This is a genomic window from uncultured Oribacterium sp. (assembly GCF_902481605.1).
Taxonomy (GTDB): Bacteria; Bacillota; Clostridia; order Lachnospirales; family Lachnospiraceae; genus Oribacterium; species Oribacterium sinus.
Genome location: NZ_CABSXI010000002.1, coordinates 1 through 83,872 on the forward strand (window position 1 = coordinate 1; position 83,872 = coordinate 83,872).

An 83,872-nucleotide genomic window follows, 5' to 3' on the forward strand; every position below is an offset into this window, starting at 1 on the left:
TCCTTGGCATAAGACACCGCCCTGGATGAGCCGGATTTCTGCGCAAGAGTTTTAATGACCGGCATATCCAAAAGCTCTGCAGGAGCCAGATGATTTTCTACTGCAAAAATCACCTCGTCCAAATAATCTCTTAAAAACTTTACAATCTCTGCCGTTCCTGCCAGCATTCTGGGTGCCTTTAGAGAGAGTTCTACGCAGTCGCAAGCCGGCTTCCAAAGCAGGCTGAGCATTCCTTCATTGGCCATATATTCCATGGAAGAGGCCAGATTTGCAAGATTGGACAAGTCTTTTCCCCGCCAGTCTAGATACGTTATGTCTGCGAAACTTGGTAGAAGAAGTCCTCTCTCCCAGGCTTCTTGATTTGCTTTTAGTGCGTCCCCCGCATTTTCATCACTAAGATTCCCAAAGACTGCAATCCAGTTCATCAGCGCGCCCATGCTAAGAGGCTTTCTCCTTCTTGCAACCTGTCTTAAGATAAGGCCCTGTCCATGATAGACTTCAGAGTCTCTATGAACTGCCGTAAGAGCAAAATCTCCCCAATTTGGGAAGATAGAAAACAGCTTTGCATAACCGTCGGAAAATCTATCAGGTAAGAGGCGAAGGCTTTCCGGCTGTTTCAATTCTATCCTCCAATAAGGCGTTTCTCCCGGGATGAATTCCGGTTCCACATAAGAATCCTGTAAATATCCGGAAAGTACAGCTCCCAGCAAAACTTCTCTTTCCTCCTCATCCTTTAAGAGTTCTCCTGAGGGAAGAAGAATTTTTAAGTCAATATTTTGCAATGTTCCCCTATACTTTTGAAGTTCTTCCTCGGTCAGATTTTCAAGATTCAGTCTTGTCAACGCCAGCTGTAAGTCAGGCTCCGAAACATACAGAATATTCTCTGCCCGGTATAAGGATAAACGCTCCACTAAATCCTCCGGACAGATGCTTAAATCCTCATAACTTGGGGTACTGAGCAAACAGGGCCATTGTCCCATGGTATGAAACAGGAATTCTCGTCGCATATACAATAGTGTATAGTAGCGAGTTTTTATCATTTCTTTGCCCTCTATCCATACCGACTCTTTTCTATCCTGCAGCATATTTTTTTCGATCTTCTTTGCCCAGCTTTTTAAGGACCATAAACCTCCGGCATCATTGTTAGGAATCCCCACAAGACTCATTCTTGCTTCTTCAGGATTTTGGTAGGCTATCTGGTTTGCCATGGCAATAAATCTTTCGAAAACAATATCCTCAACACATTCCTTTCTTTCTGAAAGTACTGCTGCCAAGTCCGTTAAACTTTCCAAAGAGACATTACCCAGAGAAAATCTCGGCACTTCCCACAAAGTGGGTGTTTTTCTCCATAAGCCCCGTAGCTCTTTCTTGCACTCTTCTTTTTCCGGCGATATGCCCCAAGACTTTCCCACCTTGCCGGCAAGATTTACGATACTCTTATCCTCATCCTGCAAATAAAGGGAAAGCCACTCTGCATAGTCTTCTTCTGCATTTGGCTTTTCTCTTTTTAAAACAGAATTTAAGATGAGTTTTTTCACTTTGTTTCCCTTTGCCGAGGTACAGGAAATCAATACCGGAGACAAAAGTTCTTCGGAAACCTTCTCAATCAGAATAGGGGCAAATCTCTCCAGCACGGGGCTTTCCCCTAGCCCCAAGAGAGGAATAAGATTTTCCGCATCGGATACTATCTCCTCCTCTGTCCAGCCGATTTTATCCAAAATCTCCAGCCATGCCTTCCTGTCTCCCGGCCTTTTCGCAATCTGTAAAGCTTCAAAGACATAGTTTTTTGCCGCCTCTGTACTAAAGAGCTGATTCTCCGCTCCCCAAAGGAGTACTTTGGAAAAAGGTCCTGTTGCAGCAATCCCCAGAGAAATACCCAGCTCTATATGCTCTAAAAATCTTCTGAGAACCTCCTCTTTTTCCAGTACAAAACTCTCATCAAAATTATAGTCCTTTTTTTCCCTCCCCAAAAGAATGGCAGAAGCAGCCGACCAATCCTTCATATACTCCACAGATTCCGGAAGGGGAAGATTCATCTTATGTACCAGCTTAAGGGCCAGCATACCAAGAACGGACAGGGAATGCTCCCATGCCCTTCTGTTGGATGTACAGGCTGCCAAAACAAAATTTTGGGCATAGTTTGCTCCCCTTGCCATAATGGCCTGTAGAACAATCTCATCCCCTCGACTTAAAATATTTGCCGCTCTTTTGGCCTCCACACCTACCCGTATAGCAAAAACACCAAGCTTCTTAAGGTCTACATCCACAACCGGAGCAAAGCCGTAGCTGTTCTCGGATAATTGTTTGATTTGCACCCATTCTCCGGATTTTAGTCCATCCCTTGCAATCTCTTGCTCTTCCTTCGTTCCTATCCCGAGGCTTAAAATATTTTCATAAGCCGTTTCCTCATAGCCTAAAGAACGGTAGATTGCAACAGTGCTTTCCAGTTTGCTTGCCATAGTAAACTCCTTTATCTGCTTTTCAGCCGAATGATATCCCTTTGTCGCCCTATCGACTTACAGTCCTTAGATTATATTGCTCGCTGAATTACAGCCCTTAGATTATATTACTTGCTGAATTAGATTCCTTAGGCTATCTGCTTGCCGGCTTATACCTATACTCCCTTTCTTAGTTTCACTGCCAAAATGTGCTTGCAAGGCCCCCTACTGTTTCGATGCTTTAAATACCACGTACACGTGCATTTTGCATTTTCCACTCCGGATCCTTCCGGGTAAATCACTCTGTAGTTTGTCTCCCCCGACTTCACATACCAAAGGGAATCCTCCACAAAGACGGTGTCCTCCATGAGCTTTTTTGCCGCCACAAGTCTCGGATTGTCATTTAATACTCTATCCGGGTCGTCAGGAAGCTCTCTATGGAAAAATGCATTTTCATGGACATCAAAGCCCAGTTTTCCGGAAACAGCCAGAAGTTCCATAGCATCATGAATATTATTCTTATCCACGCCTAAGGATGCAGAGATTTTTTCAAGTTCAATTCTTGGCTCAAAATTCAGTTCATTATCAATTCTGTCGGCACATTCCAAAGTCTCTAAGTCTGAAAGTGCTTCCAGCAAAGCCCCTTCTCCGGAATAACCTTCATAGCTCTTAGCTGTAAGGCTCAGGGTAATGCTCGCACCCCTCATACAAACTTCTATCATCATTTGCCCGTGAGCAGCCCCTTCCGGAGCATAAAAGTTAATCCTGTTCGCATGACTCATGAGACGCTTCAGCCCGCTAAGCCGATGAAGACCGCTAATATATACGCTGTCTTTTTCTTCCCTAAGCTTTAAGATTGCACCGGTTTTTGTGGGGCATAGCCATCCGGATTGTTCCTTACCGGTAACAGGAGGAAGCCCTGCAATAAAGGCCTTTGCCGGCATTCCTTCCAGATGGAATTTGTATTTCATTTTTTGATGAAGCACGGCGCAATTTCCCAAAGCTCGAATCCAGCGATCCGGCATTTGCACGGGGCGCTCTATCAGGATATCTGTAAGCAAGGTTCCATCCGAAAGCTTCTTACTGTGTAAGCTCTTCCAGCCCTCATCACCGATAAGAAACTTTAATTTATCTTCCTGCTTTATTTTACAAAGGGCTTGTCTTAGTTTGACGCCTATATCCACATTGGTAGTACCGTAAAGGATTTCTCCATCCAAAGCACTTTGGAATATATCCAGCCTTGCATAAACACCGTTACAAGCCGAAAAGCATTCCGCTCTAAGCCTATCCCCCTGGGCAGAAAGTACAGGATCCTTCTGTGCTGCAGGCACATACTGAAAATATCTGGTACTTACAATATCCGCAAGGACCAAAAGTCCTCCCGCGATAATCGCAGAATTCACGATTTCTCCATGAAAAAACAGGGGATTTTCCTCTATCCCTTTGGGGGTGAGGGCCGGTGCTATGGATAAGGCTAAATTGCCGTCATACAGGCCGGATATGCTTTTAAATTCTCTCATACGATGCTCCTATCATGCCAAAGGGGGCTTTCCTATGTACATCTTATAAAAATGGAAGCATATATACCGGAATATAGTTGATTCCGTTCTCCCACTTATAATCCTTAGTATGCACAAGATATTTATTCCCTATACGGCTTCCAAACTTTTCACAAAATTGATCCAATGATTTGTGACATCGGTAATTTCCCGACTTCACCTCTATAGGACATATCTTGTTTCCTGCCGAAATTAGAAAGTCGATTTCATATAAATGATTGGACGAATTATTACCCATTGTGTAATAGAACAGATTGTTTCCCTTGGCAATAAGCATCTGCGCAACAGCATTCTCATATACATACCCTAAATTGGCTTCCAGCTTATCGGAAAGCAACTTATTGTAAATGATATTCTCAACATAATTCTTATCTCTGAATGCAAGTGTCACAAACAATCCAACATCGGAAGTGAATAACTTGTATTTTCCCACATCCTTTTCCAATGCCATGCCGACCGCGGGATTATTTGCATGATATGCTATATTAACCGTGTAAGAACTTAAAATATCCGGCAAAAGCTCACGGACTCGCTCCGACCGTGTTCCTTCTCTCGCATTTGATAATATATATCGCGATGCATTACTGCTTAGATTTGCAGGAATAGCATCATATATATCTCCGGCCAGACCTGAAGCATCAATCTTTGTAAAATCTTCTTCATAAAGATCCACTATTTCCCTTTTAATCTCATCTACTGCTTGCAAATTATTCTTTTCCAGATATGTTTCTACAGCCTGAGGCATTCCCCCAATCAGCATATATAATCTGAAAATTCTCATAAGATTTCTATGAATTGCATTCCCCGCAGGTCTCTTTTTTTCCAAAAGTGTCCTGATTGTTTCGATGGAAACCTCATCTCCGATTGCCCATAAAAATTCTTCAAAATCCATCGGATACATAGAGATTTTATGTTCTTCACTCGGAATCAAAATATCTTTTGTATTCTTCTTAATCGAGAGTAAAGAACCTGTCTCAATAAATTTATATCTCCCATCTGCAACGAGATACTTGATGGCCTGTCTTGCTTTAGGGAGCAACTGGACTTCATCAAAAATGATGACTGACTCTTTCTCATACAATTTGGTGCCGCTTAATTGCTGCAACTGTAAAAAGAAAAAATCCAAATCATAAGTATCCTCAAATAAATCTTTTATGTCCTTACTTACATGAGCAAAATCTATCATGATATAGGATTTGAACTCTTTTTTCGCAAATTCTTCTACTATTGTAGATTTACCGACTCTTCGTGCTCCCTTAACCAGCAACGCATATTTATCGCTGCGATTCTCTTTCCATTCAAGAATTTCTCTATATATCTTTCTTGCAAATAAAGATTTTTTCATACTGAAGTCCACCTTTCCAAAGAAAGTATAACGCAAATCCCCACTTAAAGAAAGCTAAATTCAGCGCAAATCCCCATTCAAAAAAGTGTGTTTTCTACGCGAATCCCCATTTAATATCCATATTAGTATTTCGTTTTTTATGTAGGGCTTCTATTTTTCCTCCTTTTTAGGTAATAAAAAAGGCGATAGGGTATTTTTATCGCCTTGTGAAGATATAAATATTATTTTTTCAGAGTAGGATTTATATTATGTAGTAAAATGTTTCTGAACTGTTCCTCTGCCCTTGGTATGTTGTTTTGCCTTGCAATGGAATTATACATTATTGATTTTTTCTCGTCTTGATCAATAGTTCCACAACCATTTTGATAAATGTCACTTAGAATATAAGAAGCTAGAGTGTCACCTAAATTAAAGTTTTCTTCAAGTAATTGAATCGCAAATTCTTCTTTCTTTTCTACCACGATTCCAAATAAGTAACATATAGCCATATAGTCTTTTGCAATAGATATGCCTGCATCTGCTGACATTTTTATGTATTCAGTTGCTTTTAGAACATTTCGAGTAATTTGAGGTTCACCAAATAAATACAAATAACCTGCTTGAAACATTGCTTCCACATGCTGTTTTTCTGCGGCTTCACAAAAATAGCATAGTGCCTTTCTTAAATTATACTGCTCATTCGAGGTTAACTGTTCCAATCCTTTACGATACTCTTCTTCCCCATCCATTTTAAAAATATTTTCCATAATGCATCTCCTTGCTATTGACTATTTATTATATTTATTTCCAATTATTATAGGCGAATAATCACTGTATCTCCACCTAATTTTGCTTTCCCCTTTCGTTTAATATAACTCTCCACGTCAAAACTATTTTCCTTATCATAGTCCTTCAATAGTCTATAGTTCTTATGCTTTGTTACATCATATTTATCGGAGAAAAAAGGTCTGACTCCTCTAAGCTAAAAGATTTATTCTGCCCAATTCTCAATTCTCAGAACACTCACTCCGGAAAATTCTTTCACGTTATTCGTTACAACTGTATATCCAAGAGACTGCGCATGACCTGCAATCATCATATCGAGAGGACCTATAGCTGTTCCTTTCTTCTCCAAATCTGCTCTAATCTTCCCATAACAATCAGCCGCCTCCACGTCAAAACCCAGAATCTCCATATTCGCTAGAAACATGGAGAGTGCCAATCTGTTCTTCTCCACAGCTACACTCTTTTCTACACCATGCACCAACTCGGCATATGTGACCGATGATATACACACATCCTCAGGATGAATAGTCTGTATTTTTCGAAATACCTTTTCCGGCTTATGCTTTATTACATAAATGCAAATGTTGGTGTCAAGCATATACCTCATAGCTCGTCACGCTTCTGTACTATATCTGTTGTTCTTCCGTCCGCCATGAAATCATCTGAGAACATATCTATTGCTTTCATAAATGAATCCCACTTGTTTTGTTTAGGAAGCAGAATAACAATATCACCTATCTTATTTACCACTACCTCATCTGATGAAAACCGGCACTCTTTAGGAAGTCTGATTGCCTGACTTCTTCCATTTTTAAAAACCTTTGCAGTCATCATATCGATCACCTTCCTTTTTCTTGTAATATATACAAAAATATATACCAAGATATATACCAAGTCAAGAAAAACCTTTCTACATATCCTATTTTTGTGTTCTTTCTTATACCTCTTTTCTTTTTAAGTAAATCGTACAATGGTACCCCTATAATCTTTCCCTGCACAATCTCTTCGGCTAAGTGCTGCTCTAGAAACAAGAACTTTAGATGATTTTTTTGTTCCAATCTGCATTTTTTTCATCCAGAAGAATACCAAAACAGTTAGCCACACAATTCTGTTGCATGAGAATCTTTCATAAATCTCTCTAACTAAAACAAACAGAAGTATGAAATGGTGTAAATACAGTCTTCCTGTTTGATATTGTTTTTTTGAAAATAGAATTCCAAGTCTGATACCCGAATAATGATTTAAAGAAAAATCTACCGCCTCGCTTCCGACAATGCACATAACATCGATTTATTGTAATTACTTTTTGTCGTCATTTAATAATGTATAACTTGATTCTCATCTTTAACATGCCTATATTAGAGACAAACGGAGGTAATTACTATGGCATATACAGCAGATATTCTCGACAGTCTTGTTCCTATTACACAGTTTAACCGCGGTCAGGCTTCCAGAATTTTTGATCGTCTTCATACCGAAAACCAGCTCATCGTATTAAAAAACAACCAGCCGGCGGCTATTATCCTGTCTCCATCTGAATTTCAACGTCTAAGTGAAATCGAAGAAGACTATACTTTGCTCCTTGAGGCAACAAGACGCCTTAAAGAAGATTCTTCTTCCACGTCTTCCCGAGAAGAAGTGATGTCTGAACTTAATATCAGTGAGTCAGAGCTTGCTGCCGCAGGGGATATGGTGATGGAATGATCTGGCAGATTGAATATTTGGAAGAGGCCAAAAAGGATCTGAAAAAGCTGGATCGAAGTGCTCAGATTATCGTTATCTCCGCACAAGCAGACGAGCAGGTATATTTAGAGGCTACCAAACGGAGAACGAAGCACGAACTGTAACATACATATTGTTATGAATAAAAGAAGGACTGCAAAAAATTGCAGTCCTTCTTCATGTGAAAGTATTTTGATTCACAACATTCAAAAACTCTTACAAATGTGCTATTTAACTTATCCTTAGCATTTTTATTTCTTCAAAATTTCATTAACGTTTTCCTTGGTATACACTACATTCGTTGCAATAACTTCCTTAGGAACAGACTGTCCGTAAATCAAATTAGAGCAAAGGTCTGCAGAAATCTTACCCTGATCCTCAGTTCCCTGGGAAACTGTTCCTGTCATACCACCGTTAACAATGGCATTCAATCCATCAGAGGTAGCATCTACACCATAAACTTTAATCTTATCTGTAAGTCCTGCCTCCTTAATTGCCTGCGCTGCACCAACTGCCATACCGTCATTCTGAGCTACAACAGCCTGAATGTCGGAGGATGTAAGCCAGTTCTCAGTAAGGGTTAATGCCTTAGCGGTATCCCAGTCAGCACTGTCTGATGCAATAACCTTTACATCCGGATACTCTGCAAGAACAGAATCAAAGCCTTTAGAACGTCCAACCTGTCCGTCTGATCCCATTGGTCCGAGAAGCTCAACAATATTTCCCTTTCCGTCAAGATCTTCCATAACCTTCTTCATTAATGCAGCACCTGTAGATTCATTATCTGCTCCAACAAATGTATCTGCAGCATTCTGATCACTAATTCTCTGGTTTAATATAACAACTTTTACACCGACTTTCTCCGCATCCTTTACCGCTTTCACGATGCCGTCTGTAGATACCGGCTCAATGATGATTCCGTCTACGCCAAGTGTCACTGCCTGTTCAATCTGGCTCACCTGTGTTGCTACGTCATTCTTTCCATCATAGATTTTGAAGGAATCTCCTGTGTAGCCAAGCTCTTCCGCTTCTTTTTGTACGGAAGAGGATAAAGTCTTTACAAACTCATTTGTCATATGAGACATAAAGAGTGCCATAGACTTCTTTTCCTCATTTTTCGCCCCGCTAAACTGCTCTGCCTTAGCATCCTTTACAACATCAGAAACTTCCTGTTTGTCTGTCGAAGCCTCCTTGCCTGCTGCTGTAGTTGCCTCAGCTTCTGCCTTTGTTTCCGCTACAGTAGTGCTTTTGCTGTCGGAAGCTCCTCCACAAGCGGTCATCATCAATGACACAGCAAGAAATAAGCCTACAATGATTCTTTTCTTCATAATTTCCTCCTTTGAAATATATTGTTTATGCGCTCGTCTTTTTACCTCTTAAATCAAGATATACAGCGACCGCAATAATGATTCCTTTAATAATTTGTTGGAAGTTGGATGAAACCCCTAAAATATCTAATCCGTTACTAATCAATGCCAAAAGTAATGCACCAATAATGGTTCCATACCATTTTCCCGAACCACCGGACATACTTACTCCGCCGATAACCACTGCAGCAATAGCATCCATTTCATAGCCTACGCCAACCGTGGGGGAGCCTTGCATAGTTCTTGATGCAATCAGTAAACCCGCAATGCCGGAAAACACTCCGCAAATGATATAAACGCGAAGCAACATACTCTTCACATTGATTCCTGAAACTTTTGCCGTAATACTGTTTCCGCCGATAGCATATACATGACGGCCAAAAACTGTTTTATTCAAGATAAATCCACTAAATACGGCAATGAGTAAAAAGTAAAGCACCAAAATCGGAATCACATTTGCAATAGAAATCCCTGCAATTCCCTCAAACTGTTCCTGTAATCCAAATACCGGAGAACCCCCACTTAGAATCAGCGCCGCACCTCGCACAATGGACATGGTTGCCAGTGTAATAATAAAAGGCGGTAATTCCGCATAGGCTGCTCCGAATCCATTAACCAGCCCTATCAGTGCGCCTGTCCCCAGTGCTCCTAGAATCGGAACAAATATGGGAATACCTTGCATCTGTGCAAGATAGGCCGCAACAACTCCTGACAATGCAACAACAGATCCTGCAGAAAGATCGATGCCTCCGGCAATAATAACAAACATCATTCCACATGCCAAAACGCCATTAATAGAGGCTTGCTTTACCACGTTAATTAAATTTCTGGGTTTAGCAAAAGCATTAGGAGAAAGTATCATCAGAATGATTACCAGCACTATAAAAACAACAAATATACCGTAATTCTTGAAGTTTATTTTTTTACGATTCATTGTGTCATTCCTCCTTTTCTTGCAGATGCAAGTCTCATGATTGCTTCCTGGTTAAACTCATCTTTGTTCAACTCTCCGGTGATATATCCTTCAGACATTACATAGAGACGATCACAAATTCCCATCAATTCCGGCATTTCTGAAGAAATCACAATAATCGCTTTCTTTTGTTCCGACAGAGCATTGATTAGTTCGTAAATTTCATGTTTTGCACCAACGTCTATTCCTCTGGTAGGTTCATCAAAGATAATAATTTCCGGCTCTCCTAAAAGCCACTTTGCTAAAACCACCTTCTGCTGATTTCCCCCGCTTAAATTTCCTACAAGCTCATCCCCATTTGGTGTTTTAATACGTAGCTTCTTGATATATTCCTCAGTAACTTCCCCTTCTTTTTTGTCTTGAATAATGCCATGTTTACTTACTTTTTCCGCCAGAGACACCATTGTTACATTTTCTTTTATACTTCCAATCAAATTCAATCCTGATCGCTTGCGATCTTCCGTAGCAAATGCAATCTTATGGCGAATAGCATCTTTGGGATTATGAATTTCAATTTCTGTGCCATTAATGCGAAGTTTACCCTTTTCTCTTGGGGAAACTCCAAAGAGTGCTTCCATTGTCTCACTTCGACCGGAACCTACTAACCCGGCAAATCCCACAACCTCTCCTTCTCTTATTTGAAAGCTGACATCCTTTACATATTTTCCACTTGCAAGATTTTCTACTTCAAATAGCACCTTGCCGGGATGATTACTTTTCTTGGGATAAACATCCTGAAGCTCTCTTCCCACCATTGCACGGATTAAATCTTCTTCTGTGAAGTTTTTAGTCTCATCTATACGAATCAGGTGACCGTCACGAAGTACTGCGATTTTGTCTGAAATTTTGAAGATTTCATCCATCTTATGAGATATATAAATAATCAAAACACCGGCTTTTTTCAGCTTTTCTATCTGTTCGAAAAGAATTGCAGCTTCTGCTTCCGTAATTGCCGAAGTAGGTTCGTCCATAATAATTACTTTGGCATGAACAGATATCGCTTTTACAATTTCAATCAATTGCATTTGGGCAACAGAAAGATTCCGCATCAAGTCTTTTGCATCAATTTTTATCCCTACAGAATCCAAAAATGCCTGTGCTTGTTTTCTTTGTTCATCCATATCAACGCGGGCGAGCATTCCCTTCTTTTTGATTTCTCTTCCCAGGAAAATGTTTTCAGAAACCTCCATATCCAAGAGTACATTCAGTTCCTGATGAATCATGACAATTCCCTTATCCATAGCAGCCTTGGGACTTTGAAATTGCTCTTTATTTCCCTCCAGAAAGATTTCTCCACGATCTGCTTGGGCAATTCCCATCAGAATTTTCATCAGAGTAGATTTCCCGGCTCCATTTTCTCCCATAAGCGCAAGAACTTCACCACCTTCTGCGCTAAAGGAAATATCGTCCAGTACTTTTACCCCCGGATAATCTTTACTGATATTTCGCATTTCTAAAAGATGACTCATATATTCACCTCACAGCTAGTTCCTAATCATCTACTTTCATGCATCCAAGAAAAGTTTTTCCCATCATTTCTTCCAAATATAATGTATATCACTAAAATCTATTTAGATTTCATTGCATATATTTTGGATATAGTATGGGCTATTTTTGATAATATTATTGTTATATTTTGGATTATAATTCCTTGGAATGAGGCAGTCAATGCCGACTATCATATTCGTGATTTTACATACATCTCCATGGTTATAATTATTTATTATTACCCAATTAATTTATATTAATAATTAACTCTTTCAAATAAAGCCTCTATAGCTTTCTATATTCCATCACTTAAACATCTACGTACATTCTGTGCCATTCTGACATACAAAAAAGAGCATTTTCGATGCATGCCCTTTTAATCAATCTCCTCCAAATATATTTTTGCAATATAGTTGCCCGAACTTACAAATCTTTCTTCCTCATCCGCCTTGCTTTTGCAGGCTGTTAGTAACGCAACTGACATAAGAGCAATTACTATTGTGGTTCCAATTTTCTTCATGCATACCTCACTTATAAAATTGGCTGTTAATATCGTCTTAACGCAGTGTATCAGTTTATAAAATAAATTGATACACTTTTCTTTAACACTATTTATACCGTGTAACTACATAATTACTATTACTGTTTTCAATTACTATACCTATATCCATATTTATAAGTTCACCTATATGTTTTGAAGCTTCATTTGTAATAAGCCCTTTTTTTAAGAATCCTATACTTACTGTAATATCCGAGTTCACACATATATCCGACTCCCCTGTATCACCATTCATTCCTGAGTTTATATCGGCACTTACCACACTTGCATTTGAATCATTTATAGCCTTTATAAGAGAATATACCGGTTCTTTTACCTCACCGCTGAAGCCTGTGCCATATATACAATCCAGAATATAATCATATGAATTAAATTTTTCAAGCAAAGCACTGTAGTCCATGCTTTCATCCAAAACATTACACTTTATACCGTTTTGCTTACAAATATCGAAATAACACTGTCCGTCCTCCGAGAACTTATCCTTTATCAAAAGAATCTCTACCTCTATTTCTTCCGTATTTAACAGATCTGCAACCACATATCCGTCACCTGCATTATTTCCGCTTCCGGCAACTACAAGTACTTTATCACCTATATTCCAGTCACCTACATAGAATATTGCCTCACCTGCCCTGTACATTAACTCCTTACTGTCTACAAAATTTGCAATTGTATAGCTGTCGGCATCTCTCATCTCTTTTACAGACAGCACCTTTTTTTGTTCAAATGAATCAAAGAATTTTTTTACAAGTTTTCTGTAATCACTTTCCTTTATTTCCATACCCCTGGCACCCATCAGTTCAAACTCTACACCCATTTCCACAACTCTTGTGTCAATTGTTTCAAAACCGTTCTTTCTGTAGAAATCCAGTCTTTTCTTTCTCTGTTTAAAATTATCGCTTTCTTCTTCAACCGGTTCTATTGCCAGCGAAAGCCTCGGATGCATCTTCTTGTACTCACGCAATATTTTACTTCCGTATCCGCTCTGCCTTAATGAATTTTCTATAGCAAAATAGAAAATATATGAAAGCTCATCTCCCACCAATGTATGTATAAATCCGAGCCATTTGTCATCATCATAAATTGACAAAAACTCCACACCTCTGTCATTTCCGACCAATACCATGATATAAAAAGGTATTCTCTCTTCAAAAGGGAAGGCATCAAAATAAAGTTGTTTTATTTCTTCCAGATTTTTTGTATTCTCATCTATTATCTCAAATCTTATCATTATTCTCCTATCCGAAAACATGGCTTTTATTCTCCACCATATTTTTTCTTTATTGCTCCACATAGCGACATATGGATTCGTAAAAGTTTCATTTAAGAATTTTACTTCAATCTTTCTAAACTATTTTTCATTTCTTGACATGACAAATAAGTCTGTCTTTGACAGTTTTGAAGTAAATGGTAAATAACCTGTCCGTTCAAAAAAATCTGCCAGCTCTCAGGATAGCAGATTTTTCTTTACCTTACGAAGAAATTCTTCGGAGAAGCGGTTCAGGGGCATTGCATTAACATACTTATTTTTCCTATAGAAATTTACATTACTACCAAATTATTATGAACTTGCACTGCTATATCTTTTTAAGGCCAATCTATAGCACATTCTTGTCAACATAAAAAATACTATCGACAATAAAACAATTTCTATCGTATCAATCATTCCTACTTTTCCTAATATTTTTTCAGCCGGAACATTTGAAACTGTTGCAAGCGGTATAATATAGATCATTAAAATTCTTATCATTCCCTTATAAATATTTTGAGGATACTCCAGAAATTTCAACGCACTTAAAAACAGTTCATGCATCGCTCCAATTTTTATAAAAATAATTGATAGCAACTTCCTGCGTTCTCCTCTTATTTCACTGCCAAACCCCAACATATAACCTATGACCGGATACTGGTATCCTTTTCCAAGCTTTTCTTTGACTTGCCCCACCTGAAGAATATCTCCTTTAGCTTTTCTGCTTCAAATACAGGTATGTGCAATTTCTCCGTCACTTCATAAAGCTTTCTGGAACATCTCTTGTCAAGGATTTTTACCAAATGATTTCCTCTCTTTATGCTCCAGTTATTGTGGTTATACTTCTTTCTTCTGGATATAATGCTCCAGATATGGTTTTCCATGGTTCCCATATTTTTATATACTATCCCTTCCGGACTCTTTGGCGTGGAAAGGACACGTTTATGGTATGGAACTAGTTCTTCTTTATTAATTTTTTGAACGGACAGGTTATTTACCATTTTCAAAATGATCTCTAAATACCATTAATCTGATTATTAGAATAGTATTCAGAATAGCTGCTAATATAAGACCGGCTCCAACCCAAAGCAAATCTATCGCAAACCCTATAATGAAACATAGGCTCCATTTCATAATTTGCTTACCACAAATGATGCATAGTTCTTTGCTTTTATTTGATATATTTTCGTCAAAATCATGTCCAGTTAAATATCGAATTGCTCTGCCGTTCGATTTAATAAATATAATACCTATAATCAAATAGAGCAAAACCATCATGAAATCGATACCTAAAAATACAAACATATTTATTGCCTCTTTCTCTTCCGTTTGCCATGAAATCATCCGAAAACATATCTATTGGTTTCATAAACGAATCCCAGTTATTCTGTTTTGGAAGCAAAATAACAATATCCCCTATCTGATCCACCATCAATAAATTCAATTCTTCCTCATCGCTATCATGAGCCTATCGATTTATACCTTCTAACGCCAAATTTAAAGAATAAGCAACACGGAATCAAAAAAATAAGCGATAGCAATGGAAAACCAATATAATACGCTTCGGATTTTCTGCCAATTATATACAATAATGGATAATATTGAAACATCGCCAGCGGTATGATGTAGGTAAGAATTGATAAAACAGTCTTCCCATAAATGGAAAACGGGTATTTACCGAATTCCTTTGCTCCATATGTAAACAAATTTAAAAAATCTAAATCCTGTACTGTGAAGAAAGTAAATGTCGCCTTAAACAAAAACATGGAAAAAAACAAAATGCTTCCACAGACAATCATTAGAGCGAGGGTAATTATCTTTTTATAGTCCCATTGAATAGCAGATTTACCGATTGCATATGCAAGCGTTCCTACAGCCTGAATCAATAGTCCTATGCGTGTAAAATCCACACTCGGAGCCAGTATTTGAAGTACAACATTACCCGGTCTTACTAATGCTCTATCAAATTCACCATTTCCAAGTATGGTACCAAATCTAGCTAATCCGCCGCCTATAGCTTCACCAATTGAGAAAGATAAAACTACAATCGCGTAACACAAAATCACATCGGTATAGTTAAAACCATATATCTTATCCACATGTTCAAAGATAAAGTTGATACTGAATAATCCTGCAAATGCAGTTATAAACTGACCTAAAACTGTCATGAAAAAGGATATCTTATATTGCATTTGGCTTTCTAAATTCAGTACCATCATCTTGAGATAAACCTTCATTACGCTTATCCTCCCTGAACAACTACATGCTTTATGGAATGATTCATCAAAGCCTTTCCAATTGCAATTAGAATAATCATCCATATAATTTGCATAGTAATTCCTTTTAAAATCTCTGTACCGGTAATATTTCCACTGTATATGAGTAACGGAGTACTCTGCATAGACGAAAAGGGAAGATATTTCACTATAGCTAATATCTTTTTAGGAAAAAAAGTTATCGGAATCATTCCTCCTGATAGAAATGAACTTACTGCGGTAACTATAATTTTTATCCCTCGTTGAGCTATTGTATAAAACAATGTAATAAACATTATCATGGCAAACGCTACTACAAGTCCCAGTGCCAGAATGACAGAAACAATAAATGCAAATACCTGTAGAACGCTCATAGGAAACTGCAGTCTATATGGTTCCGGGAGTATAATTGCTATCACTATTACCGGGATACAAGTTATCATTGTAGATGTGACTCTATTGGCTACGGCCTGAGAATACCATTTTCCATATAGATCCATAGGCCTTACCAGTTCATATGCTACAGCGCCATTATTAATAACACTATACATCTCTCCATCATACGCAACTACAGCAAGCATATTCATTACAATTCTTTTTACCCAAACGTATGAGACAATTTGAGAAAACGTCATAGGCAGTACATGCCCCGCAGAATTATACAGTGCCACATACATCATCAGTTCCAACAATACCCATACTATATTGGAAACTATAGCGCCAAATGTAACCATCCTATACTGAATATTATTTATAAGGCGAATTCTAAATACTGATAGATACTTCTTCATATCTGATACTCCTTATAGAGTCTTGCCACCATTTCATCTGCCGATATATCAGATACTTCCAAATCAATTATTTCAGTCTCACGAGACAAATACGCAATTCCTTCAGAAACAGAAATTATCTTAGGGTCTAATGTGATTCTTATTTTATCATCTTGTTGTTCTAAGTAATTCATCCCTTCACATAGCTCAGGAGTTTTTCCATGGTGTTTGATTATTATCTCTTTCTTATCCGAAACCTTCTTTTTTAGTTCCTCAAGGCTTCCATCCAAGAGAATTTGACCTTTTCCAATTAACATTACACGATGTGTTAATGCTTCAATGTCCTGCATGTCATGTGTTGTTAATATAACTGTAGTTCCTTTTTCTGCATTGATTCTTTTTATAAAATCCCTTACCGCCAACTTAGATATCGCATCCAAACCAATGCTTGGTTCATCCAAAAAAAGAATTTTGGGATCATGTAATAATGACGCTACAATTTCACATCTCATTCGTTGGCCAAGACTAAGATTTCTAGCAGGCGTTTTAACTATTTTCTCTAAATCCAGTAGCTGGCACAATTCCGATACATTCTGTTTATATGTACGACTATCTATATCGTACATATCCTTAATCAATTCAAAACTATCAATGATTGGAATATCCCACCACAACTGGCTTCTCTGCCCAAACACAACCCCGATGTTTTTAACATATGATTTTCTGTCTTTCCATGGAACATAGCCATCTACAATACAATTGCCTTTATCAGGAGTCAGAATTCCGCACAATATCTTTATAGTGGTACTTTTGCCGGCACCATTAGGTCCTATATAGGCAAGAATTTCTCCATCATCAATTTTGAAGCTGATGTCATTAAGAGCTCTTACAGTATCATATTTTCGTGAAAATAAAGCTTTAACAGCGTTATGAAAGCCCGAATCTCTTTTAACCACTTTATACTCTTTCGTAATATGTTCCACTTCAATCATGGCAATCTCCTACTATCTGTTTTGTTGTCATAGACAAGTAATCACATAGTTGTATTAATCCATTTTTATATTATATTCCAATATCATACTGTTTTACATTAATAAATTCCTATTCTTGATTTTACAGTAAAAATACACACTATAATTGTTAGTGTGTATTTTGGGCCAAAACTTCATCTTGATTTCTTGATTTTTAAAATAATTTCTAATACACTATAACAATTTATATTAAATATTTTTGCCAAGTTTATACATTCAGGGATTGAGGTTGGCTATGAAAAAAAATGAATTAAAAAGAATACCCTTTTCTGTTGGGAAAAAATGGTTTTGTCTTTCACTAATATCAATAATCTTTCTAAGTTCCTATAATTTAATGATTTCATGGCAATTGCAAAAAATCATTGACGTTGCGGCGAGAAGAGATAAGACTCCTCTGCACTGGGTAGCGGCAATATCACTATTTTCATTTATTTTATTTATTATTTTCTATTACGTATTTAGGTTTGCTCACCCCAAATTTTTGCAAACAGCCTCTTACTCTTATAAAGAATTTTTATTCTCAAAAATTCTCTGTAATAATAGTGACTTAATTCACAAAAATGGAACGGGAAATATAATTTCGAAACTTACTAATGATCTTAACTCAATAGAAGAGCATTATTTTGATTTTTATGTGAATTTGATTGATATAGGTGTCAGTTTTATTGGAGCAATAGCGTTGATGATTTGGTATAGCCCGTTACTAACACTTATAGCCATTGTTTTATCAATATTACCTATATTAATTTCTATACCTGCATCGAAGCAAATAACAATAGCCGAAAAACATCTTTCGGATAATAATGCAATTTTTGTAGAATTCCTGCGAGACACATTGTCTGGTTTTTCTGTCATAAAAAGTTTCAATGCTGAGAAAGAATTAGGACAACGTTTCAATGATGAGAATAAAAATATTGAAACCGCAAAATTCCTTCGTAGATTTGCCGATGAAAATATTAATCTTTTATCCACTGCAGCAAGTGTAATTATGAGAATCGGAGTTTTTCTTTTCGGAGCATGGTTATCATTATCTGATACCAATATTACACCTGGAATTGTACTTGTATTTCTTCAGCTTGTTACTTTTGTAATTTCTCCAATCGAAAAAGTGCCTTCACTTTTAGCAAATCGCAAAGCATCATTATCTATTATTGATAATGCTTCGGATCTTATTGACGAGCATTATAGCAATAAATCATTCGTAAAAATAGATACTCTTAGCTCTGGAATAGAAATAAAAAATCTTTCCTTTTCGTATGAGCCTGCATCACAAGTACTGAATAACCTTTCTCTTAAATTTGAAGCAGGTAAAAAATATGCTATTGTTGGTCCTTCCGGTTCAGGTAAAACCACATTATTTAATCTACTATCAAAGTATAGTGATGATTATAATGGCGAAATCCTTTTTGATGGTATAGAATTGCGAGAACTTAGTTACTCATCTATTTTAAGTATAATTTCTGTTATACATCAAAATGTTTTTGTCTTTAATGATACTATATATAACAATATAACGTTATATAAAAAAATCCCCGATGAAAAGTTCAACTCAGTAATACAACAATCCGGCCTTTCATCATTTCTTGGCCTTCATGGTAAAGATTACCTTTGTGGTGCAAATGGTATAAATCTATCTGGTGGTGAAAAACAACGCATCTCCATTGCAAGAGCACTTCTTAGAGGCACACCAATATTGCTAATGGACGAAGCCACATCTGCTTTAGATAAAAAAAATTCACACGAAATAACCAGTTCTGTTTTAAAAATGACTGATGTAACAGCTCTTATAATTGCACATCGTTTGGAAGAAAGCCTTTTAAAGAAATATGACGGTATTTTCGTTCTAAACCATGGGCACTTAGCTGAATTTGGCACATTTAATCAGCTTATGGAAAACAAGGGGTTGCTTTACTCACTTATTAGAGTCGCGCAATCATGAAATTTTTAAAGGATATCCGTTGATACCCTTCTAAAATAGGGTCCACGCTAGTTGTAATGTTTTATCAACACGTTGTGTCCATCCTCTAAGTTGTTTTGAAATAGATTGAACCGCCCTACAGCCTTGATTTACAAAGGTGTAGGGCGGTTTTTATCAATACGTTTTTCCTATAAGCCAACTCTTAATACAACTTCGCTCCTGCCGGAATGTGATTATCCACCATCAAGAGGTGCAATTCTTCCTCATCACTATCCTTCTTCTGGTTAATGGCGGAAAGTAGCATACCTCAGGACTCTACTCCCATCATTGCTCTTGGGGGAAGATTGGTGATGGCAATCAAGGTCTTTCCAATCAGCTCTTCCGGCTCGAAGTATGCATGAATTCCGGAAAGGATCGTTCTGTCGCTACCGCTTCCGTCATCCAAGTTAAACTGTAAAAGCTTCTTACTCTTTGGAACGGCAAAGCAATCCTTTACCTTTACCGCACGGAAGTCGGACTTGCTGAAAGTTTCAAAGTCAACCTGTTCTTCGAAGAGAGGTTCAATCTTCAAGTTTGAAAAATCAATCTTTTCCGGAACGGTCGCAACTTGGTCGCAAATTCCGTTTTCAGTACCCTTAGATGCCCTATTTCCCTCATCCTTCTTCTCTAGGGACTTCATTGTGGGGAAAACAAAAACTTAGGCAGTCTAAATCGTTATAAGTGATTATATCTATATTTTCAAACAATCGATTTATGTCTCTGATTTTATAATTCTACGCTTATCTACATAAGTAGTCGCAAATCAGTCGCATACTGGTCACAAGACATATTATATTAAACTATTAATTGTTCTTTACTATGTTTACTGTTTCTTTCAAAAAACTCTTCGAAATTAATCAACTCGGATTTTATTAATACCTTTGTTGCTTCAGCATATGTATCCATGGTGGTTTCAGCATCTGCATATCCTAAAATCTCTTGCATTGCTTTTATGTTTACCCCGGCTTCGCACATTCTAGTGGTAAAAGTATGTCTCAAAGAATGGTTACTGAACTTCGGAAGAATGATTGCATCTTTCTGATTGATCTTATCAAGTATCTCAAAATCGCAAACTCTTATAATTCTCCTAAGTGCTCTTTTCCTTTTAGAAGTATTAACCTATCAAAATATATTCTCTATTTAAAATTGAATTGTCTATTTCTATCCTCTCTTTACAATGTAAAAGCCACAGAAAACTGAATAGTTTAAATTTCCATAATTTCGGTTGCAGGTTTGAGGGTTTGTAATCCTTTTCCCACTAGCATCTACATTTGTAACTCTTGAATGTCCTCTTTTGTGTGACCAATACCCATTAGTATTAAGTACATACCAATGGCAATCCCTATTTGGCGTAATGACTAACACAACTTTATACTCTCCTGAACCTGGACGTTCACTTGAGCTTGATCTTCTAATATAGCGTCCTCCACCTAAACGAGAACCATCACGCACAACAGCACTAAAGATACTTGTTCAGATAACGACTCAAAAGTTCGTCCTGATAGTTGACCAGGCTGTAATTTTCCTACAAAATTTTGAATTAAGTCTATTGAATAGGCATAACAATTAGCTTTCTTTATACGATTGCTATTATTCCACCAACTTGGATTATATACTGGTGCTCCTAATCTAAAAGGCACTATATCATCTATGTCTAATTCATCTAGTTCTGGTTCGGATACCGTAATATCTTCAGGATTGACAATCATCTTTTGTAGGTCTAGTGGCTCATAATTAATGCAATCTTGTTCATCCGGAGATAAAGAATTATACCAACCTAACCACTCTAATGTGTCTTCTGATAGTTCTTTTTGTTCAATAGCAACACCCTGATAATACAACGTATCATTCTCTAAGGCATAAGTATTAAATCCAACATTCAATGATAATAAACATATACTTAAGACCAGAGACATTATTTTAAAATATTTTTTCATCTTGCATTCCTCCTTGCTTAATAAAAATCTTCAAGTATATATTTTTCTATTCTTTTATATTGTATATTGCCAGTATAAAATAGCGAAAAATACTTGATTATAGCAACATTCCAATACTAAACAAAATAATAATCTCTATTCTTGTATCTCATAGGATTTATCTTTTTCATAAAAATTGTACTCCTTTCCTTTCTTTAGGTTTTTTATCACTACAGGTATTTGCAAAATACTAAAATCAAATTAATATTTTTTGCTTATGTGCCTATAGTAAATTATCCATTCACTATTTATAATAGATTGATTTAGTAAGCTTTTGTAAGAACCTATTGCTACAAAAATGCAAAGAATCATCAATAAATACAAGATAGCCGTTCCTATACTTAGCAAAAATGTTAGAAAAGCGGTGCTAACCGATAATAGAAGACTAATAGGAAACAAGACAAGCTTAAATAGTATTCTCACAGGCAATCTCTTTTCTTTATTTAACTATCTATTCATCTACATTCGATTACTAAGTTTATAATAACACACGGGATGAAATTGCAAATCATCAATTCTTTTTTTATATAAAATGGCGGATGAAGTTAACTTCATCCGCCATAAGGCATAATCTCTTCGTCTTCAAAATATTTCAACAATAAACAAAATACTAATACAGCTTCGCCCCCGCCGGAATATGGTTATCCACCATCAGCAAGTGCAATTCTTCCTCATCACTATCCTTCTTCTGGTTAATGGCGGAAAGTAACATTCCGCAGGACTCTACGCCCATCATTGCTCTTGGGGGAAGGTTGGTAATAGCAATCAAGGTCTTTCCGATCAGCTCTTCCGGCTCATAGTATGCATGAATTCCGGAAAGGATCGTTCTATCCGTACCGCTTCCGTCATCCAAAGTAAACTGCAAGAGCTTCTTGGACTTTGCTACCGGAACGCAGTCCTTTACCTTTACTGCACGGAAGTCGGACTTACTAAAGGTCTCGAAATCCACAGTTTCTTCAAACAATGGCTCGATTTTCACATTGCTGAAATCGATCTTGTTGTTTGGCGTAAAGAAGCCTGTGTTGGCATTTCCTGCCTCACCCTCTTCACCCTTCTTTCCCTCATCCTTCTTGTCCAAGGACTTCATTGTGGGGAAGAGCAGTACATCACGGATGGAAGCCGCATCGGTAAGAAGCATTACCAGACGATCAATGCCGTAGCCGATTCCTCCTGTTGGAGGCATTCCGATTTCCATAGCATGAAGGAAATCTTCGTCGGTGTGGTTTGCCTCTTCATCTCCCGCATCTGCCAAAGCATCCTGCGCCTTGAAACGCTCTCTCTGGTCGATAGGATCGTTTAGCTCGGAATAAGCATTTGCCATCTCTCTTCCATAGATAAAGAGCTCAAAACGCTCTACCTTGGAAGGGTCGGAAGGCTTCTTCTTGGTAAGGGGAGAAATCTCCACCGGGTGATCCATAATAAAGGTTGGCTGTACCAGCTTCTCCTCACAGTATTCCTCGAAGAAGAGGTTTTCGATGTCTCCGATACCATGGTGCTCTTCATAGGCAATCTCTTTTTCCTTCGCCAGGGCTCTGGCCTCTTCCAAGGTCTTAATCTGATCAAAGTCAATGCCTGCATATTCCTTGATAGCTTCGGTCATGGTCAGACGGCGGAAAGGACTCTCCAAATCAATGGGGGTTCCCTGGTAGCTGATGTGCAGAGTACCGCAAACCTTTTCTGCAAGGTAACGGAACATGGACTCGGTCAGCTCCATCATTCCCTCGTAGTCTGTATAAGCCTGATACAGCTCCATTAAGGTAAATTCCGGATTATGTCTGGTGTCGATTCCCTCATTACGGAATACTCTTCCAATCTCATAAACTCTTTCCATACCGCCGATAATCAGACGCTTTAAGTAAAGCTCCAAGGATATACGAAGCTTTACGTCCTCGTTTAAGGCATTGTAATGGGTTTCAAAGGGACGAGCTGCTGCACCGCCGGCATTTTCCACCAGCATCGGTGTCTCCACCTCCAAGAAATCTCTTCCTGCAAGGAAGTTACGGATTTCCCGAAGAATCTGAGAGCGCTTCATGAAAACGGTACGGCTGTCCTCATTCATAATCAGGTCTACATAACGCTGACGATAACGGGTGTCCGTATCGGTTAAGCCATGGAACTTCTCAGGAAGGGGATAGAGGGACTTGGAAAGCAGGGTAATCTTCTCTCCATGAACGGAAATCTCCCCCATCTGGGTTTCAAAAACATAACCTCTAACTTCCACAATATCGCCAAGATCCAGCTTCTTAAACTTCTTGTATTCCTCTTCTCCAAGGCTTTCCCGGCTTACATAAACCTGGATTCTGCCGTCTCTATCCTGCAAATGCATAAAGCTGGCCTTACCCATAACACGCTTGGATAAAATACGTCCTGTAATCACGACCTGCTGATTCTCTAAGCTCTTGAAATTCTCTTTGATTTCAGTAGAATGATGGGTCTGTTCAGCCTTGGTGATTTCAAACGGATCTTCCTTAGCTGCCTGATACTCAGCCAGCTTATCATATCTGGCCTTTAAAATGTGGTTCATGTCCACCGGTGCATTACCCTTTTGCTTTTCCTGCTCTCCCATCCTTCTATCCTTTCTTTGCACTATTCGATTATTGCTTCATTATATTTTGATTAAAATCTTCTCTAAGGCATATCTTCATAGAAACATTCTTCATTAAATTATTCTTCACTGAATTATTCTTCATGGAATCATTCTTCATGGAATTATTCTTCACTGAATCGTTTTTCAATGAATTATTCTTCGTTGGATCTCTCCACGGAAAGTACCTTATATTCCAAAACTCCCGCCTGAGTCTCTACGGTAACCTCATCTCCCACTTTGTGATGCAATAAAGCCATACCTACGGGAGACTCGTTGGAAATCTTTCCCTGCAAGGAGTTTGCCTCTGTGGAACCTACAATCATGTATTCCACTTCTTCATCAAATTCCTTGTCAAACAGCTTAACCTTACATCCGATATTGATGGTGCCTTCTTCCGCATCATCCACTACTTCCGCATTCTTTAACAAAGACTCAATGGCAACGATTCTTTCTTCGATTTCTCTCTGCTCATCCTTTGCTGCATCATACTCAGCGTTCTCAGACAAATCTCCCTGTTCCCGAGCTTCCTTAATCTTTTCTGCAATCTCTTGTCTCTTATTTACCTTTAAATTATGAAGTTCATTCTCTAACTTATTTAATCCTGCCCTGGTAAGGAGGTTTTTCTTTTCTTCAGCCACCTGATATCCTGCCCTTTCTCTAAAACTGCAATGACGGCTTCTGGAGATCCAGAAGCCGTTTCATCCAATGATTCGATGTAGTATTCTAGCAACGGAAGCTTGAGAAGTCAATGTTTTTCCGCTATAAATCCCTAACCATTTGGAATACCTTCTCCAAATCGTTCTCCGTATTCACCCTCTGTCTCCAGCGGGCTGCATTTTCCAAGCCTTCCATATACCAGGAAAGGTGCTTTCGCATTTCCAAAAGAGCCAGATGCTCCCCCTTAATCTCCACCATCAGCTTTAGGTGCCGTAGCATCATTTCCTTTCTTTCCGAAAGGCTCACCGGCGGAAGCTTCTTCCCTTCAGAGAGAAGGCTGACACAGGCTCGTATCAAAAAGGGATTCCCTTGGATTCCCCGAGCCAGCGCAATACCGTCTACCCCGGTGGAAAGGAGCATGGCCAGAGCATCCTCTTCTTGGAAAATGTCTCCGTTTCCAAAGACGGGAATCTTCACGGCTTCCTTGGCTTCCTTAATATATTGCCAATTGGCCTTTCCTCTATAATATTGCTCTCTGGTTCTGCCATGAATGGTCACGGAAGCCACCCCGGAGGCCTCCGCCATTTTCGCAAATTCCACCACATTGATGGCATCGTCTGTAAAGCCGATGCGAAACTTTACTGTAAGAGGTTTCTTCAAGGCTTTTGCCATGGTGCTTAAAACCTGTTCCGCTAATGGAAGGTTGGTCATTAAAGCTGAGCCCTCCTGATTCCGTACCACCTTAGGCACAGGACAGCCCATATTGACATCAATGCCGTCAAAGTCATCTTCGATTCGGCAGGCCATTTCCGCCATCAAGGCCGGATCCGAGCCAAAAAGCTGTGCCGATACAAGTCCCGGCTCTCCTTTGTGTTCCAGTAGGGAATCGGTATTTTGATTGCCATAGTAAATGGCTTTCGCCGACACCATTTCCGTAAAGGATAAACTTAAGCCCATTTTCTTACAAAGGATGCGGTAGGGTAGATCCGTCACCCCCGCCATGGGAGCCATCAGTATGTTTCCCGGAAGCTTACAGTCCTTTAAGGAAATCGGCCGAAAGAGGTTTTCTCCCCCCTCTTCTTCCCTCTTTTCCAAGGCCTCCTCATAGGAAAAGTCGGATATTCCGTGACTTTTCACGATTTCTTCTATTTTTTCTTTTTCAACAAAATATTCGATACTGTCCTTCTTTCTACTCTAAAGCAATGCATAGACTCCTCTTACTTTTTCTCTATATTTTGAAGCATTGCATCGACTTCTCTTACTTCTTCTCCAGATTCTGCAATCCTGCATAATACTCTTCCAGCTTGGAAAAGAGCTCCTTATAGTCCTTTTGAATCTGCTTCTTCTTTAGCTCTGCCCCTATCGGGTCATAAAGATAGTCCGTCTCCTCTGCAATGCTGATAAGCTCCAGCCTTCCTTCTTCTCCGAATTGCATCAGAAACACGCCGCCGATTTCCTCCGTATAAGTAACGGTTATTTTTTGCAGGCTTTCCTGCACCTCTTTGGGCAGGAGGGAAAAGCGGGGATTGAAAAAATACTGTTCTCTATAGGAATTGGCCCCGCAGAGCACCTTCTCTTCTTCTCTTTTTAACGCTTCCTGATTCATTGCTTTTTCGTCCATCGTTTTGCTCCTTTCGGATTTTTTGCCTGTCCCATCATAACATAAAATTAGATAGTGCACACTACGCGAGGGATAATCATTAAGAATAAAATGAGACAATGCACACTGCACGGCAATACTCGTAAAAAAAATAGAGGGAATGAATTCGAAATTTCTTCCGACTTCTTCCCTCTTATTCTAAAGATTTCCTCTTATCTTACCAGAAGCTGAGCAATACGATACTGCTCCTCAGGAATATCCTTCTTCATGCGCAGTGCTTCCTGGATATCATAATCCACGAACTCACCCTTCTTATATGCCACAAGACGGTTGGACTTTCCTGCCAAAAGCAGCTCCACCGCCTTAGCACCCATAATAGAAGCATAATAACGGTCCTTACAGGTTGGAGATCCGCCTCTCTGCATGTGTCCTAAAATGGTAGCTCGGGTTTCGATACCGGTTGCCGCCTCGATTCTCATTGCCATGGAGGAAGAATGTCCGATTCCCTCCGCATTGATAATGATGTAATGCTTCTTTCCTCTTTTTCTGCTTTCAATAATACGGTTAATGATGGCCTGCTCATCTCCATCATACTTCTCCGGCAAAAGAATTTCTTCCGCACCATTTGCCACACCGCACCAAAGAGCGATATAGCCTGCGTGTCTTCCCATTACCTCGATAATGGAGCAGCGCTCGTGGGAGGTAGAAGTGTCTCGAATCTTATCAATAGCCTGCATAGCGGTATTGATAGAAGTATCAAAGCCGATGGTGTAATCTGTGCAGGCAATATCCAAGTCAATGGTTCCGGGAACGCCGATGGTGTTAATGCCTAAAGCGGACAGCTTTCCGGCTCCCATGAAGGAACCGTCTCCTCCGATAACCACGATGCCGTCAATACCGTGCTTCTTACAAATCTCCGCACCTCTCTTCTGGCCTTCAGGAGTAGTAAACTCCTTACATCTTGCGGTGTACAGCACGGTACCGCCTCGACTGACAATATCGGAAACAGAGTGGCTGTCCAATTCTTTGATTTCTTCCTCTAAAAGTCCTGCGTAGCCACGCATAACACCCTTAACCTTTAAGCCATTGTGAATCGCGGTTCTTACCACGGAACGAATCGCCGCATTCATTCCGGGAGCATCTCCTCCGGAAGTCAAAACACCAATTGTTTTTACTGCTTTCCCTGCCATAACTGCCTCCAATCTACCTTACTGTTTTTATTTTATTCTTTACCGTTTCTCTATACCGGTCTTACCACCTGTTCCGCCATGTATTTATTTCTGAACAAGTACATTATATTACTCTATCCTTAAGCATTTTTCAAGGATTTTAGCTGTTCTTTCACATTTTCCGGACCTACAATTTTTGCAAGATTTTCCAGCAATTCTTGGGAAGATTGTACAGCATAAAGCTTCCCTAAGCGTTTTATAGCCTTTTCTTTCCTAAGGTAAATGGCCACGGTACTTTCGCCTCCCTCTTGAGACAGGCATTCCAAAACTTCCTTTTCCTTCTCCAGATAGGCCTCTTTGTCGGAAAATTGCAACCAAATTTCTTTCGGCAAATTTTCAAAAGCTATAATTTTTTCCGCAATCAATTTTCCGTTGGCTTCATCGCTCATTTGCACTCTGCCGTAGACAAATACCTTTCTGTCCTCCTGAATCAGCTCCTCTGTAAGCTCGTAGGTCTTCGGGAAAACCACCACTTCCATGGAGCCGGTATTGTCTTCCAGAGTCACAAAGGCCATCATATCATTTTTCTTGGTAATCCGCCTGTTAATGCCGGTAATCATTCCTCCTACGGTACAATGCTCATCGTCCACAAGATTCTTCTCTTCCTCTATCGCTTCCAAGGAGAAGTCTCTGGCTCTTCTGCTGCAAAGCTGCTTTAGAAGGGCTCTGTCACTGTCCAGAGGATGTCCGGAAAGATATACACCTAAGGCATCCTTTTCATTTCGCAGAAGCTCAGCCTTGGGAAATTCTTCCAAATCCGGAAAAATCAGCTCAAATTCCTGTCTTTCCTCCGCTTCTTCTCCCAAAAGGTCCAAAAGGCTCATCTGCCCCGCAATCTGGTCCTTCTTTCCCTTCTGCAAATCCTCCAAAACCTCCGGAAGCATTACCAGCTTTTCCCTTCTGTTTCCTTCCAAATTGTCAAAGGCTCCTGCATGGATAAAGGACTCCATGGCTCTTCGGTTAATGCCTCTTTGGCTTAGTCGCTGAACCAGATCTTCAAAGTTTCTAAAGGGACCGTTCTTTCTTTCCAGAATAATCTGCTCAGCGGCGGATCTTCCCACGCCCTTTACGGCGGAAAGGCCATAACGAATCTTCCCTTCCTTCACGGAGAAGCCCACCTCCGCCAGTTGGATATCCGGAGGAAGGATCTCTATGCCCTGTTCCCTGGCCACTTCGATATACTCAGCGGTTTTCACCGTGTTATCCATAAAGGAGCTCATGGTGGCAGCATAAAATTCCGGGGCATAGTAATATTTTAAATAGGCGGTTTGATAGGAAAGCAGTGCATAGCTTACCGCATGGGACTTATTAAAGGCATACTTGGCAAAGTCAATCATCTTGTCATAAATCCGATTGGCTATCTCTTCGGAAATCCCCTTGGAAATACAGCCTGCAATGCCTTCTTTCGCATTGCCGTAGACAAAGCTCTGCCTTGCCTCCTCCATGACAGAAGTCTTCTTCTTGGACATGGCTCTTCGTAAGAGATCCGATCCGCCCATGGTAAAACCTGCCAGGTCACGCACAATCTGCATAACCTGCTCCTGATATACGATTACCCCATAGGTATTTTTCAGGATGGATTCCATCTCCTTACAGTCATAGTGTACGGTAGCAGGATTTTTCTTTCCGGCAATGTAGTCCGGAATAAAGTCCATAGGTCCCGGACGATACAGAGCCACTCCCGCAATAATGTCATCCAGACAGGAGGGCTGTAGTCGTTTCATAAAGTTTACCATTCCCGCAGATTCCAGCTGGAACACGCCGGCACAATCTCCTTTGGAAAGCATGGCGTAAACCTTGGCATCGTCATAGGGCAGTTTGTCCAAATCCAGCTTTACCCCATGATTTTCCTCTATAAATCGAAGGGCATCCTGAATCACCGTCAGGGTTCGAAGGCCCAAGAAGTCCATCTTCAATAAGCCCAGCTCCTCTATGGTGGTCATGGTAAACTGGGTGGTAATGGAGCCGTCGGAGCCTCTGGACAGAGGCACATAGTCGGAAACCGGACTTCCGGCAATCACCACTCCTGCCGCATGCATGGAGCTGTGCCGGGGAAGCCCCTCCAAACGAAGACACATGTCTATCATTTGCTTGGTTTCCTCTTCCGTATCGTAGAGATTTTTTAACTCTTTACTGACACTCAACGCCTTTTCCAAGGTCATATTTAATTCGTTTGGCACAAGCTTTGCCAGCTGGTCACATTTGGCATAGGGAATATCCAGTACTCTTCCCACATCTCGGATGACTCCTCTTGCCGCCAGGGTTCCGAAGGTAATAATCTGGCTGACCTGCTCTTTTCCATACTTTTTTCCTACATAGTCAATGACTTCCTGTCGTCTTTCGTACTCAAAGTCCACGTCTATATCCGGCATGGTCACACGTTCCGGATTTAAAAAACGCTCAAAAAGCAGCTGATGTTCTATCGGATCCACATCCGTAATGCCTATGGCGTAAGCCACAATAGATCCCGCCGCAGAGCCTCTTCCAGGTCCCACCGCTATGCCATGGGTTTTGGCAAAATGAATATAGTCCCAAACCACCAAAAAATAGTCCACAAAGCCCATATCGGAAATGGTATTTAACTCATAATAGAGCCTGTCCTTATTTTCCTGCCAACTCTCCCCATAACGTTTCTCCAAGCCCTTAAGACAAAGCTCCTCCAAATAGCTGTAGGCGGAATGCCCCTCCGGCACAGGGTATTTCGGCAAATGATATTCCCCGAAAGTAATATTTACCTGACAGCGCTTGGCAATCTTCCCGGTATTTTCTAAAGCTTCCTTCGCATAAGGAAATAACTCCTCCATCTCCTCTTCGCTTTTGATATAGAACTGTCCACCGGGATAGCGCATCCTATCCTCGTCCATCAGTTTTTTACCGGTCTGTAAGCAAAGCAGGATGTCATGGGCCTTGGCATCCTCCTTGTAAGTATAGTGAATATCATTTGTAACCACCAGGGGAATCCCGGTTTCTTCATGGAGGCGTAACATCCCCTGATTCACCAGCTTCTGCTCCGCATAGCCGTGGTCCTGCATTTCCAAAAAGAAATTTCCCTTTCCGAAAATGCCTTCATAGCGAAGTGCCGCCTGCTTTGCCTCCTCATACTGGGAAAGCCTAAGATTTCGAGACACCTCTCCCGCAAGACAGGCGGATAGAGCAATGATTCCTTCATGGTACTTTTCCAAAACTGCGTAGTCTACTCTGGGCTTATAGTAATAGCCTTCCGTGAAGCCTAAGGACACCAGCTTCATCAGGTTATGGTATCCTATATCATTTTCCGCAAGAAGCACCAAATGATAATATCTGGCCTCCCCCTTTTGGATAAAGCGTTCCTCCATGGAACGACTTAAATATATTTCCGAGCCAAGAATCGGGTGAATTCCCTGTTTCTTTGCCTCTTTATAGAAGTCTATCACACCGTACATTACCCCATGGTCTGTAAGGGCAATGGAGTCCATTCCCAGCTCCTTCACCCTGGCAATCATCTCCGGAATCTTTCCGGAGCCGTCCAACAAACTATAACTGCTATGTACATGTAAGTGTGTAAATGCCATGTTCTGTCCTTCTATCTGCAAGACCTTCGTTCTAAACCCTTTATCCTACCCTCTATACTGTACAGGGTATTTTCCGGATTGCCTAGTCTTTCTGTATATAAAAAGGAGCCCGTTTCCGAGCTCCTCTGTTTAAATCGCTTCTCCAAGAAGATATCCGCTGATTGCTGAAATCGCATCCTCTTCATCTTCTCCCTCTGCAGATACATATAGCTCTGCGCCGTTATTAATGCCGAGTGCCATCATCCCCATAATGGATTTTGCATTTACCCTTCTGCTTCCCTCCGTCATATAGATGCTGGATTGAAAGCGACTGGCAATTTGTACGAGCATCGCCACCGGATGATCATCTGTTTTGTTTGTTAAGTTAACGGTTACATTACTGTCTTTCATGGTCTGTGCCTCCCTGGTGCATTTGAGCTCCCTAAACGCAGGGTATCCTCACTCCATCCTCAGTTCCAAAGCTGTCTGTCTAAATTGTCTTGAAAATGCAGGCCTAACCAATGTACCTTTGCGAGGAAAGCTCCTCTTTTGCATATTTTATTTTTTTAATCCTATTTCTTATGCGTAGCGGATTGTTCCTCCCGAAGTTCTTTTGCAATTCTGGCCAATTTACGCAGGCGATGATTCACCCCGCTCTTTCCTATAGGGGGCTCTAATCCCTGTGCAAGCTCCTCCAAAGAAGCATCCGGATATTGCAAACGACGCTTTGCCACCTCTTTAAGAGCCTTCTCCAGTCGATCCAGTCCTAAGACCTCCTCGATGTATTGAATTTCTTCCTGCTGCTTTAAGCTGGCTTTTACTGTGCGATTAATGTTTGCGGCTTCAAAGTTTACGCGCCGGTTCACATTTTCGCTGACCTCCTTTAAAATGCGGGCATTCTCCAATTCCATCAAGGCATCCACTGCCCCTAAGAGTTTTAAAACATCTGCGATCTCCGAAGCATCCTTGAGATATACCATATGATTTTTGCCTCTTTTTCCCTGCTTTGGATGTAGAGAATAATGTCGTAGAATCTCTTCTACTTCCCTGCCGTCCTCTGCTTTAGAAAAAACAAATTCCAAATGATATTCTTTTTGGGGATTAGTTAAAGAAGCGTTAGAAAGAAAAATCTGTCTTAGTTTTTCCCTTCTCCCCTTCTCATCATCTGCTTTCATATTAAAGGTTTTTTCCAAAGCTGTAAAGTCAATTCTCCTTAGCTCCTCCTTGACTTTCTGGGAAAAAGAGGCTTTTTTTGCTTGTTTTTCTTCTGCCATCACTTTTGTCTCTTGGTAATTTTCTACGCTGTTTTTCGTTATTTTTTCTATTTTTTATGAGGTTTTTATATTTTTTAGGACTTATATCATTTCTTTATATCCCTATGTTCCAGTCGAATCCCATAATCCGCATGTTCCTTTAGGGATTGATACAATTTTTCCGCCATAGTGACGGAACGGTGCTTTCCTCCGGTGCAGGCCAGTCCCAATACCAGCTGATTTTTCCCTTCCGCTACATAAAGAGGAAGGAGGAATTGAAACAAATCCACCAGCTTATCTAAAAAGATTTGCGCATTTCCATCCTGAAACACAAAATCCTGGACTTCCTTTTCCTCCCCGGTATGATTCCGTAAATTGGGATCGTAATATGGGTTTGGCAGAAATCGAAGATCAAAAAGTAAGTCCAAGTCCTCCGGCATTCCGTATTTAAAACCGAAAGAAAGAATGGAAAGCTGAAGATTTTGATACTTCTTCTCCTCCTGTACAATCTCCTTAAGCTGCTGCCGGAGATTTTTTGTTAAGAGCCTGGAGGTATCAATGATTAAATCCGCCTTTTTCCGAAGAAAGGCCATCTTTTCTCTTTCCCTTGCAATTCCGTCCTGAATGCGGCCTTCCTTTGCCAAAGGATGGCTTCGTCTGCTTTCCTTATATCGCTGAATCAGTACTTCATCCCCGGCATCCAGGAAAAGAATGCGAAAGGGCACCTTCTTTTCTTCCCGCCAGTTTTCAATAATCTTTTCCAGTTCCGAAAGCTCTTTTCCGTTTCTGCTGTCGATTCCTAAAGCTGTCCTCTGTTCATTTTCCCTGCTGGAAAGTAAGAGTTCCAAAAATGAATTCATAAGCCCGATAGGCAGGTTATCGATGCAGTTAAAACCGAAGTCCTCCAAATGCTTCAGACAAACGGTTTTTCCCGCCCCGCTCATTCCGGTTACAATTAAAATCTCCCCCACAGCTTTACCTCTGTTTCTAAACGCACTCCCTGCTTTTCTTCCACGATTCGAATTACTTCCCTGATCAGTCGGTAAATCTCTTTGGCATCGGCATCCCCCAGGTTCACTACAAAGCCGCAATGCTTTTCGGACACTGCCGCTCTTCCCATTTGAAAGCCCCTTAAGCCGCTGACTTCAATAAGGCGGGAAGCATAGTCTCCCTCCGGCCTTTTAAAGGTGGAACCTGCTGAAGGCATATCCAAAGGCTGTTTTTCCTCTCTCCGTCTTTGAAAATCCTGCATTTTTTCCCGGATTTCCGCAGGATTCCCTTTTTCCAAAAGAAAGCTTGCTTTTAGACAAATATCATTTTCAGAAAGGCAGGAATGTCTATAGGAAAAGTCCATTTCAGAAAGTTCTTTTTCTAAAAGTTCTCCCTTTTCATTTAAAAGTAGCCCCTTATAGAAGAAATCCTTGATTTCTCCTCCGTAGGCTCCGGCATTCATTTTCACCGCTCCCCCAAGGGTTCCGGGAATCCCGGAAAGGGGTTCAAAGCCGGTGTAGCCGGCTTCCATGGCAACCTCCGCCATTTTCTTTAAGGTGCATCCGGCCTCTGCTTCCAAAAGCCCCTGGCCATCCTCCTGCACTTTTATACTGCAAGAAGATAAATTATCCTTTAATAAAATAACGGCTTCTTCCACACCCTCGTCGGAAACCAGGAGATTGGAGCCGTTCCCCAAAATCAGATAGGGGCGGCTCTCCTTGTATAATTCCTTTACCAGCTCCTGTACTTCTTCTACGCCGGAGGGAATATAAAAGTCCTTTGCCTTTCCGCCAACCTTAAAGCTGGTATAGTCCTTTAAGCTCTGTTCCGTTCTATGCTCCATCCTACTCTCTTTTCCCTAAAAATCTTCCGCTTCCTGTTTCTTCATATTGGCGGTCACTCGCTCATACAGCACCTGTGCCGCATTGTATCCCATCTTCTTGGCTCTGTTATTAATGGCGGCACACTCTACAATGATAGCTACATTTCTTCCCGGACGAATGGGGATATCATAGCTGATAATATTGTTGCCTAAAAATTCTATATAGTTATCCTTTAATCCCAGACGGTCATAGTCCTTCTCCTTGGACCACTCCGCCAAATTAATGACCATATTCAGCGTCTGGGTATCCTTTACCGATTCCACACCAAACATTTGCTTTACATCGATAATGCCGATTCCTCGAAGTTCAATAAAGTGCTTGGTAATGTCCGGTGCCGTTCCCACCAGGGACTCATCGGAAACCTTTCTTAATTCCACCACATCGTCGCTGACCAGACGGTGTCCTCTTTTAATCAGCTCCAATGCAGCCTCCGACTTACCGATTCCACTGTCCCCCATGATGAGGACACCCTCTCCATACACATCCACCAATACGCCGTGGACGGTAATCATCGGTGCCATCTTTACCTTTAACCAACGGATAATTTCTCCCTCCAGCTCCGTAGTAGGTCTCGGGCTGGATAAAAGAGGAATTCCGGCCTCCTGGCATGCGGAAATCATACAGGAATCCGGTTCAATGTCTCTGGCATAAATAATACAGGGGATTGGATACTTGGTAATCTCATTATATCTTGCCCTTCTCTCCGGTCTTTCCATCCGCATCAAATACGCCGTTTCCACATTTCCGATAATCTGTACACGCTCGGAATCAAACTGGGCAAAAAACCCTGCAAGCTGTAAGGCAGGACGGTTTACATCCGGAATCGTCATGTAAATCTGATCCGTATCTATTTCCGGAGTGAGATTCTTTAAATTTTCTTTTTTAATTAACTCCGATACACTCACCTTTTCCGCACTTTTCATGAAAACCTCCTGCTTTAGGGGGATGCATTGTCCCACTGTTTTTCTATCTTTTGCAGTATAGGTTTTTCAGGCTAAAATTGCAATCCCAAAGAAGCTATGCTACACTTCAAAATAGTCTTAATAAACGAGATATCGCACGCTTTGCGCACGATACTCGTTATGAATAAGATGTCCCGGGCGTTTATACGCCATTATTTTAGAAGCAATAGTTCATCAGAAGATAAAAACGATAAAAAGATAAAGAATATACCGAGGAAAGGAGGAGAAGGCGAAAATGGAGAAGGACAAGGCAATCGGTATTTTTGATTCCGGTCTTGGGGGACTAAGTGTCTTAAGGAAGCTCAAGCAGGAGCTGCCGGGGGAAGACTTTATTTTCTACGGAGATCAAAAGCATGCTCCCTATGGTGAAAAATCAGAGGAAGACGTACGCTCTCTGTCCCTCTCCGCCTATCGTTTTCTACAGGAAAAAGGGGTAAAAGCCACTGTTATCGCCTGTAATACCGCCACCTCCGCAGCTGCCCCCTATCTTCGGGAGCTGTTTCCGGAGGATATCATTATCGGTATGGAGCCTGCGGTAAAGCCTGCAGTAGAAGCATTACAAGATGAATCTAAATCGGATAAAACAAAAAAAAAGATTCTGATTATGGCTACAGAGCACACTATTCAAGGCGAGCGTCTACACCAGCTGATTTCCCGTTTTGGAGATCCTTCCCAATTTCTTCTCCTCCCCTCCCCCGGCATCGTCCGCCTCTTGGAAGCAGGAAAGGGAGACAGTCCGGAAATGGAAGACTATCTTTCTCAGCTTTTACTCCCCTATCGGAATGAAGCCGTTTCGTCTATTGTGTTGGGTTGCACCCATTTTCCCTTTGTAAAGGAACAGATTCAAATCGCCCTGCCCTATCCTGTACGCTTCTTTGACGGAGCGGAGGGCACAGCCAAGGAAACCCGGCACCGTTTGGAGGAGAGGAGTCTTTTGAAGGAGGAAATGCACAAGGGTCAGGTAGAGCTTTTTAGCAGTAACGAAGACAGCTCTTTGATGGAAGCCTTTTACCGGAAGAATTGCCGTCCTTTTTCTTAAAAAAAATTTTTTTAGAAAAGTTCTTGACAAGTTTTCGGAAGTTTTGTATATTGTACGGGTGCCGCGAAAACGGCGGAAACAAGCGCCCTTAGCTCAGCTGGTAGAGCAGTAGACTCTTAATCTATTTGTCCAGGGTTCGAGTCCCTGAGGGCGCAGTTCTAAAGAATGTTGGAAGAGCAACATTCTTTTTTTTTATTTTTTTCTAAAGACTTTGGCTTGTCCTTTCTCTTTCTTAAAAGCTTTGCTATACTCTGTAGGAAATAACTTTTGAGTAAAGGAGATTTTTATGCAAAAGATTTTAGTTTGCGATGATGATAAACAGATTGTAGAAGCCATTTCCATCTACCTTACCGGAGAAGGATATCAGGTGATTAAGGCATTTGACGGATATGATGTTTTAAAGATTTTGGAGAAGGAAAATGTGGATCTTATCATTCTGGACGTGATGATGCCCGGACTGGACGGTATCCGTACCACTTTGAAGATTCGAGAAAAAAGCTCCATTCCCATCATTATCCTCAGTGCCAAGGGAGAGGACACCGATAAGATTCTCGGCTTAAATATCGGTGCGGATGATTATATCACCAAACCCTTTAACCCCTTGGAGATGGTGGCCAGAGTAAAGTCCCAGCTTCGCCGCTACACCCAACTCGGTAATATGAATGAACAGTCTAAGGGAGAAGCCATTTACAGCTGCGGCGGTCTGGTGATTAATGATGACACCAAAGAGGTATCCGTAGACGGCGAGCTGGTAAAGCTTACGCCTATTGAGTACAATATTCTCCTTCTTCTGGTTCGAAATGCCGGTAAAGTCTTTTCCATTGACGAAATTTATACCTCCATTTGGAACGAGGAAGCCATCGGGGCGGACAACACTGTAGCGGTGCATATCCGTCATATTCGAGAAAAAATCGAAATCAACTCCAGAAAGCCTAAGTATTTGAAGGTGGTTTGGGGTGTGGGTTATAAAATTGAAAAGCAGGGAAAGAGCGAGGACTAAGCATGAAACGTCTTCTCCCCTTTTTACTCCATTTTTTCATTTTATTTCTCTTTTCCATCAGTCTGGTGTTGTTGCATTTTGCCCCCAAGGGAAGTGATACCATTGCCTTTTTGCAGGAGAAGAACTACCTTTCTTCCTCCAGCTTCGATAGTGCGGTTTCGGAAAGCATCAACGATATCTTTGATTATATTGATCTTCGGGATCTTTTTGAAACCAGAGGAACCCTGGATTTAAACCATACCATAGCCCAGAGTGAAAGTAACGGTGCTACCCGTTCCTACAGTCTGGACTATTTGATTAAGTATGCCCGTTCCATGGGCTACTATTTAAACGAGAAAAATGAAATCATGGAGGACGGTCCCGCCACTGTTACCAAGGAACAGGACGAAAAAGAACACCAGATCAAAGTGATTTACCGTGCCTATCTTCCGGATTACCAGCCTGCCAGCCCTGCTGACGGTTTTATGAGCTTGGGAAGACTGTCCAAGGAAGCACTGAGCTATTTGGCAAAGTACTATGCCATCCGCTCCCGATATTTTGATCAGGGCTCCAACTTCCAATTTTATGTGGCTTATAGCAATGGAAATAATTCCACCTATTATAATAATGAAAATGACGGCACTGCGGAAAAAATTCAAAAGCTGGGGAAATATGTTTTTACAGCCTCTTCTTCTTTGGAAATTAAAAGCAATCTAAAAACGATTCCCTCCAATCTGGTGCCTCTTTTGGAAGCCAGAGATCCTTATAAAGACGGTTCCTATGTCTTTGCTGCAGGGGTGGATACCTCCTTCCCTGTTCATGACCAATATAAAATCATGATGGAGGAATACAGCATTCGAAGAAACCTGAGTATTTTGGGCGTAGTGCTTTTCTTCGGAAGTCTTATAGCCTTTGTGTTTAGCTTTGCTTCTCTATTATTACATACCGGTCGGGGAGAAAATCGGCAAATGATTCTTTATGCCATTGACCGGGTGCCCTTAGAAGGCATTTTGGCTATATCTGTCTTTTGGTTCTTTTTTGCAGAAGTCTTCAACCGATATTTTTTCGACAGCTTGATTCTGGTATTGGGAAAATTGCCGGAGCCCCTCTTCTTTCATAGGATGGGACTTTTCGCCCTGCGCTACACTGTTTTTCTGCCTCTGCTTCTTTCCCTGGTGCGGCAGATGCGGAAGGGAATTCTAATTTCCTCTTCCTATAGCAGACGAATTTGGAGTCTTCTGGAGAGTACACTTTCCGCCAGCGGCTTTACCCGTTCCAGATTATACAGTGTACTGCTCTTCGTCCTTCCGAATTTCCTGGGCATTGGGTTCTTCGGCTATAATCTTTACTGCTTTTTCCATCATAAAAGCCTCTTACATCTGGGCTTTAGCTTACTACTGCTTTTTCTTTTAATTTCCATCGACTACTACTCCTACTCCATCAGTAGAGGATTGAAAGCAGCGGTAACGGAGCAGGTAAAGGCGGAGCGTTTAAAAACCGACTTGATTACCAATGTTTCCCATGATTTAAAGACCCCTCTTACCAGCATTATCAGCTATGTGGATCTTTTAAAGCGGGAAAATATTGAAAGTCCCAGAGTTCAGGAATATATCGCCGTTTTGGAGCAAAAGTCCGCACGTTTAAAGAATCTGACGGAGGATTTGGTGGAAGCCAGCAAAGCCAGTTCCGGAAATATCTCTTTAGAGCTTATCCCGATTCACTACACGGAGATTTTGCAGCAAAGTCTGGGCGAGTTCGAAGACAAGTTGGCTGCCCGCTCCTTACAGGTGCTCACTACCCTCCCTCAGGAGGATATTCTGATTCTGGCGGATGGTCGACAGCTTTTCCGGGTATTGGAAAATCTTCTTAATAACTGTTGTAAATATGCTTTGCAGGGAAGTCGGGTCTATGTGGATTTGCAAAAGGGAGAAGAAGAGGCCACCTTTACCATGAAAAATATTTCAGAAGCCCCCTTAAACGTTTCCCCGGAAGAGTTAACGGAACGTTTTGTACGTGGAGACGTAAGCCGAAGCACAGAGGGCTCAGGTCTTGGCTTGTCCATTGCGAAAAGTCTGACCAAGCTGATGAACAGTAAAATGAAGATTGAAATTGACGGGGATTTGTATAAGGTTTCCCTTTCCTTCCCTTTAGTAAAAGAGGAATTGTAAATTGAAAATGATAAAGCAATCTCTGAAAAATAAACTGAGTCGATACAGTAGAAACAGCCTATATTTTGTTCTGCTTTTTTCCATGCTTTTTTCTTTTGTGTTTTCTCAACAAGCTTTGGCGGATACCTGGCCCACTTGTGTAGACCAAATTGAGGCGGATGGTGCTTTGCTGATGGATGCCAAGTCCTCCACGATTCTCTATGCTAAAAACGAGAACACTCACTACTTTCCCGCCTCCATTACCAAGGTCTTAACGGCCATCGTCGTGTTAGAGCACGTGGAAAATCTGGAAGAAAAGGTCACCTTTTCCCAGGAAGCCACCAGAGGAAATCTGGAAAACAATTCCACCGTCATTGCCGCATCTCCGGGAGATAAGTTAAGTGTTCGAGACTGTCTATACTCCCTTCTGCTCCATTCCGCCAACGACTGCGCCAATGCACTGGCAGAGCATGTGGCCGGCTCCAACGAAAAGTTTGCGGAACTGATGAACCAAAAGGCTGCGGAAATCGGCTGTACAAATTCTCATTTTACCAATCCTTCCGGACTGAACAATCCGGAACACTACACCAGTGCCCTGGATATGGCAAAAATCATGCAGTACGCCATAAGCAATCCGACATTTTGTCAGATTGATGCCACTCAGGTATACACTCATGGCCCCTTGATTAAATATCCGGACCCCAATGCCCCGGAAAACACCATCTATGCTCACCATAAGATGATGAAGAAAAGCAATAAGGAGTATTACAGCGGTGTATTTGCCGGAAAGACCGGATATACCCTTCTTGCCGGAAATACCTTGGTGACAGCCTGCAAAAGAGGGGATACTACCCTAATTTGTGTTATCTTAAACGGTCATAATTCCCAGTACCGGGACAGCAAAAAGCTCTTCGATTTCGGCTTTGCCAATTTCAACTCTTATCCTACGGAAAGCAATGATAGGCGCTTTGCCCAGTTGGAAAATCCTTGGACGGTGGACGGACTTCCCTTGGTGGAGGCTTTGCATTTTACCGTAGGAAGAGATGAGCAGATTTGTCTTCCCAAAAATATTCCCCTAACGGATATTGCCTCTACCCTATCCTACGATATTAGCGATGAGGAAAAAGCCAGCGGCAAGATAGCCAAAATTCTCTATCAGTACGATGGAAGAACGGTAGGCACAGCTTATGTGTACCTGGAGGATTCTAAAAAAGAGGAAGACAACAAGGATCTTCCCAATACTTCTTTAAAGAAGGCGGAGAATATTCCCAAGCAGATCTCCGTAGCCATGGAAAATCAGGAAAATGAAAGCAAGGCGGAAGAATCCACAGCCATGGACAAAATAAACCACGCACCCATTGTCTTCGATAAGAAGGCAGGAAAAATCATCCTGCAAAAGCCTATCCTACGGGTGCTTCAGATTCTTTTTGCTATATTCACTCTGGTGCTTCTTTCTCTTCTCTTTCTCTATTTTTTTCAAAGAAGGGAAGAATTCTACAGAGCCAGAAGAAGAAAAAGAATGTTAAAGCACACAAAGGATCTTAGCCGAGAACAAAAGGCGAAACGTGACCTGATGTTTGAAAAGCGAAAGAGGCAGAAAAAATAGTTGAACAGGAAGGCCTTTTTTGAATCTCGAAAGATTCATCTTGAGAAAAGCTATGGAAAAAAAATAGTTTTTTTAGGAAATATCGTAGAATTTTTAGAATATCTTTCTTGTTCTCCATAATACCGCGTGATAAAATCCTTAATACGTTACTATTATTTTTTTCAGTAGTTTGTCGTAATACTATATGATTTTAATCACAAAAAAAAAGACGGAATATAGGAGCAGTTAATCAAGGAGGATAAGAATGGAAACATTACACATTATGATTCCCAATGCGGACAGTGTAAACGAATTTGTAGAGCTTACAGGAGAATTCAATTTTGATATGGATTTATGCGACGGAAACCGTTGCGTAGACGCAAAATCCATTTTAGGAATTCTGTATCTTGGGGTAGGAAAGGTTCATAAGCTTTCCGTACCGGAAGAGCGCGTAAAGTTCGTAGAGGATAAGCTCTCGACTTTTGTAGTATCCGAATAAGATTAATAAAACAAAAAGAGCTACAGAAAAGATTGTAATTCAGTTCTGTAACTGTATAGCCGGTCTACCGACAGGGGTAATCTGAGCCCGCGGGTACTTACGAAAAACGAATATTATGAAGTTTTTCGTTTAGTATCCCCTGCAGGGCGAGGTTAGCGGGAGCGTGCTCCTAAGGTAGACTTGCTATACAGTAAAGAACGAACTCTTTTCTGTAGCTCTTTTTTATTCTTAACGAGATATCGCACGCGTAGTGTGCGATATCTCGTTTTCTAATCCTTGTAAAGTTTAAAAGTCTATGAGGTAAATCTTTCCTGTCTTTGCTCTTAACCTACTGGAAAGGATACCATTTTCCGTATAACGCTTGGTTTGTCCGGCATTGTAGCCTCTTCCATCGGTTTTCAGTACTCTTCGAATCTCCATCTTATCCGTAATGGATGCCCTCCACAGGGGGATATCCAAAGTACAGTCCTCATCTCCGCAGTATATAATAATCAGAGCGATTTGATTTTCACTGCATCGAAGATAGGATACCCAGTTTTTTCCACTTTTCAGGAGCATAAGATTTCCGTTTTTTAAGGCAGGTGAAGCCTTTCTGTGAGAAATCAAATACCGATGATATTCTAAAAGCTCCAAATCTTCCTTTCCCCAAGGATAGGGTCTACGACAATCCGGCTCAGTCCATCCGTATACGCCTACTTCATCACCATAAAACAGGGTAGGTGCTCCCGGCCAAGTAAACAAAAGCATACTGGCCAGACGGAAAAGCCCGTAGTCAATGCCGATTCCCGCATCATCAAAGCCATCTTTCATTCTTCCGGCTCTTCTGTTGGTTCTGGTTAAGAAACGGGAATGATCATGGTTGGACAGCTGATTCATCGCAGCATCCAAGGCATTTTCCGGAAGCTTTGCCATGTTATAACGCATGGTGTTAAAGAATAGCTCTCCATCTCCGAATTTCTCCGGCTCAGCCCTGTCGGAATGCTTTTCCATACCGGTCAGAAACCAGCTTACCGGCTCCATAAAGGCATCGTAGTTCATAATGCTGTCCCACTCCTGCCCTTTCAGCCAGGCACTGGGATTTCCGTAATGCTCTGCTAAAATTACCGCGTCTTCATTGGCCTCCTTCACGGCTTTTCGGAACTTCTTCCAAAATCTGTGGTTATAGGCTTCACTGTGCCCTAAATCTGCCGCCACATCCAAACGCCAGCCGTCACAGGAAAAGGGAGGACTAACCCATTTTTTGGCAATCCCTAAGATTTCCGCCTCCAGTTTGGGAGCATTTTCGTAATTCAATTTTGGCAGGGTGTCGTTTCCCCACCATTTTTCATAGCTGTCATTTTCCGGCCAATCCTTCTCTTCTTCCTTCGAAAAATGAAAATAATCCAGATAGGGACTGTAATAGCTTTCATAAGCCCCCTTGGGATAGGGTGAATCCTCCCCGGTTTTGTAGAAATAGGAAGCATTCATATAGCGATGGAAGGAACCGCAGTGATTAAAAACGCCGTCGATAATCACTCGCATCCCCCTCTTGTGGCAAGCCTCCACAAAAAGTAAGAACAGAGTATCACTGGCCTCCAGATTCTCTTTATCTGTACTGCGAATACTGTACTTGGAGGCTTCTCTATTGTCTGTTCCCCCCTTTGGAAGCACTTTACCCCCATCATTCACAATTCTCCCCAAATGGGGATCAATATGGTCGTAATCCTGGGTATCATATTTATGATTGGAGGGAGACACAAAGAGCGGGTTGAAATAAAGAACCTCTACCCCCAAATGTTCCAGGTAATCCAGCTTCTCCCAAACCCCTTCCAAATCGCCGCCATAAAAACGATGTACATCAAAGGACTCTACAGGGGCATCCCAATCTGAAACCGATACCACGGGACGCCCCAGATAAATATACTCCCTGTCCTCTACATTATTCTTTCCGTCACTGTTTCGGAAACGGTCCACAAAAATTTGATACATGGTGACACCTTTAATCCAGTTCGGAACAAAAAAATCCGGAAAAATGGAAAAAGCGTATTGAATGTCCAAATCTTCCGTCACACCTAAACGATTGTAATGAATGACCTCTTTTCCCTTTTCAATACGAAAATAATAATGCAAAGGTTTATCCTTCAGTTTTATTTCCATTTCATAGTAATCAAAATAGTGATCACTGCTTTCCAACTGCATAGGATAAATCTGCTGTTCATCCGGAAGATAAAGCAAAACTCTATCTACATCCTCTCTTAGGGTACGAAAACGTATGGTCACATCCGAAAAGGCCGGGCTCTCCTCCGGCTCCCGATAAAACCCCTTTCCTATGCTATATAAGGCCTCTCGATTGATTCCTCTTTCCTCCATTTCGGAAATCCTCCTTTACTCCCCCAATCCTGAAAAAAGCGATACCGCCATTCCAGAATTCTTATCAAAACTTTTGAAACTTAAAGAATCACTTCTCCGATATAGTTTAATGCTCTATACTTCTGGGCATAGTCAATGCCGTAGCCTACAACAAAAACATCCGGAACCCAGAATCCCTTGTATTTTACATCTACCTCTACCTCTCTTCTCTCAGGCTTATCCAAGAGAGTACAGATTTCCAAAGAAGCGGGACGCCTTTCCCGAAGCAAATGTTCCAAATGGTGTAAGGTTCTTCCCGTGTCGATAATGTCCTCCACCAATAGAACATTCTTTCCTTCCAAGGGCTCATCCAAATCCTTTACAATCTTTACTACCCCGGAGCTTTGGGTTTGGGAACCATAGCTGCTAACTGCCATAAAGTCCATGGAAACTCCGGGATTGTTTAATTTTTTCGCCAGCTCACACATAAAGGGAGCAGCCCCCTTTAAAATACAGACTAAATGCAGATCCTTCCCGGCATAGTCTCTTCCAATCTCCTCAGCCAGTTCACTTACCCGCTTTTCAATTTCCTCTTCCGAAAACAGTACTCGGATTTTTTCTTCTTTTTCCATATTGAGTCCCTCATTTACTATTTTCCTACAATATTCCGGATTATAAAACTATTCTAAAAGCAGTCGTTTTTGTTCCACTTCCGCCTTCACCCCTTTCGGGAGAGAAAGTCTGCCCCCGTTTCCTCTTTTCAACAAGCGGTCAATTCCATGGTAATGTAGCTTTCCAAATTCTGTGGTATTGCCTCTTAACAAGAAAATGGCTTCCTTATAGATTTCTCTGCGAAAAAGGGCTTTTTCCTTTTTTAATTGAGGAATAGACAGAGAAATGCATTTTCCCCTAGAGCTTTCCTTCCGTTCTCCGTATCGTTCTATCCATTCTGTCGCCTTTTCTTGAAAATAGGCTTCCGTTTCCGAAAAAAGCTCCGCCGCCTCCAGCAAATGCTTAACCGCTCCGGCATTAATCTTCTCCAAAGCAGTTAAAATTTCCAAACGAAGATAATTTCTGGCATAACTTTTGTCCCGGTTTGTGCTGTCCTCCCGATAGGGAATTCCCAATTCCTCCAGTCGCTTCAGAATTTCCTCTTTCCGTAAAGACAGGAGGGGGCGAAGAAGGGTAATCCCGGCCTCTGACAGAAGCTCTTCTGCCTTCATTCCGCTTATTCCGGAAAATCCCGCACCTCTAATCAAATGAAACAATATCGTTTCCGCCTGATCATCCATGTGATGCGCTAAGGCAATCTTAGTTTTTCGGCCACTTTCCGCCTGCCAACGAAGGGCTTCTTCTTTTAAGGCTTTGTAGCGAAGTGTCCTTGCCGCCTCTTCTATTCCCAGCTTATTTTCCTCGGCATAGTCCGGTACGGAACAAGTATATTCCAAAAAAGGCACTCGATATAGCTCTGCCTGCTGCCTTGAAAATGTGGCATCTTCTACAGCTTCATCCCCTCTAATGCCATGTTGCACATGCATGGCTCTAAGAGAAAAAGAAAGATGGTTCTGTAATTCCTTTAAAAAATACAAAAGATACATGGAATCCGCACCGCCGGAAAGAGCCAGCAATATCTGCTCCCCTTCCCGTATCCACTGCTGTTTTTTCACTTGTAAAAATAGCTCGGTATCGATTCCTTTTCTCATTTTATCCCTGTATACAAAGGAAAAACGAAAGAAGAATCTTCCTCTTTCGCTTTTCTCTAATCCTAACCCTATGGCATAGATAAAGTCTATGACATACGGTTTTCCTCTTTCAGTCTTTACTCTTTCGGCCTTACAATAATCTCATCCGGCATCTGCAATCCAAATATCTCTCTTGCCTCTTCCATGATATACTCTTTGGTCTTCACATAGACTTTTTTTTCTTCCAGAGCTTTAGCTCGTTGCTCTTCCTTACTGTACTCCTCAGCCAAACTCTCTTCCATAGCAAGATAATTTTTATTTTTCTCCGTAAGCTCTCTGCCTCGAACAAAAATAACAATAGCAAGAAGGGCTACCACCATGAACAATCCCAGGACAGTAACCCCATGTTTAAACACTTTTCTTTTCTGTTTCTCTTGCTTTCTCATAGATATTGAAATAGCTCTGCCGCCTCATCCTTTCGCACAGTCTCTTGCACCGACAATACCTTGGCTTCTACTGCTTTTTCTCCGAAACGAATGCTGATGACATCTCCTACCTTTACGTCGTAGGAAGCCTTCTGCACTTTCCCGTTAACAGATATTCGACCGGTATCGCAGGCTTCATTAGCAATTGTGCGTCTTTTTATGAGACGAGATACCTTCAAATACTTATCCAGTCGCATGAAATTAGTTCACGCGATCCTTTAAAGCCTTACCTGCCTTGAATCTTGGAGCCTTGGAAGCAGCAATCTTCATAGTCTCTCCGGTTCTTGGATTACGTCCCTCTCTTGCAGCTCTCTCAGAAACATCGAAAGTTCCGAAACCGATAAGCTGAACCTTATCCCCCTTCTCTAAAGCCTCAGAAATGGCATCAAAAACAGCCTCAACTGCTAATCCCGCATCCTTCTTAGATAACTCTGCCTGCTTTGCTACTGCGGAAACCAAATCTACTTTATTCATCTTTCATCCTCCATAATCGCCGATTTTTCGGCGTAGTCTTGTTACTTGGGGCACAACTCCCCACATACGAGTGCATTATAACTTTCTCCTTTTCTCCTGTCAATGAAAGCCTTGTATTTCCATGGATTTCCTATGTTTTTTCTCTATTTTTGTAAAAAATTTGATAGTTTTTCTTTCTTTTTAAGGGGAAAGTGGGAGAAGCAGGGCTTCTGCTATTTCCTTTGCTTTTTCCATACTTTCCTGAATTTTGGGCAAATCCCGCAAATTCTTCTTTTTATATAAAAGCTTGGGACTCTCTCCATTTACAAATCGAATCTCCCCCCGGGACTCGGAAATCAAGGTAGGAATGGCAGCGGTATTGATTTTCGCCTTAGGGAAGAATAAAAAGTGAATTTCTCCCCTCTTGATCTTGCACTCCGTTACCCCTATTTTATGAAGCAGATTTCGAAGGCTTGCCACCTGGAAGAGATTTTCCACCTGATAGGGAAGATCTCCGTAACGGTCTGTCAGCTCATCCTCCAAATCCATCTTCTCTTCTTCACTGCTTAAAAGAGCAATTTTTTGATAAGCCTCCAGCTTCTGTTCCTCATTTTCCATATAGTTTTCCGGAATAAAAGCGTCCAGATCCACATCCAGCTGGGTTTCAAAGTCCTCCTCTTCCTGCTTTTCTCCCTTTTCCAAAAGTACCGCATGGCGAAGCAACTTGGTATAGAGCTCATAACCCACCGCCTCCATGTGGCCGTGCTGCTCTGCTCCCAATACATTTCCCGCCCCGCGGATTTCCAGGTCTCTTAAAGCAATACGAATTCCGGAGCCCAGCTCCGTAAATTCCCGGATAGCCTTTAAGCGCTTTTCCGACTCTTCTGTAAGGCTTTTTCCTTTTTTATATAGTAAAAATGCATAGGAGGTTCTGTTGGATCTTCCTACCCTGCCTCGAATCTGGTAAAGCTGGGAAAGCCCCATCTTATCCGCATCTTGAATAATCAGGGTATTGGCATTGGGAATATCCAGTCCGGTTTCAATAATGGTGGTGGATACCAGCACATCTATTTCTCCGGCAATAAAGGAAAGCATGATTTCTTCCAGCTCCTTCTCTCCCATTTGCCCGTGAGCATAAGCAATACGAGCCTCCGGAAGCAGTTTTTGCAGGCGAAGCGCCGTATCCTCTATGCTTTTCACCCGATTATGCACATAGTAAACCTGACCGTTTCGCCGAAGCTCTCTGGAAATGGCCTCCCGAATGGTGCCCTCCTCCTCTTCCATTACATAGGTTTGGATGGGAAGTCTGTCCATGGGAGCTTCCTCCAGTATGGAAAGGTCTCGAATACCCACCAAAGACATGTGGAGAGTTCTGGGAATAGGGGTTGCGGAAAGGGTAAGCACATCCACATTTTCCTTTAAGGACTTGATGCGCTCCTTATGCTGTACCCCGAAGCGCTGTTCCTCATCCACCACCAGAAGCCCCAGATTTTTAAAATGCACATCCTTGGAAAGTAATCTGTGAGTTCCTACTAAGATATCAATTCGTCCGCTGGCAAGCTGTTCCAGGGTCTTATGGACTTCCTTTTGACTCTGAAAACGGGAAAGAATTCCCACTTCCACCGGAAAGCCCTTCATTCTCTCCACAAAGCCATTGTAGATTTGCTGGGCCAAAATGGTGGTGGGGCAAAGGTAGGCCACCTGCTTGGAGTCCTGCACCGCCTTAAAGGCTGCCCTAAGCGCTATTTCTGTCTTTCCGTAGCCCACATCCCCACAAACCAGCCGGTCCATGATTTTCTCACTTTCCATGTCTTCCTTGGTGGCTTCAATAGCCAGAAGCTGATCTCCGGTTTCCTCGTAGGGAAAGGCCTCCTCAAATTCTCTTTGCCAAACCGTATCCTTTCCAAAGGGGTAGCCTCTCTCTTCCTGCCTCTTGGCATAGAGAGCCAAAAGCTCCTTGGCGATTTCCCGCACCGCCCCCTTAACCTTGGACTTGGTTTTCTGCCATTCTGAACCGTTTAGGCGATTTAATTTAGGAGCCTTCGCCTCCTTTCCGGCATATTTCTCAATACCGTCCAATTTATTTACCGGCAAATACAGATTCCCCCCGTCTCCGTAGAGAATCTTTAAATAGTCCTTGCTGACGCCATCCGTTACGATTCGCTCAATGCCCTCATAAATGCCGATACCGTGGCTTTCATGCACTACATAGTCTCCCTTATGGAGCTCCGTCAAAGAACCGATATGGAGACTTTCCACCTGCTTTTTCTTCCGACGTTTTCTTCCTGCAAGGCTTTGCCCATATAGGTCCTGCTCCGTCATTACCAGAAGCTTTTCCTTAGGCAAATAAAAGCCCTTTCGAAGATACCGGGGCAATACCCTTATGCTTCCCGCATTTTCCGTGTCCTCTCCCTCTTCCCTGTCTTCGGAAAGTCTATCCGGACAATAGGCGGAAAGCCCCTCCTTTCTTAACTCTTCCGCCAGACGGGAGGCTCTGCTTTGAGAAGGAGAATACAAAGAGATCCGAACCTTCTCCTTCTTATATTTTTCCATATCCCCCTTAAACTGGGCAAACTGCTTACCGTAAAAGGGAATTTCTCTACATTCAACAGAAATGGATTTTAGCGGATTTTCAAAGACCTCCCCCCATTCGGAAAGTCCTCCAAGGCTTGAAAAGAAGAAGATGGGGCGGGAAGCACATTCCTCCATGAGAGTCCTCACAGAGAAAAGGTCTAATGGCCTTTGATCCTTCTCCTGATTTGCCTCCGTTTTTTCCGCTTCAGCCCTTTGGGAAAAGTAGGCGATAAATTCCTCCTCTACCCTTTTTCCCTCTTCTAAAACTCTCACCGGCTCATCCACAATCACCAGACAATCCTTAGGAAGATAATCTAAAAGAGAAAAAGCCTTTAAGGAAGAGGGCTTTCCCTGCTCGGACACCGGGTAAATATTGGCTTCCTCCACCTGTTCCAAAGAACGCTGGCTTTCCAAAGAAAAATACCGAAGGCTGTCCACCTCATCATCAAAAAATTCTATTCTAAGGGGCTCCTCCATTTGGTTGGAAAAGACATCCAGGATTCCTCCCCTAAGGGAATACTCTCCTCTGCTCTCCACCTGGTCCACCCTCTGATATCCAAGGGAATGAAGACTTTCTTGCAAACTCTCCAGAGAAAGAGTCTGTCCCAGATGCACCGTAAACACTGCCTGACGGAAGGCATTTTTTCCCTCCAACTTTTCCAGCATTGCCGGAAGAGTAGTCACAAGCACTCCCTCTTCCTCCTCCACCAGCTGCCTAAGGCACTCACTTCGCTCTCTACTGATATAGTTTCCTCTGGTATCTGCCTTATAAAAAAGGTAGTCCTTCGCCGGAAAAAGCAGGCAATTCTCCGCAAAGATTTTACCGTCCTGAAGAATTTCCTTTGCCCGCTCCTCCGTCTTACAAAGGTAAAGAATCCATTTTCCCCTAAAGCCAAGAGCCAAAAGGGACTTTAGGGAGTCGGAAATTCCCTCCACAAACAAGGGCTCTTTCTTTTCCAAAGCCTCCGTAAGTGCAAAAAAAATCCGGGTTTTACTCGCCGGATTTTTTGGTAGAAGAATGCCCTCCTCCGGCATTTTTTCCAGATTATGCATCAGCCTCTTCCTTTCCCTTCTTCTTTTGATTAAACTCGTTCATGGCCTGATCAATCCCCTTTTCCACGATGGCAATGCAGGCTTTTGCCGCTCTCTCATAGGCATCTTCCATCTCCGCCTGTTCTTCCTTGGAAAATGGAGAAAGCACATGGTGGGCAAGATCTTCCTTCTCTCCCTTGGCCCCCACCCCTAAACGGATTCTGGGAAACTCTTCACTATGCAGGTGGGCGATAATGTTTTTCAGCCCGTTATGCCCTCCGGCAGAACCCTTCTTCCGGATGCGAATGTCTCCGGGGGCAAAGGAAATCTCATCGGAGAGCACCAGAATCTGCTCCTTGGGAATCTTAAAATACTGAGCCAGAGGCACGATGGATTCCCCGGAAAGGTTCATATAGGTTAGGGGCTTTAAAAGAAGTACCTCTTCGCTGCCAATTCTGGTCTTGGTATAGGCACCACGAAATTTGGTGCTTTCCAAAGACAGGTTTCCCAGCTCCTTACAAAGCACATCAATCACTGCAAAACCGGCATTGTGTCTTGTGCCCACATATTTTTTCTCCGGATTCCCTAATCCTGCAATTAACCACATTTTCTTCCCTCTCTCTATTCTTAAGCTCGATTAAAGCACAAGGCGTATTATAGAGGGTTTTTCCAAACGAATCAAGGTGGAAGCCTCGTAGCGAAGAACTATAAGCGATATAGACCACGCTCTGATGCAGTATGGACCTGTAAGCGGGGCACGCTCCCGCTAACCTCGCCTCGTAGCGGATACTAAGCGAAAAACACAGTTTCTGTGTTTTTCGCAAGTACCGACGGGCTCAGATTGCCCCTTTTACAGGCCCATACTGCATCAATCGCTTCAGCTTTGGAATTCTTACAGTTCTTCACTGTTCTATGGTTCAGGGATTTGGAGCAGTTCCAAGTGGGACAAGGAAAAAAACAAGGACTATCTCAATAAATACTAACGCAAGCACAAGTATAAAATAGGCTAAAGTGACTTATCAGCCTATTTATGATATAATATATCTTAACAATAAAACGGATAAGGGGTAATAATATGGCAATTTCTTATAAACCATTATGGCACTTATTGGTAGAAAGAGAAATGAACAAAGAAGACTTAAAAGGAGCTGCAAACATAACAAGTAACATAGTTTCTAGAATGAGCAAAAACTCTTATGTGAACTTAGAATCATTAGAAAAGATTTGCCTGGCATTGGATTGCAGAATTGAAGATGTTATAGAAATTCATAGAAATGAGGTGGAATAAAATGAAGAAAATATTTTTTAGAAAGGAGGAAATAAAGTGAGTCAAGAAAATAAGATAAGTCAATCTTGCTGAGGTTCAATACAAAAAACCACTGGTACAGTGGAAGAAAAAGCAAATTGCCCCAAATGTCACAAAAGAGGAGAAAAGGTTAAGAATATAACTGTAAAGCATATGGTATCAGAAAACCTTATGGGAAAGGTTGTAGATGAAGAAACTTACTATTTATGTATGAATGAAGATTGTGATGTCGTGTATTATAACTTAAACAATGAAAGAGTTTTTTATAAGGAAGATGTAAAAGTTCCTATATGGTTTAAAAAGGATGCAAATCCCAAATATATATGCTATTGCAACCAAGTTACAGAGCAACAAATTATAAATGCTGTTTTAGATGATGGTGCAAAGAATATTAAAGATATTATTAGACTTACAGGGGCAATGAAAAATGGAAAGTGCGAAATTAACAATCCTTTGGGAAAATGCTGTAGTCCTTTTATTCAAGAAACCATCAATAAGGCATTAAAAAGCAAACAAAAGTTTGCGAAACATAATTTATAAAGTACGTCACAACAGTAATAAAATTAAAAATAATAAAAAACTATAGAATTAAAATTTTAACGGTTCAGATGTAAAAGTCTGGGCCGCTTTTTTATTTTTACCGGAAAGGAGGTCACCTATATGGTAAATGATGAAGTTAATAATAAGGCTATAAATATTGAGATAAAAGTGGCTCAGTATTCAGCAAAGGCTATTTTAAAAGCTATGAAAAAGATTATAGAAGATGCCGATGAAAAAAGCCAACCACTTGCAGATTATATTAGTGAAAAAAGAAAAACTAATTCAAGGAAACTTAAGGATATGGTAAAGAAAGGTAAGCTGGAAAATATTGATGAGCAAATCGAAAATAAATTCTATGCTTTTAAGGATTACGCATATAGGCGTAAAATAAATTGGGGGTTTGTTAGAGATAAAGATACAAGACTTTATATTAACAATACAAACTACACAAAAGAAATGAATAATGAAAACTGGAAAAGGCTAGAAGATTTATTTTAATGAGGTGTTAAATGATAGAAAACAATATTCCAAAAGTATTTATATCATATTCGTGGGAAAGCAAAGAACACTCTGATTGGGTTAAATCTCTAGCAGATAAATTGTTAGCAGATGGTATTGAAGCCATAATAGATAGCTATGATGTAAGTCCAGGGGATAGACTTCCAAAATTTATGGAAAGCTCGATAAGAGATAGTGATTATGTAATTATAATTTGCACTGAAGAGTATAAAAGGAAAGCTAATAATAGAGAAAAAGGTGTAGGTTATGAAAGTCATATAATATCTGCGGAACTCTACAATAATCACAATGATAGGAAGTTTATTCCAGTCATTAGACAAGGAGATTTTAATTCAGCTTTGCCTACTTACCTAGATGGAAAACTTGCAATAGATTTAAGAGGTAATCCATTTAATGAAGATTCATATAAGGATCTTATTGCATCAATATTTAAAGTTAAAAAGAAACCTAAAGTAGGTATAAGACCATATTATGTTGATGAATATGAACCAATAACAATTGAGGGAGACGATATAAAAATAGTGGGCATTATAACAAATGAAGTTACCTTGCCAAAAAATGATGGAACAAGAGGTTCTGCTTTGTATAGAATCCATTTTAGATTATCTAGCAAACCAACTAGCACATGGTCTGAATTGTTTTTAAGAAATTGGAATTACCCACCAAGTTTTACATCAATGCATAGACCTGGAATAGCTAGAGTTGAATCTGATAAAATCATTTTAGATGGAACAACAATCGAAGAGGTAAAACAATATCATAGAGATACCTTAATCTTGTGTGTAGAAAAAACAAATGAAGAAGAAAAACAATATAGAAGAAGAGAAGAACAATTAAAAAGAAAGAAGCAAGAAGAAATAGAAAATCATTATAGAAATATAGAAGATATTTCAAAAGACTTAAAATTTTAATTGTGACACTTTGAAAGGGATAGCAGAAATGATATCTCTTTTTTATTTTAACGAAAGACTAACTATTAATAGTCAAGCATAAGATTAAGATTTTTAGAATAAAATACGGAAACGTATTTTAGATAGATTAGTACATTGAAAACTGTATGACGAATAGAGCATCAGCGATGATGCTCTCAGAAAAGATTATGAGCTAATTTAACTTATAAAGGCTGATATGACGTATGGGTTATTTCCATCCGAAAGATGGTTCTGACAAGCTTTTTAATCACATGGCTTATTGCGACATAATGAGATTCTTATAGTCCTTCATTGCTCTTGTGCTCAGTAAGTGCGGTGGACTGGATTGCCCCTTTTACAGGCCTATACTGGATCAATCGCTTTAGCTTTGGGATTCTTATAGTCCTTCACTGCCTCAGAGCTTAGAACGCTCCCATACTTTACATATCTCCTTACCAACTTTGCTAATACTATCATTTGTTTTCATTGTTAAAGCGGTTCTACTGCAATATTTGCAGCCTCGAATACTTCTTTTACCTTATCAAAATCACTGCTCATAAGGTTAGCTTTTTTTAGATTTGGAAATTGCTGTAGTTCTTCCAAAGTGATTTCATTTAGGTCAAAACTGTCGTCTTCTCCATCCCACTGGGGAATAATGTTCATGTACACATCATTCCCGCCGTCCATGTAGAGCATTTCCACATAGGGGGCAAAGTTCTTTGGAATTTCCATTTCCTTAAAGAAATTCATCGCAGGTTCTATAATGGCATCACTGTCCGTATCGATATTTTTGCCTTTATATTGGTCGGCAAAAGCATAGATATCAAATTCCGGCTTCAGCAAATGCAGGTCATACATCAAGACTTGAATAATCGCTAATTTGAAATTCAAAGTATCAAAATGGAGAATATCGCTTTCACTTTCTTTAGTAAAACTTGGCAAAGCCGACTCTTTGCCAGCAGTATTTTCTCTACTGGTCACAATCTTAGCCAGTTCAGCTTTAAGATAATTATTTTTATAGCTAAAAGCAGCCGTCAAAGGGATTATAAAAACAGGTAAGAACACAATGATTCCTGTAAGTGCAAGACCTTGAGAGTGATTTCCCGTATGTCCGCCTTCCGAAATGCGATTCAAAAAGTCTGCTACCCTAGTGAAGATTTCTCCTCCTACAACGAATAGCAAAATGAACTCTAAAGTCAATAAGCCCAAAATGATAATCATCATTCTCTTTGCAGCCTTATCACATATTTCTATTTTGCTTTCTATGCTGATGGATTCAGCACCGGATATATTGGAAAACCACTTTTCTGCTCTTTCCTCTCTCGTCATAATGAATCTCCTGTGCAAATATAACTTCCCTCTAATTTTGCAACAGTATTATACAAAATTCACTTTATTTTCTCTATAGCAAAACTCTCCCATCATTTACAAATAGCATCCGACAAGTTAAAGCAACTAATGCAATATAGATCTGTAAAGGGGCAATCTGACCCATCGATACTTGCCGGATGCGAAAGACTCAGAATTAGTGAAGGACTGTAAAAACCAACAAGTTTCAGCGACTGATGCAGCATATCCCTGTAAAAGGGGCAATCTGAGCCCGTCGGTACTTGCGAAAAACACAGAAACTGTGTTTTTCGCTTAGTATCCGCTACGAGGCGAGGTTAGCGAGAGCGTGCCCCACTTACAGGTCTATATGGCATCAGAGCGAATATCTATAATGTATAGCCTTTCACTACGACAAACTAGGTTGTAAAGAGCGCCCCCAATACAGGTCTATACTACAACAGCGCCGGCAACTTTATTCTTCACCGCCTTCTTTTTCTTTTCTGCGAAAATCAGCACTCTATCCAAAATGCCTAAAAGTGAGGGCATGAGGAAGATTACGAAGAAGAGAGAACATACGGCGCCTCTTCCGATCAATTTTCCCAGCTGACCAATGGCCGGAACGGAGGAGATAAAGGAAATCACATAGCCTACTACCGCCAAGATGGTTCCGGAAACGAATAGGGAGGATAGGCTCTTTTCAATGGAAGCGATAATGGCTTCCTTTCTGCTCTTTTTCTCTCTTTCCTCCTTGAAGTGATCCAAGGTCAAGATGGCGTAGTCCACCGTTGCGCCCAGCTGAATACTGGACACGATAACATAGCCGATAAAAATCATATTGGTGCCTTCCAGGAAGGAGAAGGACATATTGCTCATAATGGCCAGTTCGATAGGAATCATTGCCACTACGGCAAAGACTACCGACTTGAAGGAAAGCATTACCACCAGGAAGATGATAATCATGGACAGGGTATTTACCTTAGCATTATCTGTGCGAAGGATATTTTCCATATCCATGGTGGCAGTGGTATCTCCCACCAGATAGCTGTCCTCTCCGGTGTAAACCTTTAAAATCTGTCGAATGGTGTTTACCGCCTTATAGGATTCCTGACTTTCTCCGGGAAGGTTTAAGGTAATGACCATTCTGCTGTAGCCGTCTTTTCTGACTAAATCCAAGGAGGACTTCGGTACCATAAACTCCGGTACTCCCTCCGGTAATAATGAACTTAAGGACTGCACATTTTCCACATAGGGTAGGGAAGTTAAAAGATTTCCCAAGGCCTTCTCTCTATCATTTCTTCCCTCCGGATAAAGGGCAATCAAGAGATTTTCTTCTCCGAAAACCCCATTAATTTCTTCTTCCATTTCGGAAATTTTCGTGCCTTCTCCCTTTACCACCGCACCGTTACTGAAGCGGAAGTCATTCATCCCCTGCATGATATTCAAGGGATAAACCAAAAGAATGGTCAGTATCAGTACAAGGGGGCTCAGCCTATAGGCAAGCTTTGCCAAGGGCTTAAAGGAGGGAACAAAGGGCTTGTGTCTGGTCTTTTCCACAAAATTCCACATCCGAAGCAAAAGAGCCGGCATAAAGAAAATAACTGTTAAAAGGCTAAATACCACACCCTTTGCCAGCACGATTCCCATATCCTTACCGATGCCGAAGCTCATGGCACAGAGAGCCAGAAAGCCTCCCACGGTGGTCAGAGAAGATGCCAGAATTGTGCTTAAGGATTTTCCTACCGCATAGGACAGGGCCTTTTCCTTATCCATGCCTTTTTCAAGACCTGTTTCAAAGGAGTGAAGCAGGAAGATGGCATAATCCATGGATACTGCGATCTGCAAAATTGCCGCAACGTTATTGGTGATAAAGGACACCTTTCCTAAGAAAACATTGGTTCCCCGGTTTAGTCCCACCGCCAGGAGAATGGTAATCAGGAATAAGAAGGGCTCTCCGTAGGAATTGGTCATTATAATCAGAATCAGGAAAATAAAGCCAAGTCCCAGGCCTAAAATCAAGCCCATTTGGCTGCTTACCTGTTCCTCCACCGTCTTACTTTGTACGGCAAGGCCTGCATACACCGCCTTGTCTCCCAAAAGGCTTTCGATTTCCCTAAGGGTCTTCTTTGTTTGTACGTCACTGTCTCCATTTACAAAGACTACATGAAATAAGGCGTTTCCGTCCTTATAATCTAAATCCTTTTCCTTCTCCTTTTCTTCCATAAATTCAGGAGCATAGGCACTTTTGGAGCCTGTGGAAAAGCTTACCCGGTCTACGCCGGAAATATGCTCAATCTGTTCCTTATAAGAGAGGGCTTCTCCCATGGAAACATCCTTCAGCATGATTCTTGCCGTTCCGGGATAGCCGAAGCTGTCCTCCATTTTCTGAATTCCCTGCTGAGTAAGGGAGGACTCCGGAAGATACTTACTTAAGTCGTAATTTACCTGTACAAAGAGGCAAAGAATCAGGGAAATGCCTAAGAGTCCCCAGAAAACTCGACTGATTTTTTCTCTATATTTAACAATAAAATCTGCACATTTTTCGCTTATACTCATTTACTTCCCTCCTTTGAAAATAGAGGTGATTCCTTTCCATACCTTGTTTGCCACTTGTCTCAGTCTATCCCAGAGGCTAGGCTCTTTCGTTTCTTTAGTCTTTACCGTTTCTTCCTTTACCTCTTTGATTTCTTCGGTACGTAAGGTCACAGCCACATCCACAATATTGTCATTTTCGGAAGGCATTAAGGACTCAATGGGTCTGTTAGGATCAATTTCCAAAACACTGGACTTTTCCCCTACATTTTCATCCCACTTCTTCTCCACAAGGGCTTCCAACTCTCCCTTGGCATTACGAACAGCTCCGGTAGAATCCAAAACAGCCTCTCCGTTTTTCAGCATTTTCTCGGTAGCATTTAAATTATTTTCAATGGAAGTATAGGCCTCCTCTCTCTTTCCTCGAAGGTAAGCATCCTGCTCTTGCAGGGTTCCTCGTAAATCCTCCATGGTTTTCTGACTGTTCTCCAAAAGCGTGTTTAAGTTCCTGCCGGTTTCCTCTCCCTTCTCCGCATAGCTTTTCAGGGTTTCCTGCAATCTCTTCACATCTTCAATGTTGTCTTCCAAAACGGAAAGACTCTCTTTAGAGTTTGTCAGTCCGGAATGGGCATTGGAGGAAAATTCCTTTAAGGCAGGACTTAGCTTTTCCATTGCAAGCTTCTGCATCTCCGCCTCTGTACCGACCTCCTCTGCCTGCATAGAAATATATTCCTGCACCAGAGCCATAATCTGATCCTTCAAAGGAGAGCCCTCCAGCTTAGCCGATAAATTCGCTAAGCTGTTCTGTACGGATCCCTGCTTTTTTGCGGAAAGTAAGGCTTCCACCTGACTAAGACTCTGCTGTGCCTTATCAATCTCTGTCTGACCGGGTACATCTCCCCGAAGGGCTACCAAAGAATCCTCCAACTCAAGCATGGCATTTTGCAAACGATTCATATTGCTCTGGCTTTCGCTGATATTGTTCTTGGTATCCCGACTCAGTCCGTTGAAATCCTCCACATTTTCCGTAAGAGGGCTAATGCTGCTATTCACAGTCTCCATATCCTGATAGATTTGGTCTCTATTGTTTTGATAAGCTCTTCCCTCTTCCTGTGTCTTCCGAAGTAGAGCTTCACTGTTGTTAATGTTTTTCTGCATCGCTTCCACGGATTTCTGAGAGGCATCCAAGGAATCCAAAAGGCTGTTTCCGGCGTCCTTCAGGGCGCGGTAGGAGTCCTCCGACTCTTCCTTTGCCTCTCGTAAATCCGTAATTTTCTCCACCTGAGAGGAACGAAGGGGAGCCATCTGAAATTGTAAACCGGAAAAACTAAAGGAGTTGCTTCCCACCTCAATGGTAAAGTCGTCTTCCTCTCCGGGAAGGAGGACGAAAATCACTTCCTTCTTCTCTCCCAAGGATACCACCTGAGCCTTCTCTGCCTTTAGGGATAAAATGTCCTCTGCGCTAAAGCTACTTTTAGCCATCAGCACATAGTTTTTCGCTGCATAATCCTGGGCATTGGGATTCTTTTTAAACTGCACATGAATTTTCACCAAGCCCTTCTCTCCCGCAAGAGTTTCCGGCTGTACCTCCAAACCATTCAGCTCGTAGCGAATCTGAATACTCCAAGGCAAGAGACCGTAGGGTTCTGACGTTTCCCCCTCCAAAAAGAGAGAGTCTACATTTCCCTTGGACAGGTCTAAGGTATGCTGATTTCCATTGGACTCTACCGCTACACTGTTGCTAAGATTTTTTACATTTTCATAAGTTCCGTAATCTGTAAGACTGGAATAGCCCTTGGTTTCATACTCTCTTACCAAAGAGCCCTGCTTGAATTCTCCGGTGGGGCTTAATAAGGCATAGTAGTTCTCGTGATAGCGAGGTTTTTGCACCTCTGCCAAAGCCGAGATGGACAAGGCAAGGACCTGACTTAAACAAAGAGCAATACAAACTGCTCTTTTCCATTGCTTATTCCTTTCACTGCTCCTTTGCTTACCATTTCGAGTATTCTTCTGATTACCGTTTTGATTGCTTGCTATTGCTCTATTGTAAATTCTCTGATTTTTCATGCTTGTACCCTCCTTGTTCTATACGATTCCAATGCTACTTTTGTCTTTAAAGCACTTCTGCTTTCAAAACCTTTTCCCATACTGTTTTACTCATACTATTTCAATGCTTATTTCTTTGTTTTTCTCCTTTTTTTGCTATACTAAAAAGAAAGCCATGAGCAACAGTAGCTATCCTAAGCCTTTGGCAAAGGAAAAAAAACGGACAATATGGGACAAATGTGGTATAAAAATGAAAAAACACGAGTGTAGGGAAAGAACCCAAAGACAGTTGGCAGAAGCCTTGGAATTTTATTTACAAAAAAAGCCCCTGGAAAAGATTACCGTTCGGGAGCTGATTGAAAAGGTCGGCATCAATAGAAAGACCTTTTATTATTATTTTCCGGATATTTACGGACTTTTGGAATGGATGGTAACACAAGAAAGTCAAAGATTGATTTTTGAAATTCAGAATCAGGAGGACTATGAAAATTCCCTTGCCCTGGTTTTTGATTCCATTGAGAAGAACCGTCATTTTGTAAACTGTGTCTATGATTCCATGGGTAGGGATGCTTTGGTTCGTTTCTTAAATAAGGACTTCCGTAAAGTAATCTCCTGGGCCATGGAAAAAGGAATGGAGGATGTCTTGAAGAGGAATGGGGGAAAAATAGCGGAAGCTTCCAATCCCTTGGGCATCGAGCAGAAGTTTTTGGATACGCTGGTGGACAGCTATATCGCCAGTATTGCACAAATTCTACTCTTATATCTTCAAAAAAAGTCCCCCTTTAATAAGCAGGAATGTATTCGATTTATCTTGCGGTATCTGCAGTCCACTATGCCGGCGGCATTGGAGGAATTTGCACGATAAAAAGGGATTATAAAATCAAACCAGATGTTTTTTACTCAATATAGATCTGAATCAGGGCACGCTCCCGCTAGCTTCGCCTCTTTTTCCTAAAGAATATTCAGTAATGGAACGCATTCTATTTATTAATTTATTTATTATACCGATATTACTATAAATGAAATAGTATGCAAAACCGCATGAAATTATTTAAAAGAAAGGGAGATGGGTTAAGAGGTAAAACTATGACAGTAACTGAAATGGCGAATTATGCCCTTAAAAAACAGGATTATGAGAAAGCCACTTCTAAACAAGGCTCTTCCGATAGCGATGGGAATCAATCTATTTCCGACTTAGAACGATCCTATCGAAATGTAGAAGCTACCGGTGGAGACAGATGGTTATGTGGTTGGAACCCCGATGTGGAGCCGAAGCATATTGTACCTTTAAGTAAAGATATTGAAGATTTAGTGAAACACCAAATCAGAGAAAGATATTTAAAGGAACAGGGAGGTAGCTCCTTCGAGAAAGTCCATAGTTATAACGAAAAATACAAGGCCTATGCAAAGACCAGGAATGGCCCGGAAAGAATATCCGTTCTTTATACCATAGAGGAGTTAAAGTTTTCTGAAATGGATAAAATCATGGGATATATCAAAAGTAAGGTTCCGGGCTGGCATCACCCTAAGCCATATGATCCGGCTATTGTGCAGGAGTACATTAATCAGGAAGAAGGAAAAGACAATAAGGATATTAATATTTCCGTATAAAATGTAAGTTTTACGAGATAAAAGAAGAATCCCTAAAATCAAGCAGTAGATTTCATTTTCTGCTTGATTTTGGGGATTCTTTGGTACCTGCAAGAGCACTTCTCTCATCTCTATTTAAGTCTCTATTTTCGGAAGCATAATCCCTGCTGCCTTTTTATGTATTTCGATACTGCCCGCTTTATAGGCACCTCCGAATTCTCCGTCCAAGGTCCATTCCACCGGCTTTTCCCCCTGAAACTCCAAATAATGGGTTTTGAAAAAGCTCACATAAGGGTGATTCTCCGGGATATCTCCCCGAAGGAGGGTTCCTGCAATCTCTCCCAGCTCTCCGATATTTTTCGGAGAACGAATCAGTAAAACCTCAAATTCTCCGTCCGCCAAATCTATATTCATTTTCTCCTGAAGGTTCTGTCCCGGCAGACCAGAAAAGCCTGCCACGGAATAGGCATTGGAAACGGCGCCAAAAATATACTCTCCCTCTTCGGAAAAATTTTCAGCAGAGAATTTTAGCGGAATACTCTGGCTCATATTTTCCGGTAAGGTACGAAGGGATTCCAGCAAATATGCCAAATGCCCCAAATTGTTCTTTAATTCCTGGTCAGTTCCGTAGCTCACCTTGGTAAAGGCTCCAAAGGCCGCAATATAATTAAAATATTTTCCTTGAAGACTTCCTACATCATAATAAAAGCATTTTCCTTCCACCATAGCCCTCAGATTCTCCTGCAAATCCTTGGGAATTCCTAAAGAGTAGGCAAAATCATTGGTGGAACCGCAGGGAATATAGCCCATGGGAATATCCAACTTCTCTTTCAGAATGGCATTCATAAGATAATGCAGCGTTCCGTCTCCACCGGCACAGACCAGCAAATCATAATCCTTCCCCAACTTTTTTACCAGCTCTTCCGTTCGTAAGTCCCTATGCTTGGGAAGAATAGGAAAAACCGTTACGATACAACCTAATAAGGAAAGACCTTCTACCACCTGATAGCAAAGCTCCTTTCCCTTCCCCTGTCCACTCTGTGCGTTCATTAAAAGCAATACTTTTTTCATGGTTTACCCTCTTAGTTGATGCGGTACATGTTTTTTACTATTAAAAAAGAGGAATCCATCCGCTTGGATATTCTTCCTCTCTTCCTTCTTTTATTATGCGGTCTTCTTAGCCGCAGGACCTAAGTCCTTCATCTTCTGTTCTAAGCGTGCTTCCTTCTCTTTCGCTTTAGCCTGGAAGTCCTTAAAGGTATTCTCTTCTACAACACCTACGAAAACTTCCTGATAATCCGGGCTACCCTTTTCCTGAATCCGCAACACATAACAATCGGAAAGTCCATAAAGTGTTCCCTCTTCTTCAGCATTTCGGAACTCTTCCTCGGGAATAAAGCTAAACTGCTCTCCGTCCTTTACGGTCTTCTTCCATAAACGATTGCGAACACCCTTGTCCTCATCCTGTAGGTAGGTGTTCTTGTAAGCAACAACCTCTACTTCTCCCTTACCGGATACGGAGAATACCGGATTCTCATGGACAATGTAAGCTACTCTGGCAGACTTGCTGACAGGATCGTTTACCTTTCCTTCCACATATTCCACATGAAGCTGTAACTGCTCCTTCGCAAAAGCCGAGAAGGAAAAAAATAAAACGCCAAGAAGGCATATCATTAATAATGAAACTCTTTTTAACATAGAGAACTTACCCCTCACAATGAAAAATAAAGCCGGTATCTCACCGGCTTTATCAGTATATCCGTTTTTCGTTATCATGACAATCCACGGGGAAAAAGATACAGAGTTTTGTAAAACTTTCGTAAGAACTTAGAATTTTGAAATGTTCTTCACGAATTCAAGAGATTCTAATTCTTGAATCGTCCATTATACCTTAAGCTTTTTGAGTCCCAAGAGGCATGGATATATTTCTGTTCTGTAAAAGAAGGAACAGAGAGTATCCAATGAAATTTGCCAAAGTATACAAGACTAAATCATTAACATCCACCACAAAAATCGGGGAATGGAATAGGATATTCAAAAGAAGCTGAATACATTCAATACCAAATCCAATCAATACCGCATAGAGAAGTACCTTCTTTTTCTCCTTCACTACGGAAAAGAGAAGTCCCGGTAAGGGAAGAAATGATACTACAATTATAAGATTGGATAGCATGTTGTATCTCAAAAACAAGAACGGATTCAACTCAATATCCTGAAGGATCTGCGGGATGGATAAATCCCTATGGCTTATGCTATGAGGAATGAGATAAATCAACACAAGCAATGCCATATAGTTAATCAATCCCCAGCGATGCCCGTAGCTATACTTTCTCTTTGAAGAAATAAAGTAAATCAGTCCAAGTGCAAAAGCTAAAATAAGCACTCTACTATAAGGATACTGAAAAAGGAAACTAATCATAAGAATCACCCCTTTCAAATTTGTGGAAATAGATTGGAGATGTCCTTCCTTCCAAAATATAATCCAAACTTTCAATGCCTTCTCAATGAAGATAATTGTCCGCCGTACTTTTCACCCGTATGCTATTGTCTATTGTGATAGGTTTTAGCACTTAACTAAAAAAATTGCAATATAATTAAGCTTTCTAAAATATTAAATCTTTATTGACCTAAATCTCCAAGAAAAGTCACTTAATGAAAATGTTTCTACTAAAAGAAAAAATGAGGGAACCCTGTCCCTCATCTTTTTTCATTTTATTCTATTTTTTATATTTGCTATTACTCCAACACTATCTTCATAAAGCTCTTCTTCCCCTTCTGGAGCAAGGGTTCATTCTCCAGTTCGGAAAGGGATAGCTGTCTTCCGATATCCGTAATCTTCTCTCCGGCAAAGCTTACGCCGCCCTGCTGCACATTTCTTCTGGCTTCTCCCTTGGATGGTGCCAAACCGCTCACAACCAAAAGGTTCAAAATGTCGATTCCCTCTGGATACTCTGCCTTCTTTAGGACGCACTTCGGGGTATTTGCAGAATTTCCGCCCCCTGCAAATAAGGACTTGGCTGCTTCCTCCGCCTTCTTAGCTTCCTCCGCACCATGTACCAGCTCTGTCAAATGGTAAGCCAAGATTTCCTTAGCTTTATTCAGCTCTGCTCCTTCCCAGGCATCCATCTTCTTGATTTCTTCCATCGGAATGAAGGTCAGGAGGCGAAGACATTTTCCCACATCCGCATCATCCACATTTCTCCAATACTGGTAGAAGTCGTAAGGACTGGTCTTTGCTGCATCCAGCCAAACCGCACCGCTGGCGGTCTTTCCCATCTTCTTTCCTTCCTTATTGGTGAGAAGGGTGATGGTCATAGCATGGGCATCCTTCCCCAGCTTCTTACGAATCAGCTCTGTTCCTGCCAGCATATTGGACCACTGGTCATCTCCGCCGAACTCCATGTTACAGCCGTAGTCCTCATAGAGACGATAGAAATCGTAGCCCTGCATCAGCATATAAGAAAACTCGAAGAAGGAAAGTCCCTGAGCAAGACGGTTCACATAGCATCTGGCTCTCAGCATTTCATTTACGGAAAAATGAGGACCTACCTCTCGCAAGAACTCCATAAAGTTCATATCTCTAAGCCAGTCCGCATTGTTTACCATTAATGCCTTCCCCTCGGAGAAGTCAATGAAACGGCTCATCTGCTTCTTAAAGCAGGCACAGTTATGGTCAATCATTTCGGTGGTCATCATTTGCCGCATATCGGAACGACCGGAAGGATCTCCGATCATACCGGTTCCGCCTCCCACTAAGGCGATAGGCTTATTGCCTGCTGCCTGCAAACGCTTCATCAGGCACAGCGCCATAAAGTGCCCTACATGAAGAGAATCCGCAGTGGGGTCGAAGCCAATATAAAAGATTGCCTTTCCTTCATTGACCATTTTTCGGATTTCTTCTTCATTTGTAACCTGGGCAATCAATCCTCTCTCTTGTAATTCTTCGTAAACTCCCATACTGCTTCCTTCCTTTTCTCATCATTGACTGAGCAGGATCTGTCTTTCTTTCAAAAGAAAAATCCTGCCTGATTTTACATCTCTCTCACGGCGCGGAGTATCTCGTTCTTAAGGAATATCCCGGCAATAGTGTGTGGTATCTCACTTGCTTTCATTCCCTCAAAAATCAAACTGCTCTTGTCGTGCTGTATTAATATTTGGTCTGCTGCTCGTACTCGTAGACATTGGAAATCAAACGAACCGTATCCTCCCAGCCGATACAGGGGTCAGTAATGGACTTTCCGAAGATATGTTCCTCCACCTTGCAAGCCCCTTCCACAAGATAGGACTCCACCATCAGTCCCTTCACAAAGTTGGCCAGCTCCTGGGAATACTTTCTGGAATGCATGATTTCCTGAGCAATACGAAGCTGCTCTCTATGCTTCTTTCCGGAATTACAATGGTTGGTATCCACTACCGCAGCAGGGTTCACCAGATTCCGCTCCTCATAAAGAGAATGTAAAAGCTTTAAGTCTTCATAGTGGTAGTTCTGCACCATTTCCCCGTGCTTATTCTGTAAGCCTCGCATAATGGCATGGGTATAGGGATTTCCGGAGGACTTTACTTCCCATTCCCGGAAAATGAATTCATGGCCATGCTGTCCTGCATAAATGGAGTTTAACATTACTCCTAAGTCTCCTGAGGTGGGATTCTTCATGCCGCAGGGAACATCCACCCCGGAAGCCACCAAACGGTGCTGCTGGTTTTCTACCGAACGGGCTCCCACCGCAATGTAGGACAGCATATCGGACAGGTAGGACAGGTTATCCGGATAAAGCATCTCATCTGCGGTACTGAAGCCTGTTTCCTCCAAAACTCGCATGTGGAGCTTTCGAATGGCAAAAATCCCTTCAATCAGATTGGCGCGCTTTTCCGGATCCGGCTGATGGAGCATACCCTTGTAGCCTTCTCCTGTTGTTCTCGGTTTATTGGTATAGATACGGGGAACAATTAAAATCTTGTCCTCCACCTCTTTGGCAATTTCTTTAAGCTTGTGGCAATACTCCAGTACAGGATCCTCATGGTCTGCGGAACAGGGCCCGATCACCAGCAAAAACTTGTGACTTTCTCCTGTGAAAATCGCCTTAATCTCTTCGTCCCTTTTCGCTTTCTGAGCAATCAGCTCGGAAGACAACGGATACTGTTCCTTTACCTCTGATGCGGAGGGTAACTTATGAATGAATTCTAATCCCATACTTTCTCCTTTCTTTTCTGCTAAAGTATAAAGGAAGTTGAAAAAAAGTGCAAGAAAAGAGGATGCCCGGAACAGGCATCCTCTTTAGGCTATAGCAAATAGAATAACTATCTCTTTACAGGGCACTCTCCTTAAAATTTCCGATTTAGGCAAGACCTTTTACAGGGCGTCATCAATAACTTTCTTTAAGGTATCCGCAGAAGCCTGTAATGCTTCTTTCTCCTCCGGACTTAATTCAATGGATACTACCCTTTCCACGCCCCCTCTTCCCACAATAGCCGGAACAGAAAGAGACACATCATGAATGTCGTATTCTCCGTGCTGCATACTGGAAACCGGCAGGATGGATTTCTCATCTCGAATAATGGCTTCACAGATTCTGCGAACGGACATAGCAATACCGTAGTAGGTAGCCTTCTTCTTTTCAATAATTTCGTAGGCGCTGTTTTTTACATTTTCCGCAATGCGTCTCATGGACTCGTCATGCTCAATGTGCCCTCTAAGCTCACAGAAATCATTCAAGGGGATACCGGATACATTGGCACTGCTCCAAGCGGCAATCTCGCTGTCTCCGTGCTCTCCGATAATGAAGGCATGCACGGAACGGTTATCAATGGAAAGGTGCTCTCCCAGAAGATATTTCAGTCTTGCGGTGTCCAATACGGTTCCGGAGCCGAATACCCGATTCTCCGGGAAGCCGCTAAGCTTTACCGCCGCATAAGTTAAAATATCCACAGGATTGGCTACAATCAGAAGGATTCCTTTATAATTTCTCTTGGCAATCTCCGGAATAATGGTCTTGAAAATTCCCACATTCTTCTTCACCAGATCCAAACGGGTTTCTCCCGGTTTCTGTCCTGCTCCTGCCGTAATCACCAGGATGGAGCAATCCATCAAATCGTCATAGTCTCCGGCATAAATCTTCATAGGCTTTGCAAAGGGAAGTCCGTGACTGATATCCAGTGCTTCTCCCTCCGCCTTCGCTCTGTCCGCATCGTTTAAAACCATTTCGGAAAACAGTCCGCTTTGCATTAAGGCAAAGGCAGAGCTTGCTCCTACGAATCCACAGCCGATAACCCCTACTTTTCTCTCTTGAATATTCATTTTGCATCCTTTCCGGGAATTCTTCCCCCACTCCTTAAAAGCTTTGGACAAGAGTAGTATAGACTAACTCCTAGTTGTTTTCTAGGAGTTTTTGAATTTTATACATACTTTCCCTTACTATTTCGACCATATTCAAAGTTTCTTTACTCCGTATTACTTGTCTTTAAACCTCTTTGCCCATAAAAGGGGCTGTGAAAATCAAAATAAGAAATAGATTTTCGGCAATATTGCTTAGAAAACTGTTTTGATTTTTTTACAGCCCCTTTTACCGAAGCTCCTCCTCTTCCAAAAGTCTCCGTTTCTTTTCCAGATACTCCGGAAAACGCTCCAAATAAGAATGCATATCCTTTCCATTGTCCGTTCTTTCGATTCGGCCTTTCGGAAAGAGAATCTTACTGGAAGCTCCTGCCCCGATTCCTAAAACACTATGCTTTTCTTCCATCATAAAAATGTTGTAAAGGCACTCCTTCCCTTCCTTGGCAAAACCGATATTTTCCAGATTTCCCGCCATGTTTTTCTGGCGATAAAGATAGTAGGGCTGTAAATCCAATTTCTCCGCCGTATCCATACTGCAAAGCATCATCCACTCGATTTCTCTTCTCTCCTGTCGCTTCTTTAAGGAAGGCAGATAGGGAATGGAAAACTCTCTATCCAAGGAAAAGCTTTCCGCCTCTCCTCCTGCCTGATAGATTTCTCGAAAATGATTTTCCTCCGCCTTTAGTCTGGCGGCCCGCTTCACCGCCAAGGAATGTACCGTCAAGCTATCCGGCGCCAGGCGCAGGATTTCGGAAAGGCTTTCCTCCACCTGCTGCAAATGCTCTCCCGGCAGACCTAAGATTAAGTCCATGTTAATGTTGTCAAAACCTAATTCCCTTGCCAGAGAATATTTTTCCTTCACCTCTTCCACGGAATGTTTTCTTCCGATAATGTCTAAACTTTTCTGATGGAAGCTTTGGGGGTTAATGGAAATTCTATCTACAGAGAAATCCTGTAGAAGCTTTAGCTTTTCCCGATTAATGGAATCCGGTCTTCCGGCCTCCACCGTATATTCTATGGCGCCCTTTCCTTTGGAAAAGCAGTGCTTATCCACTAAGGAAAGCAGGATTTCCAGATCCTTTTCCCCTAGGGCTGTTGGGGTTCCGCCACCGATATAAATGCTTTGCAGCTGCTTTCCTCTTTTCTCCCCCATTTCTCGCAGCACAAAAAGCATTTCCTCCTCTAAAAGAGAAAGGTATTTCGGCATCCTTTCGGAAAAACTTCCCATAGGCATGGAAAGGAAGGAGCAGTAGGCACAACGGGTAGGACAAAAGGGAATATTGATATAAAGACTGTAACCTTCGGAAATGTTTTTTCCGTAAGCCTTTTCCGCCCTTTGTAAAATATCTTCCTCCTGTAGGGAAATTTTATATAAAAGCTCCGCCTTCTCTCCCTCCAAACGATACTCTTCTTTTAGAGCAGGGAACAAAATTTCGGGACTCTGTCCCTTTTCTTCCCGCATTTTCCGGCAAAGCCCTACAGGACGAATGCCGGTTAAGTCTCCCCAAGGCAGGCTTCTTCCGCTTTGTTTTTCCAAAATATCATAAAGATAGGCCTTTAAAATGGACTTATTCTTTCCCCTATCTCCGGTAAAGCTAAGCTCTTCTCCGGTGATTTCCAGAGAAAAGAGGAACAGAGAAGGGTCGAGAATCCCCTCCTCTGTTAAAATGCGATTTTTCTTTTCTTCCGGCTTATGCTTTAAGCTCTTTTTATTTACCTCTGTGGGCTGTCCCACTTCCTTCGCCCGCTTAAAGGCATTCTTCTCCTCCTGTGTGGTTTCCATCAGGCGAATCCCCTGACTGCTATGAATCTGGAAATCTTCCCCGGGGTAAAATGCCTTACAGAGCTCCCGAATGTCCGCTTCAAAAGGAAGCACCTTATCTCCTAAAAATAATCGAATCACAAAATCCTCTTTTACATACTATATAAAATCTAACTGAGAAATCTCTGAAAACTCTTGATGAATATACACTATAGAATTTGCTCTATAGAATTTACTCTATAGGATTTACTCTATAGGATTTACTCTACAAAATTCAGCCTACAGAATTCACCCTACAAAATTTTTAATTAAAAGTCTTCTTTACATTGCTGTCCAAAAGCTTGTTAAAGCCTACCCAACCGTTGGCTTCCTTGGCCTTTCCGGACTTTTCTCCCTGCTCGATAAACTCCCGCATGGTTTCCAGCTTGGCATCCGTATTGTCCGCAAAGGAAAGGAGTAAAGCCTCCATGGTAGCCGGCTTCTTGGGAGAACCGTATTCCAATTCCCCATGATGGGACAGGATACAGTGTAAAAACTCTGTCTTTACATTCTCCGGAAAATCGGGAATTTCCTGCATCCTTTCCGAAAGCATGGTGTATCCGATTAAGATGTGCCCTAAAAGCTGTCCCTCATCGGAATAATCATTTTTCGGAAAAGGAGTAAGCTCCTTGGTCTTTCCGATGTCATGGCAAAGAGCCGCGCTTAACAAAATGTCTCTATTGATATCCCCATAGTGTCTTGCATAAAAGTCGCAAAGCTTGGCAACAGACAGGGTATGCTCCAAAAGCCCCCCCACATAGCCGTGATGCACGGATTTGGCCGCAGAATGGAAGGAAAAGCATTTGTAAAATTCCTTGTCCTCCACAAAAAGCTTCTGTAACAGCTTCTGCAAATATGGGTTTTGTACGGTCTTAATCAGGGCAAAGAGCTCCTTCCCCATTTCCTCCCGGTCATGCTTACTGACCGGTAAAAAATCCTCCGCCGCATAGGTTCCCTCGGAAGCCACCGACAGGCGCTGAATACTCAGCTGATTTACCCCGTTGTAAATGCTGACATTTCCCTCTACGTACACATAGTCCATGGGAGAAAAGTCCGATATCCCCGGAGAATTGGGTTCCCATACCTTGGCATCAATGGTGCCGGTTCTGTCTTGCAAGCAGACATTTAAGTATTCCTTTCCGTTTTTTGTCACCGCTGCATTCTTGGTTTTCACAAGATACACATTATTCACCCGAAGCCCATCTCGGAAATTCTCAATAAAGCGATTTGGGTTAGGAACTCGTTCCATATTTTTTCCTTCCTACCTTGCCTGTATAGGGCAAGAAAGCACTAACTCTACATACTCTTTACCATTATAACGGAGAAGTTCCACGGGAACAACCGCTCCTTCCGCCTGTTCCTGCAAAGTATCCTGAAAAGCCTTGCCGGTGTCAACGCTCTTTCCGTTCAATTTTATGATAATATCCCCGGGGAGAATTCCAACAGAGTAGGCGGGACTGTCTTCCACCACCTCCGTGACATAAACCCCTTCCGGAATTCCCAGCTCCTTCATGGTCTTGGAACTGTTTTGAATCTTTACGCCGAAATAGGGAAGAATTCCTCCATTACTGAGTCGTTCCAGACTTTCTAAAGCATCAGATATTCCGATAATCTGTCTTCCTGCTTTTCTATCCTCTGCCTCCGTGTAGAAGCCTACCCATTCCCCCTTTGTGTTTAAAACAAAGGCTGTGCTGTTTTCTTCTCCGGAGAACTGCATCTTGATTTCTTCCCAAACCCTGTCCTCCGAAGCCTTGTCATAGGACAAAACACCGATGGTGCTTAAAGCCGAGGAATAGGCCTGTCCCAAGGGGGAGCCTAAAAGCAGTACCGTGTCTCCCTTTTGCAGAAGTCTGGAATTCCCTCTGGGCATTTCCTGAATTTTCTCCCACTCCTTATCCGTTAGAGAAGAAAGTTCTACGGTAAGAACCACCCATCGATCCCTGCCGCTTTTCCCCCGAAGAGTGGCGGGAAGCTTTTTTTCCCGATTAAAGGTGACCTCGTATCCTGCCCCTGCCTTTGCCTCTCCCAAAAAGAGAATCACCGCCTCTTCTTTGGTCTTTTTTAAAATCACCCCGGTACAATGCTGGTTTGCTTCACTGAGAGAATCTTCTCCGGGAGTATGAATACTGACCTCTACCAAGGATTTTTCACCTTCGGAAATCAGCGTTTTGGCATTGGACATCAGGCTGTCATAGCTGGATACGGAGAAATCAAACTTTTGCAACTCTGACTGTACTACATCTTCAATCGCTTCGGTTTCCGCCGTGCTTTCCGATGCCGCCTCCGTACTTTCTTCCACCAGGGCAATGCTTTCCTTTGCTTGCTCGGCCTCCCCTTGGGAAAGGCGTTTTCCCAGAAAAAAGAAGGAAAAGGCTGCCGCTATACCAAAAAGTCCGCCGGAAAGCAGAATCAGTACCGCCTTCTTCAGCCTTTTTTTCCATTTTCCCTTAGGACCTACGATTTTCTCTCGAATAAAATGTTCTTCCATCTTGCGTTCCTCTAAAGCCCTGCTATCTTACTCTTCCACCCGTTCCATTGCGGGAAGTGAAAAACTGAATTCCGTCCCCACTCCTTCCGTGGAAACACAGTCAATGTTTTCCCCGTGGGCAGTGATAATACTTTTTACAATGGCCAGTCCCAGGCCGGTACCGGCTTTATCCTTTCCTCTGGAAATATCCGTCTTATAAAAACGTTCCCAAATCTTCCCCAAATCCTTCTTGGGTATTCCGATGCCCTGGTCCTTAATGCCCACCAGCACCTTCGTGCCTTTTTGCTCCGTCCGAATCTGAATCTCCGAATCCTCCTTGGAGAATTTTACCGCATTGTCCAAAAGATTGTAAAAGACCTGCTGAATCTTAGGATAATCCCCATTGACCATCTGTTTTTTCTCTGCAAACACCAGAGAAAATCCCAGCTTTTTCTTCTGACACTGCATTTCAAAGCTGGCACAAACTTCTCGAATCATCCGGTTTAAATCAAAATTGCTTCGGTTTAAAGAGCTTCCCTGATCCAGCTTGTTTAAGCTCAGCATGGACTGGGTCAGTTTACTCAGGCGCTCCGTCTCGGAAATCAGTCGAAGCAAATATTTTTCCTCCGCCTCCTTGGGGATGGTTCCATCCAACATAGCCTCCAAATAGCCCTTTATGGAGGTTAGGGGAGAGCGGAAGTCGTGGGAAACATTGGCAATAAACTGCCTTTGGTAGTCATCGGATTTTTGGATTTCCTCCGCCATGAAATTCAGAGTATCCGCAAGGTAGGACATTTCATCCCCTCCACCGACGGAAATCCGATACAAATATTCTCCTGCCGCATAGTGTACCGCCCCTGCCGTAATTTTCCCCAGGGGCTGATAAACCCAGAAGTAAAAAACGAAAAAGATAGAAAGAGACAGGACTGCCACAGCCAGAAAGCCTCTATAGAAAATGCTGAACAGCATTGCTTTTTCCTGCTCTATTCCCGCTACGGATTTATGTAAAATCAGGTAGGCAAGATTTTGGTAATTTCTCTGAATGGGAGCCTGGGCCAAGATATGCTCCTCAGGCAGTAAACCATGAAGATTGCCTCGGAAAGCAATTTTTCCACCGTTTTCCGTAGGATCAAAATCACTCACAGTCTTTCCGCTCAGATTGTCCTTCCCCTTATGCTGCAGAATTTTCCCGTCCTTATCCACCAAGGTCCATTCCACGTTACTTCTATGAATGTTACCTTCCATCTCCTTACTGAGTCTATCCAGAGAAAGGGCTCCGTTTTCCTCTTTGGAATAGAAGTTGGCAAGCCTGGTAGCCTCACTATAAAGCTCCTGTCCCTCTCTTTGGTATAGATTCTGCCCGATAGCCTTTTCTCCGTAAAAATAAAGGAAAAGAAAGCCAAAGAGAAAAAACAGCAGGTAGGTGATGATAAATTTGATAAATAATCGTTTTCCCAAATTCCCTCCTGCTTATTCTATCTATCCGACCTAAACTTATTCCTGCAATATCCATCCCGGCCTAAGCTTACCCTACGATTCCTGTAATATCCATCCCTGTCTAAGCTATGTTTTACGGTCTTTATCCTAATCTGAACTTGTAGCCGATGCCCCAAACCGTGGAAATCTCCCACTCTTCCACCTGGGGAAGCTTCTCCCGAAGCCTCTTGATATGCACATCTACTGTCCGGGAATCCCCGGCAAACTCATAGCCCCAAATGTGATCCAAGAGCTGCTCTCTGGTAAAAACCTGGTTGGGGGAGCTGGCTAAGAAATACAAAAGCTCCAGTTCTTTTGGGGGCATATCAATAGCCTTTCCTTTATAATGCACCGCATAATTACTTAGGTTAATTACCAAGTCTTCATAGGCGATGTATTTGCCCTTTCGTAAAAGGTCTTCTCCCCCTTCCTTTTCCTTTTCTTCCTCCAAAGGTGGCGAAAAGACATGCTGGCTTCTTCGTAAAACCGCCTTCACTCTGGCTACCAGCTCCTTGGTATCAAAGGGCTTTAGCATATAGTCGTCCGCTCCAAGCTCTAAGCCCAGCACCTTATCAAAGGTCTCTCCCTTTGCGGAAAGCATGATAATGGGCACATTGGAGCTTGTACGTATCCTTCTGCAAACCTCGTAGCCATCAATTCCCGGAAGCATCAGGTCCAAAATAATCAGTGCCACCGGCTCTTTTTCCAAACTTTTCAAGGCTTCTTCCCCGTCTTCACAGATTCGGGTATCGTAGCACTCCTTTTCCAGATATAGGGAAACCAGCTCTGCAATGGAGCTGTCATCATCCACAATCAAGATTTTTTGTTTCTCCGCCATGCTTCCTCCTTTCTACTATCTTCCAATATTCAATATTCTAAAATTTTCCAGACCTGCTCTTTTCTTCAATCTTTATAGGAACTTAAGCAGCTCCTGCTTTTTCTTCTTTCACCGGCTTTTTATTTCTTAAAGAAAGCAATGCTGACACCGTCAGAGCCTTCCCCATACTCTCCTAAACGGAAGGACTCGATATGTTTATTCTTTTTCAAGCATTCCTGTACCATCTTTCGAAGAGCTCCGGTACCTCTTCCATGAACGATTCGTACCTGAGGCAGTCTGGCCAAAAAGGCGTCATCCAAATATTTATTTAATTCCGGTAAGGCATCCGCCGTCATTTTTCCGATTAAATTAATTTCCGGAGAGATGCCAAGCACCTTTCCTCTTCCAATGGAAGCGACTTTCCCCTGATTCTTCTCCGGCTTTTCCTTTTCCTTATGCTGGATAAATTCCACATCCTTGGCAGACACCTTGGTGCGTAGCATTCCGGCAGTGACAGTGAACATTCCGTTTTTATCCGGAAGAGTGGTAACCGTTGCCACCATATCGTGCATGCTCAAAACCCTTACCTTGTCTCCGATGGCAAGCTTCTTTAAGGAAATGGTCTGAGAGGGTCCCTTTACCATAGTAGAGGACAGGGCCTCGTCATTTTCCCGTATCTTTTGGTGCAGCTTGGTTCTGGTCTTTTCTCCCTCTAAGGCACTGCTCTTTCCTGCCTCCTGCCGCCGTAATTCCTTTACCACCTGGTCGGCGGTTTCCTTGGCCTCCCGTAAAATCTGGGCTGCCTCTTCTCTGGCTCTTTGCAGGATTTTCTCTCTTCCTTTTTCGATGCCTTTGGTGGATTCTCTGGCACGCTGCTTTAGGCTCTCCACCTCTGCCTTGTACCGCTCGATTTCTTCCTTTTCCCTCTGGGCAAGACGCTTGGTATTTTCCAAATCCGCAATCACATCTTCAAAATGCAGGTCTTCCTCTCCCAAGCGATTCTTTGCAGAAGCAATGATATCCTTTTGAAGACCAAGCTTCTCCGCAATGGCAAAGGCGTTGGACTTTCCGGGTACACCGATCAGCAAATGATAGGTGGGGCGCAGGCTTTCCACATCGAAGGCGCAGGCGGCATTTTCCACTCCCTCTGTAGAAAGGGCGTAAAGCTTTACCTCCGCATAGTGGGTGGTGGCCAGAGTCCGAATCCCTTTTTGGAAGAGGTGATCCAAGATAGCCAAAGCCAATGCAGCTCCCTCTGTAGGATCCGTTCCCGCCCCAAGTTCATCAAAAAGGCAGAGGCAGTCTTCCCTTGCCCCCTGTAAAATCCGCACCGTATTGGTCATGTGGGAGGAGAAGGTGGAAAGGCTTTGCTCAATGCTTTGCTCATCTCCGATATCCGCATAAATCTCACGATACACCGTAATGCTGGAGCCCTGGAAGGCCGGAATAAAGAGTCCAGCCTGCCCCATGAGCTGGAACAGTCCCAGGGTCTTTAAGCAAACCGTCTTACCTCCCGTGTTGGGGCCGGTAATCACCAAAAGGCTGAAGTCATCCCCCAGGCGAATGCTGATGGGCACCACTTTGTCTTTGGGGATCAGAGGGTGACGGGCATCCAAAAGCACCGTCTTTCGCTCCTGATTCAAGATAGGCTTTACCCCATCCATCTTATTGGCAAGTTTTGCCTTGGCAAAAACAAAGTCCAAATGACTTAAAATCTTTACATTTTCCCCCAGTTCCTCGGTAAAGGGCGCTAAAGAAAGGGAGAGTTGTAAAAGAATCTTCTCCACTTCCTTTTTCTCTAAAGACAAAAGTTCCCGCATATCATTTTCCAGCTGAACAATGGAGAAGGGCTCCATAAAAAGAGTAGCTCCTGAGCTACTTTCATCATGAACAATTCCCCGGAAAGCATTCTTATACTCCGCCTTAACAGGGAACACATGCCTCCCGTTTCGAAGGGTTATCACCGGGTCCTGCAACATAGAACGGTTATGCTGTAAAATTCGATTTAATTCCTGGTTGATTTTTTCCTCTAAACCCTTTTCCTTCCTGCGCAGCTGGGAAAGCTCCGGACTGGCATCATCTGCCAGCTCCTCTTCGGAAAGAATACAACGTTGCAGCTCTCTTCGAATATCATCCAAGGGGGCTAAAGCCTGAAAATACTCCTGTAAAGCATCTCCCCTCTCTTCTCCCTGATCCTTTGCTTTTTTGGTCTTTTCTAAAATCAGGATAATATCATATAGCTCCGGAATGGAAAGGGCTGTGGATAAGGCTAAACGGGAAAAATAGGGGCGGATTTCTTTGATTCCCCGAAAGGAAATTCCTCCCCCTAAACGAATGCGGTCCTGTGCCGCCTCTGTTTCCGAAAGACTCTGCTCCACCTCTAAAAAGGAAGAAGAAGGCTCTAAGGCCTTCAACTTCTCCTTACCCAAAGAAGAGTCTGCCTCCTCCACTAATCGGTCTATGATTTTGTAAAACTCCAATGTCTTTAAGACCTTTTGGTTCATTCTATCCCTTTCTACTCTTGGACGAACTTGTCCGGATTTACTTCCGCTAGACGATATCCATTCAAAGCATTTCTATTTTATACCTATTTATAGAGAAAACTATTCCTTATCCAGCATCAGCTTTGCACAACCGTAAATTCCTGCATCATTTCCAAGCTTAGCCAGCATCAGCTCCGCCTTTTTGTTTAAAATCGGTGTGTGCTCCTCGTAATGCTTCTTAATAATCTGTAAGAGGAAGTCTCCTGCTCGAGAAACGCCCCCACCGATAACGAAAACCTCCGGATCCGCAATCATGGAAACCTGTGCCAAAACAATTCCCAGATAACGCATACTGCATTCTAAACTTGTGCTGGCCAGAATGTCTCCCTCTTTAGCCGCTTCACAAACAATCTTTGCGGTAAGGGCTTTTCCATAGATACGAAGAGAAGAAGGATCTCTGAACATCCGAAGAAAACGCTCTGCCTCCTTCACTATTCCGGTAGCGGAAGCCACCTGCTCCAGACAACCCATGCCGCCGCAGGCACAACGTTCTCCCTCCACATCCCGCACATGGATATGTCCGATTTCCGCTCCTGCACCATGAGCGCCGGTAACAATTTTGCCATGTAGAATCAAACCGCCACCTACGCCGGTTCCCAAAGTTACCATCAGCATATCGGAGAAACCTCTTCCTCCTCCCTGCCAAAGCTCTCCAAGGGCCGCCACATTGGCATCATTTCCTACTGCACAGGGAATCTTTCCGCCCATCAGCTCTCTCATGATTTTTGCCGGGTAAATGTCTTTCCATCCTAAATTTACCGCAACAGGCACATGTCCGTCCGGCTCTACAGGTCCGGGCACACCGATGCCGATTCCTGCCACATCTTCATAAGCAATGGTTTTCTCCGCCAAATGCTTCTTTAACTCCTCAGCCACATCCGGAAGAATATACTTTCCCTGCTCCGCCTTTCTGGTGAGCACCTCCCATTTGTCCAACAGTACGCCGTTATAGGTAAAGATACCGCATTTTACGGAAGTTCCCCCTACATCAATGCCTACGCAATATTGATTCATCTTATCCCTCCTCTGTAGCTAGCTACACAGCTTACTCTTCTGAATGCTTCTAAAAGCACAGGGCTGAAGCTTTTTCTATTTTATCCGAATAGCCTCTTCCCTGTTTCGATATGCCAAGAATAAATCCGTTCCCCCGAACTGAATTTTTGACAAAGAACGAATGTATTGCAAACCTTCTTCGGTCTCCCCATTATAACGCAGTCTGCCCTGAAAATCATAAACTTTAAAATATTTCTCCTGATAGAGAATCACCTTGTCCTGACTTAACTCCATGTTGTTGCCCATAAAGTCTATGGGTTTATCCAGAATTTTCTCTCCGGTCTTTCGGAAAATCAAAAGTCTATAGGGTTTTTCCTGCTTTTTCTTTTTCCTTCCGGAGGAGCTTTTCGTCTTTGGCTTTTCTTTACCGGCATTCTCTTTGCTTTCTGTAAGGGTACTTCCGCTTGCTACAGGACTTTGTTTCTTTGTCTTAGGTTCTTTAGTATTGCCGCCCTTTGTACCCTCTTTGCCTCCGGACTTTCCTCCATCCTCCTGAGGCTCGCCTCTTTGATCCGTAAGGACTGCAAGATAGTTTTTATCATAGGAAATCATCCGAATCGTTTCCGGAATTTCCACCTTCTTCTTCAGCTCCGGACTGGTTCTGACTTTCGTGGAGAAGAAAGCCAACCCCCCATCATAGGCCGCAAAGGATTCCTCATCAGTAAAAAACTGTACTCTTCCCACAATGCCGCCGGAAAAATCATCGGTAAAGCCCCCTACCACTCGGTCAGCACCGGCATTTTTCCCTAAGGAAGAAAAATTATAGTAAACCACTCTGGATTTCACAGTGGTCTGTTCCAAATGGGCAAATGCTACACAGAGCTCCGTCCCATCCGGAGATACGGACAAATCCATAGGATAACCGTCCCCTGACATCACCGACTTGATGCCGATGTCCAGATTTTTGCCCTCCTTGGAAAATACCGTGATATAGGTTCCCTGATCCTCCGACAAAAGCGCATAAACCACACCTTTTTCGGAAATCCGTAATTTTTCTATGGTACTGGGCGCTTCCCCCTGCCCGCTAAGACCCTGGGCAGAAAAAATATACAGCCTGGTACCGCCCTGCTCACCGATTACCGCATAGTCTCCGGAAACCGAAACCAGAGCTCGTCCCATTTCAAAGGCCTGATCCCAAAGCACCTTTCCTTGGGAAGAAACATACTTCGCCCCGTCCTTACTGAGTTTGATTACGCCATCCCGGTAAGGAAAATAGCTGTATTCCTCCTCTACGCCCTTACTTTCTTCCAGACTGTCCTTCCATAGAAGTTCTTTTTGTCCAAAACGTCTTCTTCCATAAAAGAAAAAGCCTACCGCAAAAAGAAAGAAAAGAATCAACAAAAAAGGAAGCCAAAAGTTTTTCGCCGTTAAAGAAAACGGATTGTCTTCTGCCCTTCTCCCTTCTTCCTGCAGCTCTTCTTCAAGACCTTCTTCCGCCTTACTTCCGATGATGACCCTTTGCTTTAATTTCCTTTTTCTTGATTCTCTTTCCCGATCCGCCAAAGCCTACTCCCTATCTTAACTTAACGGTATCACTGCTCCGGATACATTCCTTTAGCAATATAACTTGGGGACGTATCCTTTTTGCGATACAACTGCTCCGAATATACTCCCCTAGCGATATAATTGTTCCGGATATAAGCCCTTTGCGATACATTCCCGTAGAGCTTCTTCCGCCAATGCACGGTCTTCCTGATAGGTCACACCGAACCAACGGTCATGATCCTCTAAAACCTTTACTCTGGCCTTTCCTTCCTTCATCAGGCAATCCACCTCTCTGGGCAACAGATATTCAGACTTCACTTCCTTACCGTATTTCTCCAGCCAGGAAGGGAATTTTTCAATCAGTACATCCAGAAAATGCTCCGGAAGTCCAAACATGTTCATGGAAGCAATGGCATCCTCCTGCAGCTCCACAACTTCCTTCTGTTGATTTTCTCCTCGCAAAATGCCGTCTTCCTTCCGCTCAATATTGTAGGTTTCGGAAATGGATTGAAGGTAGCCATCCCCGCTAACCTGACAGATTCCACGATTTACAGAGCCGTACTTGGAAAGGGTATTCACCAAATGATATCCTGCCATACACATTTCCATCATCCCGGAATCCGCTCTATCCGCCTGTAAGAAATCATTGATTAGGCGGAAGCCCTCTTTTCCATAGAAATCATCCGCGTTAATCACCCCAAAGGGCCCCTGCACCTGCTTTCTGCACTGCATTAATGCGTGAGCTGTTCCCCAGGGCTTTGTACGCCCCTCCGGCACGGAAAATCCTTCAGGCAGTGCTGTAATTTCCTGAAAAACATAATCTACATCCGCAATTTTTTCAATTCTCTTCCCGATTATTTCCCGGAAGTCCTCCTCAATATCCTTTCGAATCACAAAAACCAGTTTCTCAAAGCCTGCTTCCAGGGCATCATGCACGGAATAATCCATGATAATCTCTCCATGGGGACCGATTTTGGCTAACTGCTTAATGCCCGCACCATAACGGGAGCCCAATCCCGCAGCCATGATTACCAACGTTGTTTTCTTTCCCATAAGTCTCTCCCTTCGGGTGGCTATTGTATAAAAAAGGAATGTACTGACTATCCTTTTGCTATCTCTTTTTCTATCCTTTAAAGATAAGGGAAAAATGCCGTTTCGTCCAGTCTTTCTAACGGATTTCTGTAAACAATGAAGAAAGCATGCTCTGACGCAGTGTGGGTCTGAAATCGGGGCACGCTCTCGCTATGTTCGCCCTTCGTAGTGATGGACTGTAAGCAATGTAGAAAATACGCTCTGATGCAGTATAGGTCTGAAACGGGGGCACGCTCTCGCTAACCTCGCCTCGTAGCGATGGACTATAAATAATCAAGAAAACTCGCTCCGATGCAGTACAGGTCTGTAATTTGGGCACGCTCCCGCTAACCTCGCCTTCGTAGCAGTACTAACCTCAAGCTTCGCTTTGCTCGCTTTCAGTAAGTACTGACGGGCTCAGATTGCCCTTATTACAGACCTGTACTGCATCTTTCGCTTCGTTTATTGATTTTTGTAGTCCTTCACTTGGTCAGCTCGCCGTTAGTATCAAGGGGCTCAGATTACCCTTTATTTCAGACCCACACTGCATCTATCGCTGCTTTTATTGAGTTTTATAGTCCTTCACTTGGTCAGCTCGCCGTTAGTATCAAGGGGCTCAGATTACCCCTTATTTCAGATCCACACTGCATCTATCGCTGCTTTAATTGAGTTTTATAGTCCTTCACTTGGTCGGCTCACCAGCCCAGATACCTCTTATTTCAGACCTATACTGCATCTTTTACTTTCTTTATTGGTTTTTTACAGTTCTTCACTTGCTCAGTCTTCTTCTGCTGTTAGCTGAAGATTCTCCATGCGGTTATAAAGTTATTGGCCCACCAGCCGGATAAGCTTCTGTGCACCACGCGGCCATTGGAGGATGATGCATCAATAACAGAGCCTCCTCCGGCATAAATTCCTACGTGTCCTCGTACCACCACAATATCTCCTGCCTGTAATTCTCCCATACTTACTTTCTTAAATCGTCCCGGATTTCTCCAACCGGAGGAGGTCATATAGGAAGTTCCCACGCCGGCCTGGTTCAAACACCAGTATACAAAACCGGAACAGTCGAAGGAATTCGGACCCTTAGCTCCCCATACATAGGGAGAACCGATTTTGGAGGATGCAATGGAAATCAAAGATCCTGCAGAACCGGAAACTGTTGCGCCTCCCACACCGGAAGAAACACTTCCGCCTGAGCCGGTATCTCCTCTTCCTGCCGGAGCGGAATTTCCTCCGGCTGCACCGCCTCTATTGCCACGGCTTGGTGTATTAGCCTTTGCTTTGGGCTTTGGTTTGGACTTGGCTGTACCGGACTGAAGAAGCTGCAATGTTTTGGCTCCTGCGGTTCCGTCCGTTCCTAAACCATTCACAGACTGGAAGGCAATAACTGCATCTTTTGTCAGCTCTCCAAAATAGCCGGAGGCCTTATCCTGAGAAAGATAGCCGTATTTTACCAAAAGGTTTTGCATATTCTTTACATCATCACTTTGTTCACCAAGACGCATACCGAAGGGCTTGGCATTTTCAGAGTCCATAAGACTTCTGGTATCCGGGCCGAGGTAGCCGTCCACTACCTGGTCATTTCTGGACTGGAAGGCACGAATAGCATTCTGCGTACTAAGTCCAAAATTTCCATCTGCCTCTCCGGAAAGATATCCCAATGCAATCAGACGATTCTGATATTTTTTTACTATCTCGCTCTGTTCTCCGAGAGCAATAATATTGGCCTTTACTTCGTCGGAGTATAGAAGATTGTAAGTGGTCTGGCCCACTGTTCCGTCTATCGTCAGTTTATTAACTTCCTGCAATTTCTTTACCGCAGTTTCCGTATCCTGATCAAAGGTTCCGTTAATCTGACCGCTTTCCGTAAGATATCCCAGGTTATACAAACGGTACTGAATCTTGGTGATATCGTCTCCCTGAAAACCAAGCTTTGCCGCATAATGGGGGGCGGATTCCGACATCAGAGCATCCCAGGTGTCTACGCCGGTAATACCGTCCATTTTCCGTCCTGTCTGTCTTTGGAAATACTGCACGGCCTTGGAGGTGGCATCTCCGTAATAGGTAGTCGGTTCATCCTCCTCCATATAACCAAGGTTCATCAATCTTTGTTGCAAATCCTTAACAACAGAATTAATTACACCTACGGTAAGATTAACAGGTGCTAAGTCCTCTGCCTGCCCGTCAATGGTAACTCCTTCAATAGAGGGAAGAACATTGGCATTTAAGCCGAGAGCCGCAATAGCCATCACACCTTCCGACTCCGCTTCCGTTGTCAGGACAATATCCGAAGAAGAAGCAGCCTGCTCCTCAGCACCAAGCTTCTTCTCACAAGCAGTAAGCCCTAATAGACCGGCTACTAAGACAAGAGAAAGTCCTCTATGGAATAATTTTGAATTCCGTATATGATCTTGCATATATTTTTGTACCTCTTATTTCTATAGATGAAAACGCTGTTCTATGATACCATAGGCACTGTTCCTATCCTATAAAGAAAATCTTAATTTTGATTAGGAGGAGAGCCGGTAAGGTATAAAAAAACAGTAAAAATCAAGGAAATGAAAGAAAAAGGTAAGGGGATAGATTTAAGAGTTTTTGAATTTAAAGAAACTCTACGGTAAATAGAAATATATAGTATTTGTTTACCTCTTTGCTAAGCATCACCAAATGTGCTCCGCACATTTTTGTGTAGGACAAAGGTGGCGCAGGCGGGAATGCAAGCATTTCCGACTGCACCGCCTTGTCCTACGCAATACGGAAAGAATGCAAGCATTCTTTCCAGGTGATGCTAAAAGCTTAGCAATCCATACCAATTTCTCCGCAAGATGTTTTTCTTAATTATACAGCTCTTTACTAAATTACTACGTAATTCCACTCTTCTAATCCAAAACCATCTATAAAGGAGTACCTATGCGTTTACGTCATATCCCCGGTTCCGAAGATTTTGTGGCAAATTCTCACTATGTTTTATCAAATCCGGAACAATACAAGGGAGCTTTTTCCGAAAAGCTCTTTGGAAATACCAATCCTTTGCACATCGAAATCGGTATGGGCAAGGGACAGTTTATCTTTGAAATGGCCAAAAGAAATCCGGAGATTAACTATATCGGAATTGAGCGCTACGACAGCGTTTTACTGAAAGCGATTCAAAGGAGGAAAAAACAGGAGCCTGAGCTTACTCTCACAAATCTATTCTACATCAGTATAGATGCCAGACTTTTGGCAGATGTCTTTGCTCCTGAGGAAATCGGAAAAATCTACCTGAATTTCTCCGATCCCTGGCCCAAAAAAAGGCAGGCAAATCGAAGACTTAGCAGTCCTGTCTTTTTAAAGATTTACAAAGAAATTCTGGCAAAAGACGCCTTCCTGGAAATGAAGACCGATAATCAAGACCTATTTAGCTATTCCTTGGAAAGCTTGGAGGAATGTCATTGGCAGATTCTGGCAAATACAAGAGATTTACACCATGATCCTGTCCTGAATGAGGGAAATGTGATGACCGAATATGAAGAAAAGTTCTCTTCCAAAGGAAATCCGATTTGTAAGTTTATAGCTAAGCCTTAGTGAGTTTTTTCCATAAAGTCTCAGCACTGTTTTTCCATAAAAAATACTTGCCTCGCCTATCCCTATCATGCTATACTCAGTCGGTATGTAAATTTGAAAGGAATGGTTTTCCATGAAGATTTTTTTGGTTATTGTATTTGTATTGCTGGGCTTAGCATTGTCTGCCATTATTCTGATGCAGGAAGGAAAGAGTCAGGGCTTAGGCGCTCTCTCCGGTACAACAGACAGCTATTGGCAGAAGAATAGAGGTCGTTCCGTTGAAGGGAACTTAGAGAAGTTTACCAAGTTTGCGGCTTTTGCCTTTTTTGCTGTGGCATTGGTGCTGGACATTATTTGGTAAGATTATTTCCTCTGTATGGTAAGCCTGCATTTTATGCAGGCTTTTTCTCATATCCAAAGATAATCCATACAGAAAAATAGAACGGCTAAGAAAATGAGCGTTCAAAGAGTTCACCGGAAAACTCGTTGAGCCTTCAAGGATTTAAAAGATTTAAAAGATTTAAAAGATTTAAAAGATTTAAAAGATTTAAAAGATTTAAAAG

At 42.1% G+C, this 83,872-nt stretch carries 71 protein-coding genes, 1 tRNA gene and 5 pseudogenes; 17 read left to right on the plus strand and 60 right to left on the minus strand.

What is annotated here, in order from left to right:
• The 7 genes and pseudogenes from RDQ32_RS00680 to RDQ32_RS00705 all read right to left on the minus strand — a co-directional run.
• On the minus strand, window positions 1–2,459 hold a 2,459-nt coding region (locus tag RDQ32_RS00680), incomplete at its 3' end, for a DUF6493 family protein (protein WP_308578737.1).
• Between the two features lie 155 nt (window positions 2,460–2,614).
• Complete coding sequence (locus RDQ32_RS00685; RefSeq protein WP_308578738.1) at window positions 2,615–3,958, minus strand: SWIM zinc finger family protein; 1,344 nt, start codon at window positions 3,956–3,958, stop codon at window positions 2,615–2,617.
• Window positions 3,959–4,001: 43 nt separating this feature from the next.
• Window positions 4,002–5,342, minus strand: coding sequence for an AAA family ATPase (locus RDQ32_RS00690; RefSeq protein ID WP_308578739.1), 1,341 nt, complete (start codon window positions 5,340–5,342; stop codon window positions 4,002–4,004).
• Window positions 5,343–5,563: 221 nt separating this feature from the next.
• Complete coding sequence (locus RDQ32_RS00695) at window positions 5,564–6,088, minus strand: sel1 repeat family protein (protein ID WP_308578740.1); 525 nt, start codon at window positions 6,086–6,088, stop codon at window positions 5,564–5,566.
• Window positions 6,089–6,135: 47 nt separating this feature from the next.
• Window positions 6,136–6,321 (minus strand): annotated as a pseudogene (locus RDQ32_RS11175) (type IV secretory system conjugative DNA transfer family protein); the annotation flags it as partial.
• Window positions 6,322–6,714 (minus strand): annotated as a pseudogene (locus RDQ32_RS00700) (type II toxin-antitoxin system VapC family toxin); the annotation flags it as partial.
• On the minus strand, window positions 6,711–6,941 hold the full coding sequence (locus RDQ32_RS00705) for a type II toxin-antitoxin system VapB family antitoxin (protein WP_308578742.1): 231 nt from the start codon (window positions 6,939–6,941) through the stop codon (window positions 6,711–6,713). The gene RDQ32_RS00705 and the pseudogene RDQ32_RS00700, both read right to left, overlap by 4 nt.
• Before the next feature lie 549 nt (window positions 6,942–7,490).
• Between RDQ32_RS00705 and RDQ32_RS00710 the strand changes: the two genes are divergently transcribed.
• Together RDQ32_RS00710 and RDQ32_RS00715 are read left to right on the plus strand one after the other, a co-directional pair.
• Complete coding sequence (locus tag RDQ32_RS00710) at window positions 7,491–7,811, plus strand: type II toxin-antitoxin system Phd/YefM family antitoxin (RefSeq protein ID WP_308578743.1); 321 nt, start codon at window positions 7,491–7,493, stop codon at window positions 7,809–7,811.
• Complete coding sequence (locus RDQ32_RS00715; RefSeq protein ID WP_308578744.1) at window positions 7,808–7,954, plus strand: hypothetical protein; 147 nt, start codon at window positions 7,808–7,810, stop codon at window positions 7,952–7,954. The genes RDQ32_RS00710 and RDQ32_RS00715 overlap by 4 nt, the downstream gene beginning before the upstream one ends.
• 126 nt (window positions 7,955–8,080) lie before the next feature.
• On the opposite strand, the gene RDQ32_RS00720 is transcribed toward RDQ32_RS00715, so the two are convergent.
• The 12 genes and pseudogenes from RDQ32_RS00720 to RDQ32_RS00775 form a co-directional block, all read right to left on the minus strand.
• The gene (locus RDQ32_RS00720; protein ID WP_308578745.1) at window positions 8,081–9,157 is read right to left on the minus strand and encodes a sugar ABC transporter substrate-binding protein; all 1,077 of its coding nucleotides are present in this window, start codon (window positions 9,155–9,157) and stop codon (window positions 8,081–8,083) included.
• Between the two features lie 25 nt (window positions 9,158–9,182).
• On the minus strand, window positions 9,183–10,130 hold the full coding sequence (locus RDQ32_RS00725) for an ABC transporter permease (RefSeq protein WP_308578746.1): 948 nt from the start codon (window positions 10,128–10,130) through the stop codon (window positions 9,183–9,185).
• The gene (locus tag RDQ32_RS00730) at window positions 10,127–11,638 is read right to left on the minus strand and encodes an ATP-binding cassette domain-containing protein (protein ID WP_308578747.1); all 1,512 of its coding nucleotides are present in this window, start codon (window positions 11,636–11,638) and stop codon (window positions 10,127–10,129) included. The genes RDQ32_RS00725 and RDQ32_RS00730 overlap by 4 nt, the downstream gene beginning before the upstream one ends.
• Before the next feature lie 395 nt (window positions 11,639–12,033).
• Window positions 12,034–12,177 carry a hypothetical protein gene (locus tag RDQ32_RS00735; protein ID WP_308578748.1) on the minus strand — a complete coding sequence of 48 codons (144 nt, stop codon included), beginning with the start codon at window positions 12,175–12,177 and terminating at the stop codon, window positions 12,034–12,036.
• Window positions 12,178–12,265: 88 nt separating this feature from the next.
• Complete coding sequence (locus RDQ32_RS00740; RefSeq protein ID WP_308578749.1) at window positions 12,266–13,447, minus strand: NAD(P)H-hydrate epimerase; 1,182 nt, start codon at window positions 13,445–13,447, stop codon at window positions 12,266–12,268.
• Window positions 13,448–13,777: 330 nt separating this feature from the next.
• Window positions 13,778–14,029, minus strand: a complete 252-nt coding sequence (locus RDQ32_RS00745; protein WP_308578795.1) for an ABC-2 family transporter protein — start codon at window positions 14,027–14,029, stop codon at window positions 13,778–13,780.
• Between the two features lie 21 nt (window positions 14,030–14,050).
• Window positions 14,051–14,454 (minus strand): annotated as a pseudogene (locus RDQ32_RS00750) (ISLre2 family transposase); the annotation flags it as partial.
• Window position 14,455: 1 nt separating this feature from the next.
• Window positions 14,456–14,770: a hypothetical protein gene (locus tag RDQ32_RS00755; protein ID WP_308578750.1), complete on the minus strand. Its 315-nt coding sequence runs from the start codon at window positions 14,768–14,770 to the stop codon at window positions 14,456–14,458.
• Window positions 14,700–14,900 (minus strand): annotated as a pseudogene (locus RDQ32_RS11130) (antitoxin); the annotation flags it as partial. The pseudogene RDQ32_RS11130 and the gene RDQ32_RS00755, both read right to left, overlap by 71 nt.
• A gap of 25 nt (window positions 14,901–14,925) precedes the next feature.
• Complete coding sequence (locus tag RDQ32_RS00765; protein ID WP_308578751.1) at window positions 14,926–15,702, minus strand: ABC-2 family transporter protein; 777 nt, start codon at window positions 15,700–15,702, stop codon at window positions 14,926–14,928.
• Window positions 15,703–15,707: 5 nt separating this feature from the next.
• Complete coding sequence (locus RDQ32_RS00770; protein WP_308578752.1) at window positions 15,708–16,511, minus strand: ABC transporter permease; 804 nt, start codon at window positions 16,509–16,511, stop codon at window positions 15,708–15,710.
• Entirely contained in the window at window positions 16,508–17,482 is a 975-nt protein-coding gene (locus RDQ32_RS00775) for an ATP-binding cassette domain-containing protein (RefSeq protein ID WP_308578753.1), read from the minus strand. The genes RDQ32_RS00770 and RDQ32_RS00775 overlap by 4 nt, the downstream gene beginning before the upstream one ends.
• A 274-nt stretch (window positions 17,483–17,756) precedes the next feature.
• On the opposite strand from RDQ32_RS00775, the gene RDQ32_RS00780 reads away from it, so the two are divergent.
• A complete protein-coding gene (locus RDQ32_RS00780; RefSeq protein WP_308578754.1) occupies window positions 17,757–19,460 on the plus strand; it encodes an ABC transporter ATP-binding protein in 1,704 nt (567 codons plus the stop codon).
• A gap of 181 nt (window positions 19,461–19,641) precedes the next feature.
• Here RDQ32_RS00780 and RDQ32_RS00785 read toward each other — a convergent pair.
• From RDQ32_RS00785 to hprK, 14 genes and pseudogenes are all read right to left on the minus strand, one after another.
• Window positions 19,642–20,136: pseudogene (locus tag RDQ32_RS00785) on the minus strand (lysine--tRNA ligase); the annotation flags it as partial.
• Window positions 20,137–20,273: 137 nt separating this feature from the next.
• Window positions 20,274–20,561: a tyrosine-type recombinase/integrase gene (locus RDQ32_RS00790; RefSeq protein WP_308578796.1), complete on the minus strand. Its 288-nt coding sequence runs from the start codon at window positions 20,559–20,561 to the stop codon at window positions 20,274–20,276.
• Between the two features lie 347 nt (window positions 20,562–20,908).
• Window positions 20,909–21,415 (minus strand): hypothetical protein, encoded by a 507-nt coding sequence (locus RDQ32_RS00795; RefSeq protein ID WP_308578755.1) that lies wholly within the window; start codon window positions 21,413–21,415, stop codon window positions 20,909–20,911.
• Between the two features lie 649 nt (window positions 21,416–22,064).
• Window positions 22,065–24,020, minus strand: a complete 1,956-nt coding sequence (lysS, locus tag RDQ32_RS00800) for a lysine--tRNA ligase (protein ID WP_308578756.1) — start codon at window positions 24,018–24,020, stop codon at window positions 22,065–22,067.
• Window positions 24,021–24,193: 173 nt separating this feature from the next.
• On the minus strand, window positions 24,194–24,679 hold the full coding sequence (gene greA / locus RDQ32_RS00805; protein ID WP_308578757.1) for a transcription elongation factor GreA: 486 nt from the start codon (window positions 24,677–24,679) through the stop codon (window positions 24,194–24,196).
• Window positions 24,680–24,800: 121 nt separating this feature from the next.
• On the minus strand, window positions 24,801–25,835 hold the full coding sequence (gene dusB / locus RDQ32_RS00810) for a tRNA dihydrouridine synthase DusB (RefSeq protein WP_308578758.1): 1,035 nt from the start codon (window positions 25,833–25,835) through the stop codon (window positions 24,801–24,803).
• Window positions 25,836–25,956: 121 nt separating this feature from the next.
• Complete coding sequence (locus RDQ32_RS00815; protein ID WP_308578759.1) at window positions 25,957–26,319, minus strand: DUF6145 family protein; 363 nt, start codon at window positions 26,317–26,319, stop codon at window positions 25,957–25,959.
• Window positions 26,320–26,510: 191 nt separating this feature from the next.
• A complete protein-coding gene (gene pfkA, locus RDQ32_RS00820) occupies window positions 26,511–27,488 on the minus strand; it encodes a 6-phosphofructokinase (protein WP_308578760.1) in 978 nt (325 codons plus the stop codon).
• Window positions 27,489–27,607: 119 nt separating this feature from the next.
• Complete coding sequence (locus RDQ32_RS00825; RefSeq protein WP_308578761.1) at window positions 27,608–31,078, minus strand: DNA polymerase III subunit alpha; 3,471 nt, start codon at window positions 31,076–31,078, stop codon at window positions 27,608–27,610.
• Between the two features lie 129 nt (window positions 31,079–31,207).
• Entirely contained in the window at window positions 31,208–31,468 is a 261-nt protein-coding gene (locus RDQ32_RS00830; protein ID WP_007156650.1) for an HPr family phosphocarrier protein, read from the minus strand.
• A 161-nt stretch (window positions 31,469–31,629) separates the two neighbouring features.
• The gene (gene whiA / locus RDQ32_RS00835) at window positions 31,630–32,331 is read right to left on the minus strand and encodes a DNA-binding protein WhiA (RefSeq protein ID WP_007156651.1); all 702 of its coding nucleotides are present in this window, start codon (window positions 32,329–32,331) and stop codon (window positions 31,630–31,632) included.
• A gap of 86 nt (window positions 32,332–32,417) precedes the next feature.
• On the minus strand, window positions 32,418–33,254 hold the full coding sequence (gene rapZ, locus RDQ32_RS00840; protein ID WP_304069960.1) for an RNase adapter RapZ: 837 nt from the start codon (window positions 33,252–33,254) through the stop codon (window positions 32,418–32,420).
• A gap of 11 nt (window positions 33,255–33,265) precedes the next feature.
• Window positions 33,266–34,144, minus strand: coding sequence for a UDP-N-acetylmuramate dehydrogenase (murB, locus tag RDQ32_RS00845; RefSeq protein ID WP_308578763.1), 879 nt, complete (start codon window positions 34,142–34,144; stop codon window positions 33,266–33,268).
• 15 nt (window positions 34,145–34,159) lie between these two features.
• Window positions 34,160–35,107 carry an HPr(Ser) kinase/phosphatase gene (gene hprK, locus RDQ32_RS00850; RefSeq protein ID WP_040648658.1) on the minus strand — a complete coding sequence of 316 codons (948 nt, stop codon included), beginning with the start codon at window positions 35,105–35,107 and terminating at the stop codon, window positions 34,160–34,162.
• 274 nt (window positions 35,108–35,381) lie between these two features.
• On the opposite strand from hprK, the gene murI reads away from it, so the two are divergent.
• The 6 genes from murI (at window position 35,382) to RDQ32_RS00880 (ending at window position 41,395) form a co-directional block, all read left to right on the plus strand.
• Window positions 35,382–36,185, plus strand: a complete 804-nt coding sequence (gene murI, locus RDQ32_RS00855; protein ID WP_308578765.1) for a glutamate racemase — start codon at window positions 35,382–35,384, stop codon at window positions 36,183–36,185.
• Between the two features lie 82 nt (window positions 36,186–36,267).
• Window positions 36,268–36,340: transfer RNA gene (locus tag RDQ32_RS00860), tRNA-Lys, on the plus strand.
• Window positions 36,341–36,471: 131 nt separating this feature from the next.
• Entirely contained in the window at window positions 36,472–37,185 is a 714-nt protein-coding gene (locus RDQ32_RS00865) for a response regulator transcription factor (protein ID WP_007156657.1), read from the plus strand.
• A 2-nt stretch (window positions 37,186–37,187) separates the two neighbouring features.
• Entirely contained in the window at window positions 37,188–39,332 is a 2,145-nt protein-coding gene (locus tag RDQ32_RS00870; RefSeq protein WP_308578767.1) for a HAMP domain-containing sensor histidine kinase, read from the plus strand.
• Window positions 39,333–39,339: 7 nt separating this feature from the next.
• Window positions 39,340–40,917 carry a D-alanyl-D-alanine carboxypeptidase family protein gene (locus RDQ32_RS00875; RefSeq protein WP_308578768.1) on the plus strand — a complete coding sequence of 526 codons (1,578 nt, stop codon included), beginning with the start codon at window positions 39,340–39,342 and terminating at the stop codon, window positions 40,915–40,917.
• Window positions 40,918–41,161: 244 nt separating this feature from the next.
• Entirely contained in the window at window positions 41,162–41,395 is a 234-nt protein-coding gene (locus tag RDQ32_RS00880) for an HPr family phosphocarrier protein (protein ID WP_183681446.1), read from the plus strand.
• Window positions 41,396–41,680: 285 nt separating this feature from the next.
• Here the strand turns inward: RDQ32_RS00880 and RDQ32_RS00885 are convergent, their stop codons facing one another.
• The 8 genes from RDQ32_RS00885 to pth form a co-directional block, all read right to left on the minus strand.
• On the minus strand, window positions 41,681–43,744 hold the full coding sequence (locus tag RDQ32_RS00885; RefSeq protein ID WP_308578769.1) for a glycoside hydrolase family 13 protein: 2,064 nt from the start codon (window positions 43,742–43,744) through the stop codon (window positions 41,681–41,683).
• A gap of 80 nt (window positions 43,745–43,824) precedes the next feature.
• Window positions 43,825–44,355 carry a hypoxanthine phosphoribosyltransferase gene (hpt, locus tag RDQ32_RS00890; protein WP_007156664.1) on the minus strand — a complete coding sequence of 177 codons (531 nt, stop codon included), beginning with the start codon at window positions 44,353–44,355 and terminating at the stop codon, window positions 43,825–43,827.
• Between the two features lie 48 nt (window positions 44,356–44,403).
• Window positions 44,404–45,426: a tRNA lysidine(34) synthetase TilS gene (tilS, locus tag RDQ32_RS00895; protein WP_308578770.1), complete on the minus strand. Its 1,023-nt coding sequence runs from the start codon at window positions 45,424–45,426 to the stop codon at window positions 44,404–44,406.
• Window positions 45,427–45,542: 116 nt separating this feature from the next.
• On the minus strand, window positions 45,543–45,821 hold the full coding sequence (locus RDQ32_RS00900) for a septum formation initiator (RefSeq protein WP_242650879.1): 279 nt from the start codon (window positions 45,819–45,821) through the stop codon (window positions 45,543–45,545).
• A 26-nt stretch (window positions 45,822–45,847) separates the two neighbouring features.
• Window positions 45,848–46,087, minus strand: a complete 240-nt coding sequence (locus RDQ32_RS00905; protein WP_007156667.1) for an RNA-binding S4 domain-containing protein — start codon at window positions 46,085–46,087, stop codon at window positions 45,848–45,850.
• 4 nt (window positions 46,088–46,091) lie between these two features.
• Window positions 46,092–46,364 (minus strand): HU family DNA-binding protein, encoded by a 273-nt coding sequence (locus tag RDQ32_RS00910; RefSeq protein ID WP_007156668.1) that lies wholly within the window; start codon window positions 46,362–46,364, stop codon window positions 46,092–46,094.
• Window positions 46,365–46,544: 180 nt separating this feature from the next.
• On the minus strand, window positions 46,545–49,970 hold the full coding sequence (gene mfd / locus RDQ32_RS00915; RefSeq protein ID WP_308578771.1) for a transcription-repair coupling factor: 3,426 nt from the start codon (window positions 49,968–49,970) through the stop codon (window positions 46,545–46,547).
• Complete coding sequence (gene pth / locus RDQ32_RS00920; protein ID WP_308578772.1) at window positions 49,963–50,556, minus strand: aminoacyl-tRNA hydrolase; 594 nt, start codon at window positions 50,554–50,556, stop codon at window positions 49,963–49,965. The genes mfd and pth overlap by 8 nt, the downstream gene beginning before the upstream one ends.
• A 468-nt stretch (window positions 50,557–51,024) precedes the next feature.
• Here pth and RDQ32_RS00925 point away from each other — a divergent pair, with 468 nt between their 5' ends.
• The 4 genes from RDQ32_RS00925 to RDQ32_RS00940 all read left to right on the plus strand — a co-directional run bounded on the left by RDQ32_RS00925 (window position 51,025) and on the right by RDQ32_RS00940 (window position 53,225).
• Window positions 51,025–51,237, plus strand: coding sequence for a helix-turn-helix transcriptional regulator (locus RDQ32_RS00925; protein WP_007156672.1), 213 nt, complete (start codon window positions 51,025–51,027; stop codon window positions 51,235–51,237).
• A 54-nt stretch (window positions 51,238–51,291) separates the two neighbouring features.
• Complete coding sequence (locus RDQ32_RS00930; RefSeq protein ID WP_308578797.1) at window positions 51,292–51,795, plus strand: Csac_0668 family 2Fe-2S cluster-binding (seleno)protein; 504 nt, start codon at window positions 51,292–51,294, stop codon at window positions 51,793–51,795.
• 120 nt (window positions 51,796–51,915) lie between these two features.
• Window positions 51,916–52,293 carry a hypothetical protein gene (locus tag RDQ32_RS00935; RefSeq protein WP_007156674.1) on the plus strand — a complete coding sequence of 126 codons (378 nt, stop codon included), beginning with the start codon at window positions 51,916–51,918 and terminating at the stop codon, window positions 52,291–52,293.
• Window positions 52,294–52,304: 11 nt separating this feature from the next.
• Window positions 52,305–53,225, plus strand: coding sequence for a toll/interleukin-1 receptor domain-containing protein (locus RDQ32_RS00940; RefSeq protein ID WP_007156675.1), 921 nt, complete (start codon window positions 52,305–52,307; stop codon window positions 53,223–53,225).
• A 489-nt stretch (window positions 53,226–53,714) separates the two neighbouring features.
• Here the strand turns inward: RDQ32_RS00940 and RDQ32_RS00945 are convergent, their stop codons facing one another.
• From RDQ32_RS00945 to RDQ32_RS00955, 3 genes are all read right to left on the minus strand, one after another.
• On the minus strand, window positions 53,715–54,446 hold the full coding sequence (locus tag RDQ32_RS00945; RefSeq protein ID WP_308578773.1) for a hypothetical protein: 732 nt from the start codon (window positions 54,444–54,446) through the stop codon (window positions 53,715–53,717).
• A gap of 555 nt (window positions 54,447–55,001) precedes the next feature.
• Entirely contained in the window at window positions 55,002–57,107 is a 2,106-nt protein-coding gene (locus RDQ32_RS00950; RefSeq protein ID WP_308578775.1) for an efflux RND transporter permease subunit, read from the minus strand.
• On the minus strand, window positions 57,108–59,150 hold the full coding sequence (locus RDQ32_RS00955; protein WP_308578776.1) for a hypothetical protein: 2,043 nt from the start codon (window positions 59,148–59,150) through the stop codon (window positions 57,108–57,110).
• Between the two features lie 229 nt (window positions 59,151–59,379).
• On the opposite strand from RDQ32_RS00955, the gene RDQ32_RS00960 reads away from it, so the two are divergent.
• On the plus strand, window positions 59,380–59,994 hold the full coding sequence (locus RDQ32_RS00960; protein ID WP_308578777.1) for a TetR family transcriptional regulator: 615 nt from the start codon (window positions 59,380–59,382) through the stop codon (window positions 59,992–59,994).
• 221 nt (window positions 59,995–60,215) lie between these two features.
• Entirely contained in the window at window positions 60,216–60,740 is a 525-nt protein-coding gene (locus RDQ32_RS00965; RefSeq protein ID WP_308578778.1) for a hypothetical protein, read from the plus strand.
• A 114-nt stretch (window positions 60,741–60,854) separates the two neighbouring features.
• On the opposite strand, the gene RDQ32_RS00970 is transcribed toward RDQ32_RS00965, so the two are convergent.
• The 16 genes from RDQ32_RS00970 to RDQ32_RS01045 form a co-directional block, all read right to left on the minus strand.
• Window positions 60,855–61,790, minus strand: coding sequence for a diacylglycerol kinase family protein (locus RDQ32_RS00970; RefSeq protein WP_308578779.1), 936 nt, complete (start codon window positions 61,788–61,790; stop codon window positions 60,855–60,857).
• 93 nt (window positions 61,791–61,883) lie between these two features.
• The gene (locus RDQ32_RS00975; protein ID WP_308578780.1) at window positions 61,884–62,417 is read right to left on the minus strand and encodes a hypothetical protein; all 534 of its coding nucleotides are present in this window, start codon (window positions 62,415–62,417) and stop codon (window positions 61,884–61,886) included.
• A gap of 193 nt (window positions 62,418–62,610) precedes the next feature.
• Window positions 62,611–63,138: a VanZ family protein gene (locus RDQ32_RS00980; RefSeq protein WP_308578781.1), complete on the minus strand. Its 528-nt coding sequence runs from the start codon at window positions 63,136–63,138 to the stop codon at window positions 62,611–62,613.
• A 317-nt stretch (window positions 63,139–63,455) separates the two neighbouring features.
• Window positions 63,456–64,676 (minus strand): tyrosine--tRNA ligase, encoded by a 1,221-nt coding sequence (tyrS, locus tag RDQ32_RS00985; protein WP_308578783.1) that lies wholly within the window; start codon window positions 64,674–64,676, stop codon window positions 63,456–63,458.
• 190 nt (window positions 64,677–64,866) lie between these two features.
• On the minus strand, window positions 64,867–65,910 hold the full coding sequence (locus RDQ32_RS00990) for a 3-deoxy-7-phosphoheptulonate synthase (RefSeq protein WP_308578785.1): 1,044 nt from the start codon (window positions 65,908–65,910) through the stop codon (window positions 64,867–64,869).
• A 159-nt stretch (window positions 65,911–66,069) separates the two neighbouring features.
• Window positions 66,070–67,014, minus strand: coding sequence for an L-lactate dehydrogenase (locus RDQ32_RS00995; RefSeq protein WP_308578786.1), 945 nt, complete (start codon window positions 67,012–67,014; stop codon window positions 66,070–66,072).
• A 265-nt stretch (window positions 67,015–67,279) separates the two neighbouring features.
• Window positions 67,280–68,953 carry a coproporphyrinogen dehydrogenase HemZ gene (gene hemZ, locus RDQ32_RS01000; RefSeq protein ID WP_308578787.1) on the minus strand — a complete coding sequence of 558 codons (1,674 nt, stop codon included), beginning with the start codon at window positions 68,951–68,953 and terminating at the stop codon, window positions 67,280–67,282.
• Between the two features lie 163 nt (window positions 68,954–69,116).
• On the minus strand, window positions 69,117–70,100 hold the full coding sequence (locus RDQ32_RS01005; protein ID WP_308578788.1) for an HD domain-containing protein: 984 nt from the start codon (window positions 70,098–70,100) through the stop codon (window positions 69,117–69,119).
• A 12-nt stretch (window positions 70,101–70,112) separates the two neighbouring features.
• Window positions 70,113–71,339 carry a PDZ domain-containing protein gene (locus RDQ32_RS01010; RefSeq protein WP_308578789.1) on the minus strand — a complete coding sequence of 409 codons (1,227 nt, stop codon included), beginning with the start codon at window positions 71,337–71,339 and terminating at the stop codon, window positions 70,113–70,115.
• A 27-nt stretch (window positions 71,340–71,366) separates the two neighbouring features.
• Window positions 71,367–72,776: a HAMP domain-containing sensor histidine kinase gene (locus RDQ32_RS01015; protein ID WP_308578790.1), complete on the minus strand. Its 1,410-nt coding sequence runs from the start codon at window positions 72,774–72,776 to the stop codon at window positions 71,367–71,369.
• Between the two features lie 121 nt (window positions 72,777–72,897).
• Window positions 72,898–73,632, minus strand: a complete 735-nt coding sequence (locus tag RDQ32_RS01020; RefSeq protein ID WP_308578791.1) for a response regulator transcription factor — start codon at window positions 73,630–73,632, stop codon at window positions 72,898–72,900.
• 119 nt (window positions 73,633–73,751) lie between these two features.
• Window positions 73,752–76,115, minus strand: coding sequence for an endonuclease MutS2 (locus RDQ32_RS01025; protein ID WP_308578792.1), 2,364 nt, complete (start codon window positions 76,113–76,115; stop codon window positions 73,752–73,754).
• A gap of 99 nt (window positions 76,116–76,214) precedes the next feature.
• Complete coding sequence (locus RDQ32_RS01030; RefSeq protein WP_007156694.1) at window positions 76,215–77,168, minus strand: ROK family glucokinase; 954 nt, start codon at window positions 77,166–77,168, stop codon at window positions 76,215–76,217.
• A gap of 75 nt (window positions 77,169–77,243) precedes the next feature.
• Complete coding sequence (locus tag RDQ32_RS01035) at window positions 77,244–78,710, minus strand: DUF5711 family protein (protein WP_308578793.1); 1,467 nt, start codon at window positions 78,708–78,710, stop codon at window positions 77,244–77,246.
• Window positions 78,711–78,821: 111 nt separating this feature from the next.
• Complete coding sequence (locus RDQ32_RS01040; protein WP_308578794.1) at window positions 78,822–79,745, minus strand: sugar phosphate nucleotidyltransferase; 924 nt, start codon at window positions 79,743–79,745, stop codon at window positions 78,822–78,824.
• 812 nt (window positions 79,746–80,557) lie between these two features.
• Entirely contained in the window at window positions 80,558–82,183 is a 1,626-nt protein-coding gene (locus tag RDQ32_RS01045; protein WP_183681362.1) for a peptidoglycan-binding protein, read from the minus strand.
• 493 nt (window positions 82,184–82,676) lie between these two features.
• Between RDQ32_RS01045 and trmB the strand changes: the two genes are divergently transcribed.
• Together trmB and secG are read left to right on the plus strand one after the other, a co-directional pair.
• The gene (trmB, locus tag RDQ32_RS01050) at window positions 82,677–83,330 is read left to right on the plus strand and encodes a tRNA (guanosine(46)-N7)-methyltransferase TrmB (RefSeq protein WP_007156700.1); all 654 of its coding nucleotides are present in this window, start codon (window positions 82,677–82,679) and stop codon (window positions 83,328–83,330) included.
• 112 nt (window positions 83,331–83,442) lie between these two features.
• Entirely contained in the window at window positions 83,443–83,670 is a 228-nt protein-coding gene (gene secG, locus RDQ32_RS01055) for a preprotein translocase subunit SecG (RefSeq protein WP_007156701.1), read from the plus strand.
• The last annotated feature ends 202 nt before the right edge of the window (window positions 83,671–83,872 follow it).

What these genes read in the sequence shown, in the direction of transcription:
- mfd (WP_308578771.1), bottom strand. Translation starts at nt 49,970, where the DNA reads ATGCATAATCTGGAAAAAATGCCGGAGGAGGGCATTCTTCTACCAAAA.
- secG (WP_007156701.1), top strand. Translation starts at nt 83,443, where the DNA reads ATGAAGATTTTTTTGGTTATTGTATTTGTATTGCTGGGCTTAGCATTG.
- RDQ32_RS00905 (WP_007156667.1), bottom strand. Translation starts at nt 46,087, where the DNA reads ATGCGACTGGATAAGTATTTGAAGGTATCTCGTCTCATAAAAAGACGC.
- RDQ32_RS00965 (WP_308578778.1), top strand. Translation starts at nt 60,216, where the DNA reads ATGACAGTAACTGAAATGGCGAATTATGCCCTTAAAAAACAGGATTAT.
- RDQ32_RS00880 (WP_183681446.1), top strand. Translation starts at nt 41,162, where the DNA reads ATGGAAACATTACACATTATGATTCCCAATGCGGACAGTGTAAACGAA.
- RDQ32_RS00690 (WP_308578739.1), bottom strand. Translation starts at nt 5,342, where the DNA reads ATGAAAAAATCTTTATTTGCAAGAAAGATATATAGAGAAATTCTTGAA.
- RDQ32_RS00710 (WP_308578743.1), top strand. Translation starts at nt 7,491, where the DNA reads ATGGCATATACAGCAGATATTCTCGACAGTCTTGTTCCTATTACACAG.
- murI (WP_308578765.1), top strand. Translation starts at nt 35,382, where the DNA reads ATGGAGAAGGACAAGGCAATCGGTATTTTTGATTCCGGTCTTGGGGGA.
- RDQ32_RS00725 (WP_308578746.1), bottom strand. Translation starts at nt 10,130, where the DNA reads ATGAATCGTAAAAAAATAAACTTCAAGAATTACGGTATATTTGTTGTT.
- RDQ32_RS00960 (WP_308578777.1), top strand. Translation starts at nt 59,380, where the DNA reads ATGAAAAAACACGAGTGTAGGGAAAGAACCCAAAGACAGTTGGCAGAA.
- RDQ32_RS00870 (WP_308578767.1), top strand. Translation starts at nt 37,188, where the DNA reads ATGAAACGTCTTCTCCCCTTTTTACTCCATTTTTTCATTTTATTTCTC.
- RDQ32_RS00705 (WP_308578742.1), bottom strand. Translation starts at nt 6,941, where the DNA reads ATGATGACTGCAAAGGTTTTTAAAAATGGAAGAAGTCAGGCAATCAGA.
- RDQ32_RS00780 (WP_308578754.1), top strand. Translation starts at nt 17,757, where the DNA reads ATGAAAAAAAATGAATTAAAAAGAATACCCTTTTCTGTTGGGAAAAAA.
- RDQ32_RS00685 (WP_308578738.1), bottom strand. Translation starts at nt 3,958, where the DNA reads ATGAGAGAATTTAAAAGCATATCCGGCCTGTATGACGGCAATTTAGCC.
- RDQ32_RS00695 (WP_308578740.1), bottom strand. Translation starts at nt 6,088, where the DNA reads ATGGAAAATATTTTTAAAATGGATGGGGAAGAAGAGTATCGTAAAGGA.
- RDQ32_RS01010 (WP_308578789.1), bottom strand. Translation starts at nt 71,339, where the DNA reads ATGGAAGAACATTTTATTCGAGAGAAAATCGTAGGTCCTAAGGGAAAA.
- RDQ32_RS00825 (WP_308578761.1), bottom strand. Translation starts at nt 31,078, where the DNA reads ATGGCATTTACACACTTACATGTACATAGCAGTTATAGTTTGTTGGAC.
- hpt (WP_007156664.1), bottom strand. Translation starts at nt 44,355, where the DNA reads ATGGAAAAAGAAGAAAAAATCCGAGTACTGTTTTCGGAAGAGGAAATT.
- hprK (WP_040648658.1), bottom strand. Translation starts at nt 35,107, where the DNA reads ATGAAAAGTGCGGAAAAGGTGAGTGTATCGGAGTTAATTAAAAAAGAA.
- RDQ32_RS00950 (WP_308578775.1), bottom strand. Translation starts at nt 57,107, where the DNA reads ATGAGTATAAGCGAAAAATGTGCAGATTTTATTGTTAAATATAGAGAA.
- RDQ32_RS01030 (WP_007156694.1), bottom strand. Translation starts at nt 77,168, where the DNA reads ATGAATCAATATTGCGTAGGCATTGATGTAGGGGGAACTTCCGTAAAA.
- RDQ32_RS00940 (WP_007156675.1), top strand. Translation starts at nt 52,305, where the DNA reads ATGATAGAAAACAATATTCCAAAAGTATTTATATCATATTCGTGGGAA.
- RDQ32_RS00945 (WP_308578773.1), bottom strand. Translation starts at nt 54,446, where the DNA reads ATGATTATCATTTTGGGCTTATTGACTTTAGAGTTCATTTTGCTATTC.
- RDQ32_RS00975 (WP_308578780.1), bottom strand. Translation starts at nt 62,417, where the DNA reads ATGTTAAAAAGAGTTTCATTATTAATGATATGCCTTCTTGGCGTTTTA.
- RDQ32_RS00715 (WP_308578744.1), top strand. Translation starts at nt 7,808, where the DNA reads ATGATCTGGCAGATTGAATATTTGGAAGAGGCCAAAAAGGATCTGAAA.
- RDQ32_RS00970 (WP_308578779.1), bottom strand. Translation starts at nt 61,790, where the DNA reads ATGAAAAAAGTATTGCTTTTAATGAACGCACAGAGTGGACAGGGGAAG.
- murB (WP_308578763.1), bottom strand. Translation starts at nt 34,144, where the DNA reads ATGGAGCATAGAACGGAACAGAGCTTAAAGGACTATACCAGCTTTAAG.
- RDQ32_RS00935 (WP_007156674.1), top strand. Translation starts at nt 51,916, where the DNA reads ATGGTAAATGATGAAGTTAATAATAAGGCTATAAATATTGAGATAAAA.
- tilS (WP_308578770.1), bottom strand. Translation starts at nt 45,426, where the DNA reads ATGAGAAAAGGAATCGATACCGAGCTATTTTTACAAGTGAAAAAACAG.
- RDQ32_RS00770 (WP_308578752.1), bottom strand. Translation starts at nt 16,511, where the DNA reads ATGAAGAAGTATCTATCAGTATTTAGAATTCGCCTTATAAATAATATT.
- RDQ32_RS00720 (WP_308578745.1), bottom strand. Translation starts at nt 9,157, where the DNA reads ATGAAGAAAAGAATCATTGTAGGCTTATTTCTTGCTGTGTCATTGATG.
- pfkA (WP_308578760.1), bottom strand. Translation starts at nt 27,488, where the DNA reads ATGGCAGGGAAAGCAGTAAAAACAATTGGTGTTTTGACTTCCGGAGGA.
- RDQ32_RS00775 (WP_308578753.1), bottom strand. Translation starts at nt 17,482, where the DNA reads ATGATTGAAGTGGAACATATTACGAAAGAGTATAAAGTGGTTAAAAGA.
- RDQ32_RS00740 (WP_308578749.1), bottom strand. Translation starts at nt 13,447, where the DNA reads ATGATAAGATTTGAGATAATAGATGAGAATACAAAAAATCTGGAAGAA.
- RDQ32_RS01045 (WP_183681362.1), bottom strand. Translation starts at nt 82,183, where the DNA reads ATGCAAGATCATATACGGAATTCAAAATTATTCCATAGAGGACTTTCT.
- RDQ32_RS00980 (WP_308578781.1), bottom strand. Translation starts at nt 63,138, where the DNA reads ATGATTAGTTTCCTTTTTCAGTATCCTTATAGTAGAGTGCTTATTTTA.
- trmB (WP_007156700.1), top strand. Translation starts at nt 82,677, where the DNA reads ATGCGTTTACGTCATATCCCCGGTTCCGAAGATTTTGTGGCAAATTCT.
- RDQ32_RS00865 (WP_007156657.1), top strand. Translation starts at nt 36,472, where the DNA reads ATGCAAAAGATTTTAGTTTGCGATGATGATAAACAGATTGTAGAAGCC.
- RDQ32_RS01025 (WP_308578792.1), bottom strand. Translation starts at nt 76,115, where the DNA reads ATGAACCAAAAGGTCTTAAAGACATTGGAGTTTTACAAAATCATAGAC.
- RDQ32_RS01020 (WP_308578791.1), bottom strand. Translation starts at nt 73,632, where the DNA reads ATGGCGGAGAAACAAAAAATCTTGATTGTGGATGATGACAGCTCCATT.
- lysS (WP_308578756.1), bottom strand. Translation starts at nt 24,020, where the DNA reads ATGGGAGAGCAGGAAAAGCAAAAGGGTAATGCACCGGTGGACATGAAC.
- whiA (WP_007156651.1), bottom strand. Translation starts at nt 32,331, where the DNA reads ATGGCAGAAGAAAAACAAGCAAAAAAAGCCTCTTTTTCCCAGAAAGTC.
- RDQ32_RS00830 (WP_007156650.1), bottom strand. Translation starts at nt 31,468, where the DNA reads ATGAAAGACAGTAATGTAACCGTTAACTTAACAAACAAAACAGATGAT.
- pth (WP_308578772.1), bottom strand. Translation starts at nt 50,556, where the DNA reads ATGTGGTTAATTGCAGGATTAGGGAATCCGGAGAAAAAATATGTGGGC.
- RDQ32_RS00765 (WP_308578751.1), bottom strand. Translation starts at nt 15,702, where the DNA reads ATGAAGGTTTATCTCAAGATGATGGTACTGAATTTAGAAAGCCAAATG.
- rapZ (WP_304069960.1), bottom strand. Translation starts at nt 33,254, where the DNA reads ATGAGCGGGGCGGGAAAAACCGTTTGTCTGAAGCATTTGGAGGACTTC.
- RDQ32_RS00730 (WP_308578747.1), bottom strand. Translation starts at nt 11,638, where the DNA reads ATGAGTCATCTTTTAGAAATGCGAAATATCAGTAAAGATTATCCGGGG.
- tyrS (WP_308578783.1), bottom strand. Translation starts at nt 64,676, where the DNA reads ATGGGAGTTTACGAAGAATTACAAGAGAGAGGATTGATTGCCCAGGTT.
- RDQ32_RS00795 (WP_308578755.1), bottom strand. Translation starts at nt 21,415, where the DNA reads ATGAAAAAATATTTTAAAATAATGTCTCTGGTCTTAAGTATATGTTTA.
- RDQ32_RS00990 (WP_308578785.1), bottom strand. Translation starts at nt 65,910, where the DNA reads ATGGGATTAGAATTCATTCATAAGTTACCCTCCGCATCAGAGGTAAAG.
- RDQ32_RS00925 (WP_007156672.1), top strand. Translation starts at nt 51,025, where the DNA reads ATGGCAATTTCTTATAAACCATTATGGCACTTATTGGTAGAAAGAGAA.
- RDQ32_RS00910 (WP_007156668.1), bottom strand. Translation starts at nt 46,364, where the DNA reads ATGAATAAAGTAGATTTGGTTTCCGCAGTAGCAAAGCAGGCAGAGTTA.
- RDQ32_RS01040 (WP_308578794.1), bottom strand. Translation starts at nt 79,745, where the DNA reads ATGGGAAAGAAAACAACGTTGGTAATCATGGCTGCGGGATTGGGCTCC.
- RDQ32_RS00745 (WP_308578795.1), bottom strand. Translation starts at nt 14,029, where the DNA reads ATGCATGAACTGTTTTTAAGTGCGTTGAAATTTCTGGAGTATCCTCAA.
- RDQ32_RS00735 (WP_308578748.1), bottom strand. Translation starts at nt 12,177, where the DNA reads ATGAAGAAAATTGGAACCACAATAGTAATTGCTCTTATGTCAGTTGCG.
- RDQ32_RS00875 (WP_308578768.1), top strand. Translation starts at nt 39,340, where the DNA reads ATGATAAAGCAATCTCTGAAAAATAAACTGAGTCGATACAGTAGAAAC.
- RDQ32_RS00995 (WP_308578786.1), bottom strand. Translation starts at nt 67,014, where the DNA reads ATGAATATTCAAGAGAGAAAAGTAGGGGTTATCGGCTGTGGATTCGTA.
- RDQ32_RS01005 (WP_308578788.1), bottom strand. Translation starts at nt 70,100, where the DNA reads ATGGAACGAGTTCCTAACCCAAATCGCTTTATTGAGAATTTCCGAGAT.
- RDQ32_RS00955 (WP_308578776.1), bottom strand. Translation starts at nt 59,150, where the DNA reads ATGAAAAATCAGAGAATTTACAATAGAGCAATAGCAAGCAATCAAAAC.
- RDQ32_RS00885 (WP_308578769.1), bottom strand. Translation starts at nt 43,744, where the DNA reads ATGGAGGAAAGAGGAATCAATCGAGAGGCCTTATATAGCATAGGAAAG.
- RDQ32_RS00815 (WP_308578759.1), bottom strand. Translation starts at nt 26,319, where the DNA reads ATGGACGAAAAAGCAATGAATCAGGAAGCGTTAAAAAGAGAAGAAGAG.
- RDQ32_RS00755 (WP_308578750.1), bottom strand. Translation starts at nt 14,770, where the DNA reads ATGTTTGTATTTTTAGGTATCGATTTCATGATGGTTTTGCTCTATTTG.